Source organism: Sandaracinobacter sp. T42 (assembly GCF_059115405.1).
The window spans coordinates 1469069-1581134 of sequence record NZ_CM181101.1; the positions used below are offsets into that span (position 1 = coordinate 1469069).

The 112066-nt window shown below is 67.3% G+C and carries 101 protein-coding genes, 2 tRNA genes, 3 pseudogenes and 2 riboswitches (2 of these 108 cut by a window edge); of the genes and pseudogenes, 50 read left to right on the forward strand and 56 right to left on the reverse strand.

Translation table 11 applies throughout. The annotated features are described in order from the left end of the window. Positions 1-54 carry the 5' end (the start) of a tetratricopeptide repeat protein gene (locus ACW9TV_RS07070; RefSeq protein ID WP_494302803.1) on the reverse strand. Its footprint begins 837 nt before the window's first position, so the window shows 54 of its 891 coding nt (coding positions 1-54); its start codon is at positions 52-54; its stop codon lies beyond the left edge, outside the window. A gap of 166 nt (positions 55-220) precedes the next feature. Here ACW9TV_RS07070 and ACW9TV_RS07075 point away from each other — a divergent pair. From ACW9TV_RS07075 to ACW9TV_RS07085, 3 genes are all read left to right on the forward strand, one after another. Further along, a tRNA-Gly gene (locus ACW9TV_RS07075) sits at positions 221-295 on the forward strand. A 389-nt stretch (positions 296-684) separates the two neighbouring features. Continuing rightward, positions 685-3417 carry a TonB-dependent receptor gene (locus ACW9TV_RS07080; RefSeq protein WP_494302804.1) on the forward strand — a complete coding sequence of 911 codons (2733 nt, stop codon included), beginning with the start codon at positions 685-687 and terminating at the stop codon, positions 3415-3417. Continuing rightward, positions 3417-4502: a phytase gene (locus ACW9TV_RS07085; RefSeq protein WP_494302805.1), complete on the forward strand. Its 1086-nt coding sequence runs from the start codon at positions 3417-3419 to the stop codon at positions 4500-4502. Before ACW9TV_RS07080 ends, ACW9TV_RS07085 begins: the two co-directional genes overlap by 1 nt. Before the next feature lie 64 nt (positions 4503-4566). On the opposite strand, the gene fdxA is transcribed toward ACW9TV_RS07085, so the two are convergent. The 3 genes from fdxA to ACW9TV_RS07100 form a co-directional block, all read right to left on the reverse strand. Continuing rightward, a complete protein-coding gene (gene fdxA, locus ACW9TV_RS07090) occupies positions 4567-4905 on the reverse strand; it encodes a ferredoxin FdxA (RefSeq protein ID WP_494302806.1) in 339 nt (112 codons plus the stop codon). A 101-nt stretch (positions 4906-5006) separates the two neighbouring features. After that, entirely contained in the window at positions 5007-5327 is a 321-nt protein-coding gene (locus tag ACW9TV_RS07095) for a S4 domain-containing protein (protein WP_494305054.1), read from the reverse strand. Between the two features lie 21 nt (positions 5328-5348). Further along, positions 5349-7895 (reverse strand): helicase-related protein, encoded by a 2547-nt coding sequence (locus ACW9TV_RS07100; RefSeq protein ID WP_494302807.1) that lies wholly within the window; start codon positions 7893-7895, stop codon positions 5349-5351. 585 nt (positions 7896-8480) lie between these two features. On the opposite strand from ACW9TV_RS07100, the gene ACW9TV_RS07105 reads away from it, so the two are divergent. Beyond that, positions 8481-9893 carry a peptidoglycan DD-metalloendopeptidase family protein gene (locus ACW9TV_RS07105; RefSeq protein WP_494302808.1) on the forward strand — a complete coding sequence of 471 codons (1413 nt, stop codon included), beginning with the start codon at positions 8481-8483 and terminating at the stop codon, positions 9891-9893. Between the two features lie 57 nt (positions 9894-9950). Here ACW9TV_RS07105 and ACW9TV_RS07110 read toward each other — a convergent pair whose 3' ends face one another. The 13 genes from ACW9TV_RS07110 to ACW9TV_RS07170 form a co-directional block, all read right to left on the reverse strand. Then, positions 9951-11285: an APC family permease gene (locus ACW9TV_RS07110; RefSeq protein ID WP_494302809.1), complete on the reverse strand. Its 1335-nt coding sequence runs from the start codon at positions 11283-11285 to the stop codon at positions 9951-9953. Positions 11286-11287: 2 nt separating this feature from the next. After that, on the reverse strand, positions 11288-12187 hold the full coding sequence (locus ACW9TV_RS07115) for a class I SAM-dependent methyltransferase (RefSeq protein WP_494302810.1): 900 nt from the start codon (positions 12185-12187) through the stop codon (positions 11288-11290). Positions 12188-12264: 77 nt separating this feature from the next. Further along, entirely contained in the window at positions 12265-13125 is an 861-nt protein-coding gene (locus ACW9TV_RS07120; RefSeq protein WP_494302811.1) for a class I SAM-dependent methyltransferase, read from the reverse strand. Further along, positions 13122-14357, reverse strand: a complete 1236-nt coding sequence (locus ACW9TV_RS07125; protein ID WP_494302812.1) for a M16 family metallopeptidase — start codon at positions 14355-14357, stop codon at positions 13122-13124. Before ACW9TV_RS07125 ends, ACW9TV_RS07120 begins: the two co-directional genes overlap by 4 nt. Continuing rightward, positions 14354-15739: a threonine synthase gene (thrC, locus tag ACW9TV_RS07130; protein ID WP_494302813.1), complete on the reverse strand. Its 1386-nt coding sequence runs from the start codon at positions 15737-15739 to the stop codon at positions 14354-14356. Before thrC ends, ACW9TV_RS07125 begins: the two co-directional genes overlap by 4 nt. Before the next feature lie 12 nt (positions 15740-15751). Then, the gene (locus ACW9TV_RS07135; RefSeq protein WP_494302814.1) at positions 15752-16411 is read right to left on the reverse strand and encodes an SURF1 family protein; all 660 of its coding nucleotides are present in this window, start codon (positions 16409-16411) and stop codon (positions 15752-15754) included. After that, on the reverse strand, positions 16395-17222 hold the full coding sequence (locus tag ACW9TV_RS07140; RefSeq protein ID WP_494302815.1) for a cytochrome c oxidase subunit 3: 828 nt from the start codon (positions 17220-17222) through the stop codon (positions 16395-16397). The genes ACW9TV_RS07135 and ACW9TV_RS07140 overlap by 17 nt, the downstream gene beginning before the upstream one ends. Positions 17223-17285: 63 nt before the next feature. After that, on the reverse strand, positions 17286-17912 hold the full coding sequence (locus ACW9TV_RS07145; protein ID WP_494302816.1) for a cytochrome c oxidase assembly protein: 627 nt from the start codon (positions 17910-17912) through the stop codon (positions 17286-17288). Beyond that, complete coding sequence (locus ACW9TV_RS07150) at positions 17909-18040, reverse strand: cytochrome c oxidase system small membrane protein (RefSeq protein WP_494302817.1); 132 nt, start codon at positions 18038-18040, stop codon at positions 17909-17911. Before ACW9TV_RS07150 ends, ACW9TV_RS07145 begins: the two co-directional genes overlap by 4 nt. Next, on the reverse strand, positions 18037-18963 hold the full coding sequence (locus tag ACW9TV_RS07155) for a heme o synthase (protein WP_494302818.1): 927 nt from the start codon (positions 18961-18963) through the stop codon (positions 18037-18039). The genes ACW9TV_RS07150 and ACW9TV_RS07155 overlap by 4 nt, the downstream gene beginning before the upstream one ends. Before the next feature lie 8 nt (positions 18964-18971). Beyond that, positions 18972-20642, reverse strand: coding sequence for a cytochrome c oxidase subunit I (ctaD, locus tag ACW9TV_RS07160; protein ID WP_494302819.1), 1671 nt, complete (start codon positions 20640-20642; stop codon positions 18972-18974). 14 nt (positions 20643-20656) lie between these two features. Then, complete coding sequence (gene coxB, locus ACW9TV_RS07165) at positions 20657-21784, reverse strand: cytochrome c oxidase subunit II (protein ID WP_494302820.1); 1128 nt, start codon at positions 21782-21784, stop codon at positions 20657-20659. 122 nt (positions 21785-21906) lie between these two features. Beyond that, positions 21907-22728 (reverse strand): crotonase/enoyl-CoA hydratase family protein, encoded by an 822-nt coding sequence (locus ACW9TV_RS07170; RefSeq protein WP_494302821.1) that lies wholly within the window; start codon positions 22726-22728, stop codon positions 21907-21909. Between the two features lie 45 nt (positions 22729-22773). Between ACW9TV_RS07170 and ACW9TV_RS07175 the strand changes: the two genes are divergently transcribed. Both ACW9TV_RS07175 and ACW9TV_RS07180 read left to right on the forward strand, forming a co-directional pair. After that, positions 22774-23232, forward strand: coding sequence for a (2Fe-2S)-binding protein (locus tag ACW9TV_RS07175; protein WP_494302822.1), 459 nt, complete (start codon positions 22774-22776; stop codon positions 23230-23232). 50 nt (positions 23233-23282) lie between these two features. Beyond that, positions 23283-24227 carry an alpha/beta hydrolase family protein gene (locus tag ACW9TV_RS07180; RefSeq protein WP_494302823.1) on the forward strand — a complete coding sequence of 315 codons (945 nt, stop codon included), beginning with the start codon at positions 23283-23285 and terminating at the stop codon, positions 24225-24227. 3 nt (positions 24228-24230) lie between these two features. Here ACW9TV_RS07180 and ilvD read toward each other — a convergent pair whose 3' ends face one another. After that, positions 24231-25982: a dihydroxy-acid dehydratase gene (gene ilvD, locus ACW9TV_RS07185; RefSeq protein ID WP_494302824.1), complete on the reverse strand. Its 1752-nt coding sequence runs from the start codon at positions 25980-25982 to the stop codon at positions 24231-24233. A gap of 133 nt (positions 25983-26115) precedes the next feature. Next, positions 26116-27114 (reverse strand): aldo/keto reductase, encoded by a 999-nt coding sequence (locus tag ACW9TV_RS07190; protein WP_494302825.1) that lies wholly within the window; start codon positions 27112-27114, stop codon positions 26116-26118. 58 nt (positions 27115-27172) lie between these two features. Here ACW9TV_RS07190 and glmM point away from each other — a divergent pair, with 58 nt between their 5' ends. From glmM to ACW9TV_RS07215, 5 genes are all read left to right on the forward strand, one after another. After that, positions 27173-28507: a phosphoglucosamine mutase gene (glmM, locus tag ACW9TV_RS07195; protein ID WP_494305055.1), complete on the forward strand. Its 1335-nt coding sequence runs from the start codon at positions 27173-27175 to the stop codon at positions 28505-28507. 32 nt (positions 28508-28539) lie between these two features. Further along, positions 28540-29322, forward strand: a complete 783-nt coding sequence (thiD, locus tag ACW9TV_RS07200) for a bifunctional hydroxymethylpyrimidine kinase/phosphomethylpyrimidine kinase (protein ID WP_494302826.1) — start codon at positions 28540-28542, stop codon at positions 29320-29322. Between the two features lie 13 nt (positions 29323-29335). Beyond that, the gene (rnhB, locus tag ACW9TV_RS07205; RefSeq protein ID WP_494302827.1) at positions 29336-29938 is read left to right on the forward strand and encodes a ribonuclease HII; all 603 of its coding nucleotides are present in this window, start codon (positions 29336-29338) and stop codon (positions 29936-29938) included. A gap of 218 nt (positions 29939-30156) precedes the next feature. Then, the gene (locus tag ACW9TV_RS07210; RefSeq protein WP_494305056.1) at positions 30157-31197 is read left to right on the forward strand and encodes a site-specific DNA-methyltransferase; all 1041 of its coding nucleotides are present in this window, start codon (positions 30157-30159) and stop codon (positions 31195-31197) included. Between the two features lie 303 nt (positions 31198-31500). Then, positions 31501-33606 carry a TonB-dependent receptor gene (locus ACW9TV_RS07215; protein ID WP_494302828.1) on the forward strand — a complete coding sequence of 702 codons (2106 nt, stop codon included), beginning with the start codon at positions 31501-31503 and terminating at the stop codon, positions 33604-33606. A gap of 29 nt (positions 33607-33635) precedes the next feature. Here ACW9TV_RS07215 and ACW9TV_RS07220 read toward each other — a convergent pair whose 3' ends face one another. Further along, the gene (locus tag ACW9TV_RS07220; RefSeq protein WP_494302829.1) at positions 33636-34097 is read right to left on the reverse strand and encodes a hypothetical protein; all 462 of its coding nucleotides are present in this window, start codon (positions 34095-34097) and stop codon (positions 33636-33638) included. Positions 34098-34190: 93 nt separating this feature from the next. On the opposite strand from ACW9TV_RS07220, the gene ACW9TV_RS07225 reads away from it, so the two are divergent. Next, positions 34191-34766 carry a toll/interleukin-1 receptor domain-containing protein gene (locus tag ACW9TV_RS07225; RefSeq protein WP_494302830.1) on the forward strand — a complete coding sequence of 192 codons (576 nt, stop codon included), beginning with the start codon at positions 34191-34193 and terminating at the stop codon, positions 34764-34766. 23 nt (positions 34767-34789) lie between these two features. On the opposite strand, the gene ACW9TV_RS07230 is transcribed toward ACW9TV_RS07225, so the two are convergent. From ACW9TV_RS07230 to ACW9TV_RS07270, 9 genes are all read right to left on the reverse strand, one after another. Further along, the gene (locus ACW9TV_RS07230; protein WP_494302831.1) at positions 34790-36331 is read right to left on the reverse strand and encodes a DEAD/DEAH box helicase; all 1542 of its coding nucleotides are present in this window, start codon (positions 36329-36331) and stop codon (positions 34790-34792) included. Positions 36332-36628: 297 nt separating this feature from the next. After that, positions 36629-38089, reverse strand: coding sequence for an amino acid permease (locus tag ACW9TV_RS07235; protein ID WP_494302832.1), 1461 nt, complete (start codon positions 38087-38089; stop codon positions 36629-36631). A gap of 142 nt (positions 38090-38231) precedes the next feature. Next, the gene (locus ACW9TV_RS07240; RefSeq protein WP_494302833.1) at positions 38232-38609 is read right to left on the reverse strand and encodes a histidine triad nucleotide-binding protein; all 378 of its coding nucleotides are present in this window, start codon (positions 38607-38609) and stop codon (positions 38232-38234) included. Next, positions 38606-38926 carry a phosphoribosyl-ATP diphosphatase gene (locus ACW9TV_RS07245; protein WP_494302834.1) on the reverse strand — a complete coding sequence of 107 codons (321 nt, stop codon included), beginning with the start codon at positions 38924-38926 and terminating at the stop codon, positions 38606-38608. The genes ACW9TV_RS07240 and ACW9TV_RS07245 overlap by 4 nt, the downstream gene beginning before the upstream one ends. A 7-nt stretch (positions 38927-38933) precedes the next feature. After that, on the reverse strand, positions 38934-39707 hold the full coding sequence (gene hisF / locus ACW9TV_RS07250; RefSeq protein WP_494302835.1) for an imidazole glycerol phosphate synthase subunit HisF: 774 nt from the start codon (positions 39705-39707) through the stop codon (positions 38934-38936). Further along, positions 39704-40426, reverse strand: coding sequence for a 1-(5-phosphoribosyl)-5-[(5-phosphoribosylamino)methylideneamino]imidazole-4-carboxamide isomerase (gene hisA / locus ACW9TV_RS07255; RefSeq protein WP_494302836.1), 723 nt, complete (start codon positions 40424-40426; stop codon positions 39704-39706). Before hisA ends, hisF begins: the two co-directional genes overlap by 4 nt. Beyond that, positions 40426-41031 carry an imidazole glycerol phosphate synthase subunit HisH gene (gene hisH / locus ACW9TV_RS07260; RefSeq protein ID WP_494302837.1) on the reverse strand — a complete coding sequence of 202 codons (606 nt, stop codon included), beginning with the start codon at positions 41029-41031 and terminating at the stop codon, positions 40426-40428. The genes hisA and hisH overlap by 1 nt, the downstream gene beginning before the upstream one ends. Before the next feature lie 3 nt (positions 41032-41034). Beyond that, complete coding sequence (hisB, locus tag ACW9TV_RS07265; RefSeq protein ID WP_494302838.1) at positions 41035-41625, reverse strand: imidazoleglycerol-phosphate dehydratase HisB; 591 nt, start codon at positions 41623-41625, stop codon at positions 41035-41037. A 63-nt stretch (positions 41626-41688) separates the two neighbouring features. Continuing rightward, positions 41689-43134, reverse strand: a complete 1446-nt coding sequence (locus ACW9TV_RS07270) for a DNA recombination protein RmuC (protein ID WP_494302839.1) — start codon at positions 43132-43134, stop codon at positions 41689-41691. A gap of 123 nt (positions 43135-43257) precedes the next feature. Here ACW9TV_RS07270 and ACW9TV_RS07275 point away from each other — a divergent pair, with 123 nt between their 5' ends. From ACW9TV_RS07275 to ACW9TV_RS07295, 5 genes are read left to right on the forward strand one after another with little or no spacing between them, the layout of a single operon-like run. Then, on the forward strand, positions 43258-44172 hold the full coding sequence (locus ACW9TV_RS07275; RefSeq protein WP_494302840.1) for an SMP-30/gluconolactonase/LRE family protein: 915 nt from the start codon (positions 43258-43260) through the stop codon (positions 44170-44172). Continuing rightward, on the forward strand, positions 44169-45059 hold the full coding sequence (locus tag ACW9TV_RS07280) for a tyrosine-type recombinase/integrase (RefSeq protein WP_494302841.1): 891 nt from the start codon (positions 44169-44171) through the stop codon (positions 45057-45059). The genes ACW9TV_RS07275 and ACW9TV_RS07280 overlap by 4 nt, the downstream gene beginning before the upstream one ends. Positions 45060-45116: 57 nt before the next feature. Next, positions 45117-46193, forward strand: coding sequence for a type III polyketide synthase (locus ACW9TV_RS07285; RefSeq protein ID WP_494302842.1), 1077 nt, complete (start codon positions 45117-45119; stop codon positions 46191-46193). A 15-nt stretch (positions 46194-46208) separates the two neighbouring features. Next, positions 46209-46916: a methyltransferase domain-containing protein gene (locus ACW9TV_RS07290; protein ID WP_494302843.1), complete on the forward strand. Its 708-nt coding sequence runs from the start codon at positions 46209-46211 to the stop codon at positions 46914-46916. Between the two features lie 5 nt (positions 46917-46921). After that, positions 46922-48037: an NAD(P)/FAD-dependent oxidoreductase gene (locus ACW9TV_RS07295; RefSeq protein ID WP_494305057.1), complete on the forward strand. Its 1116-nt coding sequence runs from the start codon at positions 46922-46924 to the stop codon at positions 48035-48037. Here ACW9TV_RS07295 and ACW9TV_RS07300 read toward each other — a convergent pair. The 3 genes from ACW9TV_RS07300 to ACW9TV_RS07310 all read right to left on the reverse strand — a co-directional run bounded on the left by ACW9TV_RS07300 (position 48015) and on the right by ACW9TV_RS07310 (position 50535). Then, positions 48015-48989 carry an acyltransferase family protein gene (locus tag ACW9TV_RS07300; protein ID WP_494302844.1) on the reverse strand — a complete coding sequence of 325 codons (975 nt, stop codon included), beginning with the start codon at positions 48987-48989 and terminating at the stop codon, positions 48015-48017. The genes ACW9TV_RS07295 and ACW9TV_RS07300 overlap by 23 nt on opposite strands. A gap of 99 nt (positions 48990-49088) precedes the next feature. Beyond that, entirely contained in the window at positions 49089-50060 is a 972-nt protein-coding gene (locus ACW9TV_RS07305; protein ID WP_494302845.1) for an acyltransferase family protein, read from the reverse strand. Positions 50061-50280: 220 nt separating this feature from the next. Next, positions 50281-50535, reverse strand: a complete 255-nt coding sequence (locus tag ACW9TV_RS07310) for an SWIB/MDM2 domain-containing protein (protein ID WP_494302846.1) — start codon at positions 50533-50535, stop codon at positions 50281-50283. A gap of 112 nt (positions 50536-50647) precedes the next feature. Between ACW9TV_RS07310 and ACW9TV_RS07315 the strand changes: the two genes are divergently transcribed. From ACW9TV_RS07315 to ACW9TV_RS07330, 4 genes are all read left to right on the forward strand, one after another. Continuing rightward, positions 50648-50977, forward strand: coding sequence for a hypothetical protein (locus ACW9TV_RS07315; protein WP_494302847.1), 330 nt, complete (start codon positions 50648-50650; stop codon positions 50975-50977). A 116-nt stretch (positions 50978-51093) separates the two neighbouring features. Continuing rightward, on the forward strand, positions 51094-51816 hold the full coding sequence (locus tag ACW9TV_RS07320; protein WP_494302848.1) for a response regulator transcription factor: 723 nt from the start codon (positions 51094-51096) through the stop codon (positions 51814-51816). A 5-nt stretch (positions 51817-51821) separates the two neighbouring features. Continuing rightward, positions 51822-53732: a FecR domain-containing protein gene (locus ACW9TV_RS07325; protein WP_494302849.1), complete on the forward strand. Its 1911-nt coding sequence runs from the start codon at positions 51822-51824 to the stop codon at positions 53730-53732. Positions 53733-53779: 47 nt separating this feature from the next. After that, entirely contained in the window at positions 53780-56179 is a 2400-nt protein-coding gene (locus tag ACW9TV_RS07330) for a CHASE2 domain-containing protein (RefSeq protein WP_494302850.1), read from the forward strand. Positions 56180-56194: 15 nt separating this feature from the next. Here the strand turns inward: ACW9TV_RS07330 and ACW9TV_RS07335 are convergent, their stop codons facing one another. Further along, positions 56195-57799 carry an AMP-binding protein gene (locus ACW9TV_RS07335; protein WP_494302851.1) on the reverse strand — a complete coding sequence of 535 codons (1605 nt, stop codon included), beginning with the start codon at positions 57797-57799 and terminating at the stop codon, positions 56195-56197. Between the two features lie 97 nt (positions 57800-57896). Between ACW9TV_RS07335 and ACW9TV_RS07340 the strand changes: the two genes are divergently transcribed. From ACW9TV_RS07340 to gcvPB, 7 genes are all read left to right on the forward strand, one after another. Further along, positions 57897-58868, forward strand: coding sequence for an NADPH:quinone oxidoreductase family protein (locus tag ACW9TV_RS07340; protein WP_494302852.1), 972 nt, complete (start codon positions 57897-57899; stop codon positions 58866-58868). Positions 58869-58884: 16 nt separating this feature from the next. After that, positions 58885-59013: an entericidin A/B family lipoprotein gene (locus ACW9TV_RS07345; RefSeq protein WP_494302853.1), complete on the forward strand. Its 129-nt coding sequence runs from the start codon at positions 58885-58887 to the stop codon at positions 59011-59013. A 110-nt stretch (positions 59014-59123) separates the two neighbouring features. Then, a riboswitch (glycine riboswitch) is annotated at positions 59124-59219 on the forward strand. Between the two features lie 10 nt (positions 59220-59229). Continuing rightward, positions 59230-59334: riboswitch (glycine riboswitch) on the forward strand. A 54-nt stretch (positions 59335-59388) separates the two neighbouring features. Next, positions 59389-60522 (forward strand): glycine cleavage system aminomethyltransferase GcvT, encoded by a 1134-nt coding sequence (gene gcvT, locus ACW9TV_RS07350; protein WP_494302854.1) that lies wholly within the window; start codon positions 59389-59391, stop codon positions 60520-60522. Between the two features lie 12 nt (positions 60523-60534). Next, a complete protein-coding gene (gcvH, locus tag ACW9TV_RS07355) occupies positions 60535-60903 on the forward strand; it encodes a glycine cleavage system protein GcvH (RefSeq protein ID WP_494302855.1) in 369 nt (122 codons plus the stop codon). Then, on the forward strand, positions 60903-61652 hold the full coding sequence (locus ACW9TV_RS07360) for a class I SAM-dependent methyltransferase (protein ID WP_494302856.1): 750 nt from the start codon (positions 60903-60905) through the stop codon (positions 61650-61652). The genes gcvH and ACW9TV_RS07360 overlap by 1 nt, the downstream gene beginning before the upstream one ends. A 9-nt stretch (positions 61653-61661) precedes the next feature. Next, positions 61662-63032, forward strand: a complete 1371-nt coding sequence (gene gcvPA / locus ACW9TV_RS07365; protein WP_494302857.1) for an aminomethyl-transferring glycine dehydrogenase subunit GcvPA — start codon at positions 61662-61664, stop codon at positions 63030-63032. After that, positions 63029-64594, forward strand: coding sequence for an aminomethyl-transferring glycine dehydrogenase subunit GcvPB (gene gcvPB, locus ACW9TV_RS07370; RefSeq protein ID WP_494302858.1), 1566 nt, complete (start codon positions 63029-63031; stop codon positions 64592-64594). The genes gcvPA and gcvPB overlap by 4 nt, the downstream gene beginning before the upstream one ends. Positions 64595-64716: 122 nt before the next feature. Here gcvPB and ACW9TV_RS07375 read toward each other — a convergent pair. Beyond that, positions 64717-64815: pseudogene (locus tag ACW9TV_RS07375) on the reverse strand (PEPxxWA-CTERM sorting domain-containing protein); the annotation flags it as partial. 510 nt (positions 64816-65325) lie between these two features. Further along, a pseudogene (locus ACW9TV_RS07380) lies at positions 65326-65895 on the reverse strand (trypsin-like serine protease); the annotation flags it as partial. Between the two features lie 230 nt (positions 65896-66125). On the opposite strand from ACW9TV_RS07380, the gene msrA reads away from it, so the two are divergent. The 3 genes from msrA to ACW9TV_RS07395 all read left to right on the forward strand — a co-directional run bounded on the left by msrA (position 66126) and on the right by ACW9TV_RS07395 (position 68397). Continuing rightward, complete coding sequence (gene msrA / locus ACW9TV_RS07385) at positions 66126-66671, forward strand: peptide-methionine (S)-S-oxide reductase MsrA (RefSeq protein ID WP_494302859.1); 546 nt, start codon at positions 66126-66128, stop codon at positions 66669-66671. A 192-nt stretch (positions 66672-66863) separates the two neighbouring features. Next, the gene (locus ACW9TV_RS07390; RefSeq protein ID WP_494302860.1) at positions 66864-68024 is read left to right on the forward strand and encodes a M23 family metallopeptidase; all 1161 of its coding nucleotides are present in this window, start codon (positions 66864-66866) and stop codon (positions 68022-68024) included. Next, on the forward strand, positions 68008-68397 hold the full coding sequence (locus tag ACW9TV_RS07395; protein ID WP_494302861.1) for a bactofilin family protein: 390 nt from the start codon (positions 68008-68010) through the stop codon (positions 68395-68397). The genes ACW9TV_RS07390 and ACW9TV_RS07395 overlap by 17 nt, the downstream gene beginning before the upstream one ends. Positions 68398-68432: 35 nt before the next feature. Here the strand turns inward: ACW9TV_RS07395 and ACW9TV_RS07400 are convergent, their stop codons facing one another. Beyond that, positions 68433-70490 carry a S9 family peptidase gene (locus tag ACW9TV_RS07400; protein WP_494302862.1) on the reverse strand — a complete coding sequence of 686 codons (2058 nt, stop codon included), beginning with the start codon at positions 70488-70490 and terminating at the stop codon, positions 68433-68435. A 53-nt stretch (positions 70491-70543) separates the two neighbouring features. On the opposite strand from ACW9TV_RS07400, the gene ACW9TV_RS07405 reads away from it, so the two are divergent. After that, positions 70544-71719: an acyl-CoA dehydrogenase family protein gene (locus ACW9TV_RS07405; protein WP_494302863.1), complete on the forward strand. Its 1176-nt coding sequence runs from the start codon at positions 70544-70546 to the stop codon at positions 71717-71719. Positions 71720-71782: 63 nt separating this feature from the next. Here ACW9TV_RS07405 and ACW9TV_RS07410 read toward each other — a convergent pair whose 3' ends face one another. Together ACW9TV_RS07410 and ACW9TV_RS07415 are read right to left on the reverse strand one after the other, a co-directional pair. Then, on the reverse strand, positions 71783-72187 hold the full coding sequence (locus tag ACW9TV_RS07410) for a hypothetical protein (protein ID WP_494302864.1): 405 nt from the start codon (positions 72185-72187) through the stop codon (positions 71783-71785). Between the two features lie 63 nt (positions 72188-72250). After that, positions 72251-73084: a DUF815 domain-containing protein gene (locus ACW9TV_RS07415; protein ID WP_494302865.1), complete on the reverse strand. Its 834-nt coding sequence runs from the start codon at positions 73082-73084 to the stop codon at positions 72251-72253. Positions 73085-73203: 119 nt separating this feature from the next. On the opposite strand from ACW9TV_RS07415, the gene yajC reads away from it, so the two are divergent. Genes yajC through ACW9TV_RS07435 form a run of 4 tightly spaced genes read left to right on the forward strand, consistent with a single transcriptional unit; the run spans position 73204 to position 76508 of the window. Continuing rightward, on the forward strand, positions 73204-73557 hold the full coding sequence (yajC, locus tag ACW9TV_RS07420) for a preprotein translocase subunit YajC (protein WP_494302866.1): 354 nt from the start codon (positions 73204-73206) through the stop codon (positions 73555-73557). A gap of 10 nt (positions 73558-73567) precedes the next feature. Continuing rightward, complete coding sequence (gene secD / locus ACW9TV_RS07425) at positions 73568-75160, forward strand: protein translocase subunit SecD (RefSeq protein ID WP_494302867.1); 1593 nt, start codon at positions 73568-73570, stop codon at positions 75158-75160. 12 nt (positions 75161-75172) lie between these two features. After that, the gene (gene secF, locus ACW9TV_RS07430) at positions 75173-76147 is read left to right on the forward strand and encodes a protein translocase subunit SecF (RefSeq protein ID WP_494302868.1); all 975 of its coding nucleotides are present in this window, start codon (positions 75173-75175) and stop codon (positions 76145-76147) included. 7 nt (positions 76148-76154) lie between these two features. Then, positions 76155-76508 carry an MTH938/NDUFAF3 family protein gene (locus ACW9TV_RS07435; RefSeq protein ID WP_494302869.1) on the forward strand — a complete coding sequence of 118 codons (354 nt, stop codon included), beginning with the start codon at positions 76155-76157 and terminating at the stop codon, positions 76506-76508. Positions 76509-76529: 21 nt separating this feature from the next. Here ACW9TV_RS07435 and ACW9TV_RS07440 read toward each other — a convergent pair whose 3' ends face one another. Genes ACW9TV_RS07440 through ACW9TV_RS07450 form a run of 3 tightly spaced genes read right to left on the reverse strand, consistent with a single transcriptional unit; the run spans position 76530 to position 79705 of the window. After that, positions 76530-77498, reverse strand: coding sequence for an NAD(P)H-dependent flavin oxidoreductase (locus ACW9TV_RS07440; protein ID WP_494302870.1), 969 nt, complete (start codon positions 77496-77498; stop codon positions 76530-76532). 3 nt (positions 77499-77501) lie between these two features. Next, positions 77502-78710, reverse strand: coding sequence for an NAD(P)/FAD-dependent oxidoreductase (locus ACW9TV_RS07445; protein ID WP_494302871.1), 1209 nt, complete (start codon positions 78708-78710; stop codon positions 77502-77504). Beyond that, positions 78707-79705 (reverse strand): isoaspartyl peptidase/L-asparaginase family protein, encoded by a 999-nt coding sequence (locus ACW9TV_RS07450; RefSeq protein WP_494302872.1) that lies wholly within the window; start codon positions 79703-79705, stop codon positions 78707-78709. The genes ACW9TV_RS07445 and ACW9TV_RS07450 overlap by 4 nt, the downstream gene beginning before the upstream one ends. Before the next feature lie 134 nt (positions 79706-79839). Between ACW9TV_RS07450 and ACW9TV_RS07455 the strand changes: the two genes are divergently transcribed. Next, entirely contained in the window at positions 79840-80916 is a 1077-nt protein-coding gene (locus ACW9TV_RS07455) for a DUF937 domain-containing protein (RefSeq protein ID WP_494302873.1), read from the forward strand. A 93-nt stretch (positions 80917-81009) separates the two neighbouring features. Here the strand turns inward: ACW9TV_RS07455 and ACW9TV_RS07460 are convergent, their stop codons facing one another. The 7 genes and pseudogenes from ACW9TV_RS07460 to ACW9TV_RS07490 form a co-directional block, all read right to left on the reverse strand. Next, on the reverse strand, positions 81010-81708 hold the full coding sequence (locus ACW9TV_RS07460) for a VIT1/CCC1 transporter family protein (protein ID WP_494302874.1): 699 nt from the start codon (positions 81706-81708) through the stop codon (positions 81010-81012). 186 nt (positions 81709-81894) lie between these two features. Beyond that, positions 81895-82788, reverse strand: a pseudogene (ligD, locus tag ACW9TV_RS07465) (non-homologous end-joining DNA ligase); the annotation flags it as partial. A 236-nt stretch (positions 82789-83024) separates the two neighbouring features. Beyond that, positions 83025-83101: transfer RNA gene (locus ACW9TV_RS07470), tRNA-Met, on the reverse strand. Positions 83102-83146: 45 nt separating this feature from the next. Continuing rightward, positions 83147-83740, reverse strand: coding sequence for an ABC-type transport auxiliary lipoprotein family protein (locus ACW9TV_RS07475; RefSeq protein WP_494302875.1), 594 nt, complete (start codon positions 83738-83740; stop codon positions 83147-83149). A 20-nt stretch (positions 83741-83760) separates the two neighbouring features. Next, a complete protein-coding gene (locus ACW9TV_RS07480; protein ID WP_494302876.1) occupies positions 83761-84714 on the reverse strand; it encodes an MlaD family protein in 954 nt (317 codons plus the stop codon). Then, entirely contained in the window at positions 84714-85505 is a 792-nt protein-coding gene (locus ACW9TV_RS07485) for an ABC transporter ATP-binding protein (protein WP_494302877.1), read from the reverse strand. The genes ACW9TV_RS07480 and ACW9TV_RS07485 overlap by 1 nt, the downstream gene beginning before the upstream one ends. Further along, positions 85505-86611 carry an ABC transporter permease gene (locus tag ACW9TV_RS07490; protein WP_494302878.1) on the reverse strand — a complete coding sequence of 369 codons (1107 nt, stop codon included), beginning with the start codon at positions 86609-86611 and terminating at the stop codon, positions 85505-85507. The genes ACW9TV_RS07485 and ACW9TV_RS07490 overlap by 1 nt, the downstream gene beginning before the upstream one ends. A 110-nt stretch (positions 86612-86721) precedes the next feature. Here ACW9TV_RS07490 and ACW9TV_RS07495 point away from each other — a divergent pair, with 110 nt between their 5' ends. Next, complete coding sequence (locus tag ACW9TV_RS07495; protein ID WP_494302879.1) at positions 86722-87207, forward strand: thermonuclease family protein; 486 nt, start codon at positions 86722-86724, stop codon at positions 87205-87207. Next, complete coding sequence (locus tag ACW9TV_RS07500) at positions 87207-87884, forward strand: HAD family hydrolase (RefSeq protein WP_494302880.1); 678 nt, start codon at positions 87207-87209, stop codon at positions 87882-87884. Before ACW9TV_RS07495 ends, ACW9TV_RS07500 begins: the two co-directional genes overlap by 1 nt. Here ACW9TV_RS07500 and msrQ read toward each other — a convergent pair. From msrQ to ACW9TV_RS07515, 3 genes are all read right to left on the reverse strand, one after another. Continuing rightward, entirely contained in the window at positions 87811-88455 is a 645-nt protein-coding gene (gene msrQ, locus ACW9TV_RS07505) for a protein-methionine-sulfoxide reductase heme-binding subunit MsrQ (RefSeq protein ID WP_494302881.1), read from the reverse strand. The genes ACW9TV_RS07500 and msrQ overlap by 74 nt on opposite strands. A gap of 2 nt (positions 88456-88457) precedes the next feature. Then, the gene (gene msrP, locus ACW9TV_RS07510; protein WP_494302882.1) at positions 88458-89396 is read right to left on the reverse strand and encodes a protein-methionine-sulfoxide reductase catalytic subunit MsrP; all 939 of its coding nucleotides are present in this window, start codon (positions 89394-89396) and stop codon (positions 88458-88460) included. Between the two features lie 93 nt (positions 89397-89489). After that, positions 89490-90692 (reverse strand): pyridoxal phosphate-dependent aminotransferase, encoded by a 1203-nt coding sequence (locus tag ACW9TV_RS07515; protein ID WP_494302883.1) that lies wholly within the window; start codon positions 90690-90692, stop codon positions 89490-89492. A gap of 211 nt (positions 90693-90903) precedes the next feature. On the opposite strand from ACW9TV_RS07515, the gene ACW9TV_RS07520 reads away from it, so the two are divergent. Beyond that, entirely contained in the window at positions 90904-91479 is a 576-nt protein-coding gene (locus ACW9TV_RS07520; protein ID WP_494302884.1) for a PEPxxWA-CTERM sorting domain-containing protein, read from the forward strand. On the opposite strand, the gene pabB is transcribed toward ACW9TV_RS07520, so the two are convergent. Together pabB and ACW9TV_RS07530 are read right to left on the reverse strand one after the other, a co-directional pair. Beyond that, entirely contained in the window at positions 91471-93219 is a 1749-nt protein-coding gene (pabB, locus tag ACW9TV_RS07525) for an aminodeoxychorismate synthase component I (protein WP_494302885.1), read from the reverse strand. The two genes, ACW9TV_RS07520 and pabB, sit on opposite strands and share 9 nt — an antisense overlap. An 87-nt stretch (positions 93220-93306) precedes the next feature. Then, a complete protein-coding gene (locus tag ACW9TV_RS07530) occupies positions 93307-93945 on the reverse strand; it encodes a GAP family protein (RefSeq protein WP_494302886.1) in 639 nt (212 codons plus the stop codon). Between the two features lie 132 nt (positions 93946-94077). Between ACW9TV_RS07530 and ahcY the strand changes: the two genes are divergently transcribed. The 7 genes from ahcY to trxA are packed head-to-tail and all read left to right on the forward strand — an operon-like array spanning position 94078 to position 104459. Next, entirely contained in the window at positions 94078-95484 is a 1407-nt protein-coding gene (ahcY, locus tag ACW9TV_RS07535) for an adenosylhomocysteinase (protein ID WP_494302887.1), read from the forward strand. A 1-nt stretch (position 95485) separates the two neighbouring features. Next, positions 95486-95926: a tRNA (adenosine(37)-N6)-threonylcarbamoyltransferase complex ATPase subunit type 1 TsaE gene (gene tsaE / locus ACW9TV_RS07540; protein WP_494302888.1), complete on the forward strand. Its 441-nt coding sequence runs from the start codon at positions 95486-95488 to the stop codon at positions 95924-95926. After that, positions 95911-96918, forward strand: coding sequence for an aminoglycoside phosphotransferase family protein (locus ACW9TV_RS07545; protein WP_494302889.1), 1008 nt, complete (start codon positions 95911-95913; stop codon positions 96916-96918). The genes tsaE and ACW9TV_RS07545 overlap by 16 nt, the downstream gene beginning before the upstream one ends. Next, entirely contained in the window at positions 96915-97634 is a 720-nt protein-coding gene (locus tag ACW9TV_RS07550; RefSeq protein WP_494302890.1) for a nucleotidyltransferase family protein, read from the forward strand. The genes ACW9TV_RS07545 and ACW9TV_RS07550 overlap by 4 nt, the downstream gene beginning before the upstream one ends. Next, entirely contained in the window at positions 97579-100638 is a 3060-nt protein-coding gene (gene addB / locus ACW9TV_RS07555) for a double-strand break repair protein AddB (protein WP_494305058.1), read from the forward strand. The genes ACW9TV_RS07550 and addB overlap by 56 nt, the downstream gene beginning before the upstream one ends. Beyond that, complete coding sequence (addA, locus tag ACW9TV_RS07560; protein WP_494302891.1) at positions 100623-104096, forward strand: double-strand break repair helicase AddA; 3474 nt, start codon at positions 100623-100625, stop codon at positions 104094-104096. Before addB ends, addA begins: the two co-directional genes overlap by 16 nt. Before the next feature lie 42 nt (positions 104097-104138). Then, positions 104139-104459 (forward strand): thioredoxin, encoded by a 321-nt coding sequence (trxA, locus tag ACW9TV_RS07565; RefSeq protein ID WP_494302892.1) that lies wholly within the window; start codon positions 104139-104141, stop codon positions 104457-104459. A 25-nt stretch (positions 104460-104484) separates the two neighbouring features. On the opposite strand, the gene ACW9TV_RS07570 is transcribed toward trxA, so the two are convergent. Continuing rightward, positions 104485-105396 (reverse strand): glutathione S-transferase family protein, encoded by a 912-nt coding sequence (locus ACW9TV_RS07570; protein ID WP_494302893.1) that lies wholly within the window; start codon positions 105394-105396, stop codon positions 104485-104487. A 49-nt stretch (positions 105397-105445) separates the two neighbouring features. Further along, positions 105446-106669 (reverse strand): bifunctional glutamate N-acetyltransferase/amino-acid acetyltransferase ArgJ, encoded by a 1224-nt coding sequence (gene argJ, locus ACW9TV_RS07575; protein ID WP_494302894.1) that lies wholly within the window; start codon positions 106667-106669, stop codon positions 105446-105448. Between the two features lie 162 nt (positions 106670-106831). Here argJ and ACW9TV_RS07580 point away from each other — a divergent pair, with 162 nt between their 5' ends. Then, positions 106832-107437 (forward strand): PEPxxWA-CTERM sorting domain-containing protein, encoded by a 606-nt coding sequence (locus tag ACW9TV_RS07580; protein ID WP_494302895.1) that lies wholly within the window; start codon positions 106832-106834, stop codon positions 107435-107437. A gap of 179 nt (positions 107438-107616) precedes the next feature. Continuing rightward, positions 107617-110412 carry a preprotein translocase subunit SecA gene (gene secA, locus ACW9TV_RS07585; RefSeq protein ID WP_494302896.1) on the forward strand — a complete coding sequence of 932 codons (2796 nt, stop codon included), beginning with the start codon at positions 107617-107619 and terminating at the stop codon, positions 110410-110412. A 350-nt stretch (positions 110413-110762) separates the two neighbouring features. Here the strand turns inward: secA and ACW9TV_RS07590 are convergent, their stop codons facing one another. Continuing rightward, a complete protein-coding gene (locus tag ACW9TV_RS07590; RefSeq protein WP_494302897.1) occupies positions 110763-111110 on the reverse strand; it encodes a DUF423 domain-containing protein in 348 nt (115 codons plus the stop codon). Positions 111111-111265: 155 nt separating this feature from the next. On the opposite strand from ACW9TV_RS07590, the gene ACW9TV_RS07595 reads away from it, so the two are divergent. Beyond that, a protein-coding gene (locus ACW9TV_RS07595; protein WP_494302898.1) for a DNA/RNA helicase domain-containing protein crosses the window boundary here: on the forward strand, positions 111266-112066 show its 5' portion. The gene runs 561 nt beyond the window's last position; only the first 801 of its 1362 coding nucleotides appear in the window; the start codon lies at positions 111266-111268; its stop codon lies off the right edge, out of view.

The following is a 112066-nucleotide window of genomic DNA, read 5'->3' on the forward strand; positions in this document are numbered from 1 at the left end:
GTCGCGGCGGAAGGCTTCGATTGCGGTGCGGTCGTCGGCGGACAGTCCGCCCATTGGGGAAAGGCTGGCCAAGGCAATGCTCCGGCTTGTCGTTGTCGTTCATTCATATGGGTGCGGAAAAAGGATTATGGAAGGGGCTTGCGCATATGCCGATGCTCGGCTAGAGCGCGCCCTCACCCCGGCGGGGCGGCTGATTGAAGCCCTGCCAGATGCCATGGACGCGGGCGTAGCTCAGGGGTAGAGCGCAACCTTGCCAAGGTTGAAGTCGAGGGTTCGAATCCCTTCGCCCGCTCCAGTTTCTCAACAATCGAGGACTGGATCCCCCGACTTCTGGTCGTGTGCGGCTTTCGTGAACCGTCGTGGCGTGAACACCCTTCTCGCAGGGATGAGGGCTTTTCCCTTTGAATATCTGCCGGCCAGACCGGCACGCCGGCCTTGCGGCTGCGGGCGCTGTGCGCGTCACTGCGGCCGGCATGTGGCGCATTTGCCTCGACGCAAAAGCGAAATGCGAATGACATTCATTTGAAATCATTCTGTCCGCCAGCTGTCATCATTGCTCTGCACGGGGCGCGCATCACTGTTCCTCGCCCCCGAAAGGTTGCGCCCGTGCCTATGCGTCTATTGTCTGCTCTGTTGTTTTCTTCTGCCCTTGCGGCCCCCGCCATCGCGACCACGGTGACGGGCATGGTTGCCGATTCCTCCGGCGTTCGCGTTCTGCAGGGCGCCGAGGTGCGCATCCCCGCACTGGGTCGCGTGACGAACGCCGATACGGCCGGTCGCTATCGCTTCACCGGCCTGCCCGCCGGCACCTATGAAGTGGTTGCAACCTTCGCCGGCGCCGGGCAGCAGGTGCAGACGCTGACGGTTGGCGCCGAAGGCACGATGCAGCTGAACTTCGCGCTGGCGCCGGCCGGAACCGAGATCGAGACGATCCTGGTGCTGGGGCAGCAGGCCAACCTGCTGTCCGCGATCAGCCGCCAGCGCGCGGCCGATACGGTGGTGACGGTGCTGACGCGTGACGCCATCGGCCAGTTCCCCGACCAGAATGTGGCGGAATCGCTGCGGCGCGCGCCGGGCATCAACGTGCTGAACGACCAGGGCGAAGGCCGCTTCGTGGCCGTTCGCGGGCTGGATCCGAACCTGAACTCCACCTCCATCAACGGCGCGCGGGTTCCGGCGACGGGCGGCGACGAGCGGGCCGTCGCGCTGGACGTGATCCCGTCGGAACTGGTGGAATCCATCGAGATCCGCAAATCCCTGACGCCGGACATGGACGGCGACACCATCGGCGGCTCCATCGAGATCACCACCACCTCGGCGTTCGACCGCGAGAAGGGGTTTGTCAGTGCCAGCGTGGAGGGCGGCTACAACCAGCTTTCGGAAAAATGGTCGCCCAAGATCGGCGTGAACTTCGCCCAGCGGCTGACCGAGGATTTCGGCGTTTCGGGCGGCTTTTCCTGGAACCGGCGGAAGTTCTCGACCGATAATATCGAAGTAGCCGACTGGACGACGGGTGAAGACAGCGGTCTGGATTATGCCGAGACCATCGAATATCGCGACTATGACGTGGAGCGGGTGCGCTGGGGCGGCAATCTGAGCCTGGACTGGCGCCCGGCCGACACCACCACCCTCTACCTGCGCGGGCTCTATTCCAAGTTCGACGACACCGAACTGCGCACCCGGCTGGTGTTCAAGCCCGGCATCGAGCCCGCGAGCGGCAGCGCCGACGGCTTCAGCTTCGATTCGGCCGATGGCCGGATCGAGGTGCGCCGTGACATCAAGGACCGGCGCGAGTGGCAGACGACCACCTCCATCGTGGGCGGCGGACGAACCGAGGTGGGCCCCTGGACGCTGGACTATTCCGCCAGCTGGTCGCGCGCGGAGCAGAAGGAGGACGGCTCCATCGATCCGATGCGCTTCCGCTATCGCGCGTCTGGCGCAGGCAAGCTGGGCGTCGACTTCGACTTTTCCGACTGGCAGCGCCCGGGCTTCACCATCACCCAGGGCGAGGCGGCTTTCCTGAACCCGGCGAACTACAGCTTCACCCTGCTGGAGCAGACGAGCCGGGAAGACGCCGTCGACAAGGAATGGGCCTTCAAGACCGACATCGCCCGCAGCTTCGCGCTGGCGAACGGCGACTTCGAGCTGAAGTGGGGCGGCAAGGCCCGGCTGCGGCACAAGCGGCAGGCCTTCCAGTATGACATCTATGACGGCTTCGACGGCAGCTTCACGCTGGCCGATGTGGCCGGGCAGCCGAGCTATGGCCTTGCCGACATCGCGCCCGTGCCGGACCTGCAGGCCGTGCGGGCGTGGCTGAAGGTGAATTCGGCCGGGCTGGAACTGAACCAGCTGGACACTGACCTTGCCTCCAACGCGGAGACCTATGACGCGAAGGAAGATGTGCTTGCGACCTATCTGCAGGGGCGCTTCCAGAACGAAAGGATCCGGCTGGTGGGCGGCCTGCGGCTGGAACACACCAGCGTCCACATGACCGGCAACCGGCTGGACCTGGTGGCCGAAGGCGCCAGCTGGAACGGCGCGGTGCTGGACGAGGACACGCTGTTCATCTCGCAGATGCAGGTCCGCAACAGCTATACGGACTGGCTGCCCAGCCTGAACCTGAGGGCTGACCTGTCGCCGGAGATCGTGGCACGGGCCGGGGTGTATCGCTCCCTCTCCCGCCCGTCGTTCGGCAAGATGGCGCCGCGCTTCACCATCGAGGAGAATGACGAGGGCGAGCGCGAGGGCACCTTCGGCAACCCGGATCTGAAGCCCTACCGGGCCTGGAACGCGGATGCGGCGATCGAATATTATTTCGCGCCCAAGGCGGTGGTGCAGGCCGGGGTGTTCTGGAAATCCATCAACGATTTCATCGTGGACGCCCGGTTCGAGGACGGGGTGTTCCAGGGCGTGCCCTATACCGAGGCCATCATCCCCATCAATGGCGACCGGGCGCGGGTGCTGGGCCTGGAGGCCAGCTATTCCCAGGCCTTCACCATGCTGCCGGCCCCGTTCGACGGGCTGCTGATGAACCTGAACTACACCTTCACCGACGCGAAGGGCGACCTGGCGGACGGCCGCCGCATTCCGCTGCCCAAGGCATCCAGGCACAGCTTCAACGCGGTGCTGGGCTATGACAAGGGCATCCTCTCGTTCCGGATCGCCGGCACCTATCGCGACACCTATCTGGACGAACTGGGCACCGACGCGGAATCCGACCGCTATGTGCGGCCGCACTTCCAGCTGGATCTTTCGACCAAGCTGCGCGTGACCGACAATTTCCAGATCTTCGGGGAACTGGTGAACATCAACAACGCGAAATACACCGCCTATCAGAACGGCCCGACGACGCGGCGGCTGCTGCAGTATGAGGAATATGAGATGACCGCCAAGTTCGGCGTGAAGGCGAGCTTCTGATGCGGGCGCTGCTTCTGCTGGGGGTTTCGCTGCTGGCGGCCTGTGGCCAGGCGGGGCCCCTGGCCGGCCCGCAGGCCGAAGGGGCGGACACCGTGACCGTGCCCGCCGCCGCCGAGACCTTCGTGGCCGACAACCCGGCCGTCGATGCAGACGATCCGGTGCTGTGGCGCGATCCTGCCGATCCGGCGCGCGCGCTGTGGATCGGAACCGACAAGTCGAAGGGCCTCTATGTCCACGACATGGCCGGCAAGGTGCTGCAGTTCTTCGCCGAAGGGCCGATGAACAATGTGGACCTGCGCAGCATCAGCGTGGGCGGCAAGCCCATGGTGCTGGTGACGGCGGCCGACCGGGGCCAGTATGGCGTCCGCGCCTGGCTGCTGGATCCGGCGACGCTGAGGCTTTCGAGCTGGGGCCACATGCCGACGGACGCCGCCTTCGGGGAGCCCTATGGATTCTGCATGGGGCAGTTCGCGGGCCGCACCTTCGCCATCGCCAACAACAAGGCGGGCACCGTGCAGGCCCATGCCGTGCGCGAAGGCGCCGGCGGCAAGCCGGAAATGACCCTGATGCACCAGTGGAAGCTGGGCAGCCAGACAGAGGGCTGCGTGGTGAACGACGCCACCGGCGACCTCTATGTGGGCGAGGAGGATGTCGGCATCTGGCGCATGAGCCTGGCCGACCCCAAGGCCGCACCGGTGAAGATCGCCTCCGTCGACGGCAAGCGGCTGGTCGCCGATGTGGAGGGGCTGACCCTGATGCGGGATGGCGGCCGCACATTCCTGATCGCCTCGTCCCAGGGGGACAGCGCCTATGCCGTGTGGGAACTGGCCGGCGGCGGCTATCAATGGATCGGCCGCTTCCGGATCGGCGGCGGGGCGATCGACCCCGTGACCCAGACCGACGGGCTGGACGCCTGGAGCGGGCCGATCGGCGCCTATCCCGAAGGCGCGATTGCGGTGCATGATCATTGCGACGGCGAAGGCGCGGCTGACCCCGCCGCCGCCGTGTGCGACAGCGACGGCAAGCAGCAGAATTACAAGCTGGTTGACTGGCGGGCGGTGAAGGCCGCGCTGGGCCTGACGTGACGCGGTGAGGCCGCATGCCCGGCGTCGCCCATCCCCGGCGGGGAGGGGCGGGCCGGGCGGCTGGTTACGAGCCGGAGCCGGGGTTTTCGGAGAATTCCGATTCGAGCTTGCCGGGCTTGCCCTTCCAGTCGTCCGCGTCGGCGGGGGTGTTCCCCTTCACGGTGATGTTCGGCCATTCGGCGCTGAACTTCGCGTTCAGTTCCACCCACTTGTCGAGGCCTGGCTCCGTATCGGGCACGATGGCTTCGGCCGGGCATTCGGGTTCACACACGCCGCAGTCGATGCACTCGTTCGGGTTGATGACGAGCATGTTCTCGCCCTCGTAGAAACAGTCGACGGGGCAGACCTCCACGCAATCCATGTACTTGCAGCGGATGCATTGCTCGGTCACGACATAGGCCATCGGTCTGTCCCCAATGATTTCTTGTTGGCTTGGTTCCGCGCTAGCTTGGCAGCGGCGGGCGCGTCAATGGGCGTTGCATCCTGCACCGCACACAGAATGGCTCAGGCCGGCGCCAGATCGCCGAAACCGGGGTGCCGCGCGAGATGGGCGGAAGGGGCCGGAAGGAGGGGCGTATAGAGGGCGCGCGCCTCTGTGGAAGGGCCGCGATGGTCGGCCATCAGCTCCACGCGCACGGCGATCACATGTTCGCCTCTTGGAAAGGAGAGGATGCTGCCGGGGCGGACCGTGGCGCAGCTTCGATCGATGACCCGGCCATCAAGCCGGAGGCGTCGGCTTTCGCAGAGTTTCTGGGCTTCACTGCGGGAGGCGGACAGCCTCGAGAACCACAGCCATTTGTCGATGCGCATGCCCCGTTCATACACCAAGCGGCAGTTTCCTTTCCTTCAAGAGCGAGTCTCTCCCCCGCTGGCGAGCAGGGCGCCGAGATTGGCGAAGGCGCTGGCCGCGTTCGCGGGCGCAGCGGCGTTCCTGGTGCGGGCCTTGCGGTCCGGCGCGAAGGCGAAGCCGCCCTTGCCGCTGCGGAAGCCGAGCGCGACCATCAGCGCTTCGAACTCCCGCGGGCGCAGGCCGAGCGTGGACACGAGATCGGGATCCGGCCTGAACCCGGCGCCGCCGGCGCGGTCAGCGAGACGCTGGGCATGCAGTTTCTGCGCGGTGCGATCCGCCATGTCGACGCGCACGGCAAAATCCTTCAGCGCCCAGAAACCGGCGACGGCATAGAAGCCCGGGGGGGCTGCCGGATCGGTGCGCAGCGCGGTGAGCCCCGGGCGCGGCGGCGGCGGCATATGACCCACCCCGTTCGCGACGCCCCACAGCGCCAGCCGCCAGCGCGTCGCTTCGGGGCGCAGGGCCTGCGCGGCATAGACATGGGTGACCCCCAGCCGGACGCCCGCACGGGCAAGTGCTGCCCGATCCTCCCGCGTGAGGCTGGCGATTAGGGATGCGACAGCGGCACGCGGCAGCGAGCCCATGGTTTCGGTGAGCTGCACCACCAGCCCGCGCGCCGGCTGGGACAGGCCGCCCTTCAGAGCTTCCAGCCGGGTCAGGGCCTGGAGGTGGCGGCCCTTTGCGGTGTCTGCCCAGGCTGAAAGCCGCGCCAGTACGCGGGCGCGGACATCGGCGGGCAGGCTGTCCAGGCTGCGGTCCAGCTCGATTCGGGGGTTCAGCGCATCCTTGCCCTTGCGCAGCGCCGCCACGCGGGCGCCGCGCCAGGTGAGGCGGGGCGGCATGCCGCCTTCGAAATCCAGCGCGAACTCGCCGTCAGGTGCGGCGGCAAGCGCCTTTGCCCTGGCGAGAAGTTCCGAGGTGAGGCGGCGTTCGGCAGCGGCCAGCAGCAGCTTCTTCTCACCGGCGCGGGCGGTGGGATCGGGCAGGAAGGCGAAGCCGTTCAGCGTGCCGATGATCGCGCCATCGACGACAACCGCACCGTCGGGATCGACTTCCACCCTAAGATCCGGATCGCGGAGCTTCAGATCCTTCAGCAGCACCGCCGTGCGGCGGTCCACGAAGCGCTGGGTCAGCCGCTGGTGCAGCGCATCCGACAGCTTGTCCTCCACCTGGCGCGCCTTTTCGGCCCAGCCGGTCTTGTCCTCCACCCAGTCCGCCCGGTGGGCCACATAGGTCCAGGTGCGGGCGGCGGCGATCCTGTCGGACAGGGTGGCGATGTCGCCCGCGACATTGTCCAGAACGGCGAGTTCGGAGCGGATCCATTCCGCCGGCAGGTGCCCATGGCCTTCGGTTAGGTGGCGAACCATGCGGCCGACAAGCCGGGCGTGCGCCTGCGCGCCCGTCCGACGGTAATCCGGCAGGCCACAGGCGGCCCAGATGCGTTGCAGGGCGGGGCGGCCCTGCGCGCGCTCCATCAGCCAGGGTTCGCCCGACAGGATCTTCAGCACCTGAAGATCGATGGCGTCGTCCCCGCGCCAGAGTTCGGGCGAACTTGGCGCGGCCTCCAGGCTGGCGATCAGGCGGTGGAGGGACGCGAAATCGAGCCGGGCGTTGCGCCAGACGAGACCCTGGAGCGCCGGGAAATCATGAGTCTCGATCGCCTCGATCTCGGCTTCGGTGAAGGCGGGGCTGCCGCCCTCGTCCGCGCGTCCCAGCTGCACAGAGCCGAAGCTGCCGTCGCGCTGGTGGCGGCCGGCCCGGCCCGCGATCTGCGCCATTTCGGCGGCGCGCAGACGGCGGTGGCGGCGGCCGTCGAACTTGGAAAGCGACGCGAAGGCGACATGGGCGATATCCATGTTGAGGCCCATGCCGATGGCGTCTGTCGCCACCAGATAATCCACTTCGCCCGATTGGTAGAGCGCCACCTGCGCGTTGCGGGTGCGGGGACTGAGCCCGCCCATCACCACCGCAGCCCCGCCCTTGTGGCGACGAAGCATTTCCGCCAGCGCATAGACATCCTCTGCCGTGAAGGCGACGATGGCCGACCGGGCGGGCAGGCGGGACAGCTTCCTGGGCTCGGTCCATTCCAGCTTCGAAAAGCGCGGGCGGTTGATGATCTGCGCATCCGGCAGCAGGCGGCGGAGAACAGGGCGCAGCGTTTCCGCGCCCAGGATCATGGTTTCGGCGGTGCCGCGCAGATGCAGCATGGCATTGGTGAAGACATGGCCGCGTTCCGGATCGGCGCCCATCTGCCCTTCATCGATGGCGACGAAGGGGAAGCTGCGATCCGTGACCATGGATTCGGCGGTGCACAGGAAATAGCGTGCGCCCGGCGGCACGATCCGTTCCTCGCCCGTGACGAGCGCGACCTGGGCGGCCCCCTTCAGCGCGACGACGCGATCATAGACTTCGCGGGCGAGCAGACGCAGCGGGAAGCCCATCATGCCCCCCGCGTGGGCGCACATGCGTTCGACGGCGAGGTGGGTTTTCCCCGTGTTGGTGGGGCCGAGGACGGCGGTGAGTTCAGCCCCCAGGCGCGTCATGCCGGCTTCCCCCGGCCAGCGGCGCGGGGCGTTCCGGAAAGGGAACGGAGGGGTTCCAGCAGGCTATCCGATCCGGGCGATCCGGCTGCCTCTGCGGGCGAACCGGCCAGACGGGCAACGCGAGTGCGAATGATCGCCTCTCCCACCAAGTCCTACCCAGATATAGTGGCATGTTGCGTTGCGGCACGCAAGGGGTGGTCCGTTTCGGGCTTTTCGTCGGGACGATGCGCGTTGCCGAACGGCCACAGGATGCGGGTTCGGTTCATCCGCCCCATCGGGCGTTTCGTCGCAGCGGAACGGCCGCTTTCCGCGCCAAAGGTTGACCGCGAAGGGCCTGTGATTCAGGGTTCGCATCCAACAACTTATCGAAACCGGCCGGAACGAGCCGGGCAGTGTTGGGGCCTTCCCCTCGCTGAAATGGACTGGGTTCGGGGCCTGAAGCCCCAGATAGAGGGGTCGTATCCGGGTTCATGGTGGCGCACATCCTGACCACAGATTCCGATGATCGGCTGACCGGAGCGGGCCTTGGCCACCATCGCTGACGCCGCGCTGGCCCGTCGGGCGCCTGCCGGCCCCAGATTCGATTTGCGTCGCTTGCCGCGCCTGGATGCGGCGCAGCTTCTGAGGCGCTCCGCGCTGCAGATGGCGGATGCGGACATCGTCGTCGATCTGGGGGATTCGATCGGATCGGGGCACTGGTGGCGCGGCTTTGCAACGCTTGGGGCGCTGACGGCGGCGGCGCTGGCGCTGGGCACCAATCTGCCGGTGTTGCCGGGCGCGGTGCCGCCCGCCCAGCCGGAGGCCCTGCGCGCCGAAAGCCGGGCGGCGGGCATCGGGCCGCTGGCGCTGGGCAGCCCATCTGCACGGCGCGCGCCGCCGACTCCGCTGGCGCGGCGCCTGGCCGAGGCACCGGAACGGCCGCGGGTGGAACTGTCCGCCAATGTCGGATCGGGCGGGCTGGAAGGGGCGCTGCGCCGGGCCGGCGTGGGCCGGGAGGATCTGAACCAGCTGTTCAGCCAGCTTTCGGGTGTCGCCAATGCGCGCGGGGTCAAGCCCGGCACCAGCCTGAACATCGTGCTGGGCCGCCGAGAGACGAAGGCCGTTCCGCGCCCGCTGGAGTTCCTGTCGTTCCGTGCCAGCTTCGAGACGAAGGTGGAAGCGCGGCGCGGCGCGGATGGCCAGCTGGTGGTGAAGCCGATCGCCATCAAGATCGACAACACGCCGCTCAGGGTGACGGGCGTGGTCGGCGCATCGCTTGAGCGTTCGGCGCGGGCGGCGGGACTGCCGCCTTCGGTGGTGCAGGAATATATCCGCCAGCTGGGCTATGCGCTGGATGTCCACCGGGACGTGGGCAGGCGCGACCGTTTCGAAATCATCGTGGCGCACCGCCGGGCGGAGACGGGCGAGACGGAAATGGGCAAGCTGCTCTACGCCGGGCTGCTGAACGGGCGATCCAATGTCTCTCTGATGCGCTGGGGGGACAAGGGCGAGTTCTTCTGGCAGACGGGCGAGGCTGTCCGGAAAGGACTGATGAAGACGCCGGTGGCCGGCGCGCGGCTCACATCGGGCTTCGGCATGCGCTTCCACCCGGTTCTGGGCTACAGCCGGATGCACAAGGGCGTGGATTTTGGTGCGGCGCGGGGAACGCCCATCCTCGCGTCGTCCGGCGGCAAGGTTGTGTTCGCGGGCTGGGGTGGCGGATACGGCAATGTCGTGGTGATCGATCATGGCAAGGGTATCCGCACGCGTTATGCCCACATGCACCGGATCGGCGTGAAGAATGGTCAGCAGGTGGGGCAGGGGCAATCCATCGGGCAGGTCGGGTCCACCGGCCTGTCGACCGGGCCGCACCTGCATTACGAAGTCTGGCAGAACGGGGCGGCAGTCGATCCGCGATCGGTGAAATTCTTCGGCGGCGCACAGCAACTGGGCGGACGGGATCTGGCCCGATTCAAGAGCGAGATGGCCCGGCTGAAGGCCATCCCGGCTTCGGACTGAGCCGGAGGGCGATTGGCTGAACTGAGCCGGAGGGCGATTGGTGTGGTGGGGCCGACTCTACCGCGCGTTCCGGACCAGCGGGATTCCCATTGCCAGCAGCGCAAGACCCAGCACGCCGGCGTGGCGGCCGGCCTCTGAACTGCCCAGCAGGAAACGGGCGTAATCCACCGAGGACCAGAGCATCGCAAGGCAGACGCCCAGGAACAACAGGGGCGTGAGCGGATAAAGCGGCACCCGGAAGCCGGACGTATCGGGATGGGTGTGACGCAGGCGGAACAGCGCGGCAGCGGTAAGGGCGAGGAACAGCCAGAAGACGGGCGCGCCGAAGGCGACCATGGCGGTGAACCCGTCGCGCGCGGTGGCGCCATAGGCCGTCAGGGCCAGCGTGACGAGGCCTTGCAGCAGCAGGGCAGGGCGGGGAACGGATCGCGCCTGATCCCAGCCGGCCAGCGGCGCCAGCAACGGCACCTGCCGCCCGGCGGCGCACATGGCGCGCGCGCCCGTGATCACCGTGGCGTTGATGGTGGAGAGCGAGGCAACGATGACGGCCCCGGCAATCGCCGCTGCCGCCAGCGGCCCGAAGGCGGCCGCCAGCAGCAGGGTTGCCGGCGCCGGAGTTGCGGCAAGCGTTTCGCGCCCGAGCGTGAAGAGGAAGGCCGCGTTGATCGCGAGGTAGAGGAGCGTGACGGCGCCGATCCCCAGCAGCAGCGCGCGGACGAGGCCGCGGCCGCCGGCCCGGATTTCGGCGGAGAGATAGGCCGCTTCGTTCCAGCCGCCATAGGCCAGCAGGATGAAGACGAGGGCTAGGCCAGGCCCCGCCGTGGAGGGCTGGCTGCCCGGCGGCAGCTGCGGGACGGGCGCACCACCAACGCCGAGCCACAGGGCGGCGGCGAGAATGGCGACGAATGCGGCGAGTTCGATGGCGACGAACAGCATCTGCCCGCGACGCCCCGCCTCTAGGCTGATCAGGTTGGCGAGGGTGACGGCGGCGACTGCCGCGGCGGCCCAGATGGCCGGGTGAGGACCATCGGGCCACAGGCCCGCGGCATAATCCCCGATGACGAAGCCGACAGTGGCGATCGCGCCTGTCTGCATCACGGCGATGCGGGCCCAGACGAACAACGCGCCCAGCCGAGGCCCCCAGGCGAGACGTAGGAAATGATATTCGCCCCCGATGGAAGGGAATCGAGTGGCGAGTTCCGCATAGGTGAGCGCGCCCGCAAGGGCCGCGAGACCACCCAGCGCCCACAGGGCGAGCGCCTGCCATTCGCTGGAGGTTGCCGCCGCGACATCGGCGGGAACGCGGAAGATGCCGGCGCCGATCATGATCCCGACGATCATGAAGGCGACGTCGGCGCTGGTCAGGCGCCGGTGGGGCTGCTGCTCTGTCAAGCTCAGCCGGCGGTCCTGATGCGGGTGGCGACCCAGCCCGATCCGACGATCTGGCTGCCGCGCAGTTCACCGACCAGTTCCTGCCCGTCGGTGCGCACGAGATGGACAGTGGAGCCCTTCACATGGCCTTCCTTCAGCGGGCCGCCACGCGCAACCGACAGCTTCTGGAATTGCTGGCCGATTTCGGCCGCGAAGCGGTCATTGCCCACCTCGAACGCCCAGCGGCCCGCCACCTGCGCGGGGACGATCCAGAAATAGCCGGTCGCATCGTCCGTGCTGATCGTGCGTTCGGGTTCCCATTCGCCCATGGTGAAGGCGTGGGAAACGATACGGGTGCCGGGCTTCATCTTCAGCAGTGTGTCGCGCAGTTTCAGGTTCAGGCTGGGCAGCAGATACATGGTGACGACGGTGGCGTCGGTGAAATCGGTTTCGAAGATGTCGCCATGGATGAAGCTGGCCTTGCCGGCGACGCCCGCGCGCTGGGCGTTGCGCCGCGCGAGCGCGACCATGTCGGGGTTGTATTCCACGCCCAGCGACCGGGCGCCGAAATCCCGGGCGGCGGCAATCGCGATCTTGCCGTCGCCGGACCCGAGATCGACGACATAGTCGGTCGGTTTCACTTCCGCGACGGTCAGCATCGCCTTCACCAGGCTGTCCGGCGTGGGCACCCAGATCACGTCCTTGCCGGCCTGGCCGATTTCCGGCTGGTATTTCTCGTCCCCCTCTTTCGGCTGGCCGGACTGCATCAACGAAAGGCGCAATGGCGCGGATTCGCTGATCGGATCGGGAAGCGGCGGCGGGGCAAGCGGATCATGCACATCGGGCGTGGTGCCCAGCATCTTCACCTGCGCGGCGGCGGGGGCTGCCAGCACGACGAGAGACAGGACCAGCAACGCCTTCATTTCACGCACCTCCTTGCCAATGAGGGGTGTTGTGGCACAGCTTCCGGCGGGCGGCGAGGGCCGTTGCGATGAATCGTTCAGGCTTCCCAGCGGGCAAAGATCGCGGTGGGCAGCAGACTGCCGCGGGTTTCTTCCCGCAGGGCCATTTCGCCGGGCTGGACACGGCCGGGCAGATGCGTCGTCAGTGGGGCGAGCAGGCCTTCGAGCGCCAGCGCCGAGAGGCGGACAGCATAGGTGGTGAGGATGAGGAAGCGGCTGTTCCCGTCGAGCAGCCTCACGCAATCCGCGAGCAGGCCGGGGAGGCCCGTGGTGAGATCCCACACCTCGCCATCGGGGCCGCGCCCGAACTTCGGCGGATCCAGCAGGATCGCGTCATAGCGGCGACCGCGGCGGACTTCACGGGCGACGAACTTGCGGGCGTCCTCGGTGATCCAGCGGATGGGTCTGTCCGCCAGGCCAGAGAGCGCCGCATTGGCGCGCGCCTGTTCGATGGCCTTCTTCGACGCATCGACATGGACGACCTGGCAGCCCGCCTTCGCCGCGACAAGGCTGGCGACGCCGGTATAGCCGAACAGGTTCAGCACTTGCGCGCCCGCCGGCAGGGCCGCAAGACGCGCCCAGTGGGGCGCCATGTCGGGGAAGAAGCCGAGGTGGCGAAAGGGGGTGCATTGCGCGTGCAGCATCACGCCCGCCTGATCGATGGGCCATGCCGGCGGCACGTTCGCACCCAGATGCCAGCGCCCGCCGCCGTCCTCATCGGATCCGCCGACGAATTCGCCGTCCGCCTGCCAGTCCGCCAGTGCGGGGGCCCACATCGCCTGCGGTTCTGGCCGGACGAAGCGATAGGGGCCGCAGCGTTCCAGCTTCCGGCCATGGCCGGAATCGATCAGGGCGAAATCGGGCGTCGGTTCCGCGACAAGGATTTCGAGCGAAGTCATCCGGCGGCCAGCTTGTCGGCCTTCGGCCCCACGGCGGCGAGCGCCACCGGGCTCGCCAGCATGTCGGCGCCGGCCGCGCGGACATCCTCCAGCGAGACGGCATCCAGCTGCGCGATGAGTTCGGCAGCCGACAGCACCCGGCCCCAGGTGAGGAGGCTGCCGCCCAACCAGTCCGCCATGCCGCCGGGGCCTTCCAGCCCCATCAGCAGCCCGGCCTTGTGCTGGGCGCGGGCGCGTTCCAGTTCCGCCGGCGAGAGATCCCGTGCGGTTGCCTGGGCGATTTCCAGGGCCAGGTCGCGGGCCTGCGCCGCATCTGCCGGCCTGGAAGCGGTGTAGAGGCTGAGAAGGCCCGTATCGGCGTGGACCCCGTGCGAGGCGCTGACGCTGTAGGCAAGCCCCCGCTCTTCCCGCAGTTCCTGGAACAGGCGGGAGGACATGCCGCCGCCCAGCGCCATGGCGAACAGCCGCGCGGCGTGGGCGCGCGGATCGGTCGGCGCGTAGCCCCGGAAGCCCAGCGCCAGGTGCAGCTGCTCGTTGCGCTGGTTGTCTGTCCGGGCGCCGCCGGTCCAGCGCGCGGGCTCGATCGGGCCCGGTCTGCCGGCGGGAAGGCCGCCGAGGTAGCGACCGGCGAGATCGACCAGCTGCGCATGATCCACCTTGCCGGCCGCGGCCAGCACCATGCCGTCTGCGCGGTAATGCGCCTTCTGCCAGCCGCGCAGCGCGGCGGTGTCCAGCTCTGCGAGGCTTTCGGCGGTGCCGAGGATCGGGCGACCGAGACTTTGCTCCGCGAAGGCCGTGGCCTGCAGATGATCGAAGACGAGATCGTCCGGTGTGTCCAGCGCCTCACCGATTTCGGACAGCACCACCTCGCGCTCCAGCGCGAGGTCGGCTTCGGCAAACAGCGGGTTCGTCACGAGATCCGAGACCAGCTCCACGGCGAGCGGAACGTCCGCCGCCAGCACGCGGGCGTGGAAGCAGGTCGTGTCCCGCGAGGTCCAGGCGTTGAGCGCGCCGCCGACATCCTCGATCTGTTCGGCGATGGCGCGCGCGGAGCGGGTTGCGGTGCCCTTGAACACCATATGCTCGAACAGGTGGGCGAGGCCGTTTTCCCGATGAGTCTCGTTGCGGGCGCCCACATCGGCATTCAGGGCGACCGCCGCCGTTTCCAGCCCCGGCATGTGAAGCGTGACGACGGTGAGGCCGTTGCCCAGGATTGTGGTTTCAGCGTTCATGTGCGGCTGCGGATATGGGCCTTCAATGCCGTTTCGTCAGCCGGCAGATGTTCATATCGCTCCTCCCGGTCGAACAGGTGGGCGACGCGTCGCGGCAGGCCGGGGCGAATGCCGGTGGCGCGTTCCACTGCATCCGGGAACTTCGCCGGGTGGGCGGTTGCCAGCGTGACGATCGGGCCATCGCAATCTTCCGCGCGCGCGCGCGCGGCGGCCAGGCCGACGCCCGTGTGCGGATCGATCAGCTGGCCGCATTCGCTGTTGGCCCAGGCCAGCGCCTGCATCATGCCCGCTTCGTTCACGCGGGAGGCAAGGAACAGCTTCGAGGCCTCGGCGCGCTGCGCGTCGCTGAGCTTCAGCGAACCCGTCTGTTCGAACCCCTGCATGGCGGCGGCCAGTGCAGCGCCGTCGCGGCCGTGCAGATCGAACAGCAGCCGCTCGAAATTGGAGCTGACCTGGATGTCCATCGAGGGCGTGGCGGTGGGCGTGACCTTGCCGACGGAATAGTCGCCGGCCGACAGCGCCCGGGCGAGGATGTCGTTGACGTTGGTGGCGACCAGCAGCCGGTTCACCGGCAGGCCCATCTTCTGCGCGCAATAGCCGGCGAACACATCGCCGAAATTACCGGTGGGAACCGACCAGCTGGCGGCCCGGTGCGGCGCGCCGAGGCGGACGCCGGCATGGACATAATAGACGATCTGCGCGAGCAGCCGCGCCCAGTTGATGCTGTTCACCGCCGAAAGCTGGAATTCGGCACGGAAGGCCGCATCGTTGAACAGCGTCTTTACCAGCCGCTGGCAATCGTCGAAGCTGCCATCGACGGCGATATTGTGGACGTTGGGGGCGTTCACCGTCGTCATCTGGCGGCGCTGCACGTCGGAGACGCGGCCCGCCGGGTGCAGCATGAAGATGGTGATGCCGGGGCGGCCCGCAACCGCCTCGATCGCAGCGGAACCGGTGTCGCCGCTGGTGGCGCCCACGATCGTCAGCCGATCGTTGGCGCCCAGGAAATGCCCGAACAGCCCGCCCAGCAATTGCAGCGCCACATCCTTGAAGGCGAGCGTGGGGCCGTGGAACAATTCCAGCAGCCAGTGCCGATGATCCAGCTGCACCAGCGGGGTGACGGCGGCGTGGCCGAAATCGCCATAGGCATCCGCGATGAGGCCCTTCAGCTCCGCGTCCGTCAGCGAGCCCTGAACATAGGGACGCATCACCGCGAAGGCGGTTTCCGCATAGCTTGCCGTGGCGAGCGATTCGAGAAGCTCTGCCGGAAGCTGCGGCCAGTGCGCGGGCAGATAGAGACCGCCGTCGCTGGCGAGGCCGGCAAGCGTCGCGCCGCGAAAGTCAAGGACGGGGGCAGAGCCGCGGGTGCTGAGATACTGCATGACCGACGGCGGTTAGGCTTGAGGCGGCCTTTGTGCAAGCCAGCGGCGCATCCACAGCCCATAGATGACCAGCAGGATGCCGGCGAAGCCGAACCACTGGATGGCATAGAAGCGGTGGTTGTTGGGGATGGTTTCCGGCCCCGGCGGCGCGGAGGGTTCCAGCGGCGGCAGGGCGGATTCCAGCACCAATGCGAGCCCTGACCCGCCATCCGGGCCAGAGGGGACAATGACCCCGCTGACGGTTCCCGTGGGCGGTTTCGCGGTTCTGGCCGCATCCGGGCGCGGCCCCCAGCCGACATTGACCAGCAGGGGCGCCCCGCCCGACGTGCAGGGAAGGAAGACGGAATAGCCGGATTCGCCGGCCAGGTTGCGCCCGGCCTTTTCCATGGCTGGCCCCTGGCAGCTGACATCCAGCCGGGCCTGGCGGAACAGCAGATCCTGCGGGGCGCCATCCGGCTGGAGCCGGGTAACGGGCGGAAGATCGCGGTTGCGCGCCATCCGGGCGAGCAGATCTTCCTTCCAGTGCATGCGGCTGATCTGCCACAGGCCGAGGCCGACGAGGACCGGCAGGGCCAGCGCCACCATCACGGTCGGAAGAACGGGAAAGCCCCGGCGGTTTCCCGCCGGGGCTTCGTTGTTCAGCCGGGGGACGGGATCAGTGCCCTGCGCCAACGGCGGCCCCGAAGTTCGAGCCCCAGATGTAGATGGTGAGGAACAGGAACAGCCAGACGACATCGACGAAGTGCCAGTACCAGGCGGCGGCTTCGAAGCCGAAATGATGCTTCGGCGTGAAATCACCGAGGTAGGCGCGCCACAGGCAGACGGCGAGGAAGATGGTGCCCACGATCACGTGGAAGCCGTGGAACCCCGTCGCCATGTAGAAGGTGGCGCCATAGATGTTGCCCGAGAAGCCGAAGGTGGCGTGGCTATATTCATAGGCCTGCAGCATGGAGAAGAGCACGCCGAGCCCGATGGTGACCCACAGGCCCTGCTTGAACCCCTTGCGATCGCCATGGATCAGCGCGTGGTGGGCCCAGGTGATGGTGGTGCCCGACAGCAGCAGGATCAGCGTGTTCAGCAGCGGATAGACGAAGGGGTCGAGCGGCTCGATCCCCTTGGGCGGCCACACGCCGCCGATCGCTTCCGCCGAGGACGGGTAGAGGGCGGCGGCGAAGAAGGCCCAGAACCAGGCGACGAAGAACATCACTTCCGACGCGATGAACAGGATCATCCCGTAGCGGTGGTGAAGCTGCACGATGGGGGTGTGATCCCCGGCATTCGCTTCGTCGCGCACGTCGGAGAACCAGAAGAAGAAGGTGGCGAGCACGCCCAGAAGGCCGAGTGCCGCAACCCAGACGCCCCAGGCCTGGTCGTGCCACCAGAACACCGAGCCGCCCAGCATGACCATCGCGGAGATGGCGCCCATCATCGGCCAGGGGCTGGGGGGCAGGATATGGAAATCGTGGTTCTTCGCGGAAGCCATGTCTCTCACCTGAACTTTCGTTTTGTCGGCCCTAACCCGCCGGGGCGGGGGAGGGCAAGATTGCTAGCGCGCCTTTGCGGCGATTTCCGATGATCCCGTGGCATAGATGCCGGGCGCCTTGGTCGGCTGCTCCACGGGGTAGAAGCTGTACGACAGGGTAATCTCGTCGATGTCCTTCGCGTCGGGATCGTCCAGGATGGCCGGATCGACATAGAAGACGACGGGCATGTCCACCGTCTGTCCGGGGCCAAGCGTCTGTTCGTTGAAGCAGAAGCACTGGATCTTGGCGAAATATTGCCCTGCGGCCGCGGGCGTCACGTTGAAGGTGGCGCTGCCCGTGGTCGGGCCTGAAGCGGACGAACTCGCCCGGTAGAAGGCCATGTTCTGTTCGCCGATCTTCACGTCCACCGGCCCTTGAGCGGGGGCGAACCGCCATGGCAGGCCGCCCCGCACATTCCCATCGAACCGGACCTTGATGGTGCGGCCCTGCAGGGTTTTCAGCTGATCCGCGCCAGGCAGCGACGAGGCATCGACCCGCATCGTGGTGCCGCCGAAGCCGGTTACCTGGCAGAAGACACGGTAGAGCGGCACCGACGCATAGGCGAGCCCTACCATGCCCAGGGCGATGCCGCCCGCGATCATCGCGGTGCGCAGGTGCCGGCGTTCCGGCTGCTGGGTGGCACCGTTCATTGCACCATCCGCGACACAGTGATGCCATAGAACAGGAAGGCGAAAGCCCCCAGCACCAGACCGATCACCAGGTTGCGCCTGCGGCGGCGGGCAAGGAACGCCTTTTCCTCTTCGGGGGTCCAGCTCATGCAAGGCTCCGGTCAACGACAAGGGCCGCGAAAATGGCGGCGAGATACAGCAGCGAATAGCGGAACAGCGCCTTTTCGGCGGCCATGTCCTTCGGGTCTTCGGTGCGGCTGGCGGCAACGCGCACGGCGAGGGCCACGAAGACCAGGCTGAGCAGCAGGGCCGAAACGCCATAGACGGCGCCCAGCAGGCCAAGCGGCCAGGGCGCGACCGCCACGGCGGCCAGCACCAGGCTGTAGAGGAGGATCTGGCGGCGGGTTTCGCGGATGCCGTGAGTGACAGGCAGCATCGGGATGCCGGCGTTTGCGTAATCAATGCGCACGAACAGCGCGAGCGCCCAGAAGTGCGGCGGCGTCCAGGCGAAGATGATGGCGAACAGCAGCAGCGGCAGCGCGGTGACGTCGCCGGTGACGGCGGCCCAGCCGATGATCGGCGGGAAGGCGCCGGCCGCGCCACCGATCACGATGTTCTGCGGCGTGCGGGGCTTCAGCCAGATGGTGTAGACGACGGCGTAGAAGAAGATGGAGAAAGCGAGCCACCCGGCCGCGACCCAGTTGGTGGCGAAGCCCAGCGTGACGATGGACGCGACAGACAGGATGACCGCGAAGGTCAGCGCATCATCGGCATGCAGCCGGCCCGCCGGAAGCGGCCGCCCCTGCGTGCGCTTCATGACCGCATCGATGTCGGATTCCCACCACTGGTTGAAGGCAGCCGCCGCGCCCGCGCCGACTGCGATGCACAGGATCGCCACGAAGGCGAGGAAGGGCGGGAGGCTTCCCGGCGCCGCGAACAGGCCGCAGGCGCCGGTGAAGACGACGAGTGTCATCACCCGGGGCTTCAGCAGCGACCAGTAGTCGCGCCAGTCCGAGTGAGAAAGGGCGCCTGTCGGCGCCCTTTCGGTATCGAGATCGGGCGTGAGTGCCATGCCCGGCCTCAGTGCGCGCCCTTCACGTTCCGCAGGTCGGGAATGGTCTCGAACTGGTGGAACGGGGGCGGGGAGGACAGCGTCCACTCAAGCGTGGTGGCGCCTTCGCCCCAGGGGTTGGCGGCGGCCTTCTTGCCGGCAAGCAGCGACCAGATGACGTTGATGAAGAAGATCACCATGCCGCCGAGCATGATCGCATAGCCCCAGGACGCGATGTTGTTCCAGTAGGCGAAGGCTTCCGGATAATCCGGGATCCGGCGCGGCATGCCATCCTGGCCGAGGAAGTGCATCGGGAAGAACAGCACGTTCACACCGATGAAGAACACCCAGAAGTGCAGCTTGCCGAGGAATTCATTGTATTCCCGGCCGGACATCTTCCCGAACCAGTAGTAGAAGCCCGCGAAGAGGCCGAACACCGCGCCCAGAGAGAGCACATAGTGGAAGTGCGCCACGACATAGTAGGTGTCGTGCATGTAGGTATCCACGCCGCCGTTCGACAGGACGACTCCGGTGACGCCGCCGACGGTGAACATGAAGATGAAGCCGATGGCCCACAGCATGGGCGTTTCGAAGCTGATCTTGCCGCCCCACATGGTGGCGATCCACGAGAAGATCTTGATGCCGGTGGGCACCGCGATGATCATCGTGGCGGCAGTGAAGTACATCTTGGTGTTCACGCTGAGGCCGACGGTGAACATGTGGTGCGCCCACACGACGAAGCCGACGAAGCCGATGGCAACCATGGCATAGGCCATGCCCAGATAGCCGAAGACGGGCTTGCGGCTGAAGGTGGAGATGATCTGGCTGACGATGCCGAAGGCCGGCAGGATCATGATGTACACTTCGGGGTGGCCGAAGAACCAGAACAGGTGCTGATAGAGGATCGGGTCACCGCCGCCTTCGGGGGCGAAGAAGGTGGTGCCGAAGTTGCGGTCCGTCAGCAGCATGGTGATGGCGCCGGCCAGAACGGGCAGCGACAGCAGCAGCAGGAAGGCGGTGACCAGCACCGACCACACGAACAGCGGCATCTTGTGCAGGGTCATCCCCGGCGCGCGCATGTTGAAGATGGTGGTGATGAAGTTGATGGCGCCCAGGATCGAGGCCGCACCGGCGAGGTGCAGCGAGAAGATCGCGAGATCGACCGCCGGCCCGGGGTGGCCCGAGGTGGAAAGCGGCGGATAGACCGTCCAGCCCGTACCCGCGCCGTCGAAGCCGGCGGGGCCGGGCACGAACATGGAAATGCCCAGCAGGACGAAGGCGACCGTCGTCAGCCAGTAGGAGACATTGTTCATCCGGGGGAAGGCCATGTCGGGCGCGCCGATCATGAGGGGGACGAACCAGTTGCCGAAGCCACCGATGACGGCCGGCATCACCATGAAGAACACCATGATGAGGCCGTGGCCGGTGATGAACACGTTCCACAGGTGATAGGCGGCGTCGATGTTGCCGTCGGTGAACCAGGGCAGGACCTGCATGCCGGGGTTCGCGAGTTCCCAGCGCATGAAGCCGGAGAGCGCGCCGCCGATGATCCCCGCGAAGATCGCGAAGATCAGGTAGAGCGTGCCGATGTCCTTGTGGTTGGTGGACAGGAACCAGCGGGCGAAGAAGCCCGGCTTGTGATCGTGATCGTCATGCGCGTGATGGTGATCATCGTGCGCGTGGAGTGCGTGTGTGGCCATCTGGCGGGTCCTTCTCAGGCGGCGGGCGCGGCAGGCGCGGCCGCCGGAGCTTCGGTTGTGATCTGGGGGGCTGCGGTGGGCGCGACGGCGGCGCGGACCGCGCCAGCGACCTGCGCGGGCGTCAGCGCGACCTTTTCGACCGCGATGCCGGGGCCCGTCGGCTCGATGCCGTCGGCGGCCTGCTTCATGCGCACCCAGCGCTTGAAATCCTCTTCAGGCAGGACTTCGATGGCGATGGGCATGAAGCCGTGCTTGGTGCCGCAAAGTTCGGAGCATTGGCCGTAATAGACACCGGGGCGATCCACCTTGAACCAGGCTTCGTTGATTCGACCGGGCACGGCGTCCATCTTCACCCAGAAGCTGGGCAGCGCGAAGCTGTGCAGCACGTCCGCGGCGGTGATCAGCACCTTCACCGTCTTGCCGGCGGGAACGACCAGGCGGTTGTCCACATCGAGCAGATAGGGTTCGCCGGCCTTTGCGGCTTCTTCCTTCGACAGCGGCACGGAATCAAAGCTGATTCCGCCGTAGTCGGGATATTCATAGCCCCAGTACCACTGGTAGCCTGTCACCTTCACGGTGACGTCGGCCTTGGGGGGGCTGTACTGGTTGGCGAGCAGCCGGAAGCTGGGGAAGGCGACCGCCAGCAGGATCAGCGCGGGCACCAGCGTCCAGATAACCTCGATGGTGAAATTGTGCGTGGTGGCACTGGGCGTTTCCACGGCTGCGGACCGGAAGCGGATGACGACCCAGATCAGCAGGCCGAGGACGAGAAGGGAAATCACGCCGATGATCGGGTTCAGGATCTTTTCCAGCAGGAACTTGGCTTCCTGCCCGATGGGCGTGAACTGATCCTGGACGGCGATGCCGGCGGGAACCGGCTGGCCGACGCCCGGCGTCGGCTTGGTGCGGGTGTAGCCCGCCAGCGCATCCGACTGCGCCGCGCTGTGAGCGGCGGCGGCGTCCGCCACTGCTTCGACGGCCGGCGCCGCCGTAGCCGCAATCGCCGCGACCGGCGTCGTGGCGGCTGCCGCCGTCGGCGCGGGGACGGTCTGGGCCGCTTCCTGCGCAGGGGCCGTGCCGGCCATCAACAGAGCCGCGGCAATGGCGGCACCCTTCAGGCCCGAAGGCCAACCCTTTTTCATTCCCTAATCCTCTGGTTCCGGGATTCTCGACGTCAAGCTGGGGCCATACCGGAGGGGAACGGGCACGACAAGAAGCTGTGAACCCGTGCGACGATCATCCCCATCCGCCGTTTAGGGGGCCTTCAGGCGGCGAGGTCGTCGAAGGCCGCCTCGCCGGCCTTGCCGAGCTGGGCGGCGACGGCCTTGCGCATGTCCTCTCCCTGAAGCATGGCCGCGTTCCAGACCGCCACATAATCAAGGCCCTGGTCGATCGTCATGTCGCGGCCGGCGTTCAGCACCTGCTTGATGCCGGCGATCGCCAGAGGGCTTTTCGCGGCGATCTCGCGCGCCAGCGCCAGGGCGCCTTCCACCGTTTGCGCATGATCGGCGTAGCTTCGGTTCAGGAAGCCCTGGGCCAGCGCCTCCTCCGCCTTCCAGCGGCGCCCGGTATAGGCCAGTTCCCGCACCAGCCCCTGCGGCAGCAGATAGGGAATGCGCTGAAGCGTGCCGACATCGGCAACGATGGCGATGTTCACTTCCTGGATCGTGAAGAAGCAGTCCGCGCTGCCCACGCGGATGTCGCAGGCAGTGATCAGGTCGACACCGCCGCCGATGCAGCCGCCCTGGATCGCGGCGATCACCGGCACGCGGCAGCGATCCACCACGCTGATGGTTTCCTGCATGTGCTTCACATGGCGCCGGAAGGCTTCCCGCGCGCGGCCGGCATCGGCGTGCGGGGCGGGCATGGAGGTGGCGGCCCAGTTCAGATCCAGTCCGGCCGTGAAATGGCGGCCCGTGGACGACAGCACCACGGCCCGGATCGACGGATCCGAATCGATTTCGGCGAAGACGGCGGGAATTTCGGTCCAGAAATCGCCGTTCATGGTATTCAGCGCCTCGGGCCGGTTCAGCCGCACATGGGCCACATGGTCTTCGACGGTGTAGGCGATCGAGGCGTAGGTCATCGCGGCTGCTTCCCTCTTGCGCTGCTCTCAGCTATCGGCAGGGGCATGACCCGCTTCACCGTGAACGGCAACCCCACACAATATCAGCTGGCGGCCGACACGCCGCTGCTGTGGGCCCTGCGCGAGGCTTCGAACCTGACGGGGACGAAGTTCGGCTGCGGGGCGGGGCTGTGCGGGGCCTGCACCGTGCATATCGATGGCGTTGCCCAGCGCAGCTGCCAGGTGCCGATCGGCACGATCGAGGGCACGTTCGTGACCACGATCGAAGGGCTTTCCGACGCGCGCGACCATCCGGTGCAGGCGGCCTGGCTGGAACAGCAGGTGCCCCAGTGCGGTTTCTGCCAGTCTGGCATGATCATGGCGGCGGCCGCCCTGCTGAAAGCGAACCCCAACCCCACCCGCGCCGACATCCGCGCCGCCATCAGCAACATCTGCCGCTGTGGCACCTATCCGCGGGTCGAAACGGCGATCCTGCGCGCCGCCGAACTGGCGCGCGGCGGCTGACGCGGGGGAGGTTGCAGGGGATGGGCGCCCGGGCCTGCGTAGGTCCCGGCATGAAACGCCTGTCTGCATTCGCCGCGCTGCTGGTTGCGGCGCCCGCCTTCGCCGCGCCGGTTTGCGACGGCATCCTGCCGGATCCGAAGCAGCAGCGGGACATCCCAATCCGCGTGCGGATGCCGGAAGGCGTTTCCGCCAGGGCGCCGGTCATCCTGTTCTCCCACGGGCTGGGCGGTTCGGTAGAGGCCGGCACCGCCTACGCCAGGGCCTGGGCGAAGGCGGGGTTCCTGGTCATCCATGTGCAGCATCCCGGTTCCGACACCGGCGTCTGGAAGGACAGCGCCAAGCCGAAACAGGCGCTGACGGGGGCCGCGAACGGGCGGCAACTGATGGCGCGCGTGGCGGACATGGGCCGTGCGGTGGATGCCGTTCAGGCGCGCATCAGGATCGGGCCCTGCGATCTTGCCATCGGCGACGTCGCCCGTCTGGGCGCGGCAGGGCACAGTTTCGGCGCCCACACCGTGCTTGCGCTGGCGGGGCAGAGCTTTGGCCCGCTCGGCGCGCGCGGGCGCGATCCGCGCTTCAGGGCCGTCGCCGCGCTTTCGCCCATCGCACCGCGCAACGACGGCGCGAATGCCCCGGCCGCCTTTGGCGGCATCCCCATTCCCGTGCTGGCCGCGACCGGCAGCGAGGATGACTCACCGTTCGCGAACGGCAAGGGTCTTGCGGAGATCACCGCCGCGCGCGCCGCCGTCTTCACCGCGTTGCCGCCGAGCCGGACGGGTCAGGCAAGCATCGGTTTGTGGCTGGCGGGCGCCGATCATGCCGACTTTTCAGGTGGCGGCGGGCGCGCCGGCGCCAGGCCGGATGCGCACGCCACTGCCGTGCTCTCGGCCGCGACGACAGCCTTCTTCACCGCGAACCTGGGCGGCAACGGCAGGCCCGATCTTGCCGCCACCCGCCGACTGCTGGCGCCGGGCGACAGGCTGAGCCAGCGCTGACCTTCAGATATCCGCGAACATGTGCCGTTCCGCCCTGGCGCCGGGGTGGGTGACGGCCCCGCGAGAGGCCGGGCCGACCGTCTGGCTGTAGCGGTAGAGGGCGCCAGACTGATAGTCGTGGACACGCGGCTGCCAGCCGGCGCGCCGGGCGGCCAGCGTGGCGTCGTCCACCAGCAGGTCGATCGTGCCGGCCTCCGCGTCGATGCGGATCCGGTCGCCATTCTCGATCAGGGCGATCGGGCCGCCCTCGGCTGCTTCCGGCCCGACATGGCCGATGCAGAAGCCGCGTGTCGCGCCGCTGAAGCGGCCATCTGTGATCAGGGCGACATGCTCGCCCATCCCCTGCCCATAGAGAGCAGCCGTGGTGGACAGCATTTCGCGCATGCCGGGGCCGCCCTTGGGGCCCTCATAGCGGATGACGAGGACTTCGCCCTTTTCATACTGCCGCTTCTCGACTGCTTCGAAGCAATCCTCCTCGCAGTCGAACACGCGCGCGGGGCCTTCGAACACCAGCTTGTGCAGGCCCGCAACCTTCACGATTGCCCCGTCGGGTGCGAGGCTGCCCTTCAGGCCGATCACCCCGCCGGTGGGGGTGATGGGGTTGTCGATGGGGCGGATCACGTCCTGGTCGGGGTTCCAGCGGATTTCCGCCAGATTTTCGGCGATGGTCCGGCCTGTCACCGTCAGGCAGTCGCCATGGAGGTAGCCGCCTTCCAGCAACGTCTTCATCACCATGTAGATGCCACCGGCCGCGTGCATGTCCTTGGCGACATAGCGGCCACCGGGCTTCAGATCGGCGATGTAGGGCGTGGTGCGGAAGATTTCGGCCACGTCGAACAGGGTGAACTCGATCCCGGCCTCATGCGCCATCGCGGGCAGGTGAAGCGCGGCGTTGGTGGAGCCGCCGGTGGCCGCCACCACGCGCGCGGCGTTTTCGAACGCCTTGCGGGTGCAGATGTCGCGCGGGCGGATGTTGCGTTCCAGCATGTGCATCACCGCGCGCCCGGCGGCGCGGGCGATGTCTTCCCGGCTTTCATAGGGGGCGGGCGCCATGTTGCTGTTGGGCAGCGACAGGCCGATGGCCTCCGCCACGCAGGCCATGGTGTTGGCAGTGAACTGGCCGCCGCAGGCACCATGACCGGGGCAGGCCACCTTTTCCAGCGCGATCAGTTCCTGCAGCGGACAATTGCCCGCCGCGTGCTGGCCGACGGCTTCGAACACGTCCAGCACGGTCACGTCCTTCTCGTGGAAGCGGCCCGGCAGGATGGAGCCGCCATAGACGAACACCGAAGGCACGTTGAGGCGCAACATCGCCATCATCATGCCCGGCAACGACTTGTCGCAGCCCGCGAAGCCGACAAGCGCATCATAGCAGTGACCGCGCACGGACAGTTCCACCGAATCCGCGATCACCTCGCGCGAGACGAGGCTGGCCTTCATGCCCTGGTGGCCCATGGCGATGCCGTCGGTGACGGTGATGGTGTTGAAGCGGCGCGGCATGCCGCCGCCTTCCTCGACGCCCTCGCGGCAGATGTCGGCCTGAAGGTCCAGCGTGGTGTTGCAGGGCGCACTGTCGTTCCCGGCCGACGCGATGGCGACGAAGGGCCTGGCGATATCCTCCTCGGTAAGGCCCATCGCATAATAATAGCTGCGGTGCGGGGCCTTGGACGGCCCGACCGAGACATGCCTGCTTGGCAGTTTCGACTTGTCGAAACCTGCGGGACGGCTGGGCTGCTTGGAATTGTCGAACGGCATTTCAGACTCCGGGTGGCGGTGTGCGCATTGCTGGCGGGCGGGTTAGGCCCCCGTGGGCGGGCACGTCAACGGCAAATTATTGCTGATTTTCTAAAATAGACGCAACAATATTACGAATCGGCCAAATGGGCGGCTAGATGCGAACCATTTTCATCATGGCGGGGTTGCCATAGCGTTCCCCTGCCGTGCCACCGACCGGGGCGGCCGCATTCAGTTCGGCAAGATCGGCCGCGCTCAGTTTCAGCATGGCGGCGCCCGCTGTGTCCTCCAGCGTGGCGCGGCGTTTGCAGCCGGGGATCGGCACCACGTCCGGCCCCTGCGCCAGCAGCCAGCCGATGGCGACCTGCGCGGCTGTCGCCCGGTGGCGGGCGGCCACGACCTTCACTGCCTCCACCAGTTTCATGTTCGCGTCGAAGTTCGCGCCCTGATAGCGCGGATCAGTCTTGCGGTAGTCGCTGTCGGGCAGGTCCTCCGCGCGTTTCGCCGTGCCCGCCAGGAACCCCCGGCCCAGCGGGGAATAGGGCACGAAGCCGATTCCCAGCTCCCGCACGATGGGCAGGATGTCTGGCTCGGCCGTGCGTTCCCACAGCGACCATTCGGATTGCAGCGCATCGATCGGGTGGGTGGCATGCGCCCGGCGGATGGTTTCGGGGCCTGCCTCTGACAAGCCAATGGCGAGGATCTTCCCCTCGCGCTTCAGGTCCGCCAGCGTGCCGACGACATCCTCGATCGGAACCTTCGGATCCACGCGATGCTGGTAGAACAGGTCGATGCGGTCGGTGCGCAGGCGTTTGAGCGAGGCTTCGCAGACGGCGCGGATGTGATCCGGGCGGCTGTTCACGCCCACTGAGCGGCCGTTGATGATGTCGAAGCCGAACTTGGTGGCGATGATGGCCTTGTCGCGCCGGTCGGCCAGCGCCTCGCCCAGCAGTTCCTCGTTGGCGAAGGGGCCATAGACTTCGGCGGTGTCGAGGAAATCCATGCCGATCTCCAGCGCGCGGTGCAGCGTGGCGATCGCCTCTGCCCGGTCCACCGCGCCATACATGGCCGCCATGCCGTTCACGCCCGCCATGCCCATGCAGCCGAGGCCGATTGCCGATACCTGAAGTGAACCGAGCATCCTGCGTTCCATGCTTGCCTCCCGTTCGGAACAGCGCCTATCTGCCGCCAAGTAGGAAGCGAGGATGCCGATGGCAAAGCGCTATTTCGGGACCGACGGGATCAGGGGGGCCGCAAACGGGCTGAAAATGACCCCGGAACTGGCGATGAAGGTGGGGCAGGCGGCAGGTACGCTGTTCCTCGACGGGCCGACCAAGCACCGGGTGCTGATCGGCAAGGACACGCGGCTTTCCGGCTATATGCTGGAACAGGCGCTGACGGCCGGCTTCACCAGCGTGGGCATGGACGTGGTGCAGGTGGGGCCGATGCCGACGCCCGCGGTCGCCATGCTGACGCGGGAGATGCGGGCGGACATCGGCGTGATGCTGTCGGCCAGCCACAACCCCTTTCACGACAACGGCATCAAGCTGTTCGGGCCCGACGGCTACAAGCTGACGGACGCGCAGGAGGAAGCGATCGAGACGCTGATCGACAGCGGCGTGCCGCTCGTGGACGGCGAGCGTATCGGCCGCGCGCGGCGGATCGACGATGCGCGCGGGCGCTACATCCACGCGGTCAAATCGAGCGTGCCGGACGGTGTCAGGCTGGATGGCCTGAAGGTCGTTCTGGATTGCGCCAACGGCGCGGCCTATCGCGTTGCGCCGGAGGCGCTGTGGGAACTGGGCGCCGAACTGGTTTCGATCGGGGTCAATCCGGACGGGGTCAACATCAACGCCGGCTGCGGCTCCACCCACCCGCAAGAGCTGGCGGCAAAGGTGGTGGAAACCGGGGCCGATATCGGACTGGCGCTGGACGGTGACGCTGACCGGCTGATCGTGGTGGATGAAACCGGCCGCATCGTGGACGGCGACCAGATCATGGGCGTGATTGCCCGGCACCTGCTGTCGGCCGGCAAGCTGAAGGGCGGCGCGCTGGTGACGACCGTGATGTCGAACATCGGGCTGGAGAAATTCCTGGAAGGCCTGGGGATCGGCATGATCCGCACTGCCGTGGGCGACCGGCATGTGCTGGAGGCAATGCGGGTGCGGGGCTGCAACCTGGGGGGCGAACAATCCGGCCACATCATCCTGTCAGACCATGCCACGACGGGCGACGGGTTGCTGGCCGGCCTGCAACTACTGAGCCTGCTGGTGGCGGACGGGCGCAAGGCGAGCGAGGTGCTGACCTGTTTCAGCCCCTGGCCGCAACTGCTGAAGAATGTGCGGCAGGAACCCTCGGTGCTGGAGACGGACGGGGTGAAGGCGGCCATCGCGGCGGCTGAAAAGGCGCTGGAGGGGCGCGGACGGCTGCTGGTGCGCAAATCCGGTACGGAGCCGTTGATCCGTGTGATGGCGGAAGGGCAAGACGAAGCGCTGGTGCGGCGCACCGTTGAGTCCGTGTGCGAGGCAGTGGTGCGGGCTGCATGATGGAGTCTCTGACGCACGCGAATTCATGGCACATGCCGCGCGTCCTCATCATTGCCGGTTCGGATTCCGGCGGCGGCGCGGGTATCCAGGCCGACATCAAGACGGTGACGATGCTGGGCGGCTATGCCGCGACCGCCGTGACGGCGATCACCGTTCAGAACACGCTTGGCGTTTCCGCCGTGCATCCGGTGCCGCCGGAAATCGTCGGCGCCCAGATCCGGGCCGTGCTGGACGACATCGGGGCGGATGCGATCAAGATCGGCATGCTGGGGGACATCGCCACCATCGACGCGGTGGCGGACGCCCTGACGGGTGTTTCCATGCCCATCGTGCTGGACCCGGTGATGGTGGCGAAGGGCGGGGCCGCCCTGCTGGCGGACGATGCGGCAGGGGCGTTGGTGGCGCGGCTGCTGCCGGTTGCCGCGGTGGTGACGCCCAATGTGCCGGAACTGGCCGTGCTGACGGGGGCCGAAGCCGGCGACGAGGTGGACATGCTGCTGGCCGCACAGGAATTGCTGGGGCAGGGACCGGCGGCCGTTCTGGCAAAGGGTGGCCATCTGCCGGGCGACCGGGTGGTGGACTGGCTGGTGAGCCACAACGCCCAGCAACGGTTCGAGGCACCGCGCATACAGGGGGGAAACACCCACGGCACCGGCTGCACGCTGGCCAGCGCCATCGCCACCGGTCTGGCTGCGGGCCTTCCGCTGGCGACAGCGGTGGAGCGTGCGCGCGCCTATCTTCTCTCCGCACTGGCGGCCGCGCCCGGCCTTGGCAGAGGGCATGGCCCGCTGGGCCACAATTTCGCACTGCGATGAGCGGACCCAAAGTGTGAGCGGACTTCGCTGGGGGCTGGAGGGGGATTTCCCCGGCCTCGTCTTCGGGGTTGATGAAGTGGGGCGCGGGCCTCTGGCAGGACCGGTGGTGGCGGCCGCCTGCTGCCTGTCGCCCGAATCGGTGCCGGCAGGCCTGGCTGATTCGAAGGCGGTGCCGGCACCACGCCGCGCGCGCATTGCGGCGGCCTTGCAACTGGTGGCCGTGGCGGAAGCGACGGTCGAGGAAATCGACCGTCTGAACATCCTGCGGGCCAGCCATCTGGCGATGCAGCGGGCAGTGGCGGCGCTGGCGGATCGGATCGGCCCGCCGGCCATGGTGCTGGTGGACGGCAAGCTGCTGCCCGGATTCGATTTTCCCGCGCGCGCCATCGTGAAGGGAGATGCGCAGGTGGCCTGTATCGCCGCCGCGGCAATCGCCGCGAAGGTGGCGCGCGATGCGATCATGGTGGGGCTGGATGCCGAATGTCCGGGTTACGGCTGGGCGCGGAACATGGGCTATGGCACGGCGCAGCACCTGGCCGCGATCCGCGAAATCGGTGTGACACGGCACCACCGGCAGAGCTTTGCGCCCGTCCGGAATGCGAAAAGCGGCTGTTGAGTCTTTTCGGCAACAACCCCGACATCTGGTGGTTGAAGGCCGTGACGGGACTCAAGGGCTTGTGGCAAGCGCGAATTGCGAGTCCGTTCGTGAAGACTCTGACATAAACACATGACTTGACGACAGATTCTCCCAGACTCCAACCATGGGGCGTAAATGGTTCGAGAGGGGTTTCAGTGGTTCGCGATCAGATCATCCTTGGGGACAGCATCGCGGAGATGGCGCGTCTGCCGGAAGAATCGGTGGACCTGATCTTCGCCGATCCGCCCTACAATCTGCAGCTGGGCGGCGATCTGACCCGGCCGGACGGCAGCCATGTGGATGCCGTGACAGACGCCTGGGACAAGTTCGGCAGCTTCGCCGATTATGACCGCTTCACCCGCGACTGGCTGTCGGCCGCGCACCGGGTGATGAAGCCCAACGCCGGGCTGTGGGTGATCGGCACCTATCACAACATCTTCCGTGTGGGCGCGATCCTGCAGGATCTGGGCTTCTGGGTGCTGAACGACATCGTGTGGCGCAAGGCGAACCCGATGCCGAACTTCAAGGGCACGCGCTTCACCAACGCCCATGAAACGCTGATCTGGGCCTCCAAGAGCCCGCGCGCGCGTCCGACCTTCAACTACAAGGCGATGAAGGCGCTGAACGAGGATCTGCAGATGCGGTCGGACTGGGTGCTGCCCATCTGTTCCGGCTCGGAACGGGTGAAGGTGGATGGCGTGAAGGCGCACCCCACACAGAAGCCCGAGGCGCTGCTGCATCGCATCCTGCTGGCGACGTCCAATGAAGGCGACCTGGTGCTGGACCCCTTCTTCGGCTCCGGCACGACGGGCGCCGTCGCCAGGCGGCTGGGCCGGCACTGGATCGGGATCGAGCGCGAACAGAAATATGCCCGGGTGGCCGAAGCGCGGATCGCGGCCGTCACGCCGCTGCCCGCCGAGGACCGGGTGATCACCGGGGAGAGCCGCACCGCACCGCGCGTTGCCTTCGGCCAGCTGGTGGAAACCGGCCTGCTCAGCCCCGGCGCGACGCTGACCGACCGGCAACGCCGGCACCGGGCGCGGGTGCGTGCGGATGGCTCGCTGGCGCTGGAAGGCGGCCTGCAGAAGGGCAGGGCGGGTTCCATCCACCAGCTGGGTGCCGCCGTTCAGGGCCTGCCAAGCTGCAACGGCTGGACCTTCTGGCATGTGGAAACCGCTTCTCGCCTGGTTCCGCTTGACCAGATGCGGGAGGCTTATCGGGCACGAGCCGGGGCATAACCGGACGCAAGTTCAGCCGGGGCCCTGTGCCCCGGCGGGTCGCATAAATCATGGGCGCGCGGCTGGGCTTCTCACCCGCCGTGACGACAGTTCGGGGGCTGAACCCCCGGCGCCGGCACCTTCCGACTGCCGGATGGCCCGACCTGCCGCTTCACCGCCCGGCCTTCAGCCGGGGCCTCACCCCCGGCGATCCGGGGCCGGGCGGTGAACGGCGCTGTCCACAGGGCACAAGAGGCGCATGTGTCTTGCATTGATATGTTGTAACATATAGCAGTTCGGCAAATCCAATCTGCCGGAGTCGCCATGCGCCGCCTTACCGCCCGCCTTCTGCTGTCCTGTGCCCTGGTTTCCGCCCCTGTCAGCGCAGAGGATACGGCCCAGGACATCCATGATCCGGTCGGCGCCGACATCATCGTCACGGCGGCCTTTGCCCGCGACCGCTTCGCCCTGCCGACAGCGGTGGGTGTGCTGGAGGGGGAGGCTCTGTCGCGGAACATCCGCGGTTCCATCGGCGAAACGCTTGCAAGGCAGCCCGGGGTCTCCGCGAGCTTCTTCGGGCCCAACGCCTCCCGGCCGATCCTGCGCGGCTTCGATGCGGAACGGGTGCGCATCCTGACGGACGGCATCGGCAGCTTCGATGTTTCCAATGCGTCGGCAGACCATGCGGTGGCCATCAACCCCTTGCTGGCGGACCGGGTGGAAGTGGTGCGCGGGCCTGCCGCGCTGCTCTATGGATCGGGCGCGATCGGCGGTGTCGTGAACGTGACGGACCGGCGCATCGCACGCGAAATCCCGGCGGAATGGGCCCATGTGGAAGCGATGGGCACGCTGGCGAGCGCAGCGAAGGAACGCAGCGCGGCGGCCTCCATCGACGTGCCACTTGGACGGACGGGCCTGGTTGCCCATGCCGACGGCAGTTATCTGAAAACGGGCGACTATCGCGTGGGCGGCTACATCTTCTCCGGTGCGCTCCGCGAGGAAGCCGCGCATGAAGGCGGCGAGGTCGCGCAGGAGGCGCAGGCGCGCGGGCGTGTCGCCAATACGGACGCGCGCAGCTGGGAAATTGCCGGCGGTCTTTCCTGGATCGGAAATGACGGCGGCAGCATGGGTGTCTCTCTGTCCCGTATGGCGAGTAATTATGGCGTCCCGGGCACGCTGACGCTTTCACACGACCATGGCCATGACGACGATCATGACGACCATGCCGACGACGGTGACGATCACGGCCATTCGCACGACGAGGTTCGGCTGGACATGCGACAGACCCGCCTGGACGCGCGGGCGGAAGTGCCCATGTCCGGGGCCTTCGAGACCCTGAATTTCCGCTTCGGCTGGGCGGATTACCGGCATGACGAAGTGGAAAGCACGGGCGAGATCGGCACCAGCTTCTTCAACAATTCGCTGGAGGCCCGGGCCGAACTGGTCCAGCGCGAACGGGGCGGCTGGAAGGGTGCCTCCGGTATCCAGTTCATGACGCGGCGGTTCGAGGCTGTCGGCGAGGAGGCGGTGGTTCCGCTGAACCTGACAGATCAGCTGGGCCTGTTCACGGTGCAGAATTTCGAGCTGGGCCGCGTGAACATCGAAATGGGCGGCCGGTTCGAACACAGTGATGTCCGCTCTGCGCCGCTCGGTGTGGCGCGCAGCTTCGATGCCTTCTCAGGCTCCGTCGGGGGATCGGTGCCGTTGGCTGAAGGGCTGCGGCTGGCGGCGAGCATCGCCTATACCGAGCGCGCACCGGCCGCCGAGGAACTGTTCTCCAACGGCCCGCATGCCGCAACCCGCAGCTACGAGATCGGCAATCCCGATCTGGCCAAGGAACGCAGCATCGGCGTGGAGGCGGTTCTGCGCGGCCGCGGCGATGGTTGGCGGTTCGAACTGTCTGGCTTCTTCAACCGCTTCGAGAATTTCATTTATCTGAACCCAACGGGTGAAGAGGCGGACGAACTGCCGGTCTACGCCTATACGCAGGCGGGCGCCCGCTATTGGGGGATGGAAGCCGAAGGCTCGGTGACGGTCGCGAGCTTCGGAGAGACCGACATCGACCTGACCGGAATGGCCGATTTCGTGCGCGCCGACATCCTGGGCGGCGGCGGCCCGGTGCCGCGCATCCCGCCGCTGCGCCTGATCGGTGGCGTGGAAGCCAATGGCGGTCGCTTCGGCGGCCGGCTGGAGGCCGAGCATGTGACCCGCGCCGACCGTTTGGCTGCGAACGAGTCCGTGACGCCGGCCTTCACGCTGGTGAACCTGTCCGCCAGCTGGCGTCCGTTCGGCGATGCAAGCCCGACGTCGCTGATCGCTTCGGTCAACAATGTCTTCGACGTGGAGGCCCGACGCCACGCCAGCTTCCTGAAGGATTATGCCCCGCTGCCGGGCCGGGATTTCCGGCTGACGGCGCGCATCAGTTTCTAGGGCGCGCGCGCTGCGGCCGCGCCCCGATGTCAGCCCTTGGGGCAGGCGTTGCGGAACTGGAGGAGCGTGTCTGCGGCGGGTGCGGGCGCCGTGGCGCGGCCGGCGAAGCTGACGACCACGAAGCGGCTGCTGCGACTGATGCCGTCCAGGAAGGCGGGGGCGTTATCCAGCAGGCCGTCGATGCGGGCGCCGCCAGACGGCAGGACTCGCCCTGTCGAGCCGATCAGGATTTCGCGATTGCCCTGGAACACGCTGAGGCGGGTGGGGAATTCCCCTTCCGTGACATTGCGCGGCAGGCGCCGGGTCCAGGTGGACAGGCTGGTTCCGCTGGCGGAGCAGTCCATCCGGAAGGCGTTGGCGGTTTCGGGCTTGCCGAAGACCAGCGCGGCCGTGCCTTCACCGGTGACAACGGCCCATTGGGACCGGGCCTGTGCCGGAACGGTGGCAGCGAGCAAGGCTGCGGACAAGGCGGCGAGGATCGGAATGCGCATGGTCCGCCCATAGGCCCCTGCACGCCGCTGCGCCAGACGGAATGGAAGGCGAAGGGATTGCCGACAGGCGCCGCGGCTTGATAGCCTGAGCGCATGGGATCGATCAAAGCCCCGTCAGCCGGCCAGCCGCCCATCCGGCTGTTTCTTTCCTATGCCCGTGCTGACCAGCCTGCGGCGGAACGCCTGGCTCTGGCGCTGGAGAAGGCGGGGTTCGCCGTCTGGTGGGATGGCGCGCTGGAAGGCGGCCATCATTTCGCGGCCGAGATCGAGCGCGAACTGAATGCGGCGGATGCCGTGATCGTGCTGTGGTCCGAAGCCTCGGTGAAATCCGGCTGGGTTCTGGACGAAGCGATGCACGGCCGCGACAGAGGATGCCTGATCCCGGTGCGGTTCGATGAAACGGTCCCACCGCTCGGCTTCCGCCAGATCCAGGCAATCGATCTGGATGCGGGCGATTCACCGCGGGAGATCGAGTCGATCGGCCGTGCCGTCGCGCGGATCCGCGGCTTGCCGGTGCAGGAGCCCGGCAGCCATCCGCGATCGGAGCCCGGCCGGCAACGGCGCGGAAAGGCAACGGGCGAACAGAGGCCCGTATGGGTTCCGTTCGCCTGGGCCCTGTTCGGAATGGTCTGGGCGCTGATCTTCTGGGGAATGGCCAGGAACGGCTGACCATTCCCCGGAAAAAGGCTGAATCAGCCCTGTGATTGCGCCCGGGGGCCACCGCCACCGCCGCCACGATGGCGACGGTTTCCGCCGGGGCGTCCGCCGCCCGGTTTGCGCGCGTCGCGCGCACCACCCGGGTGGCGTTCGCCGCGTGCTGTACCGGGATGCGCATGTGCGGCCTGATCTTCGCTGCCTGCCGTCTGCGGCCTTCTGCCGCCACCATGGCCCTGCGGCCGCCCGCCGCCTTCATGCGCATGCGGCCGCCCGCCACCGTCATGGGAATGCGGCCGCGCTCCGCTGCGGCGCCCGCCACCCGGCCTGTCGCCGAAGCGGCGCGGGGCGTTGCGATGGGTGCCGACTTCGCCGGACCGGGCATGATCCTCATGCTCCTGCCCCTTGGCGACCGGCATGGGCTTGGGCAGCTTCGCAGCTTCCTTCAGGAAATTGTCCGGCAGGGGCAGCACGTCCACCTTCTGGCGGGTCAGCTTCTCGATGTCCTTCAGATAGGGCTTCTCATCCGGCGCGCAGAAGCTGACGGCGATGCCGTCAAGGCCTGCGCGGGCGGTGCGGCCGATGCGGTGGACATATTGTTCCGGAACGTTCGGCAGTTCGAAGTTGATCACGTGCGAAACGGCGTCGATGTCGATGCCGCGCGCGGCGATGTCGGTCGCCACCAGAACGCCGATCTCGCCGCGCTTGAAGGCGTCCAGCGCGCGTTCGCGTTGCGGCTGGCTCTTGTTGCCGTGGATCGCGGCCGAACGGATACCCGCGCCCGCCAGGTGACGCACCACGCGGTCCGCGCCATGCTTGGTGCGGGTGAACACCAGGCATTTGGCGAATTCGGGCTGGCGCAGCGTCAGTGTCAGCAGCGCCTGCTTTTCCGCCTGGTTCAGGAAGGTCACATATTGCCGGACCTTTTCCGCCGTGGTGGCGACAGGCGTCACCTCCACCTTCACCGGGTTCACCAGATAACGGCCGGCAAGGTCGGCGATGGAAGCCGGCATCGTGGCGGAGAAGAACAGGCTCTGCCGCTGGCGCGGCAGGATCTGGGCGATGCGCTTCAGGGCGTGGATGAAGCCGAGATCCAGCATCTGGTCGGCTTCGTCCAGCACCAGAACTTCCACCTGGTCCAGCAGCAGCGAGCGGCGGTCCACCAGGTCGAGCAGGCGGCCCGGCGTCGCGACCAGCACGTCCGCGCCGGAGAAGATCTGCTTTTCCTGACGCGGGATCGGCACGCCGCCGAACACGGTCAGAACCGTCAGCTTCAGGAAGCGGGCGTAGGCGCGGAAGCTGTCCGCGATCTGCGTCGCCAGTTCGCGCGTGGGGGCAAGCACCAGCACGCGCGGCGCCATCTTCTTGCGCGGGGCGGGATTGTTGATGATGTAGTTCAGGATGGGCAGCGCGAAGGCCGCCGTCTTGCCGGTGCCCGTCTGTGCGATACCCAGCAGATCACGCCCTTCCATCGCGGGCGGAATCGCCTGCTTCTGGATGGGGGTGGGCGTTTCATAGCCCTCTTCTGACAGGGCAACGAGGAGCGGCTGGGCAAGGCCCAGGCTTTCGAATGTGGTCAATTCTCGTCTTTCAGGTCTGACCCGCGCACAGCTTCCGGAAGAAGCTGCGCTTGAGCCGGTCAGACATCCCGCGTGGCAGGAATGTCGTTCAGGATTGCAGCGGCAAACCCGGGGTCGGTTCGGACGGATCCGATGCGATCACGCGCCCCGGCGACTGGGCTCCTCGCACGCCTGAAAGTTCAGGCGGAGGCCATCGCTGCGCTGCGGCATATATGGCAGCATGCCCGAACAATCAAGACGCACAAGGAAAAGGGCGGCGCCCCTGGAGAGCGCCGCCCCAATCCTGGCCCGGGCCGATTACTCGGCGGGTGCGAGGTGCGGGTTGCCCAGATGGCTCCGGCGATAGCCATAGAGCCGGTAGACGATGAGCCCGATCACGCTCCAGCCGAGGAACATCAGTTCGGTGTAGCCGGAGAGCTGGGTGAACAGGAAGATGCAGCCCGCAGCCGCCAGAGGGGCCACCAGCCAGACGGCGGGGGTGCGGAAGTGCCGTTCCCGCTGGGGCTGCGTGCGCCGCAGCACCATCACGCCGATCGCGACCAGCGCGAAGGCGAACAGCGTGCCGGAGTTCGAGATATCCGCCAGCGCGCCGACCGGGAACAGGGCGGCGAACACGGCGACGAACAGGCCGGTGCAGATCGTCACCACATGCGGCGTGCCATATTTGGGGTGCAGCTTCGAGAACATTCCCGGCAGCAGGCCGTCGCGGCTCATGGTGAAGAAGATGCGGGTCTGGCCGAACATCATCATCAGGATCACCGAGGGCAGGGCGATACCGGCCGCGATCGCGACGAGGTCGCCGGCCCAGCCATGGCCGATCTCACGCAGCACATAGGCCAGCGCTTCCTTCGACGAAGCCAGTTCGCCGGTCGGCTGCGCGCCGACGGCGCCGATCCCGCCGGCGGCGACCAGCAGGTAGATGACGGTGCAGATGGCCAGGCTTCCGATCAGCCCGATCGGGATGTTGCGCTGCGGGTTGATGGTTTCTTCGGCAGCTGTCGAGACGGCATCGAAACCGACATAGGCGAAGAAGATCGAGGCCGCCGCCGCCGCCACGCCGACCGTCACCATGTTGCCGCTGATCGGGTCGATCACGTTCCGTGCGAAGAAGCCGTTGGGCGCAAAGGGCTGAAAGTTGGCGGAGTCGATGGCCGGGATCGCCAGCGCGATGAACAGCGCCAGCGCCGCCACCTTGATGAACACCAGGAAGGTGTTGAAGCGCGCGCTTTCCTTGGTGCCGACGATCAGCAGGCCCATGCACACAAGCCCGATCAGCATTGCCGGCAGGTTGATGAGGCCCGGCGTCTTGTCGAACGGCCCGTTGGTGAAGGTGGTCGGCACCGACACGTTGAACAGTTCTTCCACAAGCCGGACCATATAGCCTGACCAGCCCACCGACACGGCAGAGGCCGCGATTGCATATTCCAGCACCAGCGCCCAGCCGACGATCCAGGCGACCAGCTCGCCGAGTGTCCCGTAGCTGTAGGTGTAGGCCGAGCCCGAGACGGGCACCATCGAGGCCATTTCGGCATAGCAGAGTGCCGCAAGTCCGCAGACCACGGCCGCGATCACGAAGCTGATCATCATCGCCGGCCCCGCCTTGGTGGCGGCCTCCGCGGTCAGCACGAAGATGCCGGTGCCGATGATCGCGCCGATGCCCAGCATCGTCAGTTGAAAGGCGCCAAGCGTGCGCGTCAGCGCCTTTCGTTCGGCGGTTGCGAGTATTTCGTCCAGTGGCTTCACGCGCCAGAATATCATGCTGTTCTCCTGAACCCTGTGGATGGGGGGCTTTGCCCCCCGGGTTTCCTCCCCCGAGGTAACCCATGCATGGGCCAGACCGTGGTGCGGCCGAGGCCCGCCGTCAAGCGAGGATGCGGCGGCCAGCGGGCCGCCGCGTCACTCAGCGCATCAGCATCGGCCCGAGCGGCCGGCCGCCGAAGATATGCACATGCAGATGCGGCACTTCCTGGTGGCTGTCGACGCCGGCATTGGCGAGGATCCTGTAGCCCGGCTCCTCCAGCCCGAGCTGTCGCGCCACTTCGCCGACGGCCCGCCAGAATCCGGCCTGAAGGGCATCGGGCGCGTTCGCGGAAAAATCCGCCAGAGACACATAGGCCCCCTTGGGGATCACCAGCACATGAACCGGCGCCTGCGGGTTGATGTCGTGGAAGGCGAAGGCATGCTCATTCTCGAACACTGGCTTCGCCGGGATTTCCCCGCGCAGGATGCGGGCGAAGATGTTGCCATCGTCATAAGGCGCCCCGTTCTTCACGCTCATGTCAGTCTCCCAGCCTTTTCCTCGATGCCGGATCGTCCTTCCCGCCGCTCCAGTTCCGCCAGCACGTCGGCCAGGGGGATGCCGCGCTGGTTCAGCAGGATCAGCAGATGAAACAGCAGGTCGGCTGCCTCGCCCACAAGGGCCGCATCATCTTCCGCAAGGGCCGCGATCACGGTTTCCACCGCTTCCTCGCCCAGTTTCTGCGCGATCTTCAGCGGGCCCTTCGCCAGCTGCTTCGCCACATAGCTTTTGTCCGCCTTGCCCTCTTTCGCGCGGGCGGCGATCGTCGCTTCCAGCCGTTCCAGTATCATGGTCATGCCCGCCTCATTCGCCCGCCGGCGGGCGCACCGCAACCCCGGCCCGCATCAGGGCGCGCTTCGCATCGGCGATGCTCGCCTCCCCGAAATGGAACAGGCTGGCCGCCAGCACCGCGGACGCATGTCCCTGCGTGACCCCGGCGACGAGATCGCCCAGCCCCCCGACCCCGCCCGAGGCGATGACCGGCACCGGCACGGCCGCCGATACTGCCCGCAGCAGATCCAGATCATAGCCGGATCGCGTTCCGTCGCGGTCCATCGACGTCAGCAGGATTTCGCCGGCGCCCAGGGATGCGACCTGCCGGGCGAAGGCAATGGCGTCGATCCCCGTCGCGCGCCGGCCGCCATGGGTGAAGATTTCCCAGTGGCCCGGTGAAACCGACTTCGCGTCGATGGCGACTGTGATGCACTGTTCGCCGAACTGGCGTGCCAGTTCGCCCACCAGTTCGGGGCGGGCGACAGCGGCGGAGTTGACCGACACCTTGTCGGCACCGGCCTTCAGCAGCGCGCGGACATCCTCTGCCGTGCGCACGCCGCCGCCCACGGTGACGGGCATGAAGCAGTGGGTGGCGGTTTCGGCCACGATATCCAGCAGGATCGAACGATCCTCGTGGGAGGCGGTTATGTCCAGGAACACCAGTTCGTCGGCGCCTTCGGCGTCATAGCGGGCGGCGGCCTCGACCGGATCGCCCGCATCGCGCAGCCCCACGAAGTTCACGCCCTTCACGACCCGACCGTTGGCGACATCCAGGCAGGGGATGACACGGACGGTTGCGTTCATGCGGCTGCGTCCAGTGCCGCGGCCAGATCGATCCGCCCATCGTAGAGCGAGCGCCCCGCGATCACGCCCGAAATGCCGCGCTTCAGGCGCAGGGCCCGGATCTCACGGATGTCGGCAAGGCCGCCGGAGGCGATCACGGGAAGCTTCACGGCCAGCGCCAGTTCTGCGGTCGCTTCGATGTTCACGCCCTTCAGCAGGCCGTCCCGGCCGACATCGGTGAACAGCAGGGCAGCGACGCCGGCATCCTCGAAGCGGCGGCCCATGTCAGCCACGGGCACGTCGGAAACATCGGCCCAGCCATGCGTTGCGACGAAGCCGTCGCGAGCATCGACCGCGACGACGATCTTGCCGGGATGATCGCGCGCAGCGGTGCGGACAAGCCCCGGATCGCTGAGCGCGGCGGTGCCGATGATGACGCGGGCGACACCCAGCCCGAACCAGCGGTCGATGGCGGCGAGGGTGCGGATCCCGCCACCGACCTGCACATGGGCGGACGTCACAGACAGAATGGCTTCCACGGCGGCGGCATTGCGGGCTTCGCCGGCAAAGGCGCCGTCCAGATCGACCACATGGAGCCATTTCGCCCCGGCTTCGGCAAAGACGAGGGCCTGGGCGGCGGGATCCTGCGCATAGACGGTGGCCCGCGCCATGTCACCTTCGGCCAGGCGCACGACCTTTCCATCCTTCAGGTCGATCGCGGGATAGATTGTGAAGGACATCAGGGTTTCCAGTTGAGCCAGCTGGCGAGCAGGGACAAGCCGTAGCTCTGGCTCTTTTCAGGGTGGAACTGCGTGCCCAGCATGGTTTCGTGCTGGACGGCAGCGGTGATCGCTTCGCCATAGCTGGCGGTGGCGGAAACATGCGACGGATCGGCGGGTCGCATCGCATAGCTGTGCACGAAATAGGCCCAGCCCGCCTGCACCAGCCCGTGGGACGCGGGCTGCACTTCGTTCCAGCCGATCTGCGGGATCTTCAGATCCTTCGGTGTCATGCGGCGGACGCTGCCGGGAATCCAGCCGAGGCCCCTGTGAACGCCGAATTCATGGCCTTCGGACGCCATCAGCTGCATGCCCACGCAGATGCCCAGGAACGGCCGGGCCCGGCGGCGGACGGCTTCGTTCAGAGCCTCTTCCATGCCGGGGATCGCCCGGAGGGATGCGGCGCAGGCCCCGAAGGCGCCGACGCCGGGCAGCACGATGCGGTCGGCCGTAAGAACGGCGGCCGGATCAGCCGTGACAAGCACGTCGGAAGCGCCGGCCGCTTCCAGCGCCTTCGCCGCCGAGCGGAGGTTGCCGGCGCCATAATCGATCAGGGCAACGGCCATGACCTAGACGAGCGTGCCTTTGGTGGAGGGGATGGCGCCCGGCTGGCGGGGATCGATTTCCACCGCCTGGCGCAGGGCGCGCGCCAGCGCCTTGAACAGCCCTTCGGCGATATGGTGGTTGTTCTGGCCGTGGAGGAGTTCGGCGTGGACGGTGATTCCGGCTGCCTGCGCGAAGCTGTGGAAGACGTGCCAGACCAGCTCGGTATCCATTTCGCCCAGGCGGCTCTGCGTGAAGGCGGCCTTCCAGACCAGGAAGGGACGGCCCGAGATGTCGATGGCGACGCGGGCAAGCACCTCGTCCATCGGGATGAGCGCGTGGCCGTAGCGGGTGATCCCCGCGCGATCGCCCAGCGCCTTGCGGAACGCTTCACCCAGCGCGATCGCCGTATCCTCGACCGTGTGATGGGCATCGATGTGCAGATCGCCGACAGTCTTCACCTGAAGGTCGAACAGGCCATGGCGGGCCAGTTGATCCAGCATGTGATCATAGAAGCCCACGCCGGTGGAGATGTCGCGCTGGCCGGTTCCGTCGAGGTTGACGGAGACGGTGACGTCGGTTTCGGACGTCTTGCGGGAGACAGTTGCGATGCGCATCAGTGGCGGCCCTTTCGAGGCCTGCGGCTATAGCAGCCGAAGCCGGGGGTTCAACCTCCGGCGCTATTCGGCGGCTGCGTCGCCATCCTGACGCTTCAGTTCCGGGGCCTGCACCAGCCGCAGCGACTTTTCCACCGGCGCAAGTTCCGGAATGGGCTTCTTGCCCTTTTCCACCCCCATATCCGGGAAGCGGCGGGCCTTGGTGAGCACGCGTGTTTCCAGCGAGGCGATGAAATCATTGTAGGCGCTGGTCGCCTCGCCCAGGTTGCGGCCGACCCGGCCAACATGTTCCGTCATGGTGGCAAGGCTGGCATAGAGCTCCGCACCCAGTTCGCCGATGGCACGCGCTTCCTCGGCCATCTTCTCCTGTCGCCACACCATTGCGACGACGCGGGCAATCGCCAGAAGATTGGTCGGCCCGGCGAGCAGGATGCGCTGGTCCAGCGCCCAGCCCAGCAGATCCAGGTCCTGCTCCAGCGCGGCCGAGAGGAAATTCTCGCCCGGCAGGAACATCACCACGAAATCGGCCGAGGCCGCGAATTCCTTCCAGTAGGCCTTTTCGCTCAAGCCCTTGGCATGGCTGCGGACACTCAGCGCATGGCGCTTGAGCGCGGCCTGCCGGTCTGAATCCGATTCCGCTTCAGAGGCCAACAGATAGTCGGCCAGCGAACATTTGCTGTCCACCACCAGTTCGCGGCCGCCGGGCAGCTTCAGCACGGCATCCGGGCGGCGGCGCTGGCCTTCGGCATCGGTGGTGCTGGCCTGAAGTTCGAAGTCGATTCCCTCGCGCAGGCCCGCCATGTCCAGCACGTTGCGCAACTGCGCCTCGCCCCAGGCACCGGATGCCCTGGAGGAGGAGCGCAGCGCCGCCACGATCTTGCCGGCCTCTGCCTTGACCGCCTGCTGCCCGAGCGCCACGGACTGCAACTGTTCGCTGAGCGAGCCATAGGCCTGCTCGCGCTTCTGCTCGAGTGTCTTCAGTTCCTCGCCATAGCGGTTCAGCGTTTCCCGGATCGGGGTGACGAGCCCGGCCAGCGCCTCGCGACTGTCGGTCAGGCCCTTGGCGGCTTCGGCCCGGTGGAACTTCAGCGTTTCCTCGGACTGGACAAGGAATTGCTTCTGCGCTCGTTCCAGGGCTTCGGCGGCGAGGCGCTGGAATTCCCCGCGCATCTCCTCCAGCTGCCGGGCATGGACCCTGTCGCGCTCCGCCAGGGCCTCGGCCTGCACCCGGTCCCGCTCGATCAGGGCGGCTTCGTGGGCGCGCTCCCGCTCTGTCATGCTCGATTCCGCCGCTGACAGCGCAGCCCGCAGTTCCGCCGCCTTGCCCATGTAAGGCTTGGCTTCCTCGGCCTGTGCCTTCCACGCAGCCACTTCCGCCACCGCGCGCCCCAGGGCTTCCCGACGTTCCGACACTTCGGAGCGGGCGGCCGAAAGCGGCTTCCCCCAGATCAGCCAGCCGGCGGCAAGGGCCGCCAGAAGGCTGACGAGAACGAGTAGAGCTGTGATCATTTCGGGCGCCATTCTGGAACATTAAGCGAACATGATTTGCGAAGTCACGCTATTTCTAATGCCCGATTGTGCCGGACGGGGGCACGTGGAAGCATGGCGTCAACAAGCATAAGGGGAGAGGGAATGGATTTCGAGATTCTGGCAGACGGCCTGGCGTTTCCGGAAGGCCCGGTGTTCATGGACGACGGGTCCGTGATCCTGGTGGAGATCGCGAAGGGGGAAATCACCCGCGTGCGGCGCGACGGCACGAAGCAGACGATCGCCAAGCCGGGCGGCGGGCCGAACGGGGCCGCCATCGGGCCGGATGGCGCGCTTTATGTGTGCAACAACGGCGGCTTCAAATGGGCGGAGATCGACGGGATGCTGATTCCCGGCAACGCCGCTGAGGACTATACGACGGGCCGCATCGAACGCATCGACATCGCGACCGGCAAGGTCGAGCGCCTGTATGACAGCTTCGAGGGGTTCAGCCTGTCGGGCCCGAACGACATCGTGTTCGATGCCCAGGGGGGCTTCTGGTTTACCGACCTCGGCAAGCATTTCGATCATCACAGCGATCATGGCGGCATCTATTATGGAACGCCCGACGGACGGTCGCTGAAGCGCGCCGTCTATGGCCCGGATTTCAACGGCATCGGCCTCTCGCCGGACGGGAAGACCGTTTATGCGGCCGTCTGCAGCCGCTGCTATATCCTGGCCTTCGACGTCACCGGTCCGGGGGAGGTGGCGCCCTCGCCGCTGGCGGCTGTTCCGGGCCGGCTGGTCGCCGATTTTCCGGGGCGCATCCTGCTCGATTCGCTTGCAATCCTGGCATCGGGCAAGATCGCGCAGGCGACGCTGCTGGACCGGCCCGGAATCGGCGTGGCGGATCCCGCTACGGGCGAGGTCGTCTATCACGCATTCCCGGATCTGCTGACGACCAACATCGCCTTCGGCGGCGCGGACATGAAGGATGCGGCCGTCACCCTGTCGACCACTGGAAAGCTGGCGCTCGCCCGTTGGGACGAGCCGGGATTGCGGCTAAACTACAATGCGTGACTGAGCCCCTTTCCGACACGCGCGCCATCACCCTGTTCCTCGACATGCTGGCGAGCGAGCGGGGCGCTGCGAAGAACACGCTGCTCGCCTATGGGCGTGACCTTGAGGGCGCATCCCAGGACCTCTCCGGCCGGCTGTCCGGGGCGGCCCCGTCCGATCTGGAACGGCTGTTCGCGGGCTGGGGCGATCTCGCCCCGGCCAGCCTGTCGCGCAAACGGTCCGCGCTCAGGCGTTTCTTCGCCTTTCTCGTGGCGGAGGATATCCGGCCCGACAATCCGGCGCTGCTGATCGCGGGGGTGAAGGCCGGGCGGCCGCTGCCCCGGACGCTCTCCGTCGAGGAGGTGGACCGGCTGTTCCAGACTTTGGACGCGGATCTGGCCGAGAGGCCGGGCCCGCAGCTTGTGCGGCTGAAGGCGCTGATCGAGCTGCTGTATGGATCCGGCCTGCGCGCGACCGAGCTGGTTGCGCTGCCGCGCAACGCCATCCGGCCGCCGCAGCCCTTCGCAATCGTGCGCGGCAAAGGTGACAAGGAACGGATGGTTCCGCTGTCTCCGGCGGCGTTGCGCGCGGTGGCGGCGCAGTTGCAGCTGGTGCCGAAGGAAAGCCGGTGGCTGTTCCCCTCGGGCAAGGCGCACCTGTCGCGGATCCGGCTGTATCAGTTGGTGAAGGCGCTGGCCGCTCGCGCCGGGATTTCGCCGGACAGGATCAGCCCGCATGTGCTGCGCCATGCCTTTGCCACCCACATGCTGCAGAACGGCGCGGATCTGCGTGCATTGCAGACCCTGCTTGGCCATGCCGACATTTCCACGACCGAGCGCTATACTCATGTGGACAGTGCCCGGCTGGTTGCGACGGTGAGGGGGCTGCACCCCCTGGCGGATGATTGAAACGGATCGCGGCTTATTGCCTCGACGCGGCGGACAGGCTGTGCGACCATGCCAAGGATGTCGGCGACTGCTCATGTGAACCGCATTTCGACTGCGGTGCCCCCGCACGATGTGCACGCGGCTTTCGAAACCTTTGTGGGAAGCCTGCTGGAAGGTCGGCGCGAAGCGGCGCTGTTCCGGCGCATGGCGGGGCGATCCGGGATCGAGCGACGCTTTTCCAGCTTCGAGCCGGTGCAGAACCCGGACGGCTTCATGGCCGACCGCGAGGGCTTCTACGCGCCGGGCGCCTTCCCGGCCACCAGCCGCCGGATGGCGCGCTATGCGGATGTGGCCCCGGGGCTTGGCGAGCAGGCGATCCGCGGGCTTGAAACCGATCTTTCCCGCATCACGCATCTGGTGGTGGCCAGCTGCACGGGGTTCATGGCGCCGGGGCTGGACCAGATCCTGGTGCGGCGGCTGGGTCTGGACCCGGGGGTGGAGCGCACGGTCGTCGGCTATATGGGCTGCTATGCGGCGGTGAATTCGCTTCGGCTGGCGCATCATATCGTGCGCTCGCAGCCGGAGGCGCGGGTGCTGGTGGTGACGATGGAACTGTGCACGCTGCACTTCCAGGACACGCTGGATGTGGAGAAGCTGCTGTCGATGCTGCTGTTCGGCGATGGCTGCGCGGCCGCGCTGGTGACGGCTGATGCGGAAGGCGTGGCGCTGCACGATTTCCTGAGCTTCGCGCTGCCCGAGAGTGACGGCCTGATTACCTGGGACATCGGCGACACCGGCTTCGACATGCATCTTTCCGGCCAGGTTCCGCAGCGCATCCAGAAGGCAATGGCGGACGAGCGCAGCCGAAATGCGGCCGACGGCGTTCTGCGGGGTGCGCAGCCGGACAGCTTCGACATCTATGCGGTGCACGCGGGCGGCAAGGCGATCCTGGATGCGGTTGAGACCGGGCTGGGGCTGGCGAAGGACCGGCTGGACTGGAGCCGCGGCGTGCTGCGCGACTTCGGCAACATGAGCAGCGCGACGCTGATGTTCGTGCTTCAGCGCATCCTGGCCGGCGCGGCGCCGGGCCGGGGGCTCGCCATGGCCTTCGGGCCGGGGCTGGCCTGCGAGACCTTCACCTTCACCAGGCTGTAGGCGCCAGACCGCAGGATGTCCTGGCCGGATTTCGCGCAGCGGGCGGACGAGCCCGAATGGATGGACGTGCGGGACTACCCCCTGGACCAGTTCGCGGCGATTCTGGACGACCTGGAAGTGGTGAACGGCTTGACCCGCGCCGCCCCGCCGACGCTGGCCTTTCTGGATCGGCTGACGGCGGACTGGTCGCCGGGCAGCGAACTGCGGGTGGCCGATCTGGGTTATGGGCAGGGCGGGATGCTGCGGCGGATCCATCGCTGGGCGGAAAGGCGGGGGTTGCGGCCGAAGCTGACAGGTGTGGACATGAACCCGCGATGCCGGGCCCTGGCCGAGGCGCGCACGCCGCCGGAGATGGCGATCGACTGGCATCTGGGCGACCTGTTCGACTGGCAGCCCGCCGAGCCGCCGCACGCCATCGTCAGCGCGCTGTTCGCCCACCATCTGCCCACGCCGGATGTGGTGAAGCTGCTGCGCTGGCAGGAGCGGACGGCGTCGCACGGCTGGTTCGTCAACGATCTGCACCGGCACTGGTTCGCCTGGGGCGGCTTTTCGGCGCTGGCCGGGGCGATGCGCTGGCACCCCTGCGTGCGGCATGACGGCGCGCTTTCGGTGCGGCGGGCGTTCGTGGCCGACGAATGGCGCGCCCTGCTGGCGGAGGCCGGGCTTGCGGCGGAGATCCGCTGGCATCCGCTGTTCCGGTTGTGCGTGGGGCGGATCAAGTGAAGCGGATGGAGGGCGCCCTTGTGGTGGGGGGCGGGCTGGCGGGTTCGGCGGCAGCCATCTGGCTGGCACGGGCCGGGCGGCCCGTGACCCTTTGGGAAAAGGAACGTCTGCCGCACCACAAGATCTGCGGTGAGTTCCTGAGCTGGGAGGCGCAGGCCTTTCTGAGCGATCTGGGGCTGGACGTTTCGACGCTGGGGGCGGTGGAAATCGACCGGCTTCGTCTGGTGACCGCCCGCCGTACCATCGAGACGCGGCTGGGGTTCACGGCGCGATCCGTTACGCGGCGGGTGCTGGACGCCGCGCTGCTGGATATGGCGGCGGCGGCCGGCGCGGACGTGCAGCGGGGCGTGACGGCGCGGGAACTGCGGCCGGGCGGGGAGGTCTTGGCCGGCCATGGAGTCCTGAAACCGGACAGCCTGCTGCTGGCAACCGGCAAGAGCAATCTGCGCGGGGCCGTGCGCGACGGGGCTGGTACCCTGAATGGGCAGCTGGGGTTCAAGGCCTATCTGCGGCTGGCGCCGGCCGAACGCGCGGCGCTGGCGGGCCATGTGGAACTGATCCTGTTCCGGGGCGGCTATGCGGGATTGCAACTGGTGGAGCGGGATGCCGCCAACCTCTGCTTCCTTGTCTCGCCGGAGCGGTGGAAGGCCTGCGGCGGGGCGTTCACGGCCCTGCTCGCCGATCTGTCGGCCGAAGTCCCGCATCTGGGGCAGCGGCTGGCAGGTGCGGTGCCGCTGCTGGACCGGCCACTGGCGATCTCCGGAGTGCCCTATGGCTATCTGCACCGCCCTTCCGGGTCGGAGCCGATGTGGCGGCTGGGGGACCAGGCAGCGGTGATCCCCAGCTTTACCGGAGACGGCATGAGCCTGGCGCTTCATTCCGCCCGTCTGGCGACTGCGGCCCTGCTGACAGGCAATGATCCCGGCAGCTATTACCGGGCGCTGGGCCGGGATGCAGCCGGGGCCATTCGCCGGGCGGCCTGGCTGCAGCGTCTGGCGACCGACGCCCCCTGGCAGGACGGCGCCACGACTGCCCTCTCGGTAATGCCCTTTCTTGTGCGGGCAGGCGCGCGGCTGACGCGGTTGTCGCCGCGCGCCGTCAGGCGGGCGCGGGCGGTTTAGTTTTCCGGTCGGGCAGGGCGGCCCGCAGGTCGAACGGCAATGCGGCCAGCCAGTGGCGCGTACGCAGTTTCTGCAGACCGGCCGCGACCGCCAGCGCGACAAGGAATGGAATCGCGAACATCGGCCAGAATCCGGTGACACCGAGCAGCTTCAGGCCGTGCGTGGCGGCGAGCTGTGCTGCCATGTGCGAGACATAATAGATGATCGAGTTCGCCCCGATTGAGACGACTGGCGCCGGCCAGAGTTGCGCGGGAATTCGGGGCGCGAAGTGGATCAGGACCAGCAGAAATCCGGCGGGAATCCACGCATAGGCCGGCTGATAACGGACAAGGTGCCCCGAGATCGCCAGCCAGCCCCCGGCGACTGTTGCCCCGGCGCCGAGGACGACGAGCCATGACGGTATCGTGCGGTGCCAGCCACGCTCGATCGTTTCATGCCCCATCAGGAAGAACGGAAAGAGGAACAGGGCCCGATCGATGTAGGCATGCCAGTCGAAGGCGGCGGACAGAACGAAGCCGAAAAGGGCTGCCGCGGGAAAGGAGATCCTCAGGCGCCGGATCGGCAGGACGGCCAGATAGAAAAGAAACAAGGTGTGCAGATACCAGAGATAGGTTTCCGGCAGCCAGATCGTGCTGACGAGCCGTTCGGGTGCATAGGTTCCACGCACGAACAGATAGAGCCAGCTCCAGATCAGGCAAGGCCAGAAGAGCAGGGCGAACTTGCCGAAAACAAAGGGGCCGGCAGGCTTTTCGAATGACCGGCCGAGCAGCATGCCTGAGAGGAAGACGAGGACGGGAATCCGAACCGGCGCCAGCGCCGCATTGAAGCCCTCGAACCAGGCTGGTGTCGGCGCCCCGGTCCAGTTGGCGACGACCGTTCCGTGCCAGATCATCACGAACAGGATGAACGTGCCGCGCACGCCATCCATCCAGACGACCCTTTCGCTCCGCATGCCCCGTACCCCCTGTCGCAACACCGACGTCGCCGGTCAGGCTGGCAGGCTTCACCGGAACTGGTCAACCCCGGTGCGGAGGGCAAGTCGCCTCAGCTGTCAGGCCGGGCTTCGCCGTGCCGGCAGCGCCACGCCCAGATCGAAGGGCAGCCCCAGCAGGCGGTGGCGCGTCCTTCCCATCTGGAGCAAGGCCGGGCCGGCGAGCGAAATGGCGAATGCGCCGAGGAACAGGGGCCAGAAACCCCGCCAGCCGGCCTGCAGAAGTGCATTGACGATCAGCCGCTGGATGACGAGATGGGCAGTGTAGAAGACGATTCCGTTCCGGCCGATCCATTCCACGGGGCGGCTCCATGGCGCGGGCGAAAACCGTGGGGCGGCCGCCAGCATCAGCAGGATCAGGGCAAGCGGCGAGCAGAAATAGGGGCTGAAATAGCGCACGCGAAAGCCGTTCGCGCTGAGGATGGCCCCTGCCGCCGCCATCAGGGCGCAGGCCAGCAGCAGCCGGCGGGACGCCAGCGTGACCGCCAGCCGGTCACGGTGCAGAACGGCGAGATGGCCGAGCAGGAAAAAGGGGAAGAGATACAGCATCCGGCTGAGGCGCAGGAAGGAAGGCGCGAACGGCGACAGGGCAAGGCACAGCAGGATCACCGGCAGCAGTGGCGTCCGGAAGCGGTGCAGCGCGAGTGCGACGAGATAGAAGAGGAACAGGAAATAAAGATACCAGAGGTAGGTCGGCGCCCGCCACGGAAGTTGGATCGCAAGCTCGCTTGCGAGCAGGCCCCGCGTGGCGAGATCGGCATAGCTCCAGAGCAGATAGGGCCAGTAGATCTGGAAGATCTTCCCGCGGACATATTCGTACGGCGGCTTGTCGAGGGATTTCGACAGCAGCATGCCGGACAGGAACATCAGCAACGGCATCCGGAATGGCTCGAGCGCCTGATTGAAGAGCGTGAGGCCCGCGGGCGGTTCCAGGCCCGCGGCTTCGACCGTGCCCGTCGCGTGCATCAGGATGACGAGGAGGATGCACAGCCCCCGCGCGAAATCCATCCAGACCAGTCTTGTGCTGTCCATCCGCGCCCCCGCGCCCCTGGTACGCGGAACCGGAGGTGCCCGGACGCGTCCGTGGGAGAGGCTGGCAGGCTGCCCTGCCAGAAGAGGTCATGCAGGGGCGCAGGCCTGCGAATAAACGGCCAGCAAAAAGGGGCGGGGAAATCTTCCCTGCCCCTTCGCTGTCAGGGTCTGCCCTGCGGGTGACCCGAATCCTGTGACCCGATACCTCGGGCAGCAGCTGTTACGACAGGTGCTTGGCCAGATGCTTGTTCATTTCGAACATCGTCACGCTGTCGGCGCCGAAGATCGGCTTCAGCTTGGCATCGGCGTTGATGCGGCGCTTGTCCTTGGCATCCTGAAGGTTATTGGCCTTGATATAGTCCCACACCTTCTTGACCACTTCGCCACGGGCGAGCTTGGCGCTGCCGACGATCGCGGCGAGTTCCGCAGACGGGGTCAGCGGGGTCTGAAGTGCGTTCGGTTTCTTTTCGGCCATTATCGGTCCCTCTCCCTTGTACCCTGTAACGACCGCCGGGCCTGCGGGGGCAGGGCGGCTGGCCGGGTGATCGGCTTGCGACCCGGATTGTTGACGCTCCGGGTCAAGTACAATGATCGACTGGGCATGTGCGCCGGCGCGACCCTTGCTGCGCCCCTCTTTCCACCGCTTTTGCCCACCGTCAAACGGCAAAACGGCGCTTTCCCCGCCTTTGGGCGCATTTTGCGGGATTTCGGCAGCAGGTGTGGCCGGTTTTCGCCGTTATTCCGGCGTCAACAGCGGCGAGGTTCCGGCCGATGCGGGCGAATCGCGGGCGGGGCCGATCCTGCCGCGGATATCGGCCCACCGGCCAGATCGGGGCGTTCGAGTGAAAAAAGATGCGCGAAAGGCACAGGTTGCGGAGAGTTATTGCACTGAAACTGCAACCTGTTGCGAATTGTGAATCAGATGTTTACAGTTAACTTTGCGGGGCCGTGGTAAACGGCTCCCGTGGTTAAACCGGCACGCGTTGAAATGGGGTCGGAACGAACAATATAGGGTCAGGACTGGAACGCGAACATGCGCTGTGCGGTACTCGATGATGACAAGGCTCAGACCGAGCTGGTGGCGAAGCTGTTGGCCGACGCCGGCCATGGCTGTGAAGTCTTCCACCAGGGTCGGACGCTGATCAACCGCCTACGACAGGACACGTTCGACCTGCTGATCGTCGACTGGAACATGCCCGGCATGTCCGGCATCGAGGTTCTGGAAACCGTGCGTCAGGGTCAGCACGCCAACCTGCCCATCCTGATGATAACCAGCCGCGCCGACGACGAGGATGTCGTGAAGGGCCTGGCCGCAGGCGCCGATGATTATATCGTGAAGCCGCTGAACACGGTGGTGTTCATGGCGCGGGTGGATGCGGCGCTGCGCCGCGCCCAGCTGAACAAGCCGCAGAAGATGGCCGCCACCTGGGGCGCCTACAGCTTCGACCTGCCAACGGAAACCGTTTCGGTCCATGGCGAGCCGGTGAAGCTGACGGCCAAGGAAATGGCGCTGGCGATGATGCTGTTCGAGAACATGTCCCGGCCGCTTTCGCGCAGCTACCTGCTGGAAAGCATCTGGGGGCAGAGCCCCGAGGCCGAGACGCGGACTCTGGACGCCCATGTGTCGCGCATCCGTTCCAAGCTGAACCTGAGGGCCGAGAACGGCTATCGGGTGCTGCCTGTCTATTCCTATGGCTACCGGCTGGAGCCGACGAACGTCGCCGTTGGCGCCGAACCGATCGAAGACGCGGCGTAAGCGCCATGCGCCGCGCGGTTCCCGCCTTCCTGCTGCTGCTGGCAGCCACTGCGCCGGCGATGCCCAACGGGGCTCGCCTGGAGCAGCGTCAGCGTGCGCAGACGGAAGCGACCGACGAGATTCTCACCTATCGGACCAAGGACGGCGAGACGCTGAAGTCGATCGCTGCCCAGTGGTTCGTGAATCCCGAGGACTGGCGCCGGATGATGGCGCTGAACAAGGTGAAGGATCCGGAAGATGTTCCGGCCGGAACCGTTCTTCGCCTGCGCGCCAGTTGGCTGAAGACCAATCCGATCACCGCCGAACTGGTCGCCTTCCGGGGTGATGTGCGGGTGCTGCGCAAGGACGGGGCGCTGCCCGTCGCCAAGGGCATGGCCCTTGGCGAAGGCGATGTGCTGATCACGGGCCCGAACGGCTTCGCGACTCTCGCCCTGCCGGACAAGAGCCAGGTCTCGCTGCCATCCGCCAGCCGCATCCGGCTGGCCCGGCTTCGGCAGGTGCCGATGTCGGATTCGATCGACCGCCGCTTCACGCTGGAACAGGGCAAGTCTGAAGCGCGGGTCACGCCGATGGCGAACCCCGCTTCGCGTTTCCTGATCACAACGCCCGTGGCGGTGGCGGCAGTTCGCGGCACCCAGTTCAAGGTCAGCTACACGCCCGATGAGCTGAAGGCTGCGACGGCCGTGACCGAAGGAAAGGTCTCCGTCTCGCGCGTTGGCGGGATCGAGGATGTGATGGTACGGGGCGGTTTCGGGAACCTCACCACATCCACCGGCGCCACGAAGGCGTTCAGGCTGCTGCCAGCGCCCGCAGTGGACACGCCCGAGCGGGTGCAGGACGCGGAAGCCGTGACGTTCCGGATCAGGCCGGTCCAGGGCGCCGTGCGCTACACCGTTGAGATCGCGACCGACGCGCAGTTCACAGACCGTGTCGGCAGCATCGAAGTCGACGGCACCGAAGCCGTGTTCAGGGATGTTCCCAACGGCCAGTATCATGTGCGCGCCTTTGCGGTTGACTCCTTCGGTCTGGAAGGCATGCCCGCCGATCCTGTCAGCTTCCAGCGCAGCTGGGCGGGTCAGGCGGATCCGGCCGAGCAGCGCGCGTCGGAAGAACGCCGCGAGCAACTGGCCGGGCTGGGCGCGCGCGAAGGCAATGAATTCGACTGGTTCGAAGGCGATGCGGGAAGCACCACCTTTGCATCGGTCAGCGGCCTTGCCGGTTCCGGCGAAGGCGCTGCGCCTGACCCGGACAGCCAGCTGTTGCCTGCTGATGAACCGATCATCCTGCTGGATGAAGCGGGCCTGCCCGCCAGTTTCGGCGGTGATGTCTATGGCGCCGTGCTTCCGATCGGCGGCGGTTCGAACGGTTCCGGCGGCGGATCGGGCGGCGGTGGATCGGGCAGCGGCGGCGGATTCGGCGGTGGCGGCGGATTCGGCGGTGGCGGTTTCGGTGGCGGCGGCGGTTCATCCGGCGGTTCCGGTGGCGGCTCTGCCGGAGGGGGCGGGCCCGGTGGCGGAAGCGGCGGTGGAACGCCTGTCGACAATGGCGGCGACAACGGAAACGGCTCCGGCGGCAATTCCGGCGGTTCCGGCAATGAACAACCCGGAAATGGTGCGGGCAACGGCGCCGGAGCTGGTCCTGGTGGCGGTTCCGGCGGCATTCCCGGAGGACCAGTCGAGCCGACACTTCCCGATGACGGGCCGGTGATCATTCCCACCGATCCGGCGCCGCCCGCAAGCAATCCGGACAAGCCGGTCAATGTGGGGCCGGGTGGCGGCAACGCCGGAAACACGCCGGATCCGTCCGGCAACGCTCCGGGCATGATCCCGGAACCGGCGGCATGGATGATGATGATTTCGGGCTTCGGTCTTGTCGGCCTTGCCATCCGGCGGCGCCGCCGTTCGGCGGCGGCCTGACCACCGGGAGGGTCGAGCCTGCTGCTCCTGCCCCCTGACATCCGTCGATGAACAAGCTGGATCGCACGATGCCGGTTCCGGCCCGGCCGTCAGGCCGGGTGCTCGTTCCCGGCGATCCGGCCGGGAATGCCGGCGAATTCAGTTTCCAGAGCCGGCGGATGCTGGTGGAATGGTGGGGCGTTCTCGTCACGGCGACCATCGCGATCATCACCATCAGCTTCCTCGCCCCGCCCGTCCGCGCAGACAATCTCTTCTACGACTTCGTTCTCAGGCTGAATCCGCCGCCGGCCAGCCAGCGCATCCTGATCGTTTCCATCGACAATCCAAGCCTGGCCGAGATCGGGCGCTGGCCCTGGAGCCGCGATGTGCATGCGCGGCTGATCGATCAACTGGGCGCGGCGGGGGCGGCGGCCGTGGGGTTCGACGTGCTGGTGCCGGAACCGGCGAACCCCGCCGCCGACCGGGCGCTGGCAGATGCGATCACGCGCAACGGCCGCGTCCTGCTTGCCTCCTATATCGAGGTTCCCGGCCCGAACGGCGCACCGGCCCTGCGGGTGCCGCCTGCCCAGCCCATGGCGGGCGCGGCGCGGGGAATCGGCCATGTCACCACCCGCCCGGATCGGGATGGCGTGGTTCGCGGCATCGACCTGCTGACCGACGGTGAAGGGCGGCATGACCTCCACATGTCGGAAGCGGTTGTGGCGCTGGTGCAGGGGGACACGGCGCGGCTCGATGCGCCCCGCCCGCTACCGGAAGCGCCCGTCTATGCGCCCGCCCGCAACCTGATCCCCTTCGCCGGCCCGTCGGGCACCTATGCCCAGCTCAGCTATGCCGATGTGCTGAACGGGCGGGTGCCGGCCGATCTGCTGCGCGATCGCATCGTGCTGGTCGGCGCGACGGCGGCAGGCATGGGCGACCGCTTTTCAACCCCCATGTCGGGCACGCTGGAAACCATGGCAGGGGTGGAACTGCACGCCAATTATGTGGACAGCCTGATGGCGGATCGGATGATCCGGCCCGTGCCGCCCTGGGCGTGGCTGCTCTATTCCCTGCTGCCGGTGTGGGCGCTGATGATGAGCCTGCTGTTCCTGGGGCCGCGCATCAACCTCTGGCTGGGTGTCGCCATTGGCTTCGGCATTTTCCTGACGACGCTGCTGGGTCTCGCCCTCTTTCGGGTGTGGCTGCCCCCGGCCATGGCGCTGATCGCCATCGGCCTCATCTATCCCCTCTGGGGCTGGCGGCGGCTTGATCTCGCCAGCCGCTACATGGTCGCGGAACTGCGCGAACTGCGGTCGGAGCCGGATGTGCTTCCCCGCATGCGGGAACCGGTTCAGGGCGATCCGGTGGAAAAGCAGATCGTCCTGATGCACGAAGCAATCCGCGACGTGCGCGACCTCCGGCAGTTCATCGCCCAATCGCTGGACAGCCTGCCCGACGCCGCCGTGGTGACCGATCTGGACGGCAAGGTGCTGATCGCCAACGACGCGGCCGATGCGCTGTTCGCGCAGCTGGTTCCGGGCACGATCCTGGGCAAGCCGCTGGCCGAGCTGTTCCGGGGCTTCGACAGCGACCCGCGGCTGCCTGATCCGCGCGCGGTGGAACTGCTGGCGGCGATGCGCGCGCAGGCGGTGCCGGAAGAGGGCGGCTACGAAACCCGGCTGGCCAACGGCACCAGCCTTGAGATCCGGCTGGCCTTCTTCACCGATTCGAACCAGCGGCCGCTGGGCTGGATCGCGCGCTTTGCCGACATCACCGAGCTGCGCGCATCCGAACGCCAGCGCGAGGATGCGCTGCGGCTGCTGACGCACGACATGCGCGCGCCGCAGGCCTCGATCCTGGCGGTGCTGGAATCCGAAGGCCACAAGGTTCCGCCGGAAGTGGCCCGCCGTCTGGAACGTTATGCGCACCAGACGCTGAGCCTGGCCGACGATTTCGTGCATCTGGCCCGTGCGGAAAGCGGCCGCTTCGTGGTGGAGACCTTCAACCTTTCGGAAGCGATGCTGGATGCCGTGGACGACCTGTGGCCGCTGGCCGATGCCAAGCGGATCCGCATAATCTCGGACGTGCCGGAGGACGAGGCGATGGTGACGGGCGATCGGGCGCTGCTGACCCGCGCCATCACCAACCTGATCGGCAACGCCATCAAGTACAGCGACGAGCGGACCCGCGTGGAAGCGCGCGTGCGCGTGACGACAGCCATCGTCCGCTGCGAAATCGCGGATCAGGGGCGCGGAATCGCGGCGGAGGATCTGTCCAAGCTGTTCGAACCCTTCCGCCGGCTGGCCCCGCCCGAAGGAGCGGCGCCCGCCGCATCCGCGCCGGGCGCTGGCCTTGGCCTTGCCTTCGTGAAGGCGGTCGTGGAACGGCATCGCGGCCGCGTGGACGTGGCCTCTGAGGAAGGTCGGGGCTCGACTTTCGCGATCGAACTGCCGCGCGTGGCCCGCTAGAGGGGCTTTGCGCGCTCAGGCGGTCCGGATCGCCATCGCCTCCTCGGCCAGCTTCCGCGCCGTATCGTAATCGGCCTTGCCGTTGGGCGCGCGCGGACATGCGGGCACCATCACCACCGTCTTGGGCGCCTTGTAGGCCGCAAGGCTGGTTTTCACATGGGCGACAAGCTCGGCGTCCGTGACGGGCTTGCGGGTTTCCACCACGGCGGTCACCGCCTGGCCCCATTTCTCGTCCTTCACCCCGAAGACCAGCGCATCCTCGACCGCCGGATGGGTCTTCAGCGCTTCCTCCACCTCTTCGGGGAAGATCTTCTCGCCCCCCGAATTGATGCACTGGCTGCCCCGACCCAGCAGGACCAGGGAGCCATCGGCCTCGTACATGCCGAAGTCGCCGGGCATGGTATAGCGCTGGCCCTCGATCTCCACGAAGGTCTTCGCGCTCTTCTCCGGATCCTTCCAGTAGCCGCGCGGGATCAGCCCGGTGCGTGCCACCCGGCCCGGAATGCCGGGCTCGGTGATGATCCGCATGGCGCCCGTCTCCTCGTCCAGGTCGACAAGCACCGTCGAAGGATCGTGGACGAAGCGGGTGGGGGCATCCGCGTTTTCCGCGGTGTTCACAGACGCGCCATAGCCAAGGCCTTCGGACGACCCGTAGCTGTCGAAACACATCATCGCGGGGTTGTGGCCGATCAGCGCCGCCTTGATTTCGGGCGACCACATCGTGCCCGAAGAGATCATCATGCCCACCTGGCCCAGCCGGCCCTCGCCCGCCTCGATGGCGCGCAGAATGGGCCGCGCGAAGGCGTCGCCCACGATCACCACCACTTCGGGATTGTGGCACTCGGTCAGCTTCAGCGCCTCGACCGGATCGAAGTTGCGCGCGGATGCCGTGATCACCGTTCCGCCCAGCGCCAGGCAATAGATCCCCATCAGCAGCCCCGTGCCGTGCATCAGCGGCGGCAGCGCCAGCACCTTGCGACGGGCTTCGGCGGCTTCGATCGCGGCGATATGCGCCTCGATCGAGTCGGGCCCCGGCGTGCCGGGCATCGGCGCGCCGCCGCCCAGCACTGTCCACAGGTCACCCTGATCCCACATCACGCCCTTGGGCATTCCGGTGGTGCCGCCGGTATAGATGAACAGCATGTCATCCGGTCTGTGATCCGCAGCGACGGGGCCGGTTTCGGCCCTTGAGACGGCGTCGAAATCCTGCGCCCAGGCCGGCGGCGTGCCGCCCACCTGCAGCCAGAGCTTCACGCCCGGAAGCCGCGGCCGGATCTGGCCCAGCACCTCGGCGAATTCCGCATCATAGACGACCACGGCCGAATCCGAATTGTTCAGGATGTAGGCCAGTTCCTCGCCGGTGTAGCGGTAGTTCACGTTCACATGCACCATCCGCGCCTTGAAGGCAGCGCCGGTGGTGAGGAGGTAGGCCGGCGAGTTGCGCATCAGATGCGCCACACGATCCCCCGGCTGCGCGCCCGCCGCGAGGAAGGCGCTGGCAAGCGCGTTGGTGCGGCGGTCATAGTCTGCCCAGCTGACGACCTCGTCCCCGTGGATCAGGGCCGGGGCATCGCCCAGCCGCCCGCCGATTGCAGACAGGATCTGTCCGAAGCTGAACATTCATCTCTCCTAGAAGCACTCCCAATGTTGCGGCATTGACATGGGGGCGCGCGCTGCCGCAACCCGCCATAAGGGAGAGAGGCACGGGAGAGCCGGATTGAAGGCCTGGGTGATCGAACGACTGGACGGCATCGACGCGCTGGACCTGCGCGACGTGCCGGATCCGGCCCCGCCGGGGCCAGGCGAAGTGACGGTCGCGGTGTCCGCCGTGGGGCTGAACTATCCTGACCTGCTGATGCTGTCGGGCGGTTATCAGTACCGGCCGCCGCTTCCGTTCACGCCGGGGATGGAAGGCGTCGGCCGCATCGCGGCGGTGGGGGAAGGCGTTTCCGGCGATCTTCTGGGCCATCGCCTGCTGCTCGGCGGGCGCACCGGCCTGCTGGCGGAACAGGTGACGATGCCGCTGTCCGCCCTGCGCGAAGTGCCGGAAGCCCTGGATGATTCGGAAGCCGCCGGTTTCACCACCGGCGCGCTGACGGCCTGGGTTGCGCTGGTTCCGCGCGGACGGCTGCAACCGGGCGAGCATGTGCTGGTGCTGGGCGCTGGCGGCGGCATGGGGCTGGCTGCGGTTTCGATGGCGAAGGCGCTGGGCGCGCGCGTCACGGCGGCGGCCTCTTCGGATGCGAAGCTGGCAGCGGCGGAGCGGGCCGGGGCCGACGCCCTGTTGCGGCTTGACCGCGCGGCGCCCGATCTGTCGGCGCTGAAGGGGGCGGTGGATCTGCTGTTCGATCCCGTGGGCGGGCCTGCCGTGCTGCCCGCGCTGAAGACACTGCGCTGGGGTGGGCGCTATCTGGTGATCGGCTTCGTGGCCGGTGCGCCCGAACGCGTGCCAACGAACCTCGCGCTGCTGAAGGGGATCGAGATTCTTGGCGTGCGCGCGGGCGAGGCCGGGCGGCAGGACCCGGCGCTGGGCCGCCGCGCCATGCACGAGATCGACCGGATCGCGGGGCAGGGGCATCTGCGCCCGATCGTGGGGCTTCAGGTTCCGTTCGCGGACGCGCCGCGCGCCTTCCGCGCGATGCAGGACGGTTCATTGGTGGGCAAGGCAGTCGTCCGCATTCCGGAATGATGAAAGGAACCTGTCGATGAACGGATTGCAATTCGCTGCCCTTGTTCTTGTGCCGGCGCTTCTGCTGGCCGGCTGCAACACCACGCGGGGGATTGGCCGCGACGTGAAATCCGTGGGGACCGCGATCGAACGCGCTGTTGACTGAGCCGTTCACCGCCTGGCGCAGAGTGGCGGCCCAGACGGTTGGAGAGGCCTTCGGCATTGACCGAATCGGGGGGCTCGGCCATGGCTCGGCACGTCGGCGGGTGAAGGCTCGGCGGCGCTGCGGGAGAGTGCGTCGGACCTGATCCGGGGCCGCCGAAGGAGCAACCGCCCCCGGAATCTCTCAGGCCAAAGGACCGCAGCGACGCTTCCTCTAAGGAATCGGCAGTCTGGAAAGCGGCAGTGGCGACACTGCCCACCGAAGGGGTAAGCCGGGCCGAAAGTCCGGCGAAAGCTCTCAGGTACTCGTGACAGGCGGGGGCGGGCGACGGGCTTCTCATGGGGAGGGGTGCGTTCGCGTCACGGAAGGACTGCGCCTGTGGCCGATGTCGATCTCGCAAGCCTGAAGACCCTGCCGCTCGATTCCCTGCACAGGGAACTGGGCGGGCGGATGGTTCCGTTCGCGGGCTACGCCATGCCGGTGCAGTATCCGGACGGCGTGATGGCCGAGCATCTGTGGACGCGCACCAGCGCCGGCCTGTTCGACGTGAGCCACATGGGCCAGTTGCTGCTGGAAGGCGACGGTGCGGCGGATTGGCTGGAAAGCATCGCGCCGGGCGACTTCAAGGCGCTGGCGGCTGGCCGGATGCGCTATTCCCTGCTGCTGGCCGACGACGGCGGCATTCTCGATGATCTGATGGTCACCAACACCGGTCACCGCTTTTATCTGGTGGTGAACGGCGCGACCAAGCTGGACGATATCGCCCACATGCGCGCGCGCCTGCCGCAGGGCCTGGTGCTGACCCATCTGGAAGATGCCGCGCTTCTGGCCCTGCAGGGTCCAAAGGCGGTTGACGTGATGCAGCGACTGGGCGTGACGCCGGAGTTTCCGGACGTTTCCGCCATCGAGGCGATGAAGTTCATGACCGCCGGACCTTATCTGTGGAAAGGTATCCGGCTGGGGATCAGCCGTTCGGGCTACACCGGCGAGGACGGCTACGAGATTTCGCTGCCGGCCGCCGATGCCCGGGCCTTTGCCGAAGCCCTGCTGGCGGATGAGGCGGTCAGGCCGATCGGCCTCGGGGCCAGGGATTCGCTGCGGCTGGAAGCGGGGCTGCCGCTCTATGGCCATGATCTTTCGCCCGCGACCGAGCCGGTGGAGGCGGGGCTCGCCTTCGCCATATCGCGGCGGCGGAAGTCGGAGGGCGGATTTCCCGGCGCGGGGCGCATCCTGAAGACGCTGCAGGACGGCCCGTCGAGGAAGCGCGTGGGGCTGAAGCTGGAAGGGCGCCAGCCCGCGCGCGAGGGCGCTGAGGTGTTCGTGGGCGATGCGAAGGTGGGCGTGGTCACGTCCGGCGGCTTCGGACCGTCGGTGGGCGCCCCCGTCGCCATGGCCTATGTGGCGGCCGCGCACGCCGCCGAGGGCGCCGCGCTGGAGATCGAGGTTCGGGGAAAGCGACTGGCGGCGACCGTCGTGACCATGCCGTTCCACCAGAAAAATTACGTCCGCTGAAGGGGATAGTTCATGCGATACTTTACCAGGGATCATGAGTGGATCGACGTTGACGGTGACATCGCGACCGTCGGCATTACGGATTATGCGCAGGGTCAGCTGGGCGATGTCGTGTTCGTGGAACTGCCCGAGGCCGGCCGGACGGTCGTGGCCGGCAAGGAAGCCGCCGTGGTGGAAAGCGTGAAGGCCGCAAGCGAGGTCTATGCGCCGGTATCGGGCACCGTCACCGAAGCCAATGCGGCGCTGGAAGGCACGCCGGATCTTGTGAACAGCGCGCCAGAGGGCGAGGGCTGGTTCTTCCGGCTGAAGCTCTCCGACCCGGCCCAGCTCGAGGGGCTGCTGGACGCGGCCGCCTACAAGGCCTTCACCGAGACGCTGTAATGGGCTGGAACGCCGCCGACTATGCCGCCAACGCGGGCTTCGTGCCTGCGCTGGGCAATGCCGTGCTGGACCTGCTGGCCCCCCGCGCCGGCGAGTCCATTCTGGACCTCGGCTGCGGAGACGGCGTTCTGACGGAGAAGCTGGCTGCGGCCGCCGCGCGGGTGCTGGGCGTGGACAGTTCCGAGACCATGCTGGCGGCGGCGCGGGCACGCGGCCTGGATGTCCGGCAGGTTGACGGTCAGGCGCTGCCTTTCGATGCGCAGTTCGACGCCGTTTTCACGAACGCGGCGCTGCACTGGATGCCGGACCAGCCGGCAGTGGCCGCAGGCGTGTTCCGGGCGCTGAAGCCCGGCGGGCGCTATGTGGGCGAATGCGGTGGCTTCATGAACATCGCCGCGATCCGCACCGCGCTGCGTGCCGTGCTGAAGGCGCACGGCTTCAGCCCGGAATCCGGCGGCGGCCAGACCTATCTGACGGCGGAGGCCTTCACCGCCATCCACCGGGCAGCCGGCTTCACGGAGATTGACGCCCGCATCATCGGGCGGCCCACCCCGCTTCCCACCGGCATCCGCGGCTGGCTGAAAACATTCCGGGCCGGTTTCCTGGATGAATCGGGCGTGCCCGAAGCCGCCCGCGCAACCGTCATCGACGAGATCGAGGCCCTGCTGGAGCCGGTGTTGAAGGACAGTGCCGGCAACTGGAGCGCCGATTATGTCCGCCTGCGCTGGCAGGCCCGCAAGCCCCTGTAGGATCATAGCATGCGATACCTTCCCCTGACGCCGGACGACCGCAAGGCGATGCTTGCAAAGGTGGGCGCATCGTCCATCGACGACCTGTTCGTGGATGTGCCGGCCGAAGCGCGGCTGCCCGGCCCGATCCCCGGCCTGCCGAACCACCAGGGCGAAATGCTGGTGGAGCGCGAACTGAACCGGATGGCGGCCAAGAACATGGCGGCCGGCGCACACCCCTTCTTCATCGGCGCGGGGGCCTATCGCCACCATGTGCCGGCCTCGGTGGATCATCTGATCCAGCGGGGCGAGTTCCTGACGAGCTACACGCCCTATCAGCCGGAAATCGCCCAGGGCACGCTGCAGTATCTGTTCGAGTTCCAGACCCAGGTGGCCCGCCTGTTCGGCATGGAGGTGGCGAACGCCTCCATGTACGACGGCGCGACGGCGACGACGGAGGCCATCTTCATGGCCCGCCGCATCACGAAGCGCCCGAAGACGCTGATTTCCTGCGGGGTGCATCCGCACTATGTGCGTGCGGCGGAAACGCTGTGTCATTTCACCGGCGATGAACTGGTGACGGGCGTGCCGTCCATCGCCCATGTTCCGCCGACGGGGGATCCAGCGGATCTGATCGCGCGGATCGACGACCGGACATCGGCCGTGATCGTGCAGAATCCGGACTGTTTCGGCCATGTGGCGGATCTGTCACCGCTGGCGGAGGCCTGCCGCGCCAAGGGCGCGCTGCTGATCGTGGTGGTGACCGAAGTGGTTTCCCTGGGCGCGATCCGTTCCCCCGGCGAAATGGGGGCGGACATCGTGGTCGGCGAAGGCCAGTCGCTGGGCGTGGGGCTTCAGTTCGGCGGCCCGCACCTGGGGCTGTTCGCCTGCAACCAGCGGCATGTGCGGCAGATGCCGGGGCGCCTGTGCGGGGAGACCGTGGATGCGGACGGCCGGCGCGGATTCGTGCTGACCCTTTCCACCCGCGAACAGCACATCCGCCGCGAAAAGGCGACATCGAACATCTGCACCAATTCCGGCCTGATGAGCCTGGCTTTCAGCATCCATATGACCTTGCTGGGGGAAAAGGGTCTTCGGCAGCTGGCGGCGCTGAACCATGCCCGCGCCTGCGAGACGGCCGATCGGCTGGCGGCCATCCCCGGCGTGAAGCTGCTGACGGACCGTTTCTTCAACGAATTCGCCGTCGAATTGCCGGTGCCGGCGCGGCAGGCCGTCCGCGACATGGCGGAAATGGGCGTGCTGGGGGGCGTCAGCGCAGAGAGGTTGTGGCCGGGAAGGCCTGATCTGGCAAATGTGCTGCTTATTGCGGCAACCGAAACGGTTTCCTCTGCCGACATTGACGCGCTGGTGCGCGCACTGACCGAAGTGGTTTCGAAATGAGCATGAACATGCAGGGCCGTCCGTCCGCCCCCGCCGGTGTGTCCGGTGTCGCTGCCCCCACCATCACCGGCAACCGGGCTCTGATGCTGGAAGAGCCGCTGATCTTCGAGATCGGCGCCCCGGACGTGACCGGAGTCGATCTGGAGGATGTGCCGGCCCATGCCTCGCGGCTGGGTGGCCTGTCACGGGAGGCCGCAATCGGTCTTCCCGGCCTTGCCGAGGGGGAGGCGGTGCGCCACTACACGCGCCTGAGCCGCCAGAACTACGGCATCGATCTGGGCTTCTTCCCGCTGGGCAGCTGCACGATGAAGCACAATCCGCGCCTCAACGAGAAGATGGCGCGGCTGCCGGGCTTCGCAGATGTGCACCCATTGCAGCCGCAGGACACGGTGCAGGGCGCACTGGAACTGATCCACAAGCTGGCCGAATGGCTGAAGGCGCTGACCAACATGCCGGCGGTGGCAATGTCCCCCAAGGCAGGCGCACATGGCGAACTGTGCGGGATGCTGGCCATCCGTGCCGCGCATGAAGCGAAGGGCGATGCGCGATCGGTGGTTCTGGTGCCGGAATCCGCGCATGGCACCAACCCGGCAACGGCGGCCTTTTGCGGCTATGCGGTGGAAAGCATCCCGGCGGATGCGCGCGGGCGTGTCGATACGGCGGCGTTGCTGGCGCGGCTGGGCGCGGGCGGGGCGAATTGCGACGTGGCGGCGGTGATGATCACCAACCCCAACACCTGCGGTCTGTTCGAACCCGATCTGAAGCGCATTGCGGATGCGGTTCATGCGGTGGGCGCCTATGTCTATTGCGACGGGGCCAATTTCAACGCCATCGTCGGCCGGGTCCGCCCCGGAGATCTGGGCGTCGATGCCATGCACATCAACCTGCACAAGACCTTCAGCACCCCGCACGGCGGCGGCGGCCCCGGTTCCGGCCCGGTGGTCTTTTCCGAAGCGCTTGCGCCATTCGCCCCGCTGCCCTTCGTGGTGGAAGCGAACGGCCGCTATCATCTTGTGGAGGAGGAATCCGCCAGCGCCGAGGATCATGGCCAGAGCTTCGGCCGGCTTTCCGCTTTCCACGGGCAGATGGGCATGTTCGTCCGCGCGCTCGCCTATATCCTGTCGCACGGGGCCGATGGCCTGCGGCAGGTGGCGGAAGATGCCGTGCTGAACGCGAACTACATCCTGCGCAGCCTGGACGATCTGATGTCCGCGCCGTTCGGGGGGGCGGGTCCGTGCATGCACGAGGCGCTGTTCGACGACAGCTTCCTGAAAGACACGGGCGTCACAACGCTGGATGTCGCCAAGGCGCTGATCGACGAGGGTTTCCACCCGATGACCATGTATTTCCCGCTCGTCGTTCATGGCGCGATGCTGATCGAGCCGACCGAGACGGAGAGCAAGGCGCGGCTGGACCAGTTCATCGCGGCGATGCGCGGCATTGCGACGGCCGCAAGGGCAGGCGATGGCGCACGCTTCACCAGCGCCCCGCATTTCGCGCCCCGCAGCCGTCTGGACGAAACCCGCGCTGCCCGCCAGCCCGTGCTGAGCTGGCAGGGCTGACGCAACCGGCCAGGACCGCCGCAACCGGGCCCAGGGCAAGGGAAAGGGGCCGCCGGCAATGCCGGTGGCCCCTTCTGCATTCTGGATGGGCAGGGCAGTGAACGCCCTGCCCGGATACAGGCTCAGGCGGCGATCGCGGTGCGGCGCCGACGCATCATGGTGCCCACCAGACCGAAGCCGGCGATCATCATGGCCCAGGTGGCGGGTTCCGGGACGACGCTCTTCAGCCAGTCCTTGTGGGCGTAGACCGGCACATAGCCGGAGAATTCACCGAAGCTGCTGTTAAGCGCGCCATCGATGTCGCCGAAGTCGGGCCCGAAGGTCAGACCGTAGGAGGTGACGGAGGCGAGCTTGCCGTTCAGGAACTGCGGGCCGCCCGAATCGCCGCCGGCCACGCCGACTTCGATATCGCCCAGGAAGGGCGTGCACCCGAAGGCCGTGCCAGTCAGCACCACACCGATGAGGCAGCCCTGATCGTTGCCGACGAACAGTTCGCCGCCGATGATCACGGGGCTGGCATTGTCGAAATCGCTGAGCCAGCTGTTGGTGACGTCGGCATTGCCGAAGAAGCCGTCCCAGAAGCCGCCCCAGATTTCGTCGCCAAGGGCATAGTCATAGATGTTCTGGCCCTGGCGCATCCGGCCGGTGCCGAGGTTGGCGCCAACGTCGCCGCCGACATCCGAGCGACGGCCGTTGCCGACGACGTCGAACGTCTGACCGGACAGGTCGTCGTCGAAGTAGAAATCATAGACCTTGGCGTAGGAGGGCGCGTTGTTCGCCAGGGTGATGACCGCGATGTCGTTCTGGTCGATCACTTCCCCGGTGTAGCCCGAGTTCACATGGATGTAGCTGGAATCGATCGCGACGGCGCCCGGCGCGGCGACAAAGCCCGGCCCGAAGCGGACGAGATCGGGATCGCTGCTGTCGGAGAAGAAGGCCGTCACCTTGTCAGGCCCCTTGGAGCCGTAACCGTCCGACACGCAGTGCGCGGCGGTGACGACCTTGTTGCGGGCGACGAGGCTGCCAGTGCAGATGAAGGCCCCAACACCATTATACTGCATGATCAGCGTGACGACGCCGCTGTTCTGCGGCTTGTTCGCGAAATAGATGGGATTGCCGCCGCCATCCAGCGTCGCGGTGGAGTCCACACCGACGATCATGTTGCTGGCAGACCAGGACAAGCCCTTGGAAACGCCCGAGACCCTCTTGTCGATCTGCGCGTTGGCAGCCGTCGGCAGCGCGAGGCTGCTTGCCGCGAGCAGACCGAAGGCAATGGCGGACGCCCGCCCTGAGATTTTCATGATGATGTCCCCTACCTGTTTGCTTGAGTGTGCATCCGGCCCCGTTTGCACGACTCAATTTGCGCAATTGACCCTGTTCCCGGATGGTCTGCAACAGTATTTTCATTGCGTTAACCAAAAAGTGGCGTTCCGCAGACTCTGTCTGCCGGAAAGAACCGGCTCTTGCCGCCGGACTGCCGCACGCCCATCTGCATGGCCGAACCCAAATCCGCGAAAAGGGACTGCCTCGGATGAGCGAACATGGCCCGCTGGAAACGGCGATCGTTGCAGGTGGATGCTTCTGGTGCGTGGAAGCGATCTTCGACAGGCTGAAGGGCGTGAAGTCGGTGGAAAGCGGCTACACGGGCGGTCATGTCGAACGCCCCAGCTACAAGCAGGTATGTACAGGAGAAACCGGCCATGCCGAAGCGGTGCGGATCGAGTTCGACCCTTCGCAGATTCCCTATGCCGATCTGCTCGACATCTTTCTGGCCACGCATGACCCGACCCAGCTGAACCGGCAGGGCAATGATGTCGGGCCCCAGTACCGCAGCGCGATCTTTCCCCAGAACCCGGCACAGGAGGCCGAGGCCAAGGCCGCCATCGCCCGCGCGCAGGCGGATTGGGACGCGCCCCTGGTGACGACGATCGAGCCGGCTGCCCCCTGGTATGTGGCCGAGGACGAGCATCAGGAATATTTCGACCGAATCGGTGACAATAACCCCTACTGCACGGCGGTTGTCAGCCCCAAGGTGCGGAAATTCATGGCAAAATATGCCGACAGGCTGAAGGGCTGAACAGGGGCGTTTCAGCCCCTTTCAAGACCACTGGACGAGGTTTCGCGGCAAATTCCCGCTGCTCGTCGCGAATCTCTTTCGATTCGTCACGGATTCCGTCTCGCCTGAGTCGGAGCCGATCCGGCGCGCTGCTAGTCCGGCGCGCACAGGGCGTTTCAAATTCAAGTCCAAGGGTCACCAATCTCAGTGCCAGTGCTCGACAGCTGGAGGTCCCTCTCCGGCCGATGGAACAAGCTGTTTCGCGATCATGAACTGATCGTGCGGACGGAAGGCCATGTGCGCTACCTGCGCCTTGGCGCCGGCGTGCAGCGCAAGGCTGCCGGCGTGGTGCTGGGCGTTGCCGGGTTCTGGCTTGCGGGGACTGCGGGCCTGATCGGCTGGCAAGCCTGGACCAGCTGGCAGAACCGCGACATGGCCGACAGGGCTGCCGCGCTGGCGCAGGCCGAAGTTCGTGTCGCGGCGGAGCGGCGGAGTGCCGAACAGATCGCCCAGGATGTCGAATCCCGCCAGAAGCAGCTGGAAAGCCTGTTCAAGTCCCACTTCGGTGACGATCCGGAGGCGCTGAAGGCAATCCCGGCGCCGCAGGCCTCGGCCGTACGGAACCCTGCAATCCAGCCCGCCAGCCTGCAGCCTGCCGATCCGTCGCAGCGCCTGAAGCAGATGGATGGACGGCAGGACAGGCTGGTGGCCGCGATGATCGATGCGGCGGCCCGCCGAACGGCCCGGGCCGAAGCGGCGCTTCTGGCTGTCGGCCTGCAACCCAGGGCGCGGCTGGCGCAGGGCGGACCGTTCCTGCCCTGGCTCACCCGCCATGAGGACAGGCCCACAGATCCCGCCCTGAAGAAGCTGGAAGCGACGCTGCTGCGGATGGAGCAGGTGGAATCGCTGATCGTCGCGTTGCCGTCTGGCAGCCCTGCCGACGGCATGCAGACGACGAGCGGCTTTGGAACCCGCTATGATCCGTTCAACGGCCAGCGCGCGATGCACGCCGGTATCGATTTCCGGGGCCCCCATGGCAGCCCCATCCGTTCTGCCGCCCCCGGTCGCGTCAGCTTCGTCGGCGTGAAATCCGGCTATGGCAATGTGGTGGAAGTGGATCATGGCCATGGCCTGCTCACGCGCTATGCGCACCTCGCGGGCTTCGCCGCCCGCGTGGGGGACAGGGTGGATTCCGGGGACACCATCGCCCGCATGGGCTCCACCGGCCGGTCCACCGGAACCCATCTGCATTTCGAAGTCCGGGTGAATGGCGCCGCCGTCAATCCCCGCCGTTTCCTGGAGGCGAACCCCCATGTTCTCGAAGTCAAGGCAGACGCCCGCGAGCGAGTCTCAGGCCGTGGCGCAAGCGTCTAGGGCGCCTCAGTCCCGCGCGGGGCAGGGCGGCACCTTCTCCGTTCTGGGCGCGGACGTCACGATCGACGGCAACATCAGCGCCGGGGTGGATCTGCATCTGGACGGGCGGGTGAACGGCGATGTCAGCTGCGCCAGCCTTGTGCAGGGTGCTGGCAGCGTGATCCGTGGCGCCGTGAAGGCGGAAACGGCGCGCCTGGCGGGCACGGTGGAAGGTTCGATCGATGCCGGCGATCTGGTGGTGCAGGCCAGCGCCAGGATCACCGGCGACGTGACCTACGACAAGCTGACGATCGAACCCGGCGGACAGGTGGACGGGCGCTTCAGCCCCCGTGCGGCCCCCGCCCCCAAGGTGGAGCTGGTCGCCAGCAACTGAGGCCGCGCGCCTGTCCGGCCTCGCTCCGCCCGCTTCTATTTCGCCTTGCGGGCGTTGAACCACTCGATCGGCGCCAGAATGGATTGCAGCCACTGGCTGGGCCGTCCCATGCCGTGCCCGGCACCGGGCAGGCGGATCATTTCCGCCTCCACGCCGCGCAGTTTCAGCGCGCCGAACATCTGCTCTGTCTGGGCGATCGGGGTGCGATAGTCGTTCTCGCCCGTGATCAGCAGAGTCGGCGTCCTGATCTGCCCGGCCAGGCTGAAGGGGGAGCGGCTGAAGTAGAGATCCGGCTTTTCCCAGGGCGTGGCGCCCATCCAGTGCTTCATGAAGAAGGACGTGCCGTCCGACGTCGTCACCTGGTTGGTCCAGTCCACGACCGGGCGTAGCGCGACGGCGGCGCGGAACTTGTCGGGCTCCTTGCCGATCGCCCACAGTGTCAGCACGCCCCCGCCCGATCCGCCGCCGATGAACAGGTTGCGGGCATCGGCATAGGGCCGCTTCGCCAGTTCATCGACCATGGTCATCAGATCGTCATGGTCCTGCCCGGGATAGGCGTTGGTGATGGCGTTGGCGAAGGCGTTGCCATAGCCGATGGACCCGCGCGGGTTGGTATAGAGCACCAGATAGCCCGCCGCCGCATAGAGCGCATGCGTGACCGAGAAGAAGGGGCCGTAATCGGTGTTCGGGCCGCCATGGATATCGAGGATGACGGGATAGCGCTTCCTGGCGTCGAAGTCGGGCGGGAAGGCGATCCAGCCCTGCACCCGCTGCCCGTCCGCCCGGGAGGCGACATTGATTTCCTCGATGCGCGCGGCCTTTCGGGTGGCAGCCCACTGGGCGTTCACATCCAGAAGGTCCGTCTGGACGGTTCCGCGCGCGATTCCAAGTCCCGCCGGCCGGTCCGTATGGGCGCTGGTGAAGGCGCACAGATCGGCCACGCAACTCGCCTGTCCGCCGGATGAAGGCAGATAAAGGCGTGTGCCGCCCACCGACGGGACGAGGAGGGTGGTGGCGCCTGATGCGGCGTCCATCCGCGCGATGCGCTGCGTGCCTTCGTCGTGATAGAGGATGGTCAGGCTGCGGCCGTCCGCCGCCCAGTCCATGCCGGCGACGGGCCGGTCGAGCGCCTTCGACAGATGGGTGATCACGCCGCCGGGCGTGGTGGTCGTGGTCCACAGCTCCGGCATGTCATAGAATTTGTCCGACGCCGCCGTGCCGAGGAAGGCGACGGTCCGGCCGTCGGGGGAGACTTCCGGGGCGTATTCGCTGCCGGGGCGGCTGGTCAGCCTCACCGGCGGCCACATCTTGCCGCCATCGCCCAGCTTCGCCTCATAGAGATAGAGGTCGATCTCGCGCGGGCCGTTCACCGGATCTGCGTTGAACGGCGCGATGATGGCGCGGCCGTCGCGCGTCCAGGCCAGCCCGCCATCGTCGTTCACCTGATCCTTCTCGCCCGTGGTCAGCTGGGTGATTGCGCCGGTCGCCGCGTCCGCCACGAACAGGTGGGTCGCGCCGGGCTTGATCTCTCCGGCGCCATCCGCCCGCCAGAACAGATCCTGCACGATCTTCGGATCCGGGGCGTTGTCCGCGCCCTTGGGCTTTTCGGGCAATCCCTTGATGGTTGCCGGTTTCGCATCGATCCGGCCGACATAAGCGATCCGCCCGCCATCTGGGGACCAGCGGATCTGCGACGGGGCCGTGTCGCCACTGGTGAGGGGGCGGCCGACGCCATCGGCCAGCGCAAGGACGTGCAGCTGCGGCTTGCCCAGCACCTGCGCCACATAGGCGATCCGGCTGCCATCGGGGGACCATTGCGCCTGCCGGGGGGCGACATCGCGCGCCACCAGCAACCGCTTGTCGATGATCCTGCCCGCGGAATCGAGATGCGCCAGCCACAGTTCGTTCATCCGCCGGTCCGTGCCCCGGTCGAAGGTGGCGCGGGTGAACAAAACGCGAGTGCCATCCGGGGAGACAATTGGCCCCGTTACCATGGCCAGATCATACAGGTCCGCTGCCTGGAATGGCTGGCCGGCCCCCGCGATGGCGGGAACGGCGGCGGCGGCAAGCAGTGCAGCGACAAGGATTTTCATCAGCTTTTTCCCCTTTGTCTCCATTTGCTAGCGTGGCTTCCAAGGAGAATGCAATGCGACTGTTTGAAAGCTGGCGGGCGAAATCACCCTTTTACGACGAAACCCATCAGGCCGTGGCGGAAAGCGTGCGGGCCTTCGTCTTGCGCGAGGTGGAGCCCCATATCGACCAGTGGGAACGTGACGGCGAACTGCCGCGCGACCTGCACCGCAAGGCGGCGGAAGCCGGGGTGCTGGGCCTTGGATACCCTGAGGAGTTCGGCGGCCATTCCGACGGTTTCGACATCTTCCATTCGCTGGTGCAGACGGAGGAACTGTCGGCGCCCGGCGCGGGCGGGCTTGGCGCCAGCCTGATGACCCACGGCATCGGCCTGCCGCCGATCCTTGCCATGGGATCCGAAGCGATGAAGAAACGCATCGCGCCTGAGGTGCTGAGCGGCGAGAAGATCATCAGCCTCGCCATCACCGAGCCCGGCGCCGGATCGGACGTGGCGAACATCCGCACCCGCGCGGAACGCCGGGGGGGGGCCTATGTCGTCAACGGCTCCAAGATGTTCATCACCTCGGCGATGCGGGCCGATTATCTGACCGTCGCCGTGCGGACGGGTGGATCGGGCATGGGCGGCATTTCGCTGCTGCTGGTGGAAGCGGACCGGCCCGGTGTTTCGCGCACCCGGCTGGAAAAGATGGGATGGCACTGTTCCGACACCGCCGCGCTGTACTTCCAGGATGTGGAGGTTCCGGCCGAAAACCTGATCGGGCCTGAAAATGCCGGTTTCCTCGGCATCATGCGCAACTTCAACAGCGAGCGGCTGGGCATGGCGCAGGGCTGCATGTCCATGGCGCGCGTGGCCCTTCAGGAAGCGGTGGACTGGGCGCTGGAGCGGGAGACGTTCGGCAAGCCGCTGATCCAGCACCAGTCGATCCGCATCAAGCTCGCCGATCTCGTCCGCCAGATCGAGGCGACCCAGGCCTGGGTCGACCTGCTGGCGCACCAGCACAGGCACGGCACCGGAGAGCCGGCCAGCTATGCCATGCTGAAGGTGCAGGCGACGCGCACACTGGAAGCCGTTGCGCGGGAAGCCGCGCAGGTTCTGGGCGGCGCGAGCTACCTGCGTGGCTCCAAGGTGGAGCGCATCTATCGCGAAGTGCGCGTGAATGCGATCGGCGGCGGCAGCGAGGAGATCATGCTGGATCTCGCGGGTCGGCAGCTGTTCGGCGGGAAGCGATAGCGCGAAACCGCAAGACAGCGGGTCGGCGGCCAGTGCAGCCGCCGACCCGCGCCCCTTTTCGGATCAGAACGCAAGCCCCGCAGGCATCGCGCGGGTGGCGGCCTGCCACAGCCGCTCGCGGTCCGTCGCGGGCAGCAGATCCCGCAGCAGGCCGTGGGCGCCCGCCTCGTCTCCGTCGGTTGCATGGGACAGCAGATCCAGAAGGGTCGCCTCGTCCGGCGAAAGCTGGCTGGCGCAAGGCGGGAAGGTCGTGAAGGCGTCTGGCCAGGCCGTCACCATTCCGTCCATCAGGGTGCAGAAGGCGGCAGCGGTGTCGCCCAGCAGGGCACTCAGGACAGGCCTGGGGTTGCGCTGGTGACGTGCCAGCATCACCCACATGCGCGCGGCCTTCAGCTGGATTCTGGCCTCCTCGGCAAGGGCCGCAACGGGCGGGGGCGTGAAACTTGCGGCTGTCAGGACGGATCGCATCAGGCTCTCCTGCGAATGAGTCGCAGAAAAGTTATTGCGAAACGTTCGCAGAAGCAAGTCCCCTCAGCCCGCGTCCTGTCGGAGCGCCCCTGGCCTTTGCGCCCGCCCGGCCCGGCGGGTGAGGAGTTCGGTGCGGTAATGCCAGGCCGTGCGACCTGAACGCCCCCCTCGGGCCAGTGCGAAGGCGATCGCCTCGGCCTCGTCGAGCGCCAGTCCCTCGGCATCCAGATGCCGGCGGACCATTTCCAGCCATGTGGCCTGGTCGGGCACATGGAAGCCCAGGATCAGGCCGAAGCGATCCACCAGAGCCAGCTGATCGTCAGCCGTATCCCGCCCGTGGCGGCTGTCCTCGTGGCTGCGTTCCACCAGGTGCCGGTGGTTGGAGGTGACGGCAAGGCGCACGTTCGCAGGTCGTTCGGCCACCCCGCCGTCCAGCAGGGAGCGCAGGATCCGCACCTGTGGATCCGCGGCCGTGAAGGCAAGATCGTCCACATACAGAAGGAACGGCCGGCGGCAGGCAGACAGGCGCCCGAACAGGGCGGGCAGGGTAGCCAGGGCGTCGCCCGCAGCTTCCACCAGCGCCACCCCTTCCGCGGCCGCGACGGCGCGAACGAGCGCGGACTTGCCCATGCCGCGGCTACCCCACAGCAGCATGTCGTGCGAGGGGAGGCCGTTCGCCAGCGCGGCCACATTCTGCCTGAGCGCCGCGATCTGGCTGTCGACGCCGGCGAACCGCTCCAGCGGCAGCGCATTCAGCCGCGGCACGGCATGAAGGCGGTGCCCGTCCCAGCGGAATGCGGTGCCGCTCTCGGGGTCCGCTTCGGGCGCAGGTGGCGGCGCCAGCCGCTCCAGGCTGTGGGCAATCTGCAACAGGGTCTTCGCGATTTCGTCGGTCATGGCTTGCCTGTAGCGGGCGCTGCCCCATTTGAAAAACGCTGGCTGCGCGTGTAAGCGCGGCCACTTGAGATTTTCCCCTGACGTTTTCACGACGTTTTACTCACGAGGGTCTGACAGACATGTTCTCATCCCCTGCCTATGCTCAGGCCGCCGCAGGCGGCGCCGCTTCGGGCGGCATCGGCTATATGCTGATGCAGATCCTGCCGCTTCTGGCGCTGTTCCTGATCTTCTGGTTCCTGATCATCCGCCCGCAGCAGCAGAAGCTGAAGCAGCACCGCGCCATGGTCGACGCGGTGAAGAAGGGCGACGATGTCGTGACTGGCGGCGGGCTGATCGGCAAGGTCTCCAAGGTGACGGATACGGAAGTGGAGATCGAGCTGGCGCCCACGGTGAAGGTGCGCGCCCTCAAGGGCACGCTGTCGTCCGTCACGCCGCGCGGTGCGCCGGCTGCCGCCAACGACGCCAAGGCCTGAGACGTTTCCGATGCTTGATTTCCCGCCCTGGAAGATCTGGGCTGTCGCGCTGAGCGTGCTGGCGGCGATCCTGTTCGCGGCCCCGAACTTCCTGTCCGAAGAGCAGGCGGCCGGATTGCCGGCCGGCGTGCCCAGCCGCCAGCTGAGCCTGGGGCTCGATCTGCGCGGCGGCAGCCACATCCTGCTGGAAGCCGATCCGGCGGATGTGCGGAAGGCGCGGCTGGAGGTGCTGGAGGATGTGGTCCGCCAGGGTCTGCGTGAAGCGAACGGCGGCGCGATTCCCTACATGGATCTGTCCGTCGCCAATGGCGCCGTCAGCTTCAGCGTGCGCAATCCCGGCGATGTGGACCGGGCGGTGGAAACGATGCGCGGCCTTTCCCAGCCGGTTGGCCAGCTTTCCGCGCAGCGCGACATCGAAGTGAACCTGGCGGATTCAACCCGGGTTTCGGTCCGCCCCTCGGCCGCCGGCATCACGGCGGAAACGGATCGGGCCATGGCGCAGGCCGTGGAAGTGATCCGCCGCCGGATCGACGAACTCGGCACGCGCGAACCCACCATCATCCGTCAGGGCGCGACCCGCATCGTGGTGCAGGTGCCCGGCCTTCAGGATCCCGATCAGCTGAAGTCCCTGCTGGGCAAGACTGCAAAACTGGAATTCAAGCTGGTCGATACCGATGCCGATCCGGCAGAGGCCGCGCAGGGGCGGGCCCCGCCGGGCAGCCAGGTCGTGCCGAACGCCGATGGCGGCGTGCTGGTGGTGAAGCGTCGCGCGCTGATCACCGGCGACCAGCTGGTGGACAGCCAGCCGACCTTCCAGGACGGCATGCCCGTCGTTTCGTTCCGCTTCGACGGCGTGGGCGGCAAGCGCTTCGCCAAGGCGACGCAGGAAAATGTCGGCAAGCCCTTTGCCATCATCCTCGATGGGCAGGTGATCTCCGCGCCGCGCATCAATGAACCGATCCTGGGTGGATCGGGCATCATTTCAGGCAATTTCACCACGGAAAGCGCCAACCAGCTGGCGATCCTGCTGCGATCGGGCAAGCTGCCGGTCGAACTGAAGGTCATCGAAGAGCGGACGGTCGGCCCGGATCTGGGTGCGGATTCCATTCGCGCCGGCACCATCGCATCGGTTCTGGCAACTGCGCTTGTCGCGCTCTTCATGCTGGTCACCTATGGCCGGTTCGGGATCTATTCGGTGGTCGCGCTGCTGCTGAACGCGCTGCTGATCTTCGCCATCATGTCAGCGATTGGCGCAACGCTCACGCTGCCGGGCATCGCAGGCTTCGTCCTGACCATCGGTGCGGCCGTCGATGCCAACGTGCTGATCAACGAACGCATCCGGGAAGAACTGCGCAAGGGCAAGGCGCTCGTGCAGTCGATCGAGCTGGGCTACAAGGAAGCTTCGCGTGCGATCTTCGATGCGAACGTCACGAACGTCATTGCCGCGATCATCATGTTCTGGTTCGGCTCCGGCCCGATCAAGGGCTTCGCCGTGGTTCTGACGATCGGAATCATCACCTCGGTGTTCACCGCCGTCACCGTCACGCGGCTGATGGTTTCCCTGTGGCTGCGCGCGAAGCGGCCGCAGGCGCTGGTGTTGTAAGGGATTCCTCCGATGCGACTTCTGAAGATCATCCCCGACAACACCAACATCCCGTTCCTCAAGTGGCGGAACGTCGCGATCTGGCTTTCGATCGCGCTGATCGTGGCCTCGATCGCACTGGTCGCCATCCGTGGCCTGAACTTCGGCGTGGATTTCGCCGGCGGCCTGATGATGGAAGTCCGCTTCGAAAAGCCCGTCGAGCTGGACGAACTCCGCGCGACGGTGAACTCCGCAGGCGCCGGAGACGGCAATCTGCAGAGCTTCGGCGATCCGCGCACGGTTGCCGTGCGCCTGCCGCTGCCCCCGGGCGACGACGCGGCGGTGCAGACCGTGGTGAAGCAGGTTCAGGCCAGGATCCTGGAAACCCACAAGGATGCCGAATTCCGCCGGGTGGAAACGGTATCCGGCAAGGTTTCGGGCGAACTGATCCGCGATGGCGCGCTTGCCATGCTGCTGGCGATGATTGCCATCTCGATCTACATCTGGTTCCGCTTCGAATGGCAGTTCGGTGTTGGCGCGCTGTTCGCGCTGATCCATGATGTCACGCTGACACTGGGCTTCTTCGCCCTGACCCAGCTCGAGTTCGACCTGAACACCGTCGCCGCGATCCTCACCATCATCGGCTATTCGCTGAACGACACCATCGTCGTCTATGACCGGATCCGGGAAAACCTGCGGAAATACCGCAAGATGGAAATGGCGGAAATCCTGAACCTCTCGATCAACGAAACCCTGTCGCGCACCATCGTGACCTCCGTTTCGATGATGATCGCGCTTGGCACGCTCGTGGTGCTCGGTGGTTCGGTGCTCTTCGGATTCTCGGTGGCGATGCTGCTGGGCATCGTGGTCGGAACCTTCTCCTCCATCTTCGTCGGTGCGCCGCTGCTGCTGTGGATGGGGGTGTCCTCTGACAGCTTCGTCGCCAGCGAGGCGAGCGCGGAAGACAGGGTGAAGGCGAAGAAGGCCGTCGAGCGCGGCCAGGTCTGATCCTGCCATGAGTGGCCTGCGCATGCAGGCGGGGCCCACCCGCATAGAGGGGCGCACGAAGGATGGCTGGATCGTCGCCGGGCGGCTCTATCGCCCGGCGCTGCTGGTCACGGCGGCCTTCGCGGGCACGTTGCCGGGGCTCACGCCGGAAGGGCTTGCCGCCGTGCGCCTGCCCGAACTGGACAATGTGGATCTGTTGCTGCTGGGAACCGGCGGCAGCCTTCATCATCCCCCAGCCACCTTTGCACAAGGGCTGCGCCCGCGCGGGTGGCGGGTGGAGGCAATGGACAGCGCGTCCGCCGCGCGAACCTTCAACGTGCTGGCGGCCGAAGACCGGCTGGTGGCCGCACTGATCCTCTAGCGGATCAGCGCGGCGACGGCGTCATTCCGCCGCGACTGCCCGGGCGCCTTCGCCCAGCAGTCTGGCGCGAGCCTGCGCATATTCCTGCTTCAGGCGCCCGATCAGTTCGGCGGCCGGCACAACGGCCTTCACCGCGCCGATGCCCTGGCCCGAACCCCAGATGTCGCGCCATGCCTTGGCTTCGGTGTTTCCGCCCGAGCCGAAGTTCATGGTGGAATAGTCGCCCTTCGGCAGATTGTCCGGGTCCAGGCCGGCCGCGACGATGGACGGGCGGAGGTAGTTGCCCGACACCCCCGTGAACAGGTCGGAATAGACGATGTCCGAAGCCGAGCCCTCGACGATGGCCTGCTTGTAGCGCTCGTCCGCGCGGGCTTCCGTGGTGGCGATGAAGGCGGACCCCATGTAGCCGAAATCGGCGCCAAGGGCTTCTGCGGCGAGGATGGCGTTGCCCGTTCCCATCGCGCCCGAAAGCGCCAGCGGGCCGTCGAACCATTCGCGGATTTCCGAAATCAGCGCGAAGGGGCTCAGCGTGCCGGCATGGCCGCCCGCGCCCGCGGCGACTGCGATCACGCCGTCTGCGCCCTTTTCGATCGCCTTCTTCGCGAACCGGTTGTTGATCACGTCGTGAAGAACGATCCCGCCATAGCTGTGGATGGCCTCGTTCACATCCTCGCGCGCGCCAAGCGAGGTGATGACGACGGGCACCTTGTACTTCACCACCAGTTCCAGATCCTGCATCAGCCGGTCGGTCGACTTGTGCACGATCAGGTTCACCGCATAGGGCGCATCCTTGTCCGTCAGTTCGGTCGAAAGCCGTTGCAGCCATTCCTCCAGCTGCGGCAGCGGCCGCGCGTTCAGGCTGGGAAAGCTGCCGATCACGCCGGCCTTGCACTGGGCGATCACCAGGTCAGGGTTGGAGATGATGAACAGCGGCGAGCCGATCAGCGGCAGTTGCATGCGGGCCTTCAGCTTCGCAGTGGTCGGATGCATCCCTTAACCCTCCATCTCTTTCAGCGGGATCGAACTGTCGGCCAGTCGCGCCGGATCGATCCGGGCGCCGCGCTCGACCAGCGCCTTTCCCTGCACATAGTCTCTGGGTGCGTTGATGCAGTCGAGCGCGACGACTGCGCCAGCCCTCAGATAGACGAGGGACCAACTGCCCGTGGCCGGGTCGCCGCGCACCACCCATTCGTCATGGCCGGCGGACAGCCCCACCGTCTGCAGCTTCAGATCATACTGGTTCGACCAGAACCAGGGGCAGGCGCGGTAGGGCCGGGCGGCATCCCCATGCACGATGTGCGCGGCGGCGGCCTTCGCCATGTCCACCGCATTCTGCACCGATTCCAGCCGGATCACCGCGCCGCCCGCATAGGGGTTTGCGTGGGCTGCGCAGTCTCCGATGGCGTAGACGTGCGGTATTTCGGTGCGGCAATGGCCATCCACCGTCACGGCGGTCAGCCCCAGCGGCGCGACGGAGGGGACAAGACCGATGCCGACGATCACAAGGTCGGCGGGCAGCAGGCGGCCATCGGCGAGGCGCACCCCCGTCACCCGGTTCACCCCCTCCAGCGCCGATACATTCGCATCCAGCAGGATCTCCACGCCATGCGCCTCGTGCCGGGCCTTGTAGAAGGCGGAGACGGGTTCGGCCGCCACGCGCGCCAGCAGCCGGGGCTGCGCCTCCACGACTGCCACCTGCTTGCCCTGCTTCACCAGCACGGCGGCCGCTTCCAGCCCGACATAGCCGCCGCCGATGATCACGATGCGCCGGGCGCCGTGCAGGTCCGAGCGCAGGTCGTCATCGTCGTGACGCGTGCGGATGCTGTGCACGCCACCCAGCCCGCTGCCGGGGCAGTCCAGTTGCCGGGCGTGGCCGCCCGCGGCCCAGATCAGCGTGTCGAACGGAAACAGCCGTCCATCGTCGGCCGTCGCGACGCCGCGATCCACATGGGCGATGCGCGTCCCCGTCAGGATCCGGATGTCGCGTTCCGCCCAGAAGGCCGGCGGGCGCAGCAGCAGGCGGTCGGCCGGCCGTTCACCCGCCAGATAATCCTTCGACAGCGGCGGCCGTTCGTAGGGCAGGTCGGCCTCCTCGCCCACGATGGTGATGCGCCCCGCGAATCCTTCCTGCCGCAGGGAAATGGCGGCCTGGGCCCCGGCCTGCCCGGCGCCCACGATCAGGATGTCGCTGCTGTTGCTCATTCGTCGCCATAGACCTTGATTTCAGGCGCGGACCGGGCGCTTGCGCGACCCCGGTACATACCTTCCGAGTTGAAACTGAACAGCCCGTCGCCGTTCGGCCCCATCACGATCACGCCGCCGTCTCCCCCAAGGCTGCCGACCTCGGCAAGTGTCGTGTCCGCCGCCTTCTGCAGCGGCTGCCGACCGAAGCGCCCCGCATCGCAGATGCTGGCGGCCACCCGCACACGGATGAAGATCTCGCCGGAACCGGTTGCAGAGATTGCGCCGCAGCGGTTGTCCGCCAGGGTGCCGGCGCCGATCAGGGGGGCGTCCCCAACCCGGCCGGGCGCCTTTCCCGTCAGGCCGCCCGTGGATGTTCCAGCCGCAACGTTGCCCTTCACATCCCGCGCGACGGCGCCCACCGTTCCCATGCGGCTTTCGGCCGGCATCAGGGATGCGCCCTGGTTCCGCATCCGCAGGTCGTTCAGCTGCCGGCGTCTGCGCTCTGTCATGAAATGGCTGTTGGGCACCTGGGTCAGCCCCTGCTCGCGCGCATATTCATCCGTCGCGGGGCCAGCCAGAAATACATGGGGTCCCTTGTCCATCAGCGTGCGCGCCAGTGCGATCGGGCTCAGCGTGCTCTTCACGCCGGACACTGCCCCCGCGCGGCGGCTTTCCCCCTCCATCATCGCGGCATCCAGCTCGATGGTGCCGGCAGAGGTGAAGACCGCGCCGACACCCGCGTTGAACCAGGGTGAAGCTTCCATCACGGCCACGGCGGCGACGACTGCATCGGTGGAAGGGCCGCCCCGGCGCAGCACATCCGCCCCGGCTTCCAGCGCCTTCGCCAGATCGGCCCGAATGGCGGCATCATCTTCGGCAGGGAGTTTTCCGCGTTCGATCACGCCTGCGCCGCCATGGATGGCAATCGCCCAGTCCCGGGCGGGTTCGGTGGCCGGAAGCGGTGTGGCCAGCACGGCGGCGGCAAGGGCGGCGGAAATGGATGGGATGCGCATGATCGAACCGCATAGCCCGCGGGCCTTGCATCGTCCAAGCTCTGAATCCCGTCCCTGCGGGCTCGTCCGAAACCGGACATGGACAGTCCGGGTTTCCGGGTGCAGTCTCGCGCAACAGGAAGGGAGCAAGAGCCATGACGAATCTGGTGCAGACGATCCTGACCAGCCTGCCCGCCGAAACGGGGGACGTGCTGGGTGCGGCGCTGGGCGACAGCCCGGATGCAAGTTTCAAGGGCCTGGCTGCCGTCGTTCCGATGCTGCTGGCGGCATTTGCCGGAAAGGCCGCCTCCGGGGCCGATCTGGGCGGCCTTCTCTCCACGGTGACGAGCGGTCTGGCCGGCGGCAATCCGCTCGACAATCCCGCAGCTCTGCTCGGCGGGTCTGTTCCGTCCGGCGGGCTCGGCGGTCTTGCGTCCCAGCTTCTGGGATCGAACATGGGGCCTGTCATGGCCGCGCTTGCGGCCCTGTTCGGCTTGAAGCCCGGAACGGTGCATTCGTTGATGTCGCTGGCCGGGCCGTTGCTGGCCGGTGGCATCGGCAAGGTGTTGGGGGCAAGTCCGTCCGCGCCGGCGCTGCGGAATCTGCTGGCGGCGGAAAAGGACAGCTATGAAACCATGCTGCCCGCTCAACTCCGGCAGCTGATCTCGCCGGCGCCAGCCGCCGCGCCTGCCGCTGTTCCGACGGCTGCCAGCACCGGGGGGGCAGGCTGGCTGAAATGGGCCTTGCTCGGCCTTGCCCTGCTTGCGCTGGCCTGGTGGGTGTTCGGCCGAAGCCCGCAAGAAGCGGCGATGAAGCCGGCGGCGGAACCCGCCAGCATGGAAACCTCGCCAGTCGAACCTGCGCCTGCGCAAGTGCCGGCCGGCGCGGGCGTCCTGTCCGAAGAAAGGGCCGGCAAACCGGTGCTGCTCGTTTTCTTCGATGTCGGACGCGCCGAGGTGACGAATGATCTGGCAGCCGAATCTGCTGGCCTGAAGTCCTATCTTGAGGCGAACCCGGGGGCGAAGTTGTCGGTTTCCGGCTACAACGACCCGAGCGGCGACGCCGCCGCGAATGCCCGGCTTTCGAAATCCCGCGCAGAGCAGGTGAAGGCCGCGCTCGTGGCAGCCGGATTCGCTGCCGATCGCATCGATCTCGACAAGCCTGCCCAGGCGACCGACGTTACGGACAGTCTTGCGGCTGCCCGGCGCGTGGAAGTGAAGGTGAAGGAATAGCGTTGCCCGGATCGGGAAACCGGGTCGGGACGGATTCCGGCCCGGTTTCTCCCTTGCCCGGAAGCAAGGCTTGGGCCCGCCCCGCAAACGGTTTCAGAAGGCGGTTTCGCCCACCAGATAGCTCACGATGATCGTGATCGTGGCGACGATCAGCGTGCGCCGGATCGTTCTTGAAACGTTCATGTGCCCGGCGCGTGCACCAACGATCGAGATCAGCGAAAGGGAAACGAGCACGGAGAATATGATCACCCAGATCTCGATGCTGACCGGCAGATAATAGGCGATGGCAAAGGGAATGGCGGCCCCCAGCCCATAGGCGATGGCCGAAACGAGCCCGGAGATCATCACTTCGGCGCGCGTGATCAGCCTGAGGATGCCATGTTCCCGTTCAAGCGCCGCCTTCAGCGGTGATCGGATCATCAGCTCGTCGGCAACCCTGGTGGCGAGTTCCGGGCCAAGGCCCTTCTCCTGATAATATTCAATCAGCTCCGCCCGCTCGATGTGGCGCTGTTCCCTCAGTTCGCTTCGTTCGTGCTCGACCGCGCGAAGCTGGGCTTCCCGCTCGGCTGCGGCTTCCGACCATTTCGCGCCCCCTGCCGTCAGCATCCCCGCGACGATCGCCGCTGTTCCCGCGACCAGGAGGGTCGCCTCGTTCGCGCCCGCGCCGGTGAAGCCCAGAAGAATGCCGGCTGTGCTGATGATCCCATCCTGCGCGGCAAGGCTCCATGCACGCCAGGATTGAGGGTCGCCGAGATACTGCCCCAGCTCGTGCAGCAGTGTCCGTTCCCCCAAAACCCTCTCCCCGCGGCCTGTCCCTGCGTTGCGCCGATGCATCGCACAGCCGCGCGCCGAATGTCGAGATTGGATGCCCCCTCGCGGCGGGCGTTCGTATGGAAAAACCCGGCTGTCCCGGGCGGTTCCGTCCTGTTCTGATAACCGCCATGCCCGGCGGCTGTGATCCGGGCGTGGGCAAGGCCCTCAGGCTGGTGGCAGGGACTGGGCAGCGAATCCCCAGCCATGAAGTGCCTTTCCGCCGGTTCGTTCGATCAGCTTCGCGCGGTCCGTGATTGCGAAGGGGTGGGCGGTGTCGAATCCCGCCAGTTCCGCCCATGCGACCGGCACGGCGACCGGCAGTCCGGGCCGTGCCCGGGCGGAATAGGGCATGATGGCTGTCGATCCCCGCTGGTTGCGCAGCCAGTCGATGAAGATGCGGCCCTTTCGCTTCGCCTTGCGCATGGTCGCCACGAACCGGCCGGGCTCGGCACTGCTCAGCGCCTCTGCAAAGCGGCGGGCGAAATCCGTGTGCGCGGCCCAGTCATGCCCGGGCGTCAGCGGCACGATCACGTGCATGCCCCTGCCGCCGGTCAGCATTGCGAAGGCGGAGAGGCCGATTTCGCCAAGCCGCTCGCGAATGTCGAGCGCCGCCTGCCTGACCTGGGCAAAGGCCAGCCCCTCATCCGGGTCCAGATCGAACACAATCCGGTCGGGATGCGCCACGTCGGCAGCGCGGCAGCCCCAGGCGTGGAACTCGATGCTGTTCATCTGGACACAGGCCAGCAGCCCGGCCGCGTTTTCCACGAAGAAGTAATCCCCCGTGCCGCCATCCTTCTCCAGGATCGGCACAAGGCGGACATCTGCGCCGAAACCATCGCCGACATGCTTCTGGAAGAAGCACGGACCAGTGCGCCCCTGCGGACAGCGCACCAGGCTGATCGGCCGCCCGCCGACAAACGGCAGCATGAGAGGCGCAATTGCGGTGTAATAATCTGCAAGATCACCCTTGGAGAGGCCGCTGACGGGGTCGATCACACGTTCCCGGCTGCTGATCTCCATCGCCTCGCCTCCTGCAGGCGCGGGGTGCGCCGTACCTGGCAATCAGCGGGACAAGCCGCCCCTAAGACCGCCCGGCCGGATCCGTGTCGAAACGCCTTTCCGCTGTTGCCATGTATCCGAAACATGGCCGTGCTGTCTGTCCCCATCTGCACGGCAGGGCGATCATCACTGCATCAGGGGCAGGCCCCGGCCGGGGTGGGGCTGCGTCGTGAATTGGCCGGAGTTCGGCAGAGGCGGGATTTGCGGAAATCTCGGGCTCTTCTGCAATCAAGGTCTGGTGGCGGGGGCGGGACTTGAACCCGCGGCCTCAGGGTTATGAATCCTGTGCTCTAACCAGCTGAGCTACCCCGCCAGCCGTCTCAAGAGGCCGGGCGGATAGCGCCCCCGGCCCCCTTGGTCAACCCGCGCTGCGGGCCCAGGCTGCAACGTCTGCCGCCACCTGGTTCGCGGCGATGTTCAGTGCATCCGCAACAGTGGCGCCGTTCACCACGGCCACAGGTGCTTCCCGCTCGAACCGGCGCTGCCGGATTCCGTCCGGGCTGCTCAGGGTTGCATCATAGCGGACCCGCACCTGCGGGCTACCGCGCACGTCCACGCCGAACGCCGTCAGCTGCCCCGTCAGCCGCTGCCGTGCCGACTGGCCCGACGACCGCTGGTCGATCACCGCCAGGCCGGAATGGACCAGCCTGTCCGCCAGAAGGCGCTGGAACAGGCGGTTGGGCTGCTCGGCCCAATGCGCATCCCGCACATACTGGATCGACGTGTCGGAGACCGTCACCGGGATCCGGACCGTCTGCAGCGCGCCGGGCAGGGTGGGCGTGTCGACGGTGATCGCCTTCGACATGTCGACGGGCGCAAGGCCCGCCGGAACCGCCTCGGGCGGCGCGGCAGACAGCGTGTAGAGCGCGGCCGGGCGGGGCGTGGCGCCGCCGATTTCCACCAGCGGGCCGCAGCCGGCCAGAAGCAGCAGCAGGGGCAGTGCACGGATCATATGGCCTCGCCCTCCGATGATCATTTCGCGCCCTTCGGATCATAATCTGGCAGTGGACGCCCCCCGGTCAGGGCACCAAGCGGGTCTTCGTCAAGCTTGGCCGCCAGTGCGCCCATCTGCTGGGAAACGTCGCGCAGGTCCGCCACAAGCTGGTTCACCTGCGGCACCGTCTGGCTCGAAAGATTGGCCACCCCGGGTTCGGCGGCGGCGGCCAGCCTGTCCACTCGTTGCAACGTGGCTTCGGCCGTGGTGATGGCGCGCTTCAGTTCGGCGAGCGCCGGCTTGCCCTGCTCATTCAGCAGGGCATTCGTGGTGGCACTGGTTTCAGCCAGGCTGTCCGCCGCGCGCGTCGCGGCCTTCAGGGTCAGTTCGGCCTCGCGCACGGCGGCGCGGATGGCGGGCCCCTCGGCTGCGACTTCGCCCGATATCTTGTCCAGATTGTCGATCAGGTTGGCGAAGCGCGCCCGGTTCTCGTCGGAAAATACCTCGTTCAACCGGGCGAGCAGGGCGGAGGCGCGCTCGATCACCTGCGGCGCCGTCTCCAGAAGCTGGCCCAGCCCGCCTTGTGTCGCCGGGATCACGGGCACGCCATAGGGGCCGGGTTCCGTCAGCGGCTGCTGCCCGCTCATGCTGCCCGACAGCTGCACTTCGGTGACGCCGGTGAACCCCACGGAATTCAGGCTGGCCGTCGTCCCTTCCAGCACGGGCGTTTCCGGTTGCAGTTCCACCCGAACGCGGATGAACTGTGGTGTTTCCGGCATCAGCGCGATCTGCCGGACCTGCCCAACGGGCACGCCAGAGAAGGAAACGTTTGACCCGACTGCCAGCCCGGCAACGGACTGGGCGAAGAAGATGTCATATTCCGCCTTTTCCTCGCGGGAAAAGCGCGCCAGCCACAGCACGAAGGCGAACAGCGCGATCACCAGCACGAAGGTCACCGCGCCGACCAGCACATGCGATTGCCGCCGTTCCATCAGCCGACCTCCACCGGGGCGTGGTGCCGGGCGATGGCCGCCGCCCGCCCGCGCGGGCCCGCGAAATAATCCTGCACCCAGGGGTGATCGAAGCGCGACAGCTCCGCGACGTTGCCACAGGCGATAATCCGTTTCTCGGCGATCACCGCCACCCGGTCGCAGATGGCGTGCAGCGTGTCGAGATCATGCGTGATCAGAAACACCGTCAGCCGCATGGTTTCGGCCAGAGTCCGGATCAGCGTGTCGAAGCCGTCGGCCGCGATCGGGTCCAGCCCTGCCGTCGGCTCATCCAGGAACAGCAGCTTCGGATCCAGCGCCAGCGCCCGGGCAAGGGCAGCACGCTTGCGCATCCCGCCAGACAGTTCGGCGGGATATTTGGGCCCCGCTTCCGGCGGCAGGCCCACCATCGCCACCTTGTAGGCCGCGATCTCGTCCATCAGCTGGTCCGACAGGTGGAAATACTCCCGAAGCGGAACCTCGATATTCTCGGCCACGGTCAGCCCGGAAAACAGCGCGCCACCCTGGAACAGCACGCCCCATTGCCGGGTCAGCGCCTTGTCCTGTGTGGTTTCCCCGCCTGTCACCGTCTGGCCCAGCACCTCGATTTCGCCGGCAGTCGGGGTCTGCAAGCCGATGATGGAGCGCATCAGCACCGATTTCCCCGTGCCCGATCCCCCCACCACGCCCAGGATTTCCCCGGGCATCACGTCCAGGTCCAGCCCGTCGTGCACCGTCTGGCTGCCGAACCGGTTCACCAGCCCGCGCACGCGGATCAGGGGCGTTTCAGCCATCAGTTCAACCCAAGCGCCGTGTAGAAGACGGCGAAGATGGCATCCAGCACGATCACCATGAAGATCGCCTCCACCACGGCCTGCGTGGTGCGCAGGCCCACCGATTCCGCATTGCCCGTCACCTGAAAGCCCTGGTGGCAACCGATGATGGCGATGATGGCCCCGAACACCGGCGCCTTGGAAAGCCCGATCCAGAAGTCCGACATCGGCACCACTTCCCGCAGGCGTTGCACGAAGGAAGCCGGCGGGATCCCGAGATCCATCCAGGTGAACAGCCCGCCCCCCACGATCGCCAGGATGGAGGCAAAGAAGGCGAGCAGCGGCATCATCAGGATCAGCGCGATGGTGCGCGGCAGCACCAGCACCTCGATCGGGTCCAGCCCGATGGTGCGCATGGCGTCCACCTCCTCGGCCAGCTTCATCGATCCGATCTGGGCGGCAAAGGCGGATGCTGATCGTCCCGCCACCATGATCGCCGTCAGCAGGATACCCAGTTCCCGGAAAGTCGCGCGGCCGACGAGATTGATGACGAACATTTCAGCCCCGAAGGCCCGCAACTGCACCGCCCCCTGCTGCGCGATCACGATCCCGATCAGGAAGCTCATCATGCCGATGATGCCCAGCGCGTTCACGCCCACCTGTTCCATCTGCGCGCCGACAGCCTGCCAGCGCACCCCCCGCCCGGACGCCACGGCGCGAACGGCCGAAATGATGGTGAGGCCGATGAAATCGAGCAGCGCGAGGATGCTCTGCCAGAAGGCGATCACATACTGGCCCAGCCGGCCCAGTTCCCGCACCCAGAAGGGCAGTTGTTCCGGCCGCACCTCACACGGGCGGTCGGCTGCGGACACTTCGGCCAGCAGCCGCTCGGCATCGGCGGACGCGCCCGCCAGCCGGCTTCCCGGCCTGTCCCGCAGCAGCCGGTGCACGATCCATGCGCCGACGGTGTCGATGCGGGTCACGCCGGACAGATCGATCAGCAGCGGGCCCGGCACAGGCTCCAGCAGGGCCTCCAGCGTGCGCTCCGCTTCGGAGAGTCGGGCGATAGTCAGCCGGCCGCCGAACGTCAGCACGGAATCCGCAAGGCCGATCGACAGCGCCGGCATGTCAGGCGCAGGCGCATCCGGGGGCGCTGGATCAGGCATGCGGGCGGTATCTGCTCCTGTTGTGGCTCAGGTTTTGCATATCGATGCAGTCCGTTGCAAGGGAAGCACGGATGCTGCACCGCCTTGTCCTGTTTCTGCTGCTGATCGCGTCACCCGCCGGGGCCGCGGGTTTCGATGGCATCGTCACGCGCGTGAAGGATGGGGATTCGATCCTCGTCCACCGCCCGGATGTGAAGCGCACCAGCGAAGTGCGGCTGGCCGGGATCGACGCCCCGGAACTGGCGCAACCCTGGGGCATCCAGTCCCGGACCGCGCTCAGGCGGATGGTGCTGGGCCGGACCGTCCGGGTCGAGGTGACGGACCGTGACCGCTATGGCCGGCTGGTCGGCCGGGTGTGGCAGGGGCGTACCTATGTGAACGCCGCGCTGACGGCGGGCGGCAATGCCTGGGCGTTCGACCGCTACCTGAAAGACCCGGAGATCCGCGCCGGGCAGACCCGGGCCCGGCGGGAGGGTCTCGGCCTCTGGTCGCTGCCGCCCGACCAGAGGCTTCCACCGCCGACCTGGCGCGACAGCCGCCCCACCGGAGGACAATGATGCGAAGCCTTTCCATCTATGACATGGACAAGACGGTGATCCGCCGGGCGAGCTGGACATACTGGCTGTTCCACTATGCCCGCACCGAAGCGCCGGGCCGCCTGCTGCTGGCGCCGCTTCTGGCGCTGCCGCTTCTGGGCTATGCACTGGGCACCCACGACCGCAAGCAGCTGAAACAGGCGACGCAGCGCATCCTGATGGGCCGCCGTGCCCCGCGCGCGAAGGTGGAAAGGGCCGCGCAGAGCTTCGCGGACGCCTTTGGCGCGCGCGAGGAACTCGCCGGTGCGCTGGCGGCAATCGCCGCCGATCGCGCGGCGGGCCGCGAGCTGTGGCTGGCGACGGCCAGCTGCCGCTATTTCGTGGAGGCGCTGGCCGGCCGCTGGGGGTTCGACAGGGTGATCGCCACCGATAACCGCTGGGACGGCGACGATCTCACACCCGAGATCCGCGGCGAGAACTGCTACGAGATGGGCAAGCTGCGCAAGATCCTGGCGGAACTTCAGGCCCGTCCGGCCGAGGTGGTCTTCACGTCCGATCACTTCAGCGACCTGCCGGTCTTTGACTGGGCGGATGTGCGGATCGTCGCCAATCCGCACGATCCGCTCAGGCAGGTCGCGCAGGCGCGCGGCTGGCCCGTTTTCGACTGGGCGCAAGCCGGACCGCGAACAGCAGCATGAGCAGCCCGGCATAGACCCAGGGTTCCGGCTGGAACCCCTTCACCCGCAGGATGAAATGCACGCAGGCGGCGATTCCCGCCACATAGGCCAGCCGGTGCAGCGCCTGCCAGCGCTGCCCGCCCAGTGCCTTGATGGCCCGGCGCGTGCTCGTCGCGGCCAGCGGAAGCAGGCACAGGAAGGCCAGAAGCCCGAATAAGATGAAGGGCTTCCCAAGCGCCTCCCGCCACAGCGCGGCCAGGCTGAAATCCAGCTCCATCGCCAGATAGAAGCCCAGATGCAGACCGGCATAGGCAAAGGCCCATAGCCCCAGCAGCCGCCGCAGCGACATGGTCGGCGTCCAGCGTGTCAGCCGGAACAGGGGGGTGACGGCAAGGGTCGCGACCAGCAGTCGAAGCGCCTGCAATCCCAGGGCATTGTGGGTGTAGGCTACGGGCTCGGCGGAAAGCCTCAGCGACGCCGGATCGATCCACAGCAGCTCGGACCAGCCTGCCAGCAGCCACAGGCCCGGCAGCGCCGCCAGCCCATGGGCCATGGGTTTCAGCCAGGCAGGCGAAGCATTCTGCCGCGCCATTGTCAGTAGAACTTCTTCAGGTCCATGCCGCGATACAGCGATGCCACCTGTTCGCCATAGCCATTGAAGGGCAGGGTGGGGCGCTTGCGGAATTCCCCGATCCGCCGTTCGGTCGCCTGGCTCCAGCGCGGATGGTCCACAGCGGGGTTCACGTTGGAATAAAAGCCATATTCCGAAGACTGGCTCTGGTTCCAACTGGTCAGCGGCTGGCGCTCCACAAGGTCGATCGCCACGATCGACTTGGCCGATTTGAAGCCATATTTCCACGGAACCACCAGCCGGATGGGCGCGCCGTTCTGGTTGGGTAGGCGGCGGCCATACAGGCCCACGGCCAGCATCGTCAGCGGATGCATCGCCTCGTCCAGCCGCAGCCCCTCGCGATAGGGCCAGTCCAGCGCCGGCAGCGAAAGGCCGGGCATCTGCTTCGGATCGGCCAGCGTCGTGAAGCGCACATATTTCGCACTGCCCATCGGCTCCACCGCCTTCAGCACACCGGCCAGCGGAAAACCGACCCACGGGATCACCATGGACCAGCCCTCCACGCAGCGCATGCGATACACCCGCTCCTCCAGCGACAGCCGCGCGATCCACTGGTCCACGTCCAGCACCAGCGGCTTGTGGACCAGCCCGCCCACCTTCACCGTCCATGGCGAAGGGCGCAGCGTGCCCGCGCGCGCTGAAGGGTCGGACTTGTCCAGTCCGAACTCGTAGAAATTATTGTAGCTCGTCACCGCCTTCAGCGGTGTCGGCGCGTCATCGGTCGAATGCGTCCGTCGCGCTTTCAACGGGGCGAGCTGCGCTGGATCTGTCTGCGCCGGCAGCGGCTGGGTCAGGCCGGCAAGCCCCATGCCGGCAACGATCTGCCGCCGGTTCAGCCACAGGGATTCGGGCGTTGCGTGCCGGTCGGGGATCAGCCAGCCGGGCTTGGGATGATAGCGCATGGCTCCACCCTATAGCCCGATGCTGAACGCCGCGTGTAGCCCCGGCAAACCGCCCGTCTTTCCGCTTTCACGAAGGCACGGACTCCCTTGCGATCAGGAGAGGGCGGCGCATGCACGCTGGATGCGCTGGCAGGCATCCGTCAGCGCTTCGGTGGAGGTGGCATAGCTGATGCGGAACGCCGGGGAGAGGCCGAAAGCGGCGCCATGCACCACCGCGACTCCTTGCGTATCCAGGAAATAGGCCGCCACATCCTCGTCTGTTTCCAGCACCAGGCCGCCGGGGGTCGTCTTGCCGATCAGGCCGGAACAATCGGGATAGACATAGAATGCGCCTTCGGGCCGCGGGCAGGACAGCCCGTTTGCCTGGTTCAGCATGGAGACCACCAGGTCGCGCCGATCCTGGAAGGCCTTGTTGCGCGGCTTCATGAAATCCAGCGAGCCCATCAGCGCCGCCGTCGCCGCCGCCTGCGCGACGGAGCAGGGGTTGGAGGTGGACTGCGACTGGATCTTCGCCATCGCCTTGATGATGGGCACGGGGCCGCCGGCGAATCCGATGCGCCAGCCGGTCATCGCATAGGCCTTGCTGGTGCCGTTCACCGTCAGGGTGCGCTCAAAAAGGCGCGGCTCGACCTCGGCGATGGTGCGGAAGCGGAAATCGTCGAACACGATATGCTCGTACATGTCGTCCGTCAGGATATAGACATGCGGATGTCCCAGCAGAACGTCGGCCAGTGCCTTCAGCTCCGCCTCGGTATAGGCGGCGCCCGTCGGGTTTGAGGGCGAGTTCAGGATCAGCCACTTGGTAGCGGGCGTGATGGCGCGGTCCAGCTGCGCCGGCGTCAGCTTGAAGCCCTGCTCCAGCCCGCACTTCACGATCACCGGCGTCGCGCCGCAGAACTGCACGATGTCTGGATAGCTCACCCAGTAGGGCGCCGGGATCACAACCTCGTCGCCCGGGTCCAGCGTGGCGACCATGGCGTTGAAGATCGTCTGCTTGCCGCCGACATTCACGCTGATCTGGTCCAGCGCATAATCCAGGTTGTTGTCGCGCCGGAACTTGTGCTGCACCGCCTTCTTCAGCGCGGGCGTGCCGTCGACGGCGGTGTATTTCGTCTGGCCCTGCCGGATTGCCTCGATCGCAGCCTCCTTCACGAAGTCCGGCGTGTCGAAATCCGGTTCGCCCGCCCCAAGGCCGATGATGTCGCGCCCCTGCGCCTTCAGTTCCGCCGCCTTGTTGGTGACGGCGATGGTGGGCGAAGGGGCGATCCGGTTGATGGCGGCGGAAAGCAGGGGCATCTCGTCGAGTCCTCGGGCCAGGAAAATCTGGTGGTGCAGTAGAGTTTGCAGCCGCGCTTGCCAAGGCGGCACCCGCCCGCCCGGCGCTTTTCGCTCCAGGCTCCCGTATTCAATCTCTTTAACAGTCTCGCTTGCCGGCTTCTGCTAATGGGGCGCTGCAATCGAGGGCCGCGCAAGTTCGCGAGGACCAGAGAAACGCAAGGGTCGGACAATGAAACTCTACGCAGCACTTCTGCTGGCTTCCGCCGCCGTGCCGGCGATGGCCGCCACCAACCTCGTCAGCAACCCCAGCTTCGAAACCGGCTTTTCCGGCTGGCAGCAGTTCGGGAACACCGGCTTCACCGGGACCACCGGTTCCGTACTGGGCCAGTCCCCGACGGACGGCATCCGCCAGGCCTATTTCGGCGCGGTCAACAATTCCGGGGGCATCTTCCAGAATATCGCGACGGTCGCGGGCGAAACCTATCGCGTCTCGTTCGACATGTATGCCGCGTCCGGCGGCCAGCAGTTCCGCGCGGATTTCGCCGGCCAGACGCTGGTGAACAGCAGCTTCAGCTCGGGCCTCGGCTACACCAGCTTCGTCTACGACATCGTGGCATCGGCCGCCAACTCGCAGCTTCGCTTCCGCATGCAGCACAACCCCTCCTACTATCTGCTCGACAATGTGCGGGTGGAACAGCTGGAGCCGGCTGGCGCCGTGCCGGAACCCGCCACCTGGGCAATGCTGATCGCGGGCTTCGGCCTCGTCGGCGCTTCGCTGCGCCGCCGGAGCGCCGTTTCAGCCTGATCGCGCACCCGCCAGCACGGCCGGGAGAAGGCCGCGCAGGCTGTTGCCGACAAGGAACCCCTGGCCGAGGTCGCCGATCGACAGATCGGCTTCCTCGGCCAGTCCGTTTTCGATCAGCTCCGCCCGCAGCACGCCCGGCAACAGGCCGCGCGCCAGCGGCGGGGTCAGCAGGCGACCGCCGCGTTCCACGAACAGGCTGGTGAAGCTGCCTTCCGTCAGCAGCCCGTCCGGTCGCACGAACAGGCATTCGAACGCGCCCGTGGCCCGGCGCGCCGCGTCATAGAAGGCGCGGTCGCCGCTCTTGTGGGCCAGTCGCCAGTCGTCTGGCCTGACGGGCAAGGGTGTCACGGCCACGCCCACAGGCCCCGAAGGCACGGGCGGCAGCGGCGATAGCTGAAGCGCGAGTTCCCCCCCGGCATCCAGCAGCAGCCGCACCCGGCGCGCGCCGCCCGGGCTCAGCGCCGCAAGCCGCACCTCCGCCGCCGCCCGGTCGAACCGGAAGCCGAAGCGCCGCGCGGATGCCGCCAGCCGGTCCAGGTGGCGCGCCAGCCGGGGGATGCCGGAAGGCTCCAGCCGCATCGTCTCGATCAGGCTGCGGGGTGCGCCCGGCCGCAGGAACCGGGCCTTGGCCAGGCATTCCGCCCATTCCGCTTCCGGCACGCTGTCGGCCACGATGCCCGCGCCCAGCCCGAGCCGCGCCGATCGCCCTTCAACTTCCAGCGTACGGATGGCGACGGCGAAGCGGGCCTGGCCGCCGCTCGGCCCGATCCAGCCCAGGCTGCCGGTATAGAGCCCGCGCGGATGCGGCTCCAGCCCGGCGATGATCTCCATCGCCCGGATCTTCGGCGCCCCCGTGATCGATCCGCAGGGGTGCAGCGCCTCCAGCACGTCCACGGCCGTCCGCCCCGGCTTCAGCGCGGCCGTCACGGTGGACGTCATCTGGTGCAGGCTGGGATAGGTCTCGATCTCGAACAGGTGCGGCACCCTGACGCTGCCGGGCGCCGCCACCCGCGACAGGTCGTTGCGGATCAGATCGGTGATCATCAGATTTTCGGCGCGGTTCTTCGGGTCGGTCGCCAGCGCGGCCGCTGCGGCCCGGTCGTCTGCCCCGGTCGCGCCGCGCGGGGCCGTCCCCTTCATCGGTCGTGCCGTCAGCCGGCCATCCGCCAGCGCGAAGAAAAGCTCCGGCGATAGGCTCAGCCACCAGCGCCCCCCGCCCGCATGCACGATCCCGCCCAGCGGAGACGCCTCGGGCGTGAACAGCCGTGCGAACAGTGCCAGCGGATGCCCCGCCAGCGACACCCGGGCCGGAAAGGTCAGGTTCGCCTGATAGATATCTCCGCCGGCGATGAAAGCCTGCACGCGGCGCACCGCCGCCAGCCAGTCCGCGCGGTCCACCATGGGCTCCGGCGCGCCGGTCGCCGCCCGCCCCCGGAACGAGCCGAGCAGCTCCGCCAGCGCAGCCCGGTCCAGCAGGCGGCAATCCCGGTGCCGCATGAACCATGCCCGGCCCGGCTCGTGCGGCAGGCCTGCCGTCCGGGGCTCCAGCGCATGTCCCGCCTCATAGGAAAGCGCACCCACCGCCCAGTCTCCGGCGGCAGCCCACTGCCGCAACGTGCCAAGGGCCGCCTTCAAATCGGGGGTGTCCAGCAGCTCCGCCGGGCCGGTGAAAAGTCGCGCGGCATCGGCATCCGAATCCCACAGCAGGGCGAAGGGCAGGGCGGGATCGAAGGCAGCCATGACCGCGCGCACCTAGCTCAAGACGACGCGGATGAAAATTCGCGCGCCAGCCTCTGTTCGCCATTGGCGCGGATCCGCTTCGCTCCTTCAGCCCAGCAGCAGCTTCAGCCCGATCAGCACCAGCACCGCCGCGACGACAAGGGCATTGTTCGTCATCAGCCAGTCCCGCACGCGGGCAAGCGGGCGCAGCGCCTTCCCGCCCAGCAGCAGATAGGCCAGCAGCGGCGTGGCCACGGTGGCGGACGCCACCGCCGCAAACCCCAGGGCAATCAGCGCCAGGCCAGAGCCAAGGCCGAGCCCCGCTTCCAGCGCGGCCGCCCCGGCGGCCAGCGCCAGCAGCAGTACCTTCGGGTTGGCGAGCGACAGCATCAGCCCCAGCCGGGCGGCCCCGGCGGGCGTGGCGGTTTCGATGCCGCGCATCCAGCCCGGCACGTCCTGCGGCTGGTTGCGGCGCAGCAGGTTCCGCAGCGCCAGCGCGATCAGCAGCGCGCCAAGCCCCCGCTTCACCCATGGCAGCGCCGGCCCCGGAGACCAGCCTTCCAGCCACACGCCCGCCAGCGCCGCCAGCAGAAAGCCAGCCGCCACGCCCAGTGCCCAGCCGGCCAGGAAGGCGGATGCGCCGGCGCCCGGCCGCGGGGTGAACAGGAACAGGATCGCAGGCACGATCCCGAACGGGGATACCGCGATCGCCAGCGCGGCGGGGGCCATGGCCATTGCAAGATCCATGGCCCGAAATCCTAGCCAGCCGGGCCTGTGCCGGCAATCGCAACCCGTCACATAAAGACTTAAAGAAAGTTGCAAGTGTTTTGTCGAGCCGCTATGGCGGCGTTGTATTTCCCCTTTTCAGGAGCCTCGCCCGTGGCGACCAATCCCGCATTCACCGATTATGTGATCGCAGACATCGGCCTTGCCGAATTCGGTCGCAAGGAAATCGCCATCGCCGAAACCGAAATGCCCGGCCTGATGGCGCTGCGCGCGGAATTCGGCGCTTCGAAGCCGCTGAAGGGTGCGCGCATCACCGGTTCCCTGCACATGACGATCCAGACAGCGGTGCTGATCGAAACCCTCGCCGAACTCGGCGCGGACATCCGCTGGGCCTCGTGCAACATCTTCTCCACGCAGGATCACGCGGCCGCAGCCATCGCCGCGCGCGGCATCCCCGTGTTCGCCGTGAAGGGCGAAACCCTTGAGGAATACTGGGATTATGTGATCCGCATCTTCGACTGGGGGCAGGATCTCACCTGCAACATGATCCTGGATGATGGCGGCGACGCCACCATGTTCGCGCTGTGGGGCGCGCGGGTCGAAGCCGGTGAGGCGCTGTTCAAGCCCGGCAACGAGGAAGAGGAAATCTTTGTCGCCACCCTTCAGCGGTTCCTCGCCGAACGCCCCGGCTACCTCACGAAGACGGTCGCCGCCATCAAGGGCGTGTCCGAGGAAACCACCACCGGCGTCCACCGTCTCTATGAACTGGCCAAGAAGGGCAAACTGCCCTTCCCGGCGATCAACGTGAACGACAGCGTCACCAAGTCGAAGTTCGACAACCTCTATGGCTGCAAGGAATCGCTGGTGGATGCCATCCGCCGCGCGACGGACGTGATGCTGGCCGGCAAGGTCGCCTGCGTCGCGGGTTTCGGCGACGTGGGCAAGGGCTCCGCCGCCTCTCTGCGCAACGGCGGCGCGCGCGTGCTGGTGACGGAAATCGACCCGATCTGCGCGCTTCAGGCCGCAATGGAAGGTTATGAAGTCGTCACCATGGAAGAGGCGGCCACCCGCGCCGACATCTTCGTGACCGCAACGGGCAACGAGGATGTGATCACGGTCGATCACATGCGCGCGATGAAGAATATGGCGATCGTGTGCAACATCGGCCACTTCGACAGCGAGATCCAGATCGCCGGGCTCGCCAACATGAAGTGGACGGAGGTGAAGCCGCAGGTCGATCAGGTGGAATTCCCCGACGGCAAGCAGATCATCGTGCTGGCCAAGGGGCGGCTGGTGAACCTGGGCTGCGCCACCGGCCACCCCAGCTTCGTCATGTCCTCCAGCTTCACCAATCAGGTGCTGGCGCAGATCGAACTGTGGACCAGGGCGGGCCAGTACAGCCCGGGTGTGCATGTGCTGCCCAAGCATCTGGATGAAAAGGTCGCGGCCCTTCACCTCGAAAAGCTGGGCGTGAAGCTTACGAAGCTGACGCCCAGGCAGGCGGCCTATATCGGCGTTACGCCGGAAGGCCCGTTCAAGCCGGATCATTACCGCTACTAGGATGGCGCTGATGCTGGATGAAGCCGGGCTGCGCGAAGTCGGAACCCGGCTTGCCTCCGTCCTTCGACCGGGCGACGTGCTTGCGCTGTCCGGTGATCTGGGGGCAGGGAAAACCACGCTCGCCCGCGCCATCCTGCAGGGGCTGGGGCATGTCGGCGACGTGCCCAGCCCCAGCTTCACCCTTGTGCAGACCTACCCCGACCTGCCGTTGCCCGTCGCCCATGCCGATCTCTACCGGCTGGAGTCCGCGGCAGAGGCGGAGCCGCTCGCGCTCGACGACTGGCTGTTGGACGGCGCACTGCTGCTGGAGTGGCCCGAACGGCTGGGCGCGTCGATCTGGCCGGATCGCCTCCTGCTCAGGCTGGACGGCGCCGGCGGCCCGGACAGGCGCTTGACTTGGGACGCGCCCGCCGCTTGGGAAGGGCGATGGCCGCCCCGTTGATTGCTGAACCCGCTTCCCGCCCGGCGATGACCGCGCGCGAAGGTCATCTCGAATTCCTGCAGGCGGCCGGCTGGGGCGCCGCAGAGGTTCGGCCCCTTGCCGGGGATGCCAGCTTCCGGCGCTATTTCCGCGTGGTGGAGCCTTCAAGGCAGGCCGTGCTGATGGATGCCCCGCCCGAGCATGAGGATGTGCGGCCCTTTCTTTCGGTGGCCGATCTGCTGCTGGAATCCGGCTTTTCCGCGCCGGCCGTCCATGCGCGCGATCTCGCCAACGGCTTCCTTCTGATCGAGGATTTCGGGGACCGGCTCGTGGGCCCCGTTCTAAGGGCGGAGCCGCATCTGGAAGCCCCGGTCTATGGGCAGGCCGTCGATCTCCTGTCGGCGCTTCACGCGGCCGCGAATCCGGCCGCGCTGCCCCCCTACGACAGGGCGGTCCTCACCCGAGAGGTGATGCTCTTCCCGGACTGGTACGCGAAGGCCGCCGGAATCCCGGTGGATACGGATGCCTATCTCGCCGCCTGGGATGCGGTGTGGGGTGATGTGCTGGCCGAAACGGCCCGCAACCCGGTTGTCACCTTGCGCGACTATCACGCCGAAAATCTGATGCTGCTGGATCGGCCGGGCACGAAGGGACTGGGGCTGCTGGATTTTCAGGACGCGCTGGCCGGGCACCCGGCCTATGATCTGGTCTCGCTGCTGCAGGATGCGCGGCGCGATGTGGCGCCCGAACTGGAACGGGCGATGCTGGACCGGTTCGACAACAGCCCGTCTTTCCGGGCCGCCTATGAAGTGCTGGGCGCACAGCGCAACGTGAAGATCCTGGGCATCTTCGTCCGTCTGCGCGATCGCGACGGCCGGCAGGGCTATGTGGAGCGCCTGCCCCGCGTCTGGTCCTATCTGGATCGGAACCTGGCCCATCCGGCGCTCGCGCCGGTGAAACAATGGTTCGATGCGAACGTGCCGGCCGCCCTCCGGGCAGAGTGGTGCCGGTGACGACGGTTCCCGCGTCCGCGATGGTGCTGGCGGCCGGGCTGGGCAAACGGATGCGTCCGCTGACGGCCACGCGCCCCAAGCCGCTGGTCGAGGTAGCCGGCCGCACCCTGCTGGACCGCGCGATGGGCACGCTGAAGGCCGGAGGTGTGACCCGCTTTGTCGTGAACGTGCATTACATGGCCGACAGGATCGAAGCGCATCTGGCGGCGCGCGGCATGGATCAGGAGGCGCGGATTTCGGACGAACGGGCCCTTCTGCTGGAAACGGGCGGCGGCATCGCGAAGGCGTTGCCGCTGATCGATGCGGATCCGTTCCTGTCGATCAACGCCGACAATATCTGGGTGGATGGGCCCGTTGGCGCGGCGCAGCTGCTGGCGAACCGCTGGAACCCCGCGCAAATGGATGCGCTTCTGCTGCTGGTGCCGCTGGCGCGCGCCAACTGCCATGCCGGGCCGGGGGATTTCCACATGGATCCGCTCGGCCGCCTTGCGCGCCGCCGGCCGGGGCGTGTCGCGCCCTTCGTCTATACGGGCCTGCAGATGCTGTCGAAATCCCTGTTCGAAGGGGTGGCGGTGGAGCCCTTCTCGATGAACCGGCTGTGGGACAGGGCTGCCGCCGAAGGCCGTCTCTATGGCGTCGCGCATCAGGGCCAGTGGTTCGATGTGGGCACCGCCGCCGCCGTCCGGGAAACGGAGATGCTCCTTGGCGTCCTCTGACGCCGAATCTATTAAGGCGTCCTCCGGCGCTGGTCCTGCACAAGCGCCCTCCGGCGCTGGTCCTGCACAAGCGCCCTCCGGCGCGAGACGCGGCCTGTTCACCATCCCGGCGCACCGGCCGTTTGCCGACGATCTGGCGGCGGGCTTGCTGGCGCTATATCCCGATCCTTTGCAACTCGCCCGCGTGCTGCTGCTGCTTCCCACCCGCCGCGCCATCCGGTCCCTGACCGAGGCCTTCGTCCGCGAAAGCGCGGGGAAGGCCCTGCTGTTGCCGCGCATGGTTCCCGCCGGGGATCTCGATCCGGACGAAGTGGAAGGGTGGGAAGCCGGGCCGATTCTGGCGGGGCTGGATGGCCCGGGTGAGGCGCGTCCCCCCATTTCGCCGGAGGCCCGGCGCGTCGCGCTTGCCAAACTGCTCGCGGCCTCCCGCCCGGCGCCGGAGGCGCTGGCCATGGCGGCCCAGCTTGCCGCCGTGCTGGACACGCTGGAAATCGAAGGCGTGCGCGCGGCCGACATCGAAGCCGCCGTGCCGCGCGGCGAACTGCAGGATCACTGGGCCGCGAATGCCCGCGTGCTGCATCTGGTGGCAGAGGCCTGGCCGGATCTGCTTGCCGCGCGCGGCCTGATGGATCCGGCCCGCCGGCGCAACCTTCAGCTGGATGCGCTCGCAACCCGATGGGCCGCGCAGCCCCCCCCGTTCCCGGTGTTGCTTGCCGGTTTTGCAAGCGCCCCCCCGGCTGTCGCCCGTCTCGCGCGGACAGTCGCCCGCCTGCCCGAAGGGCGGCTGGTGCTGCCCGGCCTGGATCTGTCGATGTCGGCCGAAGGCTGGGCGCTGGTGGCGGGCGACGCGGATATGCCGGGGCAGGAAACCCATCCCCAGTTCGGCATGGCCCGCCTGCTGGGCGCGGCCGGGCTATCTCCGCTTGAGGTGGAGCCCTGGCCGCATGCCGGAAGCCGTGCGGGCAGCCCCCCCGCCCGGACCGAGCTTGTGGCGCGCGCCCTTCTGCCGCCCGCGCTTTCGGGCGGGCCGCCCCCGGCCCGGCAGATGGAAGCGCCGGAAGGCGTGCGCATGATCGAGGCCGCAAACCCGGCCGAGGAAGCCCTGCTGATCGCGCTGGCCCTGCGCCAGCTGGTCGAACGCCCGGGTCTCACGACGGCTGTCGTCACGCCGGATCGCGCCCTGGCGCAGCGGGTGCAGGTGCAGCTGAAGCGCTTCGGGATCGAGATCGACGACAGCGCTGGGGTGCCACTGGCGCAGACGCAGCCCGGCAGCCTGCTGGTCGCGCTGGCAAAGGCCGCGGGGGAGCGTTTTGCCCCGGTTGCCCTTCTGGCGGCGCTCCAGCATCCACTGGTTCGTGCCGGCGACGCCCGGCTGGACTGGCTGAACCATGTGCGCGCGCTGGACAGGATCGCCCTGCGCGGCATCCGCCCCGCGCCGGGGCTGGATGGTGTGGCCGCCCGGCTCCGCCGCTCGACGAAGGCAACCGACGATCTGAAGGACTGGTGGACCGACGAAGCCACCCGGCTGCTCGCGCCGCTGGACCGGCTCGCACCTTCGGCAGATGCGCTTCTCGATCAGCTTCGCGCCGTGGCCGAGGCGGTCGCCGGCCCCGCGCTCTGGGGCGGGGACGCCGGGCGCACGCTGACACGCCTGTTCGATGCGCTGGGCGAGGCGCGCGCCGATCTTGCGGCGATCCGTGTGAAGCCGGATGAAGCCGCCGCGTTCGTCTCGGGCCTGATGCAGGGCGCGGTGGTCCGCCCGCGTTTCAACCGGCATCCCCAGCTCGCGATCTGGGGCCCGCTGGAAGCGCGGCTGCAATCGGCGGATCTTCTGGTGCTGGCAGGCCTGAACGAAGGCATATGGCCCGCCATGCCCACCCCGGATCCGTTCCTGGCGCCCGCGATCCGGCGGGCGCTGGATCTTCCCGGGCTCGCCCGGCGCACGGGCTTCCAGGCGCATGATTTCGCCACCGGCCTCGGCGCGCGGGAGGTGCTGATCACCCGCGCCCTGCGCGAGGGCGGGGCCCCGTCTGTCGCCTCCCGCTACTGGCAGCGCCTGCGCGCCGCGGCCGGCGGGCTGCCGGATTCGGGCACGCTGACCCCCGCGCGCGACGTGCTGATGGCCGTTTCCCGTTCGCTGGACAGATCCACCGCCGAACAGCGCCTGCCCCGTCCGGAGCCAGCGCCGCCGGCCGCCGAACGGCCGCGAAGCCTGAGCGTCACGGAAGTCGCCATGCTGAAGGCCGATCCCTTCAGTTTCTATGCCCGCCGGATGCTGGGCCTGAAACCGCTGGACCCGCACGACGCCGAACCCACCTCGGGCGAGCGCGGGCAGGTGGTGCACGACATCCTCGAACGCTGGCTCTCCGAAGGGCGCCCGGGCCCCGCGCGCCGGGCGGAACTGGTGGACGAACTGCTGGCGACGCTGGGCGAGCGCCCGGATCTTGCGGCCCTGTGGCGGCCGCGCGTGACCCGCATGGTGGAATGGGTGGCGGACGAGCTCGACCGGGATATCGCCGCAGGCTGGTCGCCCCTCGCATGGGAGGTTTCGGGCACGCTGGACTGGCGCGGCATCACGCTGAAGGGCAGGGCCGACCGCATCGACAGCAACGGCGCCGCGCTCCGCATTCTCGATTACAAGACAGGCGGCATCCCCAGCATCGCCGAGGTGGAAGGCTGCTACCAGACGCAACTGGCCCTCCTCGCCGCGATCGCGGCGCGCGGCGGGCTCGGCGTTGACGGCGAGCTGCCGGTCGAGCGGCTCGACTATCTGAAACTGTCGGGCGGAATCGAGCCGGGCAAGGAACGCCCCGCGCTCGGGAAGAAGGCTGGGCCGGACGCGCTCGAAACACATCTGCAGGCCGCGTTCGAGGATTTCACGAGCCTGGTCGAAGGCTGGCTGCTGGGCGACCGCCCATTCCGGGCCAAGCAGCACATGGTCTATGGTCGCCGCTTCCGCGATTTCGACCATCTGGCCCGCGTGGCGGAATGGCTCGGCCGGTGACCGCGGCCGCCGCCCCGCCCGGCCCGCAGCCGCGCACGCCGTCGCAGCAGCTGGCCGCCGATCCGGCCCGCCATGTCTGGGTCGCGGCGTCGGCCGGCACCGGCAAGACGCATGTGCTGACCGACCGCATCCTGCGCCTCATGCTGGAAGGGAGCCCGCCGGACCGCATCCTGGCGCTGACTTTCACCAAGGCCGCCGCCGCCGAAATGCAGAACCGGCTGGTGAAGCGTCTGGGCGACTGGCTGGGCTATGACGACGCCCGGCTGGATGCCGAACTGCAAGCAATGGGGGTCGCGCCCGGCGCGTCCCGGCGTGCCCGCGCCCGGGCGCTGTTCGCGGAAGCGCTGGACGTGCCCGGCGGGCTGAAGGTGCAGACGCTCCACGCCTTTGCGCAGGGGCTGCTGGCCGCCTTTCCGCTGGAGGCGGGCCTGCCGCCGGGCTTCCGTGCGCTGGACGAGCGCGATGCGCGCCAGTTGCGCCGGCAGGCGCTTTCCGAAGTCATCGCCGACGCGCAGCAGCAAGGCGACGCCCGCTATCTGGAGGATCTGGCCGAACTCGCCATCCTGAAGGGTGAGGGCGGGGTGATGCAGACGCTGGATGCCATGATCGCCCATGCCGACGGGCTGCTGGCCTTCAACGATGTCCGGGGCGTCGAAGCCGCCGTCCGGGTTTGGCTTGGCGTCGAGGAGGGGGATCAGCCCGGCGCCCGCCTTCGCGAGAGCCTCGCGCCCGGCCGATTCGATGAAACCCATGCCCGGGCCTATGCCGCGGGCATGGCGGCCTGGGGTACGGCGACGGGCCTTGCATCCGCCGATGCCGTCGCCTCCTGGCTATCGCGGGATGAAGCCGGCCGGGTGCAGGGCTTCGAAACGCTCTGCGCCGAGGTGCTGAAGCCGGACGGCAGCACCAAGCCCCACGCGAACCCCGTGAAGAAGCAGCCGCAGCTCCGCGCCGTCATCGACTCGCTCGCGGACCAGCTCCGGCCGCTGCTCGATTTCAACCGTCGGCTGGTCACTGCCGAACTTGCCACGCGCGCGCTGCGCGTCGGGCACCGCGTCGTCGCCCGCTATGCCGCGCTGAAGCGCGCCCATCTCGCCATCGACTACGACGACATGATCGCCCGCACGGTGCGCCTGCTGGGGCCTGCCGGCATGCCGTCCTATGTGGGCTGGAAGCTCGACAGCCGCTTCGATCATGTGCTGGTCGATGAGGCGCAGGACACGAATGACCGGCAATGGGCGATCATCGGCCGGCTGGTGGAGGATTATTTCGACAGCGGATCCGAACGCAGTCGGACCCTGTTCGTGGTGGGCGATCACAAGCAGGCGATCTACGGCTTCCAGGGCACCAGACCCGAAGTCTTCGAGGGCTGGCGGCGGATCCTCTCCCCGGCGGCGGCGCAGGCCGGGCGCCCTATCGAAGGGGTCGATCTCGATCTCAGCTTCCGTTCGGGGCCGGCGGTGCTGGCGGTGGTCAACGGCTTCCTCGCACAATTTGGCCCGGCGGCACTGGGAATGGAAAACCCCCCGCCCAATCATGTGCCGCACCGGGCGGATGCGCCGGGCGAAGTGGTGCTGTGGCCCGTCATCACGCCGGGTGAGGCCGACGCTGACGAAGACGGCGAGGCAGGCGCGGCGGAGGGCCCGGACGAGGCCGGGGATGCCGACAGGGCGGAGGACGAATCCGAAACCGCGGACCGGGCGATGGCGAAATGGCTGGCGGATCGCATCGCAGGCTGGCTGAAGCCGGATGGCCCGGACAGGCTGTGGCTGCCCGCAAGGCAGCGCTGGGCGCTGCCCGGCGACGTGCTGATCCTGCTCAGGAAACGGAGCTGGCTGATGGGCGCGCTCGTCGCCGAGCTTCACGAGCGCAAGGTGCCCGTGGCCGGGGTGGACCGTCTGCTGCTGACGGAGCCGCTGGCCGTTCTCGACTGTCTGGCCCTCATGCGCTTCGCCGTTCAGCCGGAAGACGATCTCACGCTCGCCGCGCTTCTCGTCTCGCCCTTCCTCGGCTGGACGCACGAGGATGTGCGGCGGCTGAATGCCGGTCGCCCGGGGCTTTGGGCGGCGCTCGGCCGCGCGGCAGCGGAAGGCGGCCGCCCGGCCGAGGCGCGCGAATGGCTCGGCACCGTGCTTGCCCTGGCCGATACGGTCGGCCCGGCCCGCTTCCTCGATATCGTCCTGTCCGGCCCGCTGCGCGGCCGCAGCCGACTCGTCGCCCGGCTGGGGGCGCAGGCCAATGATCCGATCGACGAACTGCTGCAGCAGGCGCTGACCTATGAGCGAACCTATCCGCCGGCGCTCGCGGGCTTTCTCGCCTGGATCGAAGCGGAAGGCTCCGACGTGAAGCGCGACGCGGAGGCGGCGGCCGATCAGGTGCGGCTGATGACGATTCACGGCTCCAAGGGGCTGGAGGCCCCCGTTGTGGTGCTGGCCGACGCCGCGCACCAGCGCCGCCGCCGCAACGATGGCCATGTCACCATTCGGCAGGATGGAAACAGCCTGCCGCTGTTCCACCCGAAGAAGGCGGACAGCCCGGCGGCCGTCGCCGCCATCCTTGCCGATATCGAGGCGCGGGAGGCGCAGGAGGATCTCCGCCTGCTCTATGTTGGCCTCACGCGGGCGGCGGATCATCTGTTCATCGGCGGGGCCGTCCGCAACCGGGATCAGGGCAAGCTGGCCGATCGCACGCGCGACTGCTGGCATGTCCGCCTCGCCCCGGTTCTTGAGACGTTGCCTGGAGTCGAACGGATCGCAACCGCCGAGGGGGATCTTCTCCGCTATCGCGCGGGTCGCTGGAGCCCGCCGGTCGCCGACGTGCCGGCGCTGGCTGGCGGCAAGGATCGGCTGGAACTGCACATGGTTGCCACCGGCCCGGCGCCGCCGCCCGCGCGGCCGTCGCGCCCGCTCACGCCCTCGGGCCTGCCGGAGCCTCCGCCCGAAGGCCCGGCGGCAGAGGCGATGCGCGCGGCCGCGCAGCGCGGAAGCTGGATTCATGCCCTGTTCGAACGGCTGCCGGCGGTCCCGCCCGACCAGCGTGAGGCGCAGGCGCTGGCCTGGCTGGATCGTCAGGGCGCGGGCGCGCAGGCGGCGGGCATCGTCGCGCAGGTGCTGGCGGTGATGGCCGATCCCGCCCATGACGCCCTGTTCGGACCGCAGGCCCTGGCGGAAGCCCCCGTCGCGGGGCTGGTGGACGGGCAGGCGATCACCGGCATCGTGGACAGGCTGCTGATCGAGGCCGACCGCGTGCTCGTCGTCGATTTCAAGACAGGCCTCTTCGTGCCGGACAGTTTCGGCGGGGCGTCTGTTGCGCACCGCCGGCAGATGGCGGCCTATCGCGCCGTGCTGGCGCAGGCGTTCCCGGGCCGACGGGTGGATGTGGCGCTGCTCTACACCTCCGGCCCGAAGTTCCTCTTGGGGGCCGAGAAGGACATGGTGGGGCTGTTGCCGCTTGATTGAAGGCTCGGCTCGGCTATCTCGAACACAAAGGAGATTGTGCCGATGGCGACCGTGAAGGTGACCGACGCCTCGTTCGAGGACGAAGTGCTGAAGAGCGAAACCCCCGTGCTGGTGGATTTCTGGGCGGAATGGTGCGGCCCCTGCCGCATGATCGGTCCCGCCCTTGAGGAAATCTCGGACGAGCTGGACGGCAAGCTGAAGGTGGTGAAGGTGAACATCGACGATGAACCCGAATGGGCGTCGAAGTTCAATGTCCGCTCCATCCCCACGCTGCTGGTGTTCAAGGATGGGGAAAAGGTCGCCGAGAAGCTGGGCGCCGCCCCGAAATCGGCCCTGAAAGGCTGGATCGAAGGCAGTATCTGAACCGGGCTTCAGCCTGAACTTCTCTTCAGGCGGGGCGGATGATCTGCCCCAGCCGGGGGAAATGAACGGCGACCGTCCCTGTCTCGGGATGGTCGCGCAGCAGCGTGATGCGCCGGTCCGTCAGGACCGCCAGCCGGCCCGACGTCGGCGCGTCGTTGCTGCCTTCCTGCGAAACCAGCACGGCCTGCCCGGTCTCGAACCCGCAGCCGGGGGCGACGATCCCGCGCACAGTGGGTTCGGCCGCCCGGGCAGCCGCAATGGCCTCTTGCGCATCCATCGGGATGGGCTGGCCGTGGCCGATGTCCGCCACGCGCTGCGCCCAGGCGCCAAGGTGCGGCCGGTCCCCGACGATCGGGGCGAGATCGCCCCCGAACCGCGGTTTCTGGAACCAAAGCAGCTGATACTGCGCCAGGTCGCCATGGCCGGGCGCGTCGCCGCCCAGGAAGGCGCGGCCATCCGAAAGGGCCGTCTCAAGGTTCGCCAGATGCGCTTCGAACTGCGCGGCCAGATACGGGGCCATCGCCCGGAATGCGGCGGGCTTCATTCCGAACCGTCGTTCGCGGTCGGCCCAGAACGCCTCCATGCCCTCGGTCGGCATGGCGCCCATCGCCGCGCCCACAGCCCAGAAGAACACCGGCCCCTGTGCCAGCTGCGCCAGCAGCCGGTGGCCCTGTCCCGCAGGCTGGGGAAACAGCGTCGGCTCGGGATGAAGCGTTTCCAGCGCGTCGATCGCGACCGCCGTGTCGCAATAGATGTCGGCGCCATGCTGCAGCACCGGAACCCGCACATAGCCGCCCGTCAGCACCTCCAGCAGGGGCTTGGGGCAGATCACCGGCGGCTCGACGGAGCCATGCGCCAGCCCTTTCAGGCCCATCGCCAGCCGAAGCACTTCGGCCCAGGGGGATGTCGGATAATGGTGCAGGATCAGGCTGGTCATGTTCGGCATCATGCCGTGCGCAACCGGCGATGATCAGCTGCCGGATGCGTCAGCTGCGATAGTCCGCATTGATGGAAATGTAGCCATGGGTCAGATCCGATGTCCACACGCTTGCCCGGCCGTCGCCCAGCCCCAGATCGACGGCGATGTCGATGTCCTGGCCCTGTAGATGGGCCGCCACCGGCGCTTCGTCATAGCCGTCCACCACCATTCCGTTCGCCGCCACCTCCACCCCGCCGAAGCGGATGGACAGCCGGTCGCGCTCGGCCGGCTCGCCGGCCTTGCCCACGGCCATCACGATGCGGCCCCAGTTGGCGTCGCCGCCCGCGATCGCCGTCTTCACGAGCGGCGAGTTCGCGATGCTCATTCCGATCCGGTGTGCGCTCGCATCTGAAACCGCCCCCGACACACGGATTTCCACGAAGCGCGTCGCCCCTTCGCCGTCCCGCACAACCAGCTGCGCCAGTTCCCGGCACAGGTCGTCAAGGGCGGCTGCAAGCGCATCAGCACCCGGCGATTCAGGGGTTGCCAGCCGGGCATGGCCCGCCTTTCCCGTCGCGAAGGCCAGCACCGTGTCAGAGGTTGAGGTGTCGCCATCGACGGAGATGCAGGAAAATGTCCGCCCGTTCGCCGCCTCCAGCATCTGCTGCAGCAGCGGGGCGGCAACGGCGGCATCCGTCACGATGAAGCCCAGCATGGTCGCCATGTCCGGCGCGATCATGCCCGAACCCTTGATGAAACCCACCAGCGTCACCTTCACGTCGCCCACCAGCGCCTGCCGGGCGGCGGCCTTGGGGAAGGTGTCCGTGGTGCCGATCGCCGTCGTCACGTCCAGCCAGCCGGCCGTGCCCAGCGCGGCATGCGCCGCGTGCACCCCGGCCACCGCCTTGTCCCCGGGCAATGGCACGCCGATCACCCCGGTGGAGGCCGCAAACACCTCTGCCGGCTCGCAGCCCAGCAGGTACGCGGCTTCCGCCACCTGCCGCGCACAGGCTTCGGCCCCCTTCGCGCCTGTGAACGCGTTGGAATTGCCCGCGTTCACCACAAGCCCGCGCGCCGTGCCCCAGGTCAGGTGCCGCCGGCACAGCTCCACTTCAGGCGAAGGGCATCTGGACCGGGTGGTGACGCCCGCCACCGTCGTTCCCTCGTCGAAGGCCAGCAATGTCACGTCGGCGCGCGTCCAGGGCTTGTAGCCGGCAGTGGCGACTCCGCGACGCACGCCGGGGATTTCAGGCAGGTCGGGGAACGGGCGGGCGAGTGGCGAGATGGTCATGGCTTGCGCGCATAGCGGGCCCGCACCGCGCGCGCGAGTCCCCGGATGCGTCCTGTCCGGCATCTGGCGGAATTGCATTGTCATCAAACAGCCGGATGGCGGTCATGCAGGTGAAACGGGCGGGCGGCATCAGCAGCGCACCTCGAACAGGGAGAATGACCAATGCGCCTGATGTCCGCTGCCCTTCTGATCCTCGCCGCCGCGCCTGCTGTCGCCGCCCCGGTGGTGATCCAGCCCGTCGCCGTCACGGCTAGCTCCACCTTCTGGACCTACAACGCCCAGAACCTGATCAACGGCTCGGGCCTGTCGGGCGGGCTGCATGACGGCAACTACAACAACCACTGGATGACCGACACGACGGGCGAGCCCGCCTGGCTCGTCTTCGATCTGGGCAAGGTCGCCCGCCTCGCCGACATCCGCATCTGGAACTACAATGTCGATTTCGGCATGGGTTACAGCCTGGTGCGCGGCGCGAAGGACTTCACGGTTTCGCTGTCGACGGACGGTGTCACCTTCGCCCCCGTGATCGCGGGCACGCTCGCCAAGGGCGCCGGCCTGCCGCTGCCCGCGCAGGTCCATGCCCTGTCCGGCGACGCGCGCTATGTCCGCCTCGATCTCGTCAACAACCATGGCGACCAGTGGCAATGGACCGGCCTCGGCGAAGTCCGCCTCGGCGCCGTGCCCGAAGCCGCCACCTGGGCGATGATGATCATGGGCTTCGGCCTCGTCGGCACGGCAATGCGCCGCCGCCGCGCAATCGCCGCCTGAAACCGGCGATTTCCAGCCTGAAAAGAGGCGGGTCCGCCGGTGCGGCGGGCCCGCCTCTTTCATGGCAGACACACGAAAGGCATGCCCCCGCAATTGACGCTCTGACGGCCCATACCTATTTGGCGCAGGAACAGGCAGCGGCCAGAAGGCCGTCTGCGCCCCATTTGTGAAGGCATTCCATGCTTGGCTTGAACAAGGTCGCCAAGGCCATCTTCGGATCGTCGAATGACCGCTATGTGAAGTCGCTTCAATCGACGGTCCGCCAGATCAATGCGCTGGAACCCAAATATGAGGCGATGACCGACGCCGAGCTGCAGGATCAGACCCGCATCTTCCGCGACCGCCTCGCCGGCGGCGAAAAGCTGGACAACCTGCTGCCCGAAGCCTTCGCCACCGTGCGCGAGGCGTCGAAGCGGGTGCTGGGCATGCGCCACTTCGACGTGCAGATGATCGGCGGCATGGTGCTGCACCGGGGCGAGATCGCGGAGATGCGCACCGGCGAGGGCAAGACGCTCGTCGCCACGCTCGCCACCTATCTGAACGCGCTGCCCGGCAAGGGCGTCCATGTCGTCACCGTGAACGACTATCTGGCGAAGCGCGACGCCGAATGGATGGGCCAGCTCTATCGCTGGCTGGGCCTGACGGTGGGCGTGATCGTTCCCAACCTCCACGATGTCGAGCGCCGGATGAGCTACGCCGCCGACATCACCTACGGCACCAACAACGAATTCGGTTTCGATTACCTGCGCGACAACATGAAATATGATCGCTCGCAGATGGTGCAGCGGGCCTTCAACCACGCCATTGTCGACGAAGTCGACTCCATCCTCATCGACGAGGCGCGCACGCCGCTCATCATCTCCGGCCCGACGGACGACAAGACCGATCTGTATCTCGCCGTCGACCTGATCGTGAAGACCTTCCGGCCCGAACATTTCGAGAAGGACGAGAAGGGCAAGTCGATCATCCTCACCGAGGAGGGCACCGAATTCGCCGAACGCGCGCTGGAGGCCGCTGGCCATCTGCAGGGCGCGAACCTGTATGATTTCGAAAACACCCAGGTCGTCCATCACCTGAACCAGGCCCTGCGCGCCGTCCACATGTTCCGCCGCGATACCGATTACATCGTGCGGGACGGCAAGGTGGTCATCATCGACGAGTTCACCGGCCGCATGATGGATGGCCGCCGCTGGTCGGATGGCCTGCACCAGGCGGTCGAGGCGAAGGAAGGGGTGGAAATCCAGCCCGAGAACCAGACGCTCGCCTCCATCACCTTCCAGAATTATTTCCGCCTCTACCCCAAGCTGTCGGGTATGACGGGCACGGCCGCGACGGAAGCGCCCGAATTCTACGACATCTACAAGCTGAACGTGGTGGAAATCCCCACCAACCTGCCGGTCCGTCGGCAGGACGATCAGGACGAATTCTACAAGAACGAAGCCGACAAGTTCGCGGCCATCGTCAAGACGATCGGTGAAAAGGCGAAGATCGGCCAGCCTGTCCTCGTCGGCACCGTCTCCATCGAGAAGTCGGAGAAGCTGTCGGAATATCTCACCGCAGAAGGCGTCCGCCACTCGGTGCTGAACGCGCGCTACCATGAACAGGAAGCGCATATCGTGGCGCAGGCGGGCCGTCTGGGCGCCGTCACCATCGCCACCAACATGGCCGGGCGCGGCACCGACATCAAGCTGGGCGGCAACGAGGAGTTCCGCATCGAGGACGAACTGTCCCAGATGCCCGAAGGCCCCGAACGCACCGCCGCGATCGAACGGATCAAGGCCGAAGTCGCCGCAGAGCGGGAAAAGGTGCGCGAGGCCGGCGGCCTGTTCGTGCTCGGTACCGAGCGCCACGAAAGCCGCCGCATCGACAACCAGCTGCGCGGTCGCTCCGGCCGGCAGGGCGATCCGGGCCTCAGCCGCTTCTACCTCAGCCTCGACGACGATCTGCTGCGCATCTTCGGCCAGCAGAACATGCTGACGCGGGTGATGAACTCCGGCCTCGAGGATGGCGAGGCGATCGTCCACCCCTGGATCTCCAAGGCGATCGAGACGGCGCAGAAGAAGGTGGAGGCGCGGAACTACGACATCCGCAAGCAGCTCCTCCAGTATGACGACGTCATGAACGACCAGCGCAAGGTCGTCTATGAACAGCGCGCCGACATCATGGACGCCGAGAAGGTGTCCGACGTGGTGGCGGAATTCCGCCGCGACACCGTGGCCGACATCGTGGAGCGCCACTGCCCCGAAGGCACCTATCCCGAACAATGGGATGTGGAGGGCCTGAAGACGGACGTGACCAACCAGCTGAACCTGGAAGTCGATCTGGATTCCTGGGTGAAGGAACAGTCGGTCGATCCGGAACTGTTCATCGAACGGCTGCAGACCCTTCTGGACGAGAAGATGGCCGCCAAGCAGGTGGGCATCCCGGAAGAGAACTGGGTGCAGGTGGAAAAGCAGATCCTGCTGCAGAGCCTGGATCACTTCTGGAAGGAGCATCTGGCGACGCTCGATGCGCTCCGGCAGGTCGTCCACCTGCGCGCCTATGCCCAGAAGCAGCCGCTGAACGAATACAAGGCGGAGGCCTTCGCCCTGTTCGAACGCATGCTGAAGAACGTCCGCGAGGATGTGACCCGCACGCTGGCCTTCGCCGAATTCCGCATGCCCGAACCGATGGAAATGCCCGACCTGCCCGATTTCCTGAAGCTCGACGGCGGCGCCGACCTGCCGGGCGGCGGCCTGCCGTCGGATCAGGGCGCGTCCATGGGCTTCACCGGCTATGGCGAAACCAATGTGTTCGCCATGGGCGACGCCCTTTCGACCGACGAGGTGGAAGCCGCGCAGTCGGTCGCCCACCTGTTCGGCCCGGATTTCGTCGCGGAGGATCCGGAAAGCTGGCAGCGCACGGTCGCCCGCAACACGCTGTGCCCCTGCGGATCGGGCCGGAAATTCAAGCATTGTCACGGCTTGGCTGCCTGAGCAGCCAAGCCTGAGATCTTCCTGGCCCCTCAGACGCCGGGCGGCGGGCGTCCGCCCGCCTAGGCTTCGGCGCACTTGCGCCGGCGCGCGGTCGCGCTTGCGGTGGCTGCGCCACCGGTTTTGCCTGAGGCCCTCAGGCGCCGGGCGGGCCGCATCCGCGGCCCTTGGCTTTCCTCGCATTGGCTCGGGCGCGCGGTCGCGCTTGCGGTGGCTGTGCCACCGGAGTTTGTTAGGGTCCCTCAGACGCCGGGCGGCGGGCATCCGCCCGCCTTGGCTTCGGCGCGCTTGCGCCGGCGCGCAGTCGCGCCTGCGGTGGCCTTGCCACCGGGTGGTTCAGGTTCGTCCGGCCTTCACCGCCCGCGCAGCGCCAGCACCAGCACCCACGCCCAACCCAGCATCATCAGCGTGCCGCCCAGCGGCGCCACCATCCCCAGCCAGCGTGGCCCGCCCAGCCCCAGCGCCTGAAGCGCGCCCGCGAACAGCAGCGCGCCTGCGCCCAGAAGGGCAGGGGCCAGCCGCCACTTCGGCCGCCAGGCCAGCAGCGCCAACACGGCCGCCGCATGCGGCAACTGGAACTGCACGGCGGTGGCGATCCACGCCTTCGCCTGCGGATCGGACAGGCCATGCGCCCCGAACGCCCCGATGGAAACAGCCAGAAGCCCGTTCAGGGCGGCGAGGGCGGGAAGGGTGCGGGGCATTGGCCCATCGTTAATCCTCCGGATCGGACACATCAATCCGAGGAGCGATTGACGCAAGGGATTGATCCTGGTGAACTGCACCAGTGGTACAGGCGTGGTGGCAAGGAACGGGTGCGGAGATAGGGCAGGCTTTGCCTGAGACTGTCTTGGGGTCCTTGGCGGACCATCTGCCGTTTCCTCTCGAACCGGCCCAAAAGGCAGCCTGGAAGTTCGAAATCGAGCACCTTGCGGGACTGGGCCGGGCCCTTCCGAACATTCATTTGTTTCTGGAATTCGCAATCCCCCGTATGGGCCGCCGGGCCGATGCCATAATCGTTGTGGCCGGGCTCATCTTCGTGGTTGAGTACAAGGTTGGCGCGAGGGATTTTCCCCGTTCTGCAGTTGAGCAGGTCCATGGCTATGCGCTCGATCTGAAGAGCTTCCATGAAACGAGCCACGACAAGCAGATCGTGCCTCTGCTTGTGGCGACTGATGCGTCACCTCAATCCATTGGGCTTGGCTTTGCGCCGGATGGCGTCGCCACACCGATCTGCCTGTCGGCGGGTGATGTTTTACCGGCTATACGGCAGATGATTGCCGCAGCCGGGGTTGCCCCATTCAATGCGAAAGAATGGGCTGCGGGTGGTTATCGCCCAACACCCACGATTATTGAAGCTGCGCAGGCGCTGTTTCGCGGGCATGAGGTAACGGAAATCTCGCGTTCGGAAGCTGGGGCAGAAAATCTCAGCCGAACGGCAGAAGCCATCGGGAAGATCATTCATCAGGCACATTCCAACAAGCAAAAGGCACTGTGCCTCGTTACGGGTGTGCCGGGGGCCGGCAAAACATTGGCGGGGCTGAACATCGCGTGCAGTCGGATGGGGCGAGGAGATGGCGAGGACGCGACATTCCTTTCAGGGAACGGGCCACTCGTGGAGGTGTTGCGTGAGGCGCTGAAGAGGGATTTGCGGCGCAGA

Excerpts from the sequence above, each read along its gene's own strand:
- ACW9TV_RS07410 (WP_494302864.1), bottom strand. The coding sequence starts at position 72,187 with ATGCGATCCGTCCTGACAGCCGCAAGTTTCACGCCCCCGCCCGTTGCG.
- hisA (WP_494302836.1), bottom strand. The coding sequence starts at position 40,426 with ATGTCCTTCACAATCTATCCCGCGATCGACCTGAAGGATGGAAAGGTC.
- ACW9TV_RS07330 (WP_494302850.1), top strand. The coding sequence starts at position 53,780 with ATGAACAAGCTGGATCGCACGATGCCGGTTCCGGCCCGGCCGTCAGGC.
- ACW9TV_RS07190 (WP_494302825.1), bottom strand. The coding sequence starts at position 27,114 with ATGGAACGCAGGATGCTCGGTTCACTTCAGGTATCGGCAATCGGCCTC.
- ACW9TV_RS07360 (WP_494302856.1), top strand. The coding sequence starts at position 60,903 with ATGGGCTGGAACGCCGCCGACTATGCCGCCAACGCGGGCTTCGTGCCT.
- ACW9TV_RS07155 (WP_494302818.1), bottom strand. The coding sequence starts at position 18,963 with ATGGCACTCACGCCCGATCTCGATACCGAAAGGGCGCCGACAGGCGCC.
- hisH (WP_494302837.1), bottom strand. The coding sequence starts at position 41,031 with ATGGCCGTTGCCCTGATCGATTATGGCGCCGGCAACCTCCGCTCGGCG.
- pabB (WP_494302885.1), bottom strand. The coding sequence starts at position 93,219 with ATGGCTGCCTTCGATCCCGCCCTGCCCTTCGCCCTGCTGTGGGATTCG.
- ACW9TV_RS07080 (WP_494302804.1), top strand. The coding sequence starts at position 685 with ATGGTTGCCGATTCCTCCGGCGTTCGCGTTCTGCAGGGCGCCGAGGTG.
- ACW9TV_RS07305 (WP_494302845.1), bottom strand. The coding sequence starts at position 50,060 with ATGGACAGCACAAGACTGGTCTGGATGGATTTCGCGCGGGGGCTGTGC.
- ACW9TV_RS07440 (WP_494302870.1), bottom strand. The coding sequence starts at position 77,498 with ATGCATCCGACCACTGCGAAGCTGAAGGCCCGCATGCAACTGCCGCTG.
- thrC (WP_494302813.1), bottom strand. The coding sequence starts at position 15,739 with ATGCAGTATCTCAGCACCCGCGGCTCTGCCCCCGTCCTTGACTTTCGC.
- msrA (WP_494302859.1), top strand. The coding sequence starts at position 66,126 with ATGAGCGAACATGGCCCGCTGGAAACGGCGATCGTTGCAGGTGGATGC.
- ACW9TV_RS07180 (WP_494302823.1), top strand. The coding sequence starts at position 23,283 with ATGAAACGCCTGTCTGCATTCGCCGCGCTGCTGGTTGCGGCGCCCGCC.
- ACW9TV_RS07480 (WP_494302876.1), bottom strand. The coding sequence starts at position 84,714 with ATGGAACGGCGGCAATCGCATGTGCTGGTCGGCGCGGTGACCTTCGTG.
- ACW9TV_RS07085 (WP_494302805.1), top strand. The coding sequence starts at position 3,417 with ATGCGGGCGCTGCTTCTGCTGGGGGTTTCGCTGCTGGCGGCCTGTGGC.
- ACW9TV_RS07545 (WP_494302889.1), top strand. The coding sequence starts at position 95,911 with ATGGCCGCCCCGTTGATTGCTGAACCCGCTTCCCGCCCGGCGATGACC.
- ACW9TV_RS07150 (WP_494302817.1), bottom strand. The coding sequence starts at position 18,040 with ATGAGCTGGACCCCCGAAGAGGAAAAGGCGTTCCTTGCCCGCCGCCGC.
- ACW9TV_RS07290 (WP_494302843.1), top strand. The coding sequence starts at position 46,209 with ATGTCCTGGCCGGATTTCGCGCAGCGGGCGGACGAGCCCGAATGGATG.
- addB (WP_494305058.1), top strand. The coding sequence starts at position 97,579 with ATGTGGGCACCGCCGCCGCCGTCCGGGAAACGGAGATGCTCCTTGGCG.
- ACW9TV_RS07495 (WP_494302879.1), top strand. The coding sequence starts at position 86,722 with ATGCTGCACCGCCTTGTCCTGTTTCTGCTGCTGATCGCGTCACCCGCC.
- ACW9TV_RS07120 (WP_494302811.1), bottom strand. The coding sequence starts at position 13,125 with ATGACTTCGCTCGAAATCCTTGTCGCGGAACCGACGCCCGATTTCGCC.
- ACW9TV_RS07240 (WP_494302833.1), bottom strand. The coding sequence starts at position 38,609 with ATGAGCGTGAAGAACGGGGCGCCTTATGACGATGGCAACATCTTCGCC.
- ctaD (WP_494302819.1), bottom strand. The coding sequence starts at position 20,642 with ATGGCCACACACGCACTCCACGCGCACGATGATCACCATCACGCGCAT.
- msrQ (WP_494302881.1), bottom strand. The coding sequence starts at position 88,455 with ATGGCGCGGCAGAATGCTTCGCCTGCCTGGCTGAAACCCATGGCCCAT.
- ACW9TV_RS07570 (WP_494302893.1), bottom strand. The coding sequence starts at position 105,396 with ATGACCAGCCTGATCCTGCACCATTATCCGACATCCCCCTGGGCCGAA.
- ACW9TV_RS07170 (WP_494302821.1), bottom strand. The coding sequence starts at position 22,728 with ATGACCTACGCCTCGATCGCCTACACCGTCGAAGACCATGTGGCCCAT.
- ACW9TV_RS07100 (WP_494302807.1), bottom strand. The coding sequence starts at position 7,895 with ATGACGCGCCTGGGGGCTGAACTCACCGCCGTCCTCGGCCCCACCAAC.
- ACW9TV_RS07445 (WP_494302871.1), bottom strand. The coding sequence starts at position 78,710 with ATGAGCAACAGCAGCGACATCCTGATCGTGGGCGCCGGGCAGGCCGGG.
- ACW9TV_RS07485 (WP_494302877.1), bottom strand. The coding sequence starts at position 85,505 with ATGGCTGAAACGCCCCTGATCCGCGTGCGCGGGCTGGTGAACCGGTTC.
- ACW9TV_RS07145 (WP_494302816.1), bottom strand. The coding sequence starts at position 17,912 with ATGAACGGTGCCACCCAGCAGCCGGAACGCCGGCACCTGCGCACCGCG.
- glmM (WP_494305055.1), top strand. The coding sequence starts at position 27,173 with ATGGCAAAGCGCTATTTCGGGACCGACGGGATCAGGGGGGCCGCAAAC.
- ACW9TV_RS07175 (WP_494302822.1), top strand. The coding sequence starts at position 22,774 with ATGACCCGCTTCACCGTGAACGGCAACCCCACACAATATCAGCTGGCG.
- ACW9TV_RS07500 (WP_494302880.1), top strand. The coding sequence starts at position 87,207 with ATGCGAAGCCTTTCCATCTATGACATGGACAAGACGGTGATCCGCCGG.
- hisF (WP_494302835.1), bottom strand. The coding sequence starts at position 39,707 with ATGAACGCAACCGTCCGTGTCATCCCCTGCCTGGATGTCGCCAACGGT.
- ACW9TV_RS07210 (WP_494305056.1), top strand. The coding sequence starts at position 30,157 with ATGGCGCGTCTGCCGGAAGAATCGGTGGACCTGATCTTCGCCGATCCG.
- ACW9TV_RS07225 (WP_494302830.1), top strand. The coding sequence starts at position 34,191 with ATGGGATCGATCAAAGCCCCGTCAGCCGGCCAGCCGCCCATCCGGCTG.
- coxB (WP_494302820.1), bottom strand. The coding sequence starts at position 21,784 with ATGAAAAAGGGTTGGCCTTCGGGCCTGAAGGGTGCCGCCATTGCCGCG.
- argJ (WP_494302894.1), bottom strand. The coding sequence starts at position 106,669 with ATGACCATCTCGCCACTCGCCCGCCCGTTCCCCGACCTGCCTGAAATC.
- yajC (WP_494302866.1), top strand. The coding sequence starts at position 73,204 with ATGTTCTCATCCCCTGCCTATGCTCAGGCCGCCGCAGGCGGCGCCGCT.
- ACW9TV_RS07115 (WP_494302810.1), bottom strand. The coding sequence starts at position 12,187 with ATGAAGGCGTTGCTGGTCCTGTCTCTCGTCGTGCTGGCAGCCCCCGCC.
- ACW9TV_RS07275 (WP_494302840.1), top strand. The coding sequence starts at position 43,258 with ATGGATTTCGAGATTCTGGCAGACGGCCTGGCGTTTCCGGAAGGCCCG.
- ACW9TV_RS07320 (WP_494302848.1), top strand. The coding sequence starts at position 51,094 with ATGCGCTGTGCGGTACTCGATGATGACAAGGCTCAGACCGAGCTGGTG.
- ACW9TV_RS07580 (WP_494302895.1), top strand. The coding sequence starts at position 106,832 with ATGCGCCTGATGTCCGCTGCCCTTCTGATCCTCGCCGCCGCGCCTGCT.
- secA (WP_494302896.1), top strand. The coding sequence starts at position 107,617 with ATGCTTGGCTTGAACAAGGTCGCCAAGGCCATCTTCGGATCGTCGAAT.
- ACW9TV_RS07245 (WP_494302834.1), bottom strand. The coding sequence starts at position 38,926 with ATGACCATGATACTGGAACGGCTGGAAGCGACGATCGCCGCCCGCGCG.
- ACW9TV_RS07490 (WP_494302878.1), bottom strand. The coding sequence starts at position 86,611 with ATGCCGGCGCTGTCGATCGGCCTTGCGGATTCCGTGCTGACGTTCGGC.
- msrP (WP_494302882.1), bottom strand. The coding sequence starts at position 89,396 with ATGCGCTATCATCCCAAGCCCGGCTGGCTGATCCCCGACCGGCACGCA.
- secD (WP_494302867.1), top strand. The coding sequence starts at position 73,568 with ATGCTTGATTTCCCGCCCTGGAAGATCTGGGCTGTCGCGCTGAGCGTG.
- hisB (WP_494302838.1), bottom strand. The coding sequence starts at position 41,625 with ATGCGCATCGCAACTGTCTCCCGCAAGACGTCCGAAACCGACGTCACC.
- gcvPA (WP_494302857.1), top strand. The coding sequence starts at position 61,662 with ATGCGATACCTTCCCCTGACGCCGGACGACCGCAAGGCGATGCTTGCA.
- ACW9TV_RS07315 (WP_494302847.1), top strand. The coding sequence starts at position 50,648 with ATGATCGACTGGGCATGTGCGCCGGCGCGACCCTTGCTGCGCCCCTCT.
- ACW9TV_RS07345 (WP_494302853.1), top strand. The coding sequence starts at position 58,885 with ATGAACGGATTGCAATTCGCTGCCCTTGTTCTTGTGCCGGCGCTTCTG.
- ACW9TV_RS07235 (WP_494302832.1), bottom strand. The coding sequence starts at position 38,089 with ATGATATTCTGGCGCGTGAAGCCACTGGACGAAATACTCGCAACCGCC.
- ACW9TV_RS07270 (WP_494302839.1), bottom strand. The coding sequence starts at position 43,134 with ATGATCACAGCTCTACTCGTTCTCGTCAGCCTTCTGGCGGCCCTTGCC.
- ACW9TV_RS07455 (WP_494302873.1), top strand. The coding sequence starts at position 79,840 with ATGACGAATCTGGTGCAGACGATCCTGACCAGCCTGCCCGCCGAAACG.
- ACW9TV_RS07325 (WP_494302849.1), top strand. The coding sequence starts at position 51,822 with ATGCGCCGCGCGGTTCCCGCCTTCCTGCTGCTGCTGGCAGCCACTGCG.
- ACW9TV_RS07435 (WP_494302869.1), top strand. The coding sequence starts at position 76,155 with ATGAGTGGCCTGCGCATGCAGGCGGGGCCCACCCGCATAGAGGGGCGC.
- ACW9TV_RS07530 (WP_494302886.1), bottom strand. The coding sequence starts at position 93,945 with ATGGATCTTGCAATGGCCATGGCCCCCGCCGCGCTGGCGATCGCGGTA.
- thiD (WP_494302826.1), top strand. The coding sequence starts at position 28,540 with ATGCCGCGCGTCCTCATCATTGCCGGTTCGGATTCCGGCGGCGGCGCG.
- ACW9TV_RS07125 (WP_494302812.1), bottom strand. The coding sequence starts at position 14,357 with ATGAACGCTGAAACCACAATCCTGGGCAACGGCCTCACCGTCGTCACG.
- ilvD (WP_494302824.1), bottom strand. The coding sequence starts at position 25,982 with ATGCCGTTCGACAATTCCAAGCAGCCCAGCCGTCCCGCAGGTTTCGAC.
- ACW9TV_RS07335 (WP_494302851.1), bottom strand. The coding sequence starts at position 57,799 with ATGTTCAGCTTCGGACAGATCCTGTCTGCAATCGGCGGGCGGCTGGGC.
- ACW9TV_RS07515 (WP_494302883.1), bottom strand. The coding sequence starts at position 90,692 with ATGCCCCTGCTTTCCGCCGCCATCAACCGGATCGCCCCTTCGCCCACC.
- ACW9TV_RS07450 (WP_494302872.1), bottom strand. The coding sequence starts at position 79,705 with ATGCGCATCCCATCCATTTCCGCCGCCCTTGCCGCCGCCGTGCTGGCC.
- ACW9TV_RS07405 (WP_494302863.1), top strand. The coding sequence starts at position 70,544 with ATGCGACTGTTTGAAAGCTGGCGGGCGAAATCACCCTTTTACGACGAA.
- secF (WP_494302868.1), top strand. The coding sequence starts at position 75,173 with ATGCGACTTCTGAAGATCATCCCCGACAACACCAACATCCCGTTCCTC.
- addA (WP_494302891.1), top strand. The coding sequence starts at position 100,623 with ATGGCTCGGCCGGTGACCGCGGCCGCCGCCCCGCCCGGCCCGCAGCCG.
- gcvPB (WP_494302858.1), top strand. The coding sequence starts at position 63,029 with ATGAGCATGAACATGCAGGGCCGTCCGTCCGCCCCCGCCGGTGTGTCC.
- ACW9TV_RS07220 (WP_494302829.1), bottom strand. The coding sequence starts at position 34,097 with ATGCGCATTCCGATCCTCGCCGCCTTGTCCGCAGCCTTGCTCGCTGCC.
- ACW9TV_RS07475 (WP_494302875.1), bottom strand. The coding sequence starts at position 83,740 with ATGATCCGTGCACTGCCCCTGCTGCTGCTTCTGGCCGGCTGCGGCCCG.
- ACW9TV_RS07590 (WP_494302897.1), bottom strand. The coding sequence starts at position 111,110 with ATGCCCCGCACCCTTCCCGCCCTCGCCGCCCTGAACGGGCTTCTGGCT.
- ACW9TV_RS07295 (WP_494305057.1), top strand. The coding sequence starts at position 46,922 with ATGGAGGGCGCCCTTGTGGTGGGGGGCGGGCTGGCGGGTTCGGCGGCA.
- fdxA (WP_494302806.1), bottom strand. The coding sequence starts at position 4,905 with ATGGCCTATGTCGTGACCGAGCAATGCATCCGCTGCAAGTACATGGAT.
- ACW9TV_RS07215 (WP_494302828.1), top strand. The coding sequence starts at position 31,501 with ATGCGCCGCCTTACCGCCCGCCTTCTGCTGTCCTGTGCCCTGGTTTCC.
- ACW9TV_RS07140 (WP_494302815.1), bottom strand. The coding sequence starts at position 17,222 with ATGGCTTCCGCGAAGAACCACGATTTCCATATCCTGCCCCCCAGCCCC.
- ACW9TV_RS07400 (WP_494302862.1), bottom strand. The coding sequence starts at position 70,490 with ATGAAAATCCTTGTCGCTGCACTGCTTGCCGCCGCCGCCGTTCCCGCC.
- trxA (WP_494302892.1), top strand. The coding sequence starts at position 104,139 with ATGGCGACCGTGAAGGTGACCGACGCCTCGTTCGAGGACGAAGTGCTG.
- ACW9TV_RS07300 (WP_494302844.1), bottom strand. The coding sequence starts at position 48,989 with ATGCGGAGCGAAAGGGTCGTCTGGATGGATGGCGTGCGCGGCACGTTC.
- ACW9TV_RS07310 (WP_494302846.1), bottom strand. The coding sequence starts at position 50,535 with ATGGCCGAAAAGAAACCGAACGCACTTCAGACCCCGCTGACCCCGTCT.
- tsaE (WP_494302888.1), top strand. The coding sequence starts at position 95,486 with ATGGCGCTGATGCTGGATGAAGCCGGGCTGCGCGAAGTCGGAACCCGG.
- ACW9TV_RS07415 (WP_494302865.1), bottom strand. The coding sequence starts at position 73,084 with ATGACCGACGAAATCGCGAAGACCCTGTTGCAGATTGCCCACAGCCTG.
- ACW9TV_RS07285 (WP_494302842.1), top strand. The coding sequence starts at position 45,117 with ATGTCGGCGACTGCTCATGTGAACCGCATTTCGACTGCGGTGCCCCCG.
- ACW9TV_RS07520 (WP_494302884.1), top strand. The coding sequence starts at position 90,904 with ATGAAACTCTACGCAGCACTTCTGCTGGCTTCCGCCGCCGTGCCGGCG.
- gcvH (WP_494302855.1), top strand. The coding sequence starts at position 60,535 with ATGCGATACTTTACCAGGGATCATGAGTGGATCGACGTTGACGGTGAC.